Source organism: Pseudomonas sp. Xaverov 83 (assembly GCF_019352905.1).
In the GTDB taxonomy this organism is placed as follows: Bacteria; Pseudomonadota; Gammaproteobacteria; order Pseudomonadales; family Pseudomonadaceae; genus Aquipseudomonas; species Aquipseudomonas yamanorum.
The window spans coordinates 233,596-319,747 of the sequence record NZ_JAAAFU010000002.1 but is presented as its reverse complement, the minus strand read 5'-3'; the positions used below and the strand labels follow the sequence as shown (position 1 = coordinate 319,747).

At 58.8% G+C, this 86,152-nt stretch carries 92 protein-coding genes and 4 tRNA genes; 71 read left to right on the top strand and 25 right to left on the bottom strand.

Going from position 1 to position 86,152, the window contains the following annotated elements; all coding sequences use genetic code 11:
* Positions 1 to 183: 183 nt before the first annotated feature.
* From birA to bfr, 49 genes are all read left to right on the top strand, one after another.
* Positions 184 to 1,143 (top strand): bifunctional biotin--[acetyl-CoA-carboxylase] ligase/biotin operon repressor BirA, encoded by a 960-nt coding sequence (gene birA / locus K0H47_RS01715; RefSeq protein WP_063026811.1) that lies wholly within the window; start codon positions 184 to 186, stop codon positions 1,141 to 1,143.
* Positions 1,133 to 1,882 carry a pantothenate kinase gene (locus K0H47_RS01710; protein ID WP_093204522.1) on the top strand — a complete coding sequence of 250 codons (750 nt, stop codon included), beginning with the start codon at positions 1,133 to 1,135 and terminating at the stop codon, positions 1,880 to 1,882. Before birA ends, K0H47_RS01710 begins: the two co-directional genes overlap by 11 nt.
* 7 nt (positions 1,883 to 1,889) lie before the next feature.
* Positions 1,890 to 2,336 carry a hypothetical protein gene (locus K0H47_RS01705; protein ID WP_063026815.1) on the top strand — a complete coding sequence of 149 codons (447 nt, stop codon included), beginning with the start codon at positions 1,890 to 1,892 and terminating at the stop codon, positions 2,334 to 2,336.
* Between the two features lie 143 nt (positions 2,337 to 2,479).
* Positions 2,480 to 2,564 (top strand) — tRNA-Tyr (locus K0H47_RS01700).
* 23 nt (positions 2,565 to 2,587) lie between these two features.
* Positions 2,588 to 2,661: transfer RNA gene (locus K0H47_RS01695), tRNA-Gly, on the top strand.
* Positions 2,662 to 2,687: 26 nt separating this feature from the next.
* Positions 2,688 to 2,763 (top strand) — tRNA-Thr (locus K0H47_RS01690).
* 164 nt (positions 2,764 to 2,927) lie between these two features.
* Positions 2,928 to 3,003, top strand: a tRNA-Trp gene (locus tag K0H47_RS01685).
* Positions 3,004 to 3,048: 45 nt separating this feature from the next.
* The gene (gene secE / locus K0H47_RS01680) at positions 3,049 to 3,417 is read left to right on the top strand and encodes a preprotein translocase subunit SecE (RefSeq protein ID WP_003210099.1); all 369 of its coding nucleotides are present in this window, start codon (positions 3,049 to 3,051) and stop codon (positions 3,415 to 3,417) included.
* A 9-nt stretch (positions 3,418 to 3,426) separates the two neighbouring features.
* Complete coding sequence (gene nusG, locus K0H47_RS01675) at positions 3,427 to 3,960, top strand: transcription termination/antitermination protein NusG (protein ID WP_003176436.1); 534 nt, start codon at positions 3,427 to 3,429, stop codon at positions 3,958 to 3,960.
* A 117-nt stretch (positions 3,961 to 4,077) separates the two neighbouring features.
* The gene (gene rplK, locus K0H47_RS01670) at positions 4,078 to 4,509 is read left to right on the top strand and encodes a 50S ribosomal protein L11 (protein WP_003210097.1); all 432 of its coding nucleotides are present in this window, start codon (positions 4,078 to 4,080) and stop codon (positions 4,507 to 4,509) included.
* Positions 4,509 to 5,204, top strand: a complete 696-nt coding sequence (gene rplA, locus K0H47_RS01665) for a 50S ribosomal protein L1 (protein WP_003176434.1) — start codon at positions 4,509 to 4,511, stop codon at positions 5,202 to 5,204. Before rplK ends, rplA begins: the two co-directional genes overlap by 1 nt.
* A 198-nt stretch (positions 5,205 to 5,402) precedes the next feature.
* Positions 5,403 to 5,903, top strand: a complete 501-nt coding sequence (gene rplJ, locus K0H47_RS01660; protein WP_010174464.1) for a 50S ribosomal protein L10 — start codon at positions 5,403 to 5,405, stop codon at positions 5,901 to 5,903.
* 78 nt (positions 5,904 to 5,981) lie between these two features.
* Positions 5,982 to 6,347, top strand: a complete 366-nt coding sequence (gene rplL / locus K0H47_RS01655) for a 50S ribosomal protein L7/L12 (protein ID WP_003210093.1) — start codon at positions 5,982 to 5,984, stop codon at positions 6,345 to 6,347.
* 220 nt (positions 6,348 to 6,567) lie between these two features.
* Positions 6,568 to 10,641 (top strand): DNA-directed RNA polymerase subunit beta, encoded by a 4,074-nt coding sequence (gene rpoB, locus K0H47_RS01650; protein ID WP_017476319.1) that lies wholly within the window; start codon positions 6,568 to 6,570, stop codon positions 10,639 to 10,641.
* Positions 10,642 to 10,705: 64 nt separating this feature from the next.
* The gene (gene rpoC, locus K0H47_RS01645) at positions 10,706 to 14,905 is read left to right on the top strand and encodes a DNA-directed RNA polymerase subunit beta' (RefSeq protein ID WP_017476318.1); all 4,200 of its coding nucleotides are present in this window, start codon (positions 10,706 to 10,708) and stop codon (positions 14,903 to 14,905) included.
* A gap of 216 nt (positions 14,906 to 15,121) precedes the next feature.
* On the top strand, positions 15,122 to 15,493 hold the full coding sequence (gene rpsL / locus K0H47_RS01640) for a 30S ribosomal protein S12 (RefSeq protein WP_002555494.1): 372 nt from the start codon (positions 15,122 to 15,124) through the stop codon (positions 15,491 to 15,493).
* A 118-nt stretch (positions 15,494 to 15,611) separates the two neighbouring features.
* Complete coding sequence (gene rpsG, locus K0H47_RS01635) at positions 15,612 to 16,082, top strand: 30S ribosomal protein S7 (RefSeq protein WP_002555493.1); 471 nt, start codon at positions 15,612 to 15,614, stop codon at positions 16,080 to 16,082.
* A gap of 30 nt (positions 16,083 to 16,112) precedes the next feature.
* The gene (gene fusA / locus K0H47_RS01630) at positions 16,113 to 18,218 is read left to right on the top strand and encodes an elongation factor G (RefSeq protein WP_010174505.1); all 2,106 of its coding nucleotides are present in this window, start codon (positions 16,113 to 16,115) and stop codon (positions 18,216 to 18,218) included.
* A 30-nt stretch (positions 18,219 to 18,248) separates the two neighbouring features.
* Positions 18,249 to 19,442: an elongation factor Tu gene (gene tuf / locus K0H47_RS01625; RefSeq protein WP_003210085.1), complete on the top strand. Its 1,194-nt coding sequence runs from the start codon at positions 18,249 to 18,251 to the stop codon at positions 19,440 to 19,442.
* 141 nt (positions 19,443 to 19,583) lie between these two features.
* Positions 19,584 to 19,895 carry a 30S ribosomal protein S10 gene (gene rpsJ / locus K0H47_RS01620; protein ID WP_003210084.1) on the top strand — a complete coding sequence of 104 codons (312 nt, stop codon included), beginning with the start codon at positions 19,584 to 19,586 and terminating at the stop codon, positions 19,893 to 19,895.
* A gap of 81 nt (positions 19,896 to 19,976) precedes the next feature.
* Positions 19,977 to 20,612 carry a 50S ribosomal protein L3 gene (gene rplC / locus K0H47_RS01615; protein WP_003194649.1) on the top strand — a complete coding sequence of 212 codons (636 nt, stop codon included), beginning with the start codon at positions 19,977 to 19,979 and terminating at the stop codon, positions 20,610 to 20,612.
* A 12-nt stretch (positions 20,613 to 20,624) separates the two neighbouring features.
* Positions 20,625 to 21,227, top strand: coding sequence for a 50S ribosomal protein L4 (rplD, locus tag K0H47_RS01610; RefSeq protein ID WP_003210082.1), 603 nt, complete (start codon positions 20,625 to 20,627; stop codon positions 21,225 to 21,227).
* Positions 21,224 to 21,523 (top strand): 50S ribosomal protein L23, encoded by a 300-nt coding sequence (gene rplW / locus K0H47_RS01605; protein ID WP_002555488.1) that lies wholly within the window; start codon positions 21,224 to 21,226, stop codon positions 21,521 to 21,523. The genes rplD and rplW overlap by 4 nt, the downstream gene beginning before the upstream one ends.
* 14 nt (positions 21,524 to 21,537) lie before the next feature.
* Positions 21,538 to 22,362 (top strand): 50S ribosomal protein L2, encoded by an 825-nt coding sequence (rplB, locus tag K0H47_RS01600; RefSeq protein WP_003210080.1) that lies wholly within the window; start codon positions 21,538 to 21,540, stop codon positions 22,360 to 22,362.
* A gap of 16 nt (positions 22,363 to 22,378) precedes the next feature.
* Complete coding sequence (rpsS, locus tag K0H47_RS01595) at positions 22,379 to 22,654, top strand: 30S ribosomal protein S19 (RefSeq protein ID WP_002555486.1); 276 nt, start codon at positions 22,379 to 22,381, stop codon at positions 22,652 to 22,654.
* A 13-nt stretch (positions 22,655 to 22,667) separates the two neighbouring features.
* Entirely contained in the window at positions 22,668 to 23,000 is a 333-nt protein-coding gene (rplV, locus tag K0H47_RS01590) for a 50S ribosomal protein L22 (protein WP_003210077.1), read from the top strand.
* Positions 23,001 to 23,013: 13 nt separating this feature from the next.
* On the top strand, positions 23,014 to 23,700 hold the full coding sequence (rpsC, locus tag K0H47_RS01585) for a 30S ribosomal protein S3 (protein ID WP_003176422.1): 687 nt from the start codon (positions 23,014 to 23,016) through the stop codon (positions 23,698 to 23,700).
* Between the two features lie 12 nt (positions 23,701 to 23,712).
* Complete coding sequence (gene rplP / locus K0H47_RS01580; protein WP_003232424.1) at positions 23,713 to 24,126, top strand: 50S ribosomal protein L16; 414 nt, start codon at positions 23,713 to 23,715, stop codon at positions 24,124 to 24,126.
* A complete protein-coding gene (gene rpmC / locus K0H47_RS01575; protein WP_002555481.1) occupies positions 24,126 to 24,317 on the top strand; it encodes a 50S ribosomal protein L29 in 192 nt (63 codons plus the stop codon). The genes rplP and rpmC overlap by 1 nt, the downstream gene beginning before the upstream one ends.
* Positions 24,318 to 24,319: 2 nt before the next feature.
* A complete protein-coding gene (rpsQ, locus tag K0H47_RS01570) occupies positions 24,320 to 24,586 on the top strand; it encodes a 30S ribosomal protein S17 (protein WP_003176419.1) in 267 nt (88 codons plus the stop codon).
* A gap of 23 nt (positions 24,587 to 24,609) precedes the next feature.
* Positions 24,610 to 24,978 carry a 50S ribosomal protein L14 gene (gene rplN, locus K0H47_RS01565; RefSeq protein ID WP_002555479.1) on the top strand — a complete coding sequence of 123 codons (369 nt, stop codon included), beginning with the start codon at positions 24,610 to 24,612 and terminating at the stop codon, positions 24,976 to 24,978.
* 11 nt (positions 24,979 to 24,989) lie between these two features.
* A complete protein-coding gene (gene rplX, locus K0H47_RS01560; RefSeq protein WP_003210072.1) occupies positions 24,990 to 25,304 on the top strand; it encodes a 50S ribosomal protein L24 in 315 nt (104 codons plus the stop codon).
* 20 nt (positions 25,305 to 25,324) lie between these two features.
* On the top strand, positions 25,325 to 25,864 hold the full coding sequence (gene rplE, locus K0H47_RS01555) for a 50S ribosomal protein L5 (RefSeq protein WP_003210069.1): 540 nt from the start codon (positions 25,325 to 25,327) through the stop codon (positions 25,862 to 25,864).
* Between the two features lie 13 nt (positions 25,865 to 25,877).
* A complete protein-coding gene (gene rpsN, locus K0H47_RS01550) occupies positions 25,878 to 26,183 on the top strand; it encodes a 30S ribosomal protein S14 (RefSeq protein WP_003176414.1) in 306 nt (101 codons plus the stop codon).
* 208 nt (positions 26,184 to 26,391) lie between these two features.
* Positions 26,392 to 26,784, top strand: a complete 393-nt coding sequence (gene rpsH / locus K0H47_RS01545; RefSeq protein WP_003186040.1) for a 30S ribosomal protein S8 — start codon at positions 26,392 to 26,394, stop codon at positions 26,782 to 26,784.
* A 12-nt stretch (positions 26,785 to 26,796) separates the two neighbouring features.
* Entirely contained in the window at positions 26,797 to 27,330 is a 534-nt protein-coding gene (gene rplF, locus K0H47_RS01540; protein WP_003176412.1) for a 50S ribosomal protein L6, read from the top strand.
* 10 nt (positions 27,331 to 27,340) lie between these two features.
* The gene (gene rplR / locus K0H47_RS01535; RefSeq protein WP_003186037.1) at positions 27,341 to 27,691 is read left to right on the top strand and encodes a 50S ribosomal protein L18; all 351 of its coding nucleotides are present in this window, start codon (positions 27,341 to 27,343) and stop codon (positions 27,689 to 27,691) included.
* 3 nt (positions 27,692 to 27,694) lie between these two features.
* Positions 27,695 to 28,195 (top strand): 30S ribosomal protein S5, encoded by a 501-nt coding sequence (gene rpsE / locus K0H47_RS01530; protein ID WP_003186035.1) that lies wholly within the window; start codon positions 27,695 to 27,697, stop codon positions 28,193 to 28,195.
* A gap of 2 nt (positions 28,196 to 28,197) precedes the next feature.
* Positions 28,198 to 28,374: a 50S ribosomal protein L30 gene (gene rpmD / locus K0H47_RS01525; RefSeq protein WP_003186033.1), complete on the top strand. Its 177-nt coding sequence runs from the start codon at positions 28,198 to 28,200 to the stop codon at positions 28,372 to 28,374.
* Between the two features lie 4 nt (positions 28,375 to 28,378).
* Positions 28,379 to 28,816: a 50S ribosomal protein L15 gene (gene rplO / locus K0H47_RS01520; RefSeq protein WP_003210066.1), complete on the top strand. Its 438-nt coding sequence runs from the start codon at positions 28,379 to 28,381 to the stop codon at positions 28,814 to 28,816.
* Positions 28,817 to 30,145 (top strand): preprotein translocase subunit SecY, encoded by a 1,329-nt coding sequence (gene secY / locus K0H47_RS01515; protein ID WP_003210064.1) that lies wholly within the window; start codon positions 28,817 to 28,819, stop codon positions 30,143 to 30,145. It abuts the gene before it with no gap.
* 27 nt (positions 30,146 to 30,172) lie between these two features.
* Positions 30,173 to 30,289 carry a 50S ribosomal protein L36 gene (rpmJ, locus tag K0H47_RS01510; RefSeq protein WP_002555468.1) on the top strand — a complete coding sequence of 39 codons (117 nt, stop codon included), beginning with the start codon at positions 30,173 to 30,175 and terminating at the stop codon, positions 30,287 to 30,289.
* Positions 30,290 to 30,418: 129 nt separating this feature from the next.
* Positions 30,419 to 30,775, top strand: coding sequence for a 30S ribosomal protein S13 (rpsM, locus tag K0H47_RS01505; protein ID WP_003210063.1), 357 nt, complete (start codon positions 30,419 to 30,421; stop codon positions 30,773 to 30,775).
* 30 nt (positions 30,776 to 30,805) lie between these two features.
* On the top strand, positions 30,806 to 31,195 hold the full coding sequence (rpsK, locus tag K0H47_RS01500) for a 30S ribosomal protein S11 (protein WP_002555466.1): 390 nt from the start codon (positions 30,806 to 30,808) through the stop codon (positions 31,193 to 31,195).
* Positions 31,196 to 31,213: 18 nt separating this feature from the next.
* Positions 31,214 to 31,834, top strand: coding sequence for a 30S ribosomal protein S4 (rpsD, locus tag K0H47_RS01495; RefSeq protein ID WP_003210056.1), 621 nt, complete (start codon positions 31,214 to 31,216; stop codon positions 31,832 to 31,834).
* Between the two features lie 22 nt (positions 31,835 to 31,856).
* Positions 31,857 to 32,858: a DNA-directed RNA polymerase subunit alpha gene (locus K0H47_RS01490; protein WP_003176403.1), complete on the top strand. Its 1,002-nt coding sequence runs from the start codon at positions 31,857 to 31,859 to the stop codon at positions 32,856 to 32,858.
* A 41-nt stretch (positions 32,859 to 32,899) separates the two neighbouring features.
* The gene (rplQ, locus tag K0H47_RS01485; RefSeq protein WP_003210053.1) at positions 32,900 to 33,286 is read left to right on the top strand and encodes a 50S ribosomal protein L17; all 387 of its coding nucleotides are present in this window, start codon (positions 32,900 to 32,902) and stop codon (positions 33,284 to 33,286) included.
* Positions 33,287 to 33,536: 250 nt separating this feature from the next.
* Positions 33,537 to 34,985: a catalase gene (locus K0H47_RS01480; RefSeq protein ID WP_063026817.1), complete on the top strand. Its 1,449-nt coding sequence runs from the start codon at positions 33,537 to 33,539 to the stop codon at positions 34,983 to 34,985.
* A 155-nt stretch (positions 34,986 to 35,140) separates the two neighbouring features.
* Positions 35,141 to 35,605: a bacterioferritin gene (gene bfr / locus K0H47_RS01475; RefSeq protein WP_003210048.1), complete on the top strand. Its 465-nt coding sequence runs from the start codon at positions 35,141 to 35,143 to the stop codon at positions 35,603 to 35,605.
* Between the two features lie 68 nt (positions 35,606 to 35,673).
* On the opposite strand, the gene uvrA is transcribed toward bfr, so the two are convergent.
* Positions 35,674 to 38,508 (bottom strand): excinuclease ABC subunit UvrA, encoded by a 2,835-nt coding sequence (gene uvrA, locus K0H47_RS01470; protein ID WP_010174605.1) that lies wholly within the window; start codon positions 38,506 to 38,508, stop codon positions 35,674 to 35,676.
* Positions 38,509 to 38,686: 178 nt separating this feature from the next.
* Between uvrA and K0H47_RS01465 the strand changes: the two genes are divergently transcribed.
* Both K0H47_RS01465 and K0H47_RS01460 read left to right on the top strand, forming a co-directional pair.
* Positions 38,687 to 40,081, top strand: coding sequence for an MFS transporter (locus K0H47_RS01465; protein WP_017476314.1), 1,395 nt, complete (start codon positions 38,687 to 38,689; stop codon positions 40,079 to 40,081).
* A gap of 9 nt (positions 40,082 to 40,090) precedes the next feature.
* Complete coding sequence (locus tag K0H47_RS01460) at positions 40,091 to 40,609, top strand: single-stranded DNA-binding protein (RefSeq protein WP_003210042.1); 519 nt, start codon at positions 40,091 to 40,093, stop codon at positions 40,607 to 40,609.
* A gap of 90 nt (positions 40,610 to 40,699) precedes the next feature.
* On the opposite strand, the gene K0H47_RS01455 is transcribed toward K0H47_RS01460, so the two are convergent.
* Entirely contained in the window at positions 40,700 to 41,608 is a 909-nt protein-coding gene (locus K0H47_RS01455) for a LysR family transcriptional regulator (protein ID WP_219271808.1), read from the bottom strand.
* Positions 41,609 to 41,712: 104 nt separating this feature from the next.
* On the opposite strand from K0H47_RS01455, the gene tam reads away from it, so the two are divergent.
* Positions 41,713 to 42,474 carry a trans-aconitate 2-methyltransferase gene (tam, locus tag K0H47_RS01450; RefSeq protein ID WP_219271806.1) on the top strand — a complete coding sequence of 254 codons (762 nt, stop codon included), beginning with the start codon at positions 41,713 to 41,715 and terminating at the stop codon, positions 42,472 to 42,474.
* Positions 42,475 to 42,486: 12 nt separating this feature from the next.
* Here the strand turns inward: tam and K0H47_RS01445 are convergent, their stop codons facing one another.
* Positions 42,487 to 43,038, bottom strand: a complete 552-nt coding sequence (locus tag K0H47_RS01445) for a cysteine hydrolase family protein (RefSeq protein ID WP_219271805.1) — start codon at positions 43,036 to 43,038, stop codon at positions 42,487 to 42,489.
* A gap of 95 nt (positions 43,039 to 43,133) precedes the next feature.
* Here K0H47_RS01445 and K0H47_RS01440 point away from each other — a divergent pair, with 95 nt between their 5' ends.
* The 3 genes from K0H47_RS01440 (at position 43,134) to K0H47_RS01430 (ending at position 46,137) form a co-directional block, all read left to right on the top strand.
* Positions 43,134 to 44,114: a GlxA family transcriptional regulator gene (locus tag K0H47_RS01440; protein WP_219271803.1), complete on the top strand. Its 981-nt coding sequence runs from the start codon at positions 43,134 to 43,136 to the stop codon at positions 44,112 to 44,114.
* Positions 44,115 to 44,285: 171 nt separating this feature from the next.
* The gene (locus K0H47_RS01435) at positions 44,286 to 45,395 is read left to right on the top strand and encodes a DUF3182 family protein (protein WP_218264216.1); all 1,110 of its coding nucleotides are present in this window, start codon (positions 44,286 to 44,288) and stop codon (positions 45,393 to 45,395) included.
* Positions 45,385 to 46,137: a S9 family peptidase gene (locus K0H47_RS01430; protein ID WP_003210032.1), complete on the top strand. Its 753-nt coding sequence runs from the start codon at positions 45,385 to 45,387 to the stop codon at positions 46,135 to 46,137. The genes K0H47_RS01435 and K0H47_RS01430 overlap by 11 nt, the downstream gene beginning before the upstream one ends.
* Here the strand turns inward: K0H47_RS01430 and K0H47_RS01425 are convergent.
* From K0H47_RS01425 to K0H47_RS01405, 5 genes are all read right to left on the bottom strand, one after another.
* Complete coding sequence (locus K0H47_RS01425; protein WP_063026826.1) at positions 46,124 to 47,104, bottom strand: lysylphosphatidylglycerol synthase domain-containing protein; 981 nt, start codon at positions 47,102 to 47,104, stop codon at positions 46,124 to 46,126. The two genes, K0H47_RS01430 and K0H47_RS01425, sit on opposite strands and share 14 nt — an antisense overlap.
* Positions 47,082 to 48,380 (bottom strand): cardiolipin synthase ClsB, encoded by a 1,299-nt coding sequence (clsB, locus tag K0H47_RS01420; RefSeq protein ID WP_177026917.1) that lies wholly within the window; start codon positions 48,378 to 48,380, stop codon positions 47,082 to 47,084. The genes K0H47_RS01425 and clsB overlap by 23 nt, the downstream gene beginning before the upstream one ends.
* A complete protein-coding gene (locus K0H47_RS01415) occupies positions 48,377 to 49,153 on the bottom strand; it encodes an endonuclease/exonuclease/phosphatase family protein (RefSeq protein ID WP_063026830.1) in 777 nt (258 codons plus the stop codon). The genes clsB and K0H47_RS01415 overlap by 4 nt, the downstream gene beginning before the upstream one ends.
* The gene (locus tag K0H47_RS01410; protein ID WP_219271801.1) at positions 49,150 to 50,076 is read right to left on the bottom strand and encodes a DUF72 domain-containing protein; all 927 of its coding nucleotides are present in this window, start codon (positions 50,074 to 50,076) and stop codon (positions 49,150 to 49,152) included. Before K0H47_RS01410 ends, K0H47_RS01415 begins: the two co-directional genes overlap by 4 nt.
* Positions 50,077 to 50,308: 232 nt before the next feature.
* On the bottom strand, positions 50,309 to 51,511 hold the full coding sequence (locus K0H47_RS01405; protein ID WP_219271799.1) for an MFS transporter: 1,203 nt from the start codon (positions 51,509 to 51,511) through the stop codon (positions 50,309 to 50,311).
* A gap of 177 nt (positions 51,512 to 51,688) precedes the next feature.
* On the opposite strand from K0H47_RS01405, the gene K0H47_RS01400 reads away from it, so the two are divergent.
* Complete coding sequence (locus tag K0H47_RS01400) at positions 51,689 to 53,803, top strand: mechanosensitive ion channel family protein (RefSeq protein WP_219271797.1); 2,115 nt, start codon at positions 51,689 to 51,691, stop codon at positions 53,801 to 53,803.
* Positions 53,804 to 53,919: 116 nt separating this feature from the next.
* Here K0H47_RS01400 and K0H47_RS01395 read toward each other — a convergent pair whose 3' ends face one another.
* Positions 53,920 to 58,200 carry a DEAD/DEAH box helicase gene (locus K0H47_RS01395; RefSeq protein WP_219271795.1) on the bottom strand — a complete coding sequence of 1,427 codons (4,281 nt, stop codon included), beginning with the start codon at positions 58,198 to 58,200 and terminating at the stop codon, positions 53,920 to 53,922.
* Between the two features lie 166 nt (positions 58,201 to 58,366).
* On the opposite strand from K0H47_RS01395, the gene K0H47_RS01390 reads away from it, so the two are divergent.
* The 4 genes from K0H47_RS01390 to K0H47_RS01375 all read left to right on the top strand — a co-directional run bounded on the left by K0H47_RS01390 (position 58,367) and on the right by K0H47_RS01375 (position 62,545).
* A complete protein-coding gene (locus K0H47_RS01390) occupies positions 58,367 to 59,257 on the top strand; it encodes a sugar nucleotide-binding protein (RefSeq protein ID WP_008436463.1) in 891 nt (296 codons plus the stop codon).
* Between the two features lie 243 nt (positions 59,258 to 59,500).
* Positions 59,501 to 60,625, top strand: a complete 1,125-nt coding sequence (locus K0H47_RS01385) for an ATP-binding protein (RefSeq protein WP_219271793.1) — start codon at positions 59,501 to 59,503, stop codon at positions 60,623 to 60,625.
* Positions 60,626 to 60,715: 90 nt separating this feature from the next.
* Positions 60,716 to 62,176, top strand: coding sequence for an ATPase domain-containing protein (locus tag K0H47_RS01380; RefSeq protein ID WP_063026842.1), 1,461 nt, complete (start codon positions 60,716 to 60,718; stop codon positions 62,174 to 62,176).
* A 6-nt stretch (positions 62,177 to 62,182) separates the two neighbouring features.
* Positions 62,183 to 62,545, top strand: a complete 363-nt coding sequence (locus K0H47_RS01375; RefSeq protein ID WP_063026844.1) for a response regulator — start codon at positions 62,183 to 62,185, stop codon at positions 62,543 to 62,545.
* A gap of 98 nt (positions 62,546 to 62,643) precedes the next feature.
* Here K0H47_RS01375 and K0H47_RS01370 read toward each other — a convergent pair whose 3' ends face one another.
* From K0H47_RS01370 to K0H47_RS01350, 5 genes are all read right to left on the bottom strand, one after another.
* The gene (locus K0H47_RS01370) at positions 62,644 to 63,342 is read right to left on the bottom strand and encodes an OmpW family protein (protein WP_063026846.1); all 699 of its coding nucleotides are present in this window, start codon (positions 63,340 to 63,342) and stop codon (positions 62,644 to 62,646) included.
* A gap of 96 nt (positions 63,343 to 63,438) precedes the next feature.
* Entirely contained in the window at positions 63,439 to 63,960 is a 522-nt protein-coding gene (locus tag K0H47_RS01365) for a DUF3299 domain-containing protein (RefSeq protein WP_063026848.1), read from the bottom strand.
* Between the two features lie 11 nt (positions 63,961 to 63,971).
* Positions 63,972 to 65,237: an ABC transporter permease gene (locus tag K0H47_RS01360; RefSeq protein ID WP_003210004.1), complete on the bottom strand. Its 1,266-nt coding sequence runs from the start codon at positions 65,235 to 65,237 to the stop codon at positions 63,972 to 63,974.
* Position 65,238: 1 nt separating this feature from the next.
* Positions 65,239 to 65,949, bottom strand: coding sequence for an ABC transporter ATP-binding protein (locus K0H47_RS01355; RefSeq protein WP_063026852.1), 711 nt, complete (start codon positions 65,947 to 65,949; stop codon positions 65,239 to 65,241).
* A 150-nt stretch (positions 65,950 to 66,099) separates the two neighbouring features.
* Entirely contained in the window at positions 66,100 to 66,711 is a 612-nt protein-coding gene (locus K0H47_RS01350; protein ID WP_219271791.1) for a DUF2796 domain-containing protein, read from the bottom strand.
* 135 nt (positions 66,712 to 66,846) lie between these two features.
* Here K0H47_RS01350 and K0H47_RS01345 point away from each other — a divergent pair, with 135 nt between their 5' ends.
* The gene (locus K0H47_RS01345) at positions 66,847 to 67,194 is read left to right on the top strand and encodes a hypothetical protein (RefSeq protein WP_063026857.1); all 348 of its coding nucleotides are present in this window, start codon (positions 66,847 to 66,849) and stop codon (positions 67,192 to 67,194) included.
* A gap of 3 nt (positions 67,195 to 67,197) precedes the next feature.
* Here the strand turns inward: K0H47_RS01345 and trxA are convergent, their stop codons facing one another.
* The 3 genes from trxA to K0H47_RS01330 form a co-directional block, all read right to left on the bottom strand.
* Positions 67,198 to 68,070, bottom strand: coding sequence for a thioredoxin (trxA, locus tag K0H47_RS01340; protein WP_093204655.1), 873 nt, complete (start codon positions 68,068 to 68,070; stop codon positions 67,198 to 67,200).
* A 152-nt stretch (positions 68,071 to 68,222) separates the two neighbouring features.
* Positions 68,223 to 68,879 carry a methyltransferase gene (locus K0H47_RS01335; RefSeq protein ID WP_177026907.1) on the bottom strand — a complete coding sequence of 219 codons (657 nt, stop codon included), beginning with the start codon at positions 68,877 to 68,879 and terminating at the stop codon, positions 68,223 to 68,225.
* Positions 68,876 to 69,334, bottom strand: coding sequence for a YbaY family lipoprotein (locus tag K0H47_RS01330; protein WP_017476292.1), 459 nt, complete (start codon positions 69,332 to 69,334; stop codon positions 68,876 to 68,878). The genes K0H47_RS01335 and K0H47_RS01330 overlap by 4 nt, the downstream gene beginning before the upstream one ends.
* Before the next feature lie 139 nt (positions 69,335 to 69,473).
* On the opposite strand from K0H47_RS01330, the gene nrdR reads away from it, so the two are divergent.
* From nrdR to K0H47_RS01280, 10 genes are all read left to right on the top strand, one after another.
* Positions 69,474 to 69,944: a transcriptional regulator NrdR gene (gene nrdR / locus K0H47_RS01325; RefSeq protein ID WP_003209990.1), complete on the top strand. Its 471-nt coding sequence runs from the start codon at positions 69,474 to 69,476 to the stop codon at positions 69,942 to 69,944.
* Positions 69,941 to 71,077: a bifunctional diaminohydroxyphosphoribosylaminopyrimidine deaminase/5-amino-6-(5-phosphoribosylamino)uracil reductase RibD gene (ribD, locus tag K0H47_RS01320; RefSeq protein ID WP_219271789.1), complete on the top strand. Its 1,137-nt coding sequence runs from the start codon at positions 69,941 to 69,943 to the stop codon at positions 71,075 to 71,077. The genes nrdR and ribD overlap by 4 nt, the downstream gene beginning before the upstream one ends.
* A 34-nt stretch (positions 71,078 to 71,111) precedes the next feature.
* Complete coding sequence (locus K0H47_RS01315) at positions 71,112 to 71,789, top strand: riboflavin synthase (protein ID WP_003209988.1); 678 nt, start codon at positions 71,112 to 71,114, stop codon at positions 71,787 to 71,789.
* 16 nt (positions 71,790 to 71,805) lie between these two features.
* On the top strand, positions 71,806 to 72,897 hold the full coding sequence (ribBA, locus tag K0H47_RS01310; RefSeq protein ID WP_017476289.1) for a bifunctional 3,4-dihydroxy-2-butanone-4-phosphate synthase/GTP cyclohydrolase II: 1,092 nt from the start codon (positions 71,806 to 71,808) through the stop codon (positions 72,895 to 72,897).
* A gap of 90 nt (positions 72,898 to 72,987) precedes the next feature.
* Positions 72,988 to 73,464 carry a 6,7-dimethyl-8-ribityllumazine synthase gene (ribE, locus tag K0H47_RS01305; protein WP_063026863.1) on the top strand — a complete coding sequence of 159 codons (477 nt, stop codon included), beginning with the start codon at positions 72,988 to 72,990 and terminating at the stop codon, positions 73,462 to 73,464.
* A complete protein-coding gene (gene nusB / locus K0H47_RS01300; protein WP_017476288.1) occupies positions 73,461 to 73,961 on the top strand; it encodes a transcription antitermination factor NusB in 501 nt (166 codons plus the stop codon). Before ribE ends, nusB begins: the two co-directional genes overlap by 4 nt.
* An 18-nt stretch (positions 73,962 to 73,979) precedes the next feature.
* Positions 73,980 to 74,933, top strand: a complete 954-nt coding sequence (gene thiL / locus K0H47_RS01295) for a thiamine-phosphate kinase (RefSeq protein WP_093204668.1) — start codon at positions 73,980 to 73,982, stop codon at positions 74,931 to 74,933.
* 128 nt (positions 74,934 to 75,061) lie between these two features.
* Entirely contained in the window at positions 75,062 to 75,679 is a 618-nt protein-coding gene (gene ribA, locus K0H47_RS01290) for a GTP cyclohydrolase II (RefSeq protein ID WP_063026867.1), read from the top strand.
* Positions 75,676 to 76,095 (top strand): MFS transporter, encoded by a 420-nt coding sequence (locus K0H47_RS01285; RefSeq protein WP_201139820.1) that lies wholly within the window; start codon positions 75,676 to 75,678, stop codon positions 76,093 to 76,095. Before ribA ends, K0H47_RS01285 begins: the two co-directional genes overlap by 4 nt.
* Positions 76,095 to 76,892, top strand: coding sequence for a cobalamin-binding protein (locus tag K0H47_RS01280; RefSeq protein ID WP_219271787.1), 798 nt, complete (start codon positions 76,095 to 76,097; stop codon positions 76,890 to 76,892). Before K0H47_RS01285 ends, K0H47_RS01280 begins: the two co-directional genes overlap by 1 nt.
* 107 nt (positions 76,893 to 76,999) lie before the next feature.
* Here the strand turns inward: K0H47_RS01280 and K0H47_RS01275 are convergent, their stop codons facing one another.
* From K0H47_RS01275 to K0H47_RS30970, 8 genes are all read right to left on the bottom strand, one after another.
* Positions 77,000 to 78,865: a TonB-dependent receptor domain-containing protein gene (locus K0H47_RS01275; protein WP_219271785.1), complete on the bottom strand. Its 1,866-nt coding sequence runs from the start codon at positions 78,863 to 78,865 to the stop codon at positions 77,000 to 77,002.
* Positions 78,866 to 78,999: 134 nt separating this feature from the next.
* Positions 79,000 to 80,898 carry a 1-deoxy-D-xylulose-5-phosphate synthase gene (gene dxs / locus K0H47_RS01270; RefSeq protein ID WP_219271783.1) on the bottom strand — a complete coding sequence of 633 codons (1,899 nt, stop codon included), beginning with the start codon at positions 80,896 to 80,898 and terminating at the stop codon, positions 79,000 to 79,002.
* A 110-nt stretch (positions 80,899 to 81,008) separates the two neighbouring features.
* On the bottom strand, positions 81,009 to 81,896 hold the full coding sequence (gene ispA / locus K0H47_RS01265; protein WP_218264201.1) for a (2E,6E)-farnesyl diphosphate synthase: 888 nt from the start codon (positions 81,894 to 81,896) through the stop codon (positions 81,009 to 81,011).
* Positions 81,893 to 82,135, bottom strand: coding sequence for an exodeoxyribonuclease VII small subunit (locus K0H47_RS01260; protein ID WP_003209964.1), 243 nt, complete (start codon positions 82,133 to 82,135; stop codon positions 81,893 to 81,895). Before K0H47_RS01260 ends, ispA begins: the two co-directional genes overlap by 4 nt.
* Before the next feature lie 88 nt (positions 82,136 to 82,223).
* Positions 82,224 to 83,363 carry a Fic family protein gene (locus K0H47_RS01255; RefSeq protein WP_219271782.1) on the bottom strand — a complete coding sequence of 380 codons (1,140 nt, stop codon included), beginning with the start codon at positions 83,361 to 83,363 and terminating at the stop codon, positions 82,224 to 82,226.
* A gap of 89 nt (positions 83,364 to 83,452) precedes the next feature.
* A complete protein-coding gene (locus K0H47_RS01250; protein ID WP_257626605.1) occupies positions 83,453 to 83,878 on the bottom strand; it encodes a FecR domain-containing protein in 426 nt (141 codons plus the stop codon).
* Between the two features lie 69 nt (positions 83,879 to 83,947).
* On the bottom strand, positions 83,948 to 84,337 hold the full coding sequence (locus K0H47_RS01245; RefSeq protein ID WP_177026901.1) for a hypothetical protein: 390 nt from the start codon (positions 84,335 to 84,337) through the stop codon (positions 83,948 to 83,950).
* A partial coding sequence (locus K0H47_RS30970) for a polymorphic toxin type 47 domain-containing protein (protein ID WP_257626604.1) occupies positions 84,334 to 86,152 on the bottom strand: 1,819 nt, incomplete at its 5' end. The genes K0H47_RS01245 and K0H47_RS30970, both read right to left, overlap by 4 nt.

Genomic DNA, 86,152 nt, shown 5'->3' with positions numbered 1-86,152 from the left:
GGTCATCGTCAAGATTAAATTCCGAAACCCCTGATTGCTAACGCAATCAGGGGTTTTGTTTTGGGCGGTCGGAAAGTATGGCGAGCGAAGACTGTCAGTGTCTTGAATGCTAAAGTCCTGCCTTTCTATGCAATGGCCTTATGCATGGCTATCATGCGTGCCTCATTGTGAGGCGAGACTTGCATGCTGACGTTGTTGAAACTTCTAAAAGATGGTCGATTCCACTCCGGGGAGGCGCTTGGTGCTGCCCTGGGCGTCAGTCGCAGTGCTGTATGGAAGCAGCTTCAGCATCTCGAGGCGGAATTGAATCTACCTATCCATAAAGTTCGCGGTAGGGGATATCAGTTGGCTACGCCCCTGGTTTTGTTGAGTGCTGATGAAATTGCTCGGCATGTACCGGTTCCTACATGGACTGTTCACATCTCAGACTCCATTGACTCTACCAATGCCGAAGCGTTGCGTCTTATCGAGGCTGGCCGCACTGCGCCATTTCTTGTGCTTTCAGAGCAGCAAACTGCCGGCAGGGGGAGGCGCGGGCGGAAGTGGGTCAGTCCTTTCGCTCAGAACGTGTATTACAGTCTCGTGCTGCGGATCGACGGCGGCATGCGTCAGTTGGAGGGTTTAAGCCTAGTAGTCGGGCTTGCAGTTATGCAGGCGCTGCGGGATGTGGGTGTGCGCAATGCTGGATTAAAGTGGCCAAATGACGTTTTGGTGGGTCAGAAAAAGATCGCCGGAATTCTCCTGGAGCTGATAGGAGATCCCGCTGATGTTTGTCATGTCGTCCTCGGTATCGGCATTAATGTGAATATGCAGAAAGCGGATGAGGTCGATCAGCAATGGACCTCCATGCAGTTGGAGACTGGCAATGCTGTCGATCGTAACTACCTGGTAGCGCGTCTTGGTGTACAGCTGCAGGCTTATCTTGATCGACACCGGTTGTCCGGCTTTTCCGCGATCCAGGGTGAGTGGGAACAGAGTCATTTATGGCAGGGCCGACCGGTATCGCTCATCGCTGGTGTGAATCAGATTGATGGAGTGGTGTTGGGGATCGATGGGCAGGGTGCGTTAAGGTTGAGTGTGGACGGTGTCGAAAAAGTATATAGCGGTGGTGAGCTAAGCCTGAGGTTGCGTGATGATTCTTGAGCTCGACTGTGGGAATAGCTTTATCAAATGGCGGGTGCTTGAGTCAGATAGTGCGCGCATCTTTGCCGAGGGCGTCGTTGGGTCGGATGCCTCGTTGATCGACAGTCTGTTCGCTCTCACGGGGCTTGCGTTGAGGGACTGTCGGCTGGTGAGTGTTCGGGCCTCGGATGAGACGAATCAGCTGGTGACTGCCCTGGTGGAAGCGTTTGGCGTGAAGGTCCTCTGTGCTGCATCGGCAAGGCAGATGGGTGGGGTTCGGAACGGGTACGAAGACTTCGAGCGCCTTGGGTTGGACCGCTGGCTCGCAATGTTGGGTGGTTTTCAATTGGCGCGGGGCGCGTGCCTGGTGCTCGATTTTGGCACTGCAGCAACAGCGGACTTCATTGCTGCGGACGGTGAGCATCTCGGAGGCTTTATTTGCCCTGGCATGCCGCTGATGCGTAATCAGTTGCGAACGCATACCCGAAAAATACGCTACGACGATATTGCCGCTGAGCGCGCCCTCGAGGCCCTGTCTCCGGGGCGTACGACCGTGGAGGCGGTAGAGCGTGGCTGTACGCTCATGCTGAGAGGGTTTGTACTGACTCAGCTGGAATTGGCTCGAAGCTACTGGGGGGGCGACTTCACTGTCTTCCTCACCGGCGGCGACGCCGAGTTGGTGTCTGACTCGGTGCCTCATGGGAGGCTCGTCCCTGATCTGGTTTTTGTTGGCTTGGCGATGGCGTGCCCTTTGTCCTGAGGTTTTTATGCGTTGGCTGTTTCTGCTTTTGCTGGTCCTCAATGTCTTCTATTACATCTGGCATCAGCAGGAGGCCCCTCTGCGCGCTAAAGATGTCACGCCTTTGGCGCTCTATCGTGGCTCTCAGCAAGATATCAGGCTGTTAAGTGAATCGGCTGATGCGATGGTGCGGCGAGACAAGGTAAAGGCGCCTGAAGTGCAGCCTACATGCCTGTACATCGGCGGCCTGTCCGATCAGAAAGAGGTCCAGTCCGTCGAGCAGCGCCTTACAAGCCTGGATATCAAGGTCAAACTGCAATCCCTGAGCCTGCCTGATGCTCAGGGATATTGGCTGCGAGTAGCGCCTGAAAGCAGGCGCTTGGCCGATGATCTGCCCTTTGAAAACCTTGCTAATGAATTCAATGAGTTAAAACATAAAATAATGCCGTGTGAAGGCATTGCAACCTTCGAATAGTTTGCATAGAATGGCGCCCGCTTCGCAGTGAAGACCTCTAGGGTCGACAAGGTGAAGCGAAGGTCAACGCAGCTAACCTCATATTTTTTAATGAGAAAGTGGTTGACAGAAGGCTGGCATGATGTAGAATGCCGGCTCGCTTAGGAGGGGTTCCCGAGCGGCCAAAGGGATCAGACTGTAAATCTGACGTCTACGACTTCGAAGGTTCGAATCCTTCCCCCTCCACCATTTTAGCGTGAGCTGCAAGCTCCGCGGGTATAGTTTAGTGGTAGAACCTCAGCCTTCCAAGCTGATGATGCGGGTTCGATTCCCGCTACCCGCTCCAAGTTTGCAGGTTGTGCAAGTTGTTTCGCTCTTGTAGCTCAGTTGGTAGAGCACACCCTTGGTAAGGGTGAGGTCAGCGGTTCAAATCCGCTCAAGAGCTCCATATAACAAGGCAGATATGAAAATATCTGCCTTTGTTTTAACAGCTACCTCTGATTGATTCTGTCCTCTCTCGATGTCTTTGTTTGAGGTGGTTCAAGGTTCGAAGGGGTTTGTTGTTGTAAAGTCTTTTTCAGATCGGCATAATTGTCGGCCTGATTTTGTTTTAGGTCAGTAGCTCAATTGGCAGAGCGACGGTCTCCAAAACCGTAGGTTGGGGGTTCGATTCCCTCCTGACCTGCCAGATTCACTTGGTGTGTCTGGCTTTCTTTTCACAGGATCTTCATAGATGACTCCTAAGGCTGAAGCTCAAGGCTCTCGCTTCGATCTGCTCAAGTGGCTTGTAGTAGTCGCTGTAGTGGTTGTAGGCGTTGTTGGCAACCAGTACTACTCTGGGTCGCCAATCCTGTACCGTGTCCTCGCATTGCTCGCCCTCGCTGCTGTCGCTGCCTTTGTTGGCCTGCAGACTGCAAAAGGCAAGTCGTTTGCGGTCCTGGTGAAGGAAGCTCGTACCGAGATCCGTAAAGTCGTTTGGCCGACTCGCCAAGAAACCACGCAGACCACGTTGATCGTGGTAGCTGTTGTTCTGGTTATGGCGTTGCTGTTGTGGGGGCTTGATTCCCTGCTCGGCTGGCTTGTTTCCTTGATTGTTGGCTAAGGGTGTCCCGTGGCTAAGCGTTGGTACGTTGTGCATGCTTACTCGGGTTACGAGAAGCATGTCATGCGCTCTTTGCTAGAGCGCGTAAAGCTGGCAGGCATGGAAGATGGCTTCGGCGAAATTCTGGTTCCCACTGAAGAAGTGGTTGAAATGCGTAATGGCCAGAAACGCAAAAGCGAGCGCAAGTTCTTCCCTGGCTACGTGCTGGTTCAAATGGACATGAATGAGGGTACTTGGCACTTGGTCAAGGACACTCCTCGCGTCATGGGTTTCATCGGCGGTACCGCTGATAAGCCTGCTCCGATCACTGACAAAGAGGCAGAAGCAATTCTGCGCCGCGTTGCTGACGGTAGCGACAAGCCCAAGCCGAAGACGTTGTTCGAGCCGGGTGAGGTTGTTCGTGTTACAGATGGTCCGTTTGCAGATTTTAACGGCACTGTCGAAGAAGTTAACTACGAAAAGAGCCGGATCCAAGTGGCAGTGCTCATTTTCGGTCGCTCTACTCCGGTAGAGCTAGAGTTCAGCCAGGTCGAAAAAGTCTAGCTGAGCAAGCATCCCAACCCCGCAGCCTTAGGCTGTGGGGTTTTGTCGTCACTGGGATAAACGCGCAAGTAACCGGGGAGCCTTTCGAGGCGTTCGAACCCGTAATTGGAGTGCCTCATGGCCAAGAAGATTACCGCTTACATCAAGCTGCAAGTGAAGGCCGCTCAGGCCAACCCAAGCCCACCTGTTGGTCCAGCTCTGGGTCAGCACGGCGTGAACATCATGGAATTCTGCAAGGCCTTCAACGCCCGTACTCAGGGTATTGAACCAGGTCTGCCGACTCCAGTGATCATCACTGTATACAGCGACCGTAGCTTCACCTTCGAAACCAAGTCGACCCCGGCTTCGGTTCTGTTGAAGAAAGCTGCTGGTCTGACTAGCGGTTCCGCTCGTCCTAACACCGTTAAGGTTGGCACCGTGACCCGTGCTCAGCTGGAAGAAATCGCGAAAACCAAAAACGCGGATCTGACTGCAGCTGATATGGATGCAGCCGTGCGTACCATCGCCGGTTCTGCTCGTAGCATGGGCCTTAACGTGGAGGGTGTGTAATGGCTAAGCTGACCAAGCGCCAAAAGGCTATCGCCGGCAAAATCGAAGCGGGCAAGTCCTACAACTTTGTAGACGCTGCTGCTCTGCTGACCGAGCTGTCGACTGTCAAGTTCAGCGAGTCTGTTGACGTTGCTGTAAACCTGGGCGTTGACCCACGTAAATCCGACCAGGTCGTTCGTAGCGCTACTGTGCTGCCACACGGTACTGGCAAGACTGTACGTGTAGCTGTCTTCACCCAAGGCCCAGCAGCTGAAGCTGCTCTGGCCGCCGGCGCTGATCGCGTTGGCATGGACGACCTGGCTGCCGAAATGAAAGGCGGCGACCTGAACTATGACGTCGTAATTGCTTCCCCGGATGCAATGCGCGTTGTAGGTCAGTTGGGTCAGATCCTTGGTCCACGTGGTCTGATGCCTAACCCTAAAGTCGGCACCGTAACTCCAGACGTAGCTACCGCGGTTAAAAACGCCAAGGCTGGTCAGGTTCGTTATCGCACCGACAAAAACGGCATCATTCACACCTCCGTTGGCAAAGTCGGCTTTGATGCCGTCAAGCTGAAGGAAAACGTTGAAGCCCTGATCGCTGATCTGAAGCGTATCAAGCCAGCTTCCTCGAAAGGTATCTACGTCAAGCGCGTTACCCTGAGCACCACTATGGGCCCAGGTCTGGTCATCGACCAAGGCTCGCTGGACGTATAAGACACAAATTGGCGCAAGTAATTGCGCCAATTGAAAGATTGGGGTCCCTGCCTGGCGGGGGCTATCCAAGACCGTAGGCGACGCAAGTCTTAAACCACAAGCCTACGCAGATGGTGCTCCCGGTTCCTTACCGAATCAGACACCAAAACGACATCCGGCCTAGGCCAGATGAAACGGTAACAAGCAGGAGTTAAACCCGTGGCAATTAATCTCGAAGACAAGAAGGCCATCGTCGCTGAAGTCAACGAGGCTGCCAAAGCTGCTCTGTCCGCTGTCGTGGCTGATGCCCGTGGTGTGACAGTAGGCGCTATGACCGGACTCCGTAAAGAGGCTCGTGAAGCTGGCGTATACGTACGTGTTGTACGTAACACCCTGCTCAAGCGCGCTGTTGCTGACACTGAATACAGTGTCCTCAACGACGTGTTCACCGGCCCGACTCTGATCGCGTTCTCCAAAGAACATCCAGGCGCTGCTGCCCGTTTGTTCAAAGAATTCGCCAAGAGTCAGGATAAGTTCGAGATCAAGGCAGCTGCGTTCGAGGGCAAGTTCCTCGCAGCTAACCAAATCGACGTACTGGCAACACTGCCGACCCGTAACGAAGCTATTTCTCAGCTGATGAGCGTGATTCAAGGCGCTACCAGCAAGTTGGCTCGTACTCTGGCCGCAGTTCGCGAGCAAAAAGAAGCTGCCGCAGCCTAAGGCTGAGCATCTCCTCTCGCGTATTTTTGTTTATTTCGATGGCCGCGTAGGCCGTCCCCCAATTCAGGAATTACAGCAATGTCTATCTCCCAAGACGATATCCTCAACGCCGTAGCTGAAATGTCGGTTCTGCAGGTTGTTGAGCTGATCAAAGCTTTCGAAGAAAAATTCGGTGTTTCCGCTGCTGCTGCTTCGGCTGGCCCAGCTGTTGCTGCTGTTGCTGCTGAAGAGCAAACCGAATTCAACGTCATGCTGCTGGAAGCTGGCGAGAAGAAAGTAAACGTGATCAAGGCAGTACGTGAACTGACCGGTCTGGGCCTGAAAGAAGCCAAGGCAGTAGTTGACGGTGCCCCTGCCCAGGTTCTGGAAGCAGTGTCGAAAGACGCAGCTGACAAAGCTAAAGCAGTGCTGGAAGAAGCAGGCGCTAAAGTCGAGCTGAAGTAAGCATCGACCTTGCGTCTCCAGCCCAAGCGTTAAGCTGAAGGCTGATGGCTGGTGGCTCTTGCCACCGGCCTTTTTCCGTTATTGGCAATCGACTCGGTCGTCGCCTCTAACGCGCTGTAACCACCCGATGCGGTGGTGCAAACCATGGGGTTTGCAAGATTTTCTGGCTGCTCCCGTCGGGAGGGGCCAAACAAGCAGGTGACCAAGCTGGGGAACGCTGATGGCTTACTCATATACTGAGAAAAAACGTATCCGCAAGGACTTTAGCAAGTTGCCGGACGTCATGGATGTCCCGTACCTTCTGGCTATCCAGCTGGATTCGTATCGTGAATTCTTGCAGGCGGGAGCGACCAAAGATCAGTTCCGCGACGTGGGCCTGCATGCGGCCTTCAAATCCGTTTTCCCGATCATCAGCTACTCCGGCAATGCTGCGCTGGAGTACGTCGGTTATCGCCTGGGCGAACCGGCATTTGATGTCAAAGAATGCGTGTTGCGCGGTGTTACGTACGCCGTACCTTTGCGGGTAAAAGTCCGTCTGATCATCTTCGACAAAGAGTCGTCGAACAAAGCGATCAAGGACATCAAAGAGCAAGAAGTCTACATGGGTGAAATCCCCCTGATGACTGAGAACGGTACCTTCGTTATCAACGGTACCGAGCGCGTTATCGTTTCCCAGCTGCACCGTTCCCCGGGCGTGTTCTTCGACCACGACCGCGGCAAGACGCACAGCTCCGGCAAGCTCCTGTACTCCGCGCGGATCATTCCGTACCGTGGTTCGTGGTTGGACTTCGAGTTCGACCCGAAAGACTGCGTGTTCGTGCGTATCGACCGTCGTCGCAAGCTGCCGGCCTCGGTACTGCTGCGCGCGCTTGGCTATACCACTGAGCAAGTGCTGGATGCCTTCTATACCACTAACGTATTCCACCTGAGCGGCGAAACCCTCAGCCTGGAACTGGTGCCTCAGCGCCTGCGTGGTGAGATTGCCGTTCTGGACATCCAGGACGAAAAAGGCAAGGTCATCGTTGAAGCCGGCCGCCGTATTACCGCGCGCCACATCAACCAGATCGAAAAAGCCGGTATCAAGACGCTGGAAGTGCCTCTGGACTACGTCCTGGGTCGCACCACCGCCAAGGTCATCGTGCACCCGGCCACCGGCGAAATCCTGGCTGAATGCAACACCGAGCTGAACACCGAGATCCTGGCGAAAATCGCCAAGTCCCAGGTTGTTCGCATCGAGACCCTGTACACCAACGACATCGACTGCGGTCCGTTCGTCTCCGACACCCTGAAGATCGACTCCACCAGCAACCAATTGGAAGCGCTGGTCGAGATCTATCGCATGATGCGTCCTGGCGAGCCACCAACCAAAGACGCTGCCGAGACCCTGTTCAACAACCTGTTCTTCAGCCCTGAGCGCTATGACCTGTCTGCGGTCGGCCGGATGAAGTTCAACCGTCGTATCGGTCGTACCGAGATCGAAGGTTCGGGCGTGCTGTGCAAGGAAGACATCGTCGCGGTACTGAAGACCCTGGTCGACATCCGTAACGGTAAAGGCATCGTCGATGACATCGACCACCTGGGTAACCGTCGTGTTCGCTGCGTAGGCGAAATGGCCGAGAACCAGTTCCGCGTTGGCCTGGTACGTGTTGAGCGTGCGGTCAAAGAGCGTCTGTCGATGGCAGAAAGCGAAGGCCTGATGCCGCAGGACCTGATCAACGCCAAGCCAGTGGCTGCGGCGGTGAAAGAGTTCTTCGGTTCCAGCCAGCTCTCGCAGTTCATGGACCAGAACAACCCGCTCTCCGAGATCACCCACAAGCGCCGTGTTTCCGCACTGGGCCCGGGCGGTCTGACCCGCGAGCGTGCAGGCTTTGAAGTTCGTGACGTACACCCGACTCACTACGGTCGCGTATGCCCGATTGAAACGCCGGAAGGTCCGAACATCGGCCTGATCAACTCCCTGGCTGCTTATGCGCGCACCAACCAGTACGGCTTCCTCGAGAGCCCGTACCGTGTGGTGAAAGACGCACTGGTCACCGACGAGATCGTGTTCCTGTCCGCCATCGAAGAAGCTGATCACGTGATCGCTCAGGCTTCGGCCACGATGAACGACAAGAAAATGCTGATCGACGAGCTGGTAGCTGTTCGTCACTTGAACGAGTTCACCGTCAAGGCGCCGGAAGACGTCACCTTGATGGACGTATCGCCGAAGCAGGTAGTTTCGGTTGCAGCGTCGCTGATCCCGTTCCTGGAGCACGATGACGCCAACCGTGCGTTGATGGGTTCCAACATGCAGCGTCAAGCTGTACCGACCCTGCGCGCTGACAAGCCGCTGGTAGGTACCGGCATGGAGCGTAACGTAGCTCGTGACTCCGGCGTTTGCGTCGTGGCTCGTCGTGGTGGCGTGATCGACTCCGTTGATGCCAGCCGTATCGTGGTTCGTGTTGCCGATGACGAAGTTGAAACTGGCGAAGCCGGTGTCGACATCTACAACCTGACCAAGTACACCCGCTCCAACCAGAACACCTGCATCAACCAGCGTCCGCTGGTAAGCAAGGGTGATCGGGTTCAGCGCAGCGACATCATGGCAGACGGTCCGTCCACCGATATGGGTGAGCTGGCACTGGGTCAGAACATGCGCATCGCGTTCATGGCCTGGAACGGTTACAACTTCGAAGACTCCATCTGCCTGTCCGAGCGTGTGGTTCAGGAAGATCGTTTCACCACGATCCACATTCAGGAACTGACCTGTGTGGCTCGTGACACCAAGCTTGGGCCAGAGGAAATCACTGCAGACATCCCGAACGTGGGCGAAGCTGCACTGAACAAGCTGGACGAAGCCGGTATCGTTTACGTAGGTGCTGAAGTTGGCGCAGGCGACATCCTGGTGGGTAAGGTCACTCCGAAAGGCGAGACCCAACTGACTCCGGAAGAGAAGCTGTTGCGTGCCATCTTCGGTGAAAAAGCCAGCGACGTTAAAGACACTTCCCTGCGTGTACCTACCGGTACCAAGGGCACTGTCATCGACGTACAGGTCTTCACCCGTGACGGCGTTGAGCGTGATGCTCGTGCACTGTCCATCGAGAAGACTCAACTCGACGAGATCCGCAAGGACCTGAACGAAGAGTTCCGTATCGTTGAAGGCGCAACCTTCGAACGTCTGCGTTCCGCCCTGGTAGGCCACAAGGCTGAAGGCGGCGCAGGTCTGAAGAAAGGTCAGGACATCACCGACGAAGTACTCGACGGTCTTGAGCACGGCCAGTGGTTCAAACTGCGCATGGCTGAAGACGCTCTGAACGAGCAGCTCGAAAAGGCCCAGGCCTATATCGTTGATCGCCGCCGTCTGCTGGACGACAAGTTCGAAGACAAGAAGCGCAAACTGCAGCAGGGCGATGACCTGGCTCCAGGCGTGCTGAAAATCGTCAAGGTTTACCTGGCAATCCGTCGCCGCATCCAGCCGGGCGACAAGATGGCCGGTCGTCACGGTAACAAAGGTGTGGTCTCCGTGATCATGCCGGTTGAAGACATGCCGCACGATGCCAATGGCACCCCGGTCGACGTCGTCCTCAACCCGTTGGGCGTACCTTCGCGTATGAACGTTGGTCAGATCCTTGAAACCCACCTTGGCCTCGCGGCTAAAGGTCTGGGAGAGAAGATCAACCGTATGATCGAAGAGCAGCGCAAGGTTGCTGACCTGCGCAAGTTCCTGCACGAGATCTACAACGAGATCGGCGGTCGCAACGAAGAGCTGGATACCTTCTCCGACCAGGAAATCCTGGACCTGGCGAAGAACCTGCGCGGCGGCGTTCCAATGGCTACCCCGGTGTTCGACGGTGCCAAGGAAAGCGAAATCAAGGCCATGCTGAAACTGGCAGACCTGCCAGAAAGCGGCCAGATGCAGCTGTTCGACGGCCGTACCGGCAACAAGTTTGAGCGCCCGGTTACTGTTGGCTACATGTACATGCTGAAGCTGAACCACTTGGTAGACGACAAGATGCACGCTCGTTCTACCGGTTCGTACAGCCTGGTTACCCAGCAGCCGCTGGGTGGTAAGGCTCAGTTCGGTGGTCAGCGTTTCGGGGAGATGGAGGTCTGGGCACTGGAAGCATACGGTGCTGCTTACACTCTGCAAGAAATGCTCACAGTGAAGTCGGACGATGTGAACGGTCGGACCAAGATGTACAAAAACATCGTGGACGGCGATCACCGTATGGAGCCGGGCATGCCCGAGTCTTTCAACGTGTTGATCAAAGAAATTCGTTCCCTCGGCATCGATATCGATCTGGAAACCGAATAACACGTGACGCGAATCGAGAGCGGGGCTGTTTAGCCCGCTCTCTGCTCCGCCAGGAGGAAAGGCCTTGAAAGACCTACTGAATTTGCTGAAAAACCAGGGTCAAGTCGAAGAGTTCGACGCCATCCGTATTGGGTTGGCATCGCCTGAGATGATCCGTTCGTGGTCGTTCGGTGAAGTTAAAAAGCCGGAAACCATCAACTACCGTACGTTCAAACCAGAGCGTGACGGCCTGTTCTGCGCCAAGATCTTTGGCCCGGTAAAGGATTACGAGTGCCTGTGCGGTAAGTACAAGCGCTTGAAGCACCGTGGTGTGATCTGCGAGAAGTGCGGCGTTGAAGTTGCACTGGCCAAGGTTCGCCGTGAGCGCATGGCGCACATCGAGCTGGCTTCGCCGGTTGCCCACATCTGGTTCCTGAAATCACTGCCGTCCCGTATCGGCTTGCTGATGGACATGACCCTGCGTGATATCGAGCGCGTTCTCTACTTCGAGAGCTATGTCGTTATCGATCCAGGCATGACCACCCTTGAAAAAGGTCAGCTGCTGAACGACGAGCAGTATTTCGAAGCGCTGGAAGAGTTCGGCGACGATTTCGATGCCCGCATGGGTGCCGAAGCTGTCCGCGAACTGCTGCACGCTATCGACCTGGAACACGAGATTGGCCGTCTGCGTGAAGAAATTCCGCAAACCAACTCCGAAACCAAGATCAAGAAGCTGTCCAAGCGTCTGAAGTTGATGGAAGCCTTCCAGGGCTCCGGCAACTTGCCAGAGTGGATGGTGCTGACCGTTCTGCCGGTTCTGCCGCCAGACCTGCGTCCGCTGGTACCGTTGGATGGCGGTCGCTTCGCGACTTCCGACCTCAACGACCTGTACCGTCGCGTGATCAACCGTAACAACCGCTTGAAGCGTCTGCTCGACCTGTCCGCTCCGGACATCATCGTGCGCAACGAAAAGCGTATGTTGCAAGAAGCTGTCGATGCCCTGCTCGACAACGGTCGTCGTGGCCGCGCTATCACCGGTTCGAACAAGCGTCCTCTGAAATCCCTGGCTGACATGATCAAGGGTAAGCAGGGTCGTTTCCGTCAGAACTTGCTCGGTAAGCGTGTTGACTACTCCGGTCGTTCGGTAATTACCGTAGGCCCGACCCTGCGTCTGCACCAGTGCGGTCTGCCGAAGAAGATGGCTCTCGAGCTGTTCAAACCGTTCATTTTCGGCAAGCTGGAAATGCGTGGTCTCGCGACCACCATCAAGGCCGCCAAGAAAATGGTCGAGCGCGAACTGCCAGAGGTTTGGGACGTTCTCGCTGAAGTGATCCGTGAACACCCGGTTCTCCTCAACCGTGCACCGACCCTTCACCGTCTGGGTATCCAGGCGTTTGAACCGGTACTGATCGAAGGTAAGGCTATCCAGCTGCACCCTCTGGTCTGTGCTGCGTACAACGCCGACTTCGACGGCGACCAAATGGCCGTGCACGTACCGCTGACGCTGGAAGCCCAGCTGGAAGCGCGTGCGTTGATGATGTCGACCAACAACATTCTGTCGCCAGCCAACGGTGAGCCAATCATCGTTCCGTCGCAGGACGTTGTATTGGGTCTGTACTACATGACTCGTGAAGCGATCAACGCCAAGGGCGAAGGTCGTGTGTTCGCGGATCTGCAGGAAGTTGACCGTGTGTTCCGTGCCGGCGAAGCCGCACTGCACGCCAAGGTTAAAGTCCGCATCCACGAAACCATTAACGATCGTGACGGTGGCAGCGTCAAGAACACCCGTATCGTCGACACCACTGTCGGCCGTGCGCTGTTGTTCCAGGTTGTTCCACCAGGCCTGTCGTACGACGTGGTCAACCAGCCAATGAAGAAAAAGGCGATCTCCAAGCTGATCAACCAGTGCTACCGCGTGGTTGGTTTGAAAGAGACCGTTATCTTCGCTGACCAGTTGATGTACACCGGTTTTGCTTATTCGACCATTTCCGGCGTTTCCATCGGTGTTAACGACTTCGTTATCCCGGACGAGAAAGCCGCCATCATTGGTGCTGCTACCGATGAAGTGAAAGAGATCGAAAGCCAGTACGCCTCCGGCCTGGTAACCCAGGGCGAGAAGTACAACAAAGTGATCGACCTTTGGTCCAAGGCCAACGACGAAGTGTCGAAGGCGATGATGTCGAACCTCTCGAAAGAGCGCGTTATCGACCGTCATGGCGTAGAAGTCGATCAAGAGTCGTTCAACTCGATGTACATGATGGCCGACTCGGGCGCACGGGGTTCTGCTGCGCAGATCCGTCAGCTCGCCGGTATGCGTGGCCTGATGGCCAAGCCGGACGGTTCCATCATCGAAACGCCGATTACTGCGAACTTCCGTGAAGGTTTGAGCGTACTTCAGTACTTCATCTCGACTCACGGTGCTCGTAAAGGTCTGGCGGATACCGCGTTGAAAACCGCTAACTCCGGTTACCTGACTCGTCGTCTGGTAGACGTTGCACAAGACTTGGTTGTGACTGAAGTTGACTGCGGTACCGAGCACGGTTTGCTGATGACTCCGCACATCGAAGGCGGCGACGTTGTAGAGCCTTTGGGTGAGCGCGTACTGGGTCGAGTAATCGCCCGTGACGTATTCAAGCCGGGTACCGAGGAAATCATCGTTCCTGCCGGCACTCTGGTAGACGAGAAGTGGGTCGAGTTCATCGAACTCAACAGCATCGACGAAGTGATTGTTCGCTCGCCGATCAGCTGCGAAACCCGCTACGGCATTTGCGCCAAGTGCTACGGCCGTGACTTGGCTCGTGGTCACCAGGTGAACATCGGTGAAGCGGTCGGCGTTATCGCTGCCCAGTCCATCGGTGAGCCGGGTACCCAGCTGACCATGCGTACGTTCCACATCGGTGGTGCGGCAAGCCGGACCTCCGCAGCCGACAGCGTTCAGGTGAAGAATGGCGGTACCGTCCGTCTGCACAACCTGAAGCACGTTGAGCGAGTGGATGGTCACCTGGTAGCTGTGTCTCGTTCCGGTGAGCTGGCAATCGCTGATGACTACGGTCGTGAGCGTGAGCGTTACAAGCTGCCGTACGGTGCTGTGATTTCGGTTAAAGAAGGTGACAAGGTCGACGCTGGCGCAATCGTGGCCAAGTGGGATCCGCACACTCACCCAATCGTTACCGAAATGAAAGGTACCGTGACCTACGTGGGCATGGAAGAAGGCATCACGATCAAGCGTCAGACTGACGAATTGACCGGTATGACCAACATTGAAGTACTCGACGCCAAAGACCGTCCAGCTGCAGGCAAAGATATCCGTCCTGCTGTGAAGATGGTTGATGACAACGGCAAGGATCTGTTGCTGCCAGGCACTGACGTTATCGCTCAGTACTTCCTGCCAGCCAACGCCCTGGTCGGTGTTGCGGATGGTGCGAAGATCGCGATCGGTGATGTTATCGCTCGTATCCCGCAAGAAACTTCGAAGACCCGTGACATCACCGGTGGTCTGCCGCGTGTTGCCGACTTGTTCGAAGCTCGTCGTCCGAAAGAAGCGTCGATTCTGGCTGAAGTCAGCGGCACCATCGCGTTCGGTAAAGAGACCAAAGGCAAGCGCCGTCTGGTCATTACCCCGAACGACGGTAGCGATCCGTACGAAGAGCTGATTCCGAAGTGGCGTCACCTGAACGTTTTCGAAGGCGAACAGGTAAACCGCGGCGAAGTTATCTCCGACGGCCCGAGCGATCCACACGACATCCTGCGTCTGCTGGGTGTGAGTGCGCTGGCCAAGTACATCGTTAACGAGATCCAGGACGTTTACCGTCTGCAAGGCGTGAAGATCAACGATAAGCACATCGAGACCATCCTGCGTCAGATGCTGCGTAAAGTTGAAATCGCTGAATCCGGCGATTCGAGTTTCATCAAGGGCGACCAGATGGAACTGACTCACGTACTGGTAGAGAACGAGCGCCTGGCGAACGACGAGAAATTCGTTTCCAAGTTCACTCGTGTGTTGCTGGGTATCACCAAGGCGTCGTTGTCCACTGAGTCGTTCATCTCGGCGGCCTCCTTCCAGGAGACCACTCGCGTACTGACCGAAGCAGCGGTAACCGGCAAGCGCGACTACTTGCGCGGCCTGAAAGAAAACGTGGTTGTGGGTCGACTGATCCCAGCCGGTACCGGCTTGGCCTACCACAGCGAGCGTAAGCGCCGCCGTGAACTCGACAAGCCGCTGCGCGTGAGCGCCAGTGAAGTGGAAGCTGCACTGACCGAAGCACTGAACTCAAGCGGTAACTGAGTTCTGCGGTAAATAAGACCGGGCCCTGGCAGCCCCGTTCGTCGGATCGAGACAGATTTGTCCCGGTTCGATGGAGGGGGAGGTCGGGGCCTTGCCTTGACTGGGGACAAGATCCTCTTTAGACTCTTGTACCCCTAAATTTGGCGGGAATTCGTTCCTGCCATTTTGCTTTTCTTGCAAGACAATAGCGTCGCAAGACAACAGTGGAGCTAGTAGATGGCAACTATCAACCAGCTGGTACGTCAGCCGCGTAAGCGTATCGTCGAGAAATCCGACGTGCCTGCGCTGCAGAACTGCCCGCAACGTCGTGGCGTATGCACTCGCGTGTATACCACTACGCCGAAAAAACCTAACTCGGCACTGCGTAAAGTATGCCGTGTGCGCCTGACCAACGGTTTCGAGGTTTCCTCGTACATCGGCGGTGAAGGCCACAACCTGCAAGAGCACAGCGTGGTACTGATCCGCGGCGGTCGTGTAAAAGACTTGCCAGGTGTTCGTTACCACACCGTACGCGGCTCCTTGGATACTTCCGGCGTTAAAGGTCGTAACCAGGGTCGTTCGAAGTACGGTACCAAGAAGCCTAAGTAGTAGCGGCTTTTTGTAAAACTGAATCATCTTATTTTCTGAGTCGATAAGAGTAAGGTCGGAGGCGTCCCGAAAGGGCACCGATTCCGAGCGAACCTGAAGACCGTTTGAGGGCTTATCCATGCCAAGAAGACGCGTAGCAGCCAAGCGCGAAGTGCTTGACGATCCAAAATACGGAAGCCAAATTCTGGCCAAGTTCATGAACCACGTGATGGAAAGCGGCAAGAAAGCCGTTGCCGAGCGTATCGTTTATGGCGCGCTGGAAAAGGTTAAAGAACGCAAGAACAGCGACCCCCTGGAAATCTTCGAGAAAGCTCTCGACGCCATCGCTCCGCTGGTCGAAGTGAAGTCGCGCCGTGTAGGCGGTGCTACTTACCAGGTTCCGGTTGAAGTTCGCCCGTCCCGTCGTAACGCTTTGGCAATGCGCTGGTTGGTAGACTTCGCCCGTAAGCGCGGCGAGAAGTCTATGGCCCTGCGTTTGGCTGGCGAACTGTTGGACGCTGCTGAAGGTAAAGGTGCTGCTGTTAAGAAGCGTGAAGACGTGCACCGTATGGCTGAAGCCAACAAAGCTTTCTCGCACTACCGCTTCTAATTCTAGCTTCACTAATTTTGCGAGGGCTTTATGGCTCGTACTACTCCGATTAGTCGCTACCGTAACATCGGTATCGTCGCTCACGTGGATGCTGGTAAAACCACCACCACCGAGCGCGTCCTTTTTTACACCGGCAAAAGTCACAAGATGGGCGAGGTGCATGATGGCGCCGCGACCACAGACTGGATGGTTCAGGAGCAGGAGCGTGGTATTACCATTACTTCTGCTGCTATTACCGCCTTCTGGAAAGGTTCCGAGAAGCAGTACAAAGACGAACACCGCTTCAACGTAATCGATACCCCGGGCCACGTAGACTTCACCATTGAAGTTGAACGTTCCCTGCGCGTACTCGACGGCGCTGTCGTTGTGTTCTGCGGTACCTCGGGTGTTGAGCCTCAGTCGGAAACCGTATGGCGTCAGGCCAACAAGTACGGCGTTCCACGTCTTGTTTACGTAAACAAGATGGACCGTGCTGGTGCAAACTTCCTGCGCGTGATCGGTCAGATCAAGCAGCGTCTGGGTCACACCCCGGTGCCAATCCAATTGGCTATCGGTTCCGAAGACAACTTCCAGGGGCAGATCGATCTGCTGACTATGGAAGCTGTTTATTGGAACGATGCTGACAAGGGTATGGTTCCTCGTCGCGAAGCTATCCCTGCTGAACTGCAGGAATTGGCTGACGAGTGGCGCAACAACATGGTTGAGGCTGCGGCCGAAGCCAGCGAAGAGCTGATGAACAAGTACCTCGAAGGTGAAGAACTCACCAACGCGGAAATCAAGGCCGCTCTGCGTCAGCGTACTATCGCTGGTGAGATCGTCTTGGCTGTTTGCGGTTCCTCGTTCAAGAATAAGGGCGTTCCCCTGGTTCTCGATGCTGTGATCGACTACCTGCCGGCACCAGTGGATATTCCTGCCATCAAGGGTACTGACCCTGATGACGAGACTATCGAGCTGGAGCGTCATGCAGACGACGCAGAACCGTTCTCCGCTCTGGCATTTAAAATTGCCACTGACCCATTCGTGGGTACCTTGACCTTCGTCCGTGTTTACTCGGGCGTGTTGAACTCCGGCGACGGCGTGATCAACTCGGTTAAAGGCAAGAAAGAGCGCGTGGGTCGTATGGTGCAAATGCACGCAAACGCCCGTGAAGAGATCAAGGAAGTACGCGCTGGTGACATCGCGGCCTTGATCGGCATGAAGGACGTCACCACTGGTGAGACCTTGTGCAACGCTGACAAGCCAATCATCCTGGTTCGCATGGACTTCCCGGAGCCGGTTATTTCGGTTGCCGTTGAGCCTAAGACCAAGGATGACCAGGAAAAAATGGGTATCGCTCTGGGCAAACTTGCTCAGGAAGATCCATCTTTCCGCGTCAAGACTGATGAAGAGACTGGTCAAACGATCATCTCCGGCATGGGCGAGCTTCACCTGGACATCCTGGTTGACCGGATGCGCCGTGAGTTCAACGTCGAAGCCAACATCGGTAAGCCTCAGGTTTCCTATCGTGAGCGCATCACGAAGAACTGCGAAATCGAAGGCAAATTCGTTCGTCAATCCGGCGGTCGTGGCCAGTTCGGCCATTGCTGGATCCGTTTTGCTCCTGCTGATGAAGGTCAGGAAGGTCTGCAATTCGTGAACGAAGTAGTGGGCGGTGTTGTTCCTAAGGAATACATCCCGGCTATCCAGAAGGGTATCGAAGAGCAGATGAAGAACGGTGTTGTTGCCGGCTATCCGCTCATCGGCCTGAAGGCGACCGTTTTTGACGGTTCTTACCACGACGTCGACTCCAACGAGATGGCGTTTAAGGTGGCTGCTTCCATGGCTACCAAGCAACTGGCCCAGAAGGGCGGTGGTGAGTTGCTTGAGCCAATCATGGCAGTAGAAGTCGTTACGCCTGAAGACTACATGGGTGACGTGATGGGCGACCTTAACCGTCGTCGCGGCATGATCTTGGGTATGGAAGATACGGTTTCCGGCAAAGTGATTCGTGCCGAGGTTCCGTTGGGCGAGATGTTCGGTTATGCGACCGACGTTCGTTCCATGTCTCAGGGTCGCGCAAGCTACTCTATGGAATTCAAAAAATACAACACAGCTCCGGCGCACATCGCTGAAACTGTATCCAAAAAACAAGGCTGATTCAGTCCTTTAGGCAAGGAGTTAATTGTCGTGGCTAAAGAAAAATTTGATCGTTCCCTACCGCACGTAAACGTTGGCACTATCGGCCACGTTGACCACGGTAAAACCACTCTGACCGCTGCTCTGACTCGCGTCTGCTCCGAAGTTTTCGGTTCGGCTCGTGTTGACTTCGACAAGATCGACAGCGCACCAGAAGAAAAAGCTCGTGGTATCACCATCAACACCGCGCACGTTGAATACAACTCGCTGATCCGTCACTACGCTCACGTTGACTGCCCAGGTCACGCTGACTATGTGAAGAACATGATCACCGGTGCTGCCCAGATGGACGGCGCGATCCTGGTTTGCTCGGCCGCTGATGGTCCGATGCCACAAACCCGTGAACACATCCTGCTGTCCCGTCAGGTAGGCGTTCCGTACATCGTGGTCTTCCTGAACAAGGCTGACCTGGTAGACGACGCTGAGCTGCTGGAACTGGTTGAGATGGAAGTGCGCGATCTGCTGAGCACTTACGACTTCCCGGGCGACGACACTCCGATCATCATCGGTTCTGCTCGTATGGCTCTGGACGGTCTTGACGACAACGAAATGGGCACCACTGCCGTTCGTAAACTGGTTGAGACTCTGGACAGCTACATCCCAGATCCAGTTCGTGTTATCGACAAGCCGTTCCTGATGCCAATCGAAGACGTATTCTCGATCTCCGGTCGTGGTACTGTTGTAACTGGCCGTATCGAGCGCGGTATCGTTAAGGTTCAAGATCCACTGGAAATCGTTGGTCTGCGTGACACTACCGTCACCACCTGCACCGGTGTTGAAATGTTCCGTAAACTGCTCGACGAAGGTCGTGCAGGCGAGAACTGCGGCGTTCTGCTGCGTGGTACCAAGCGTGACGACGTTGAGCGTGGCCAGGTTCTGGTCAAGCCAGGTTCGGTTAAGCCGCACACTACCTTCGAAGCTGAAGTGTACGTGTTGAGCAAAGAAGAAGGCGGCCGTCACACTCCGTTCTTCAAAGGCTACCGTCCACAGTTCTACTTCCGGACCACTGACGTGACCGGTAACTGCGAACTGCCGGAAGGCGTTGAAATGGTAATGCCAGGCGACAACATCAAAATGGTTGTCACCCTGATCAAAACCATCGCAATGGAAGATGGTCTGCGTTTCGCTATTCGTGAAGGCGGTCGTACCGTCGGCGCTGGCGTCGTAGCCAAAATCATCGCTTAATAAGTGATGACTTGAAAAAGCCCCCGCTCAGCGGGGGCTTTTTTATTGAGTTGACACCCATATGGGGCGTCTATAGAATTGCGCCTCCTTTTAACGGGCGTGTTGCGCTCGCTGGGAATAGCAGCCGGAGTCTGAAATCCAATGGCAAATCAGCAAATTCGTATCAGGTTGAAGGCTTTTGACCACAAACTGATCGACCAATCCACCCAGGAAATCGTGGAAACCGCGAAACGTACTGGTGCTCAAGTGCGTGGTCCAATTCCACTGCCTACCCGTAAAGAGCGGTTCACCGTTCTGGTCTCCCCGCACGTCAACAAAGACGCGCGTGACCAGTACGAGATCCGTACTCATAAGCGCGTGCTGGACATCGTCCTGCCAACGGATAAAACCGTTGATGCACTTATGAAGCTTGATCTGGCGGCCGGTGTGGAAGTACAGATCAGCCTCGGCTAAGACTTGGGTCTTAGTCGTGTAACGCTCTGAAATGGGCGGCCATAGCGGGTGAAAGCCCCGTACACTCATGAGGTTTACAACATGACTATTGGTGTAGTCGGTCGTAAATGCGGTATGACCCGTATTTTCACCGAAGAAGGTGTCTCCATTCCGGTCACGGTCATTGAGATCGAACCGAATCGCGTCACCCAGTTTAAAACTGAAGAAACCGATGGCTATCGTGCAGTGCAAGTCACTGTCGGCGAGCGTCGTGCTTCGCGTGTGACTGCTGCTCAAGCAGGTCACTTCGCTAAAGCAAACGTTGCAGCTGGTCGTACTGTCATGGAGTTCCGTCTTGAAGACGGCGACTACCAGGCTGGCGATCTGATCAACGCTGAAATCTTCGCCGCTGGTCAACTGGTTGATGTAACCGGTCAGTCCAAAGGTAAAGGCTTCCAGGGTACGATCAAGCGTTGGAATTTCCGTGGCCAAGACAACACTCACGGTAACTCCGTTTCCCACCGCGTCCCGGGCTCTATTGGCCAGTGCCAGACTCCTGGTCGTGTATTCAAGGGCAAAAAAATGTCCGGTCATATGGGCGCTGAGCGCGTGACCGTGCAGTCCCTCGAAGTAGTGCGCGTCGACGCTGAACGCAATCTGTTGTTGGTCAAGGGTGCTGTTCCTGGCGCTACTGGCGGCAACCTGGTTGTACGTCCAGCGGCCAAGGCTCGCGGTTAAGGGGAAGCTGACATGCAATTAAATGTAAATGACGCTCAAGCGATCGAAGTTTCCGAACTGACATTTGGCGGCGAATTCAACGAGACGCTGGTTCACCAAGCAGTCGTGGCCTACATGGCCGGCGGCCGTCAAGGTAGCAAGCAGCAAAAGACCCGTTCCGACGTTCGTGGTGGCGGTAAGCGCCCTTGGCGTCAGAAAGGTACTGGCCGTGCTCGTGCCGGTACTATCCGTAGCCCAATCTGGCGTGGCGGCGGTACCACTTTCGCAGCACGTCCACAGGATCACACCCAGAAGCTCAACAAGAAGATGTACCGCGCAGCACTGCGCTCCATCCTTGCTGAACTCGTGCGTACTGATCGTCTGGTCGTGGTTCAGGACTTCGCTGTTGAAGCGCCGAAAACCAAAGATCTGCTGAACAAGCTGAACGGCATGGGCCTGACTGACGTCCTGATCGTGTCTGAAGCTGTTGATCAGAACCTGTACCTGGCTGCTCGCAACCTGCCACACGTTGATGTACGTGACGTGCAAGGTTCCGATCCAGTTAGTCTGATCGCATACGACAAGGTGTTGATCACCGTGTCGGCCGTGAAGAAATTCGAGGAGCTGCTGGGATGAACCAGGAACGCGTATTTAAAGTTCTGCTTGGCCCGCACGTTTCCGAAAAGGCTACGGTTCTGGCTGACAAGAAAGGCCAGTTCGTTTTCAAGGTTGCAACTGACGCAACCAAGCTGGAAATCAAGAAGGCCGTCGAAAGCCTGTTCAGCGTGAAAGTAGAGCGTGTTACTACCCTGAATGTTCTGGGTAAGAGCAAGCGCACTGCTCGCGGTCTGGGCAAGCGTAATGACTGGAAGAAGGCAGTTATCTCCCTTCAGCCAGGCCAAGATCTCGATTTCAGCAGCAGTGCTGAGTAAGGAAGGGGTGCATCATGGCAATCGTTAAATGCAAACCGACTTCCCCTGGCCGCCGTTTTGTGGTCAAGGTGGTCAACCAGGAGCTGCATAAAGGCGCTCCTCACGCACCGCTGCTCGAGAAGAAATCGAAGACTGGTGGTCGTAACAACAATGGTCGTATTACCACTCGTCACATCGGTGGTGGCCATAAGCAGCATTATCGTCTGGTCGACTTCCGTCGCAACGACAAAGATGGCATCGCTGCCACTGTCGAGCGTATCGAATACGATCCAAACCGTACTGCTCACATCGCTCTGCTGCTGTACGCAGATGGCGAGCGTCGCTACATCATCGCCCCTAAAGGCGTGAGTGCTGGTGACCAGCTGATCGCAGGTGCTTTGGCACCGATCAAGCCGGGCAACGCTCTGCAACTGCGCAACATTCCAGTTGGTAGCACCGTACACGGCATCGAATTGAAGCCGGGTAAAGGCGCGCAAATCGCTCGTTCCGCTGGTGCTTCGGCTCAGCTGATCGCTCGTGAAGGTGTCTACGTGACCCTGCGTCTGCGCTCTGGTGAAATGCGTAAAGTACTGGCTGAATGCCGTGCGACCCTGGGCGAAGTCTCGAACTCCGAGCACAGCCTGCGTTCGCTGGGTAAAGCTGGTGCCAAACGCTGGCGTGGCGTTCGCCCAACCGTTCGTGGTGTTGCCATGAACCCGGTTGACCACCCACACGGTGGTGGTGAAGGTCGTACCTCTGGTGGTCGTCATCCGGTATCGCCATGGGGCTTCCCGACTAAGGGCGCGAAGACTCGTGGTAATAAGCGTACCGACAAAATGATCGTCCGTCGTCGCAAGTAAATAGAGGGATACGACAGTGCCACGTTCTCTGAAAAAAGGTCCTTTTATTGATCTTCACCTACTGAAGAAGATCGAAGTGGCGGCGGAAAAGAACGATCGCAAACCGGTGAAAACCTGGTCGCGTCGTTCGATGATCCTGCCACAAATGGTCGGTCTGACCATTGCAGTGCATAACGGTCGTCAACATGTTCCAGTTCTCGTGAACGAAGACATGGTCGGCCACAAACTAGGCGAGTTTGCCGGTACCCGCACATATCGTGGGCACGTGGCAGACAAGAAAGCCAAGCGTTAAGGGGTAAGGAACGATGGAAGTAGCCGCTAAGTTGTCGGGCGCTCGAATCTCCGCCCAGAAAGCCCGCTTGGTCGCCGACCAGATCCGCGGGAAGAAGGTGGGCGAAGCGCTCAACCTGTTGGCTTTCAGCAGTAAGAAAGCCGCCGAGATCATCAAGAAAGTGCTGGAGTCGGCCGTAGCCAACGCCGAGCACAACGAAGGCGCAGACGTTGATGACCTTAAGGTCAGCACCGTTTTCGTCAACGAAGGGCGTTCGCTGAAGCGCATCATGCCTCGTGCCAAAGGCCGAGCTGATCGCATCGTCAAGCGGTCTTGCCATATCACTGTCAAGGTTGCTGACAAGTAACGGAGTCGAAGAGATGGGTCAGAAAGTACATCCCATTGGCATTCGCCTGGGAATCGTCAAGGAGCACACCTCCGTCTGGTACGCAGACGGTCGGACTTATGCGGACTACTTGTTCGCTGATCTGAAGGTGCGTGAGTATCTCCAAGACAAACTAAAAAGCGCGTCCGTGAGCCGTATCGATATCCATCGTCCTGCTCAAACTGCACGTATCACCATCCACACCGCTCGTCCAGGTATCGTTATCGGGAAGAAAGGTGAAGATGTTGAGAAGCTGCGTCAGGACCTGACCAAGCAAATGGGTGTGCCTGTGCACATCAATATCGAAGAGATCCGTAAGCCGGAGCTCGACGGTATGCTGGTTGCGCAGAGCGTAGCTCAGCAGCTGGAGCGTCGCGTAATGTTCCGTCGCGCTATGAAGCGCGCAGTACAGAACGCCATGCGCATTGGTGCCAAGGGCATCAAAATCCAAGTGAGCGGTCGTCTCGGCGGTGCTGAAATCGCACGTACTGAATGGTATCGCGAAGGTCGTGTGCCATTGCACACCCTGCGTGCCGACATCGACTATGCCAACTACGAAGCTCACACCACTTACGGTGTGATCGGTGTAAAGGTTTGGATCTTCAAGGGCGAAGTAATTGGTGGTCGCCAAGAAGAACTGAAACCACAAGCACCAGCGCCTCGTAAAAAAGCTGCTAAGTAAGGGGTACGCCAAATGTTGCAACCTAAGCGTACGAAGTTCCGCAAGCAGATGACAGGCCACAACCGTGGTCTGGCTCAGCGCGGTAGCAAAGTCAGCTTCGGCGAGTTCGCGCTGAAGTCTGTAGCTCGTGGTCGTCTCACCGCTCGTCAGATCGAGTCAGCGCGTCGTGCACTGACCCGTCACGTAAAACGTGGCGGCAAGATCTGGATCCGTGTATTCCCGGACAAGCCGATCTCCAAAAAACCTCTCGAGGTTCGGATGGGTAAAGGTAAGGGTAACGTGGAATACTGGGTAGCCCAGATTCAGCCAGGTAAAGTCCTGTATGAAATCGAGGGTGTAACTGAAGAGCTGGCGCGTGAGGCTTTTGCCCTGGCTGCTGCAAAGCTGCCGCTCGCCACCGCCTTTGTTAAACGGACGGTGATGTGATGAAAGCGAATGAACTTCGTGAAAAATCCGCACAGCAGCTGAACGAGCAACTGCTCGGCCTGCTGCGCGACCAGTTCAATCTGCGTATGCAGAAAGCAACTGGCCAGTTGGGGCAGTCTCATCTGCTCTCGCAAGTTAAGCGTGACATTGCTCGCGTGAAAACTGTGCTCAACCAGCAGGCAGGTAAGTGATCATGGCTGAAGCCGAAAAGACTGTCCGTACGCTGACTGGCCGTGTTGTCAGCGACAAGATGGACAAAACCATCACCGTTTTGATCGAGCGTCGCGTTAAGCACCCGATCTACGGTAAATACGTTAAGCGTTCGACTAAGCTGCACGCGCACGACGAAACCAATCAGTGCCACATCGGCGACAAAGTCACTATTCGTGAAACTCGTCCGCTGGCCAAGACCAAGTCTTGGGCACTGGTTGATGTTCTCGAACGCGCTGTGGAAGTCTAAGGACTAGGGGTCGGAGAAATTATATGATTCAGACTCAATCCATGCTCGATGTGGCCGATAACAGCGGCGCACGCCGCGTTATGTGCATCAAGGTGCTGGGTGGCTCCCATCGTCGTTACGCTGGTATCGGTGACATCATCAAAGTTACCGTGAAGGAAGCAATTCCTCGCGGTAAAGTGAAAAAAGGCCAAGTGATGACTGCTGTTGTAGTCCGCACTCGTCACGGCGTACGCCGTGCAGATGGCTCCATTATCCGCTTTGATGGCAACGCTGCTGTTCTTCTGAACAACAAGCAAGAGCCGATCGGCACCCGTATCTTTGGGCCAGTGACCCGTGAACTTCGTACTGAGAAGTTCATGAAGATCGTCTCGCTCGCCCCAGAAGTGCTGTAAGGAGATCCGACATGCAAAAGATTCGTCGTGACGACGAGATCATCGTGATCGCCGGCAAAGACAAAGGTAAGCGCGGTAAGGTGCTGAAGGTTCTTGCTGATGACCGTCTGGTCGTTAGTGGTCTGAACCTGGTCAAGCGTCATACCAAGCCTAACCCGATGTCGGGCGTACAAGGCGGTATCGTCGAGAAAGAAGCGCCACTGCACGCTTCTAACGTCGCCATCTTCAACGGCGAAACCAACAAGGCTGACCGCGTTGGTTTCAAAGTAGAAGAAGGTAAGAAAATTCGTGTCTTCAAGTCGACCCAAAAAGCGGTTGATGCTTGAACACTGCTAGGTAGAAGACCATGGCACGACTAAAAGAGATTTACCGGAAGGAAATCGCACCGAAACTTAAGGAAGAACTTAAGCTTTCGAACGTGATGGAAGTTCCGCGCGTTACCAAAATCACCCTGAACATGGGTCTGGGCGAAGCGATCGGCGACAAAAAAGTCATCGAGCACGCTGTTGCTGACCTGGAAAAGATCACCGGCCAAAAAGTCGTTGTGACCTACGCTCGGAAATCCATCGCTGGCTTTAAAGTCCGTGAAGGTTGGCCGATCGGCGTCAAAGTGACTCTGCGCCGTGAGCGTATGTACGAATTCCTGGATCGTCTGCTGTCGATCTCCCTGCCTCGGGTCCGCGACTTCCGCGGCCTGAATGCCAAGTCCTTCGATGGTCGTGGTAACTACAGCATGGGCGTTAAAGAGCAGATCATCTTCCCGGAAATCGACTACGACAAGATCGATGCTCTCCGCGGTCTGGACATCACCCTGACCACCACTGCCAAGAACGATGATGAAGGCCGCGCTCTGCTGCGTGCGTTCAAATTCCCGTTCCGCAACTGATTGGAGTAGGACCATGGCCAAGATGAGCATGAAAAACCGCGAGCTGAAACGTCAGCTCACGGTTGCCAAGTACGCCAAGAAGCGTGCAGCACTGAAAGCAATCATCGTTGATCTGAACGCAAGTCCAGAAGCGCGTTGGGAAGCTACAGTTGCTCTGCAGAAGCAGCCACGTGACGCAAGCGCTTCGCGCATGCGTAACCGCTGCCGCCTGACCGGTCGTCCACACGGCGTTTACCGCAAGTTCGGCCTCGGCCGTAACAAACTGCGTGAAGCGGCAATGCGTGGTGACGTACCAGGTCTGGTTAAAGCCAGCTGGTAAGTACTTTCGAAGTCCAGGTGGTCAGGATCGCAAGATACTGACCGCCGGTGACCTAGAATCTGGAACAAGCCCCTTTTGGGGCTTGTTTCATTTCCGGAGTGTGTCTAAAATACGCGGCTCGCCTGAGCCCGTGTGTTTTGTGCTCGGAGATTCTCGGCGACACGTAATGGCCGCAAGGCTAATTTTTTTGTATTAGGAGCGTCTAGCCATGAGTATGCAGGACCCGTTAGCGGACATGCTAACTCGTATCCGTAATGCCCAGATGGCTGAAAAGTCCGTCGTAAGCATGCCATCTTCCACGTTGAAGGTTGCTGTTGCCAAAGTCCTGAAAGACGAAGGCTACATTGCGGGTTATCAGATCAGCAGCGAAATCAAACCACTGCTGTCCATCGAGCTGAAGTACTTCGAAGGCCGTCCGGTCATCGAAGAAGTGAAGCGCGTTAGCCGTCCAGGCCTGCGTCAGTACAAGTCCGTTGATGATCTGCCAAAAGTTCGTGGCGGTCTCGGTGTGTCTATCGTCTCCACCAACAAAGGTGTGATGACGGATCGTGCTGCGCGCGCTGCCGGTGTCGGCGGCGAAGTTCTTTGCACTGTGTTCTAAGGGGGGATAAGCATGTCACGCGTCGCTAAGAACCCCGTTAAGCTGCCAGCCGGTGTCGAAGTAAAATTCGCAGGCCAACAGCTTTCGGTGAAGGGTGCCAAGGGCACTCTGGAACTGAACATCCATTCGTCCGTTGAGATCGTTGAAGAAGCTGGTGAGCTGCGTTTCGCTGCTCGCAATGGCGATCAACAAACTCGCGCAATGGCCGGTACCACTCGTGCGTTGGTAAACAACATGGTCCAAGGCGTAAGCCAAGGCTTCGAGCGTAAGCTCCAGCTGGTCGGTGTTGGTTACAAAGCGCAAGCAAAAGGCACGGTTCTGAACCTGGCCCTTGGCTTCTCGCACCCAGTGGATTACGAACTGCCGGAAGGCATCACCGCTGAGACCCCAAGCCAAACCGATATCCTGATCAAGGGTATTGATAAGCAGCTGGTAGGTCAGGTGGCCGCTGAGATCCGCGACTTCCGTCCACCAGAGCCGTACAAAGGCAAAGGTGTGCGCTACGCGGACGAAGTCGTCCGTCGTAAAGAAGCCAAGAAGAAGTAGGGCATAGCAAATGACCGACAAAAAAGTTACTCGACTGCGTCGCGCTCGCAAAGCACGCCTGAAAATGCACGAACTCGAAGTCGTGCGTCTCTGCGTGTTCCGCTCGTCGCAGCACATCTACGCCCAGGTCATCTCGGCCGACGGCAACAAAGTCCTGGCAAGCGCCTCGACTTTGGATAAAGAACTGCGTGATGGTGCCACTGGCAACATCGACGCGGCCACTAAGGTTGGCCAGCTGGTCGCTACGCGTGCTAAGGCCGCTGGCGTCTCGCAAGTGGCTTTCGACCGCTCTGGCTTCAAGTACCACGGCCGCGTGAAAGCGCTGGCTGATGCTGCTCGTGAAGCTGGGCTGGAGTTCTAAGTTATGTCAAATAACGACCAAAAGCGCGACGAAGGCTACATTGAGAAGCTGGTTCAAGTTAACCGCGTAGCCAAAACCGTTAAAGGCGGCCGTATCTTCACTTTCACCGCGTTGACCGTGGTTGGTGATGGTAAAGGGCGTGTTGGCTTCGGCCGTGGCAAGTCACGTGAAGTGCCTGCTGCGATCCAGAAGGCAATGGAAGCTGCTCGTCGCAACATGATCCAAGTTGATCTGAACGGCACCACTCTGCAGTACGCAATGAAGTCCGCTCACGGCGCTTCGAAGGTGTACATGCAGCCTGCTTCTGAAGGTACCGGTATCATCGCTGGCGGCGCTATGCGTGCTGTCCTCGAAGTTGCTGGCGTTCAGAACGTTCTGGCCAAGTGCTACGGCTCGACTAACCCGGTAAACGTGGTTCACGCCACTTTTAAAGGTTTGAAGGCTATGCAGTCTCCTGAATCCATTGCCGCCAAGCGTGGCAAAAGCGTTAAGGAGATCTTCTGATCATGGCTACCGTTAAAGTAACGCTGATCAAAAGCATGACCGGCCGCATCCCTAACCACAAATTGTGCGTTAAGGGTTTGGGTCTGCGTCGCATCGGTCACACTGTAGAAGTGCTTGATACTCCCGAGAATCGCGGGATGATCAACAAGGCTTACTACATGCTGCGTGTCGAGGGTTAATTCGATGAAACTCAATGATCTGAGTCCAGCGCCGGGTTCCCGTCGCGAAAAGCATCGTCCGGGCCGTGGTATCGGTAGTGGTTTGGGTAAGACCGGTGGCCGTGGCCACAAAGGTCAGTCCTCCCGCTCCGGTGGCACCATCGCTCCAGGCTTTGAAGGCGGTCAACAGCCGCTGCATCGTCGCCTGCCGAAGTTCGGTTTCGTTTCCCTGAAAGCCATGGACCGCGCAGAAGTGCGTCTGTCCGAGCTGGCCAAAGTGGAAGGCGACATCGTTACCGTGCAGACCCTGAAAGATGCCAACGTGATCAACGTCAACGTACAGCGTGTGAAAATCATGCTGTCCGGTGAAGTGACTCGCGCTGTCACTATCGGCAAGGGAATCGGCGCCACCAAAGGTGCGCGTTCGGCTATCGAAGCAGCTGGCGGCAAGTTCGAGGAATAAATGGCTAAGCAAGGTGCTCTCTCAGCGCTCGGCAAAGGCGGTATGTCTGAACTTTGGGCTCGTCTGCGTTTTCTGTTCCTGGCGATTATCGTCTACCGAATAGGCGCACACATCCCGGTTCCAGGTATCAACCCGGACCGACTCGCAGACCTGTTTCGACAGAATGAGGGGACCATTCTTAGCTTGTTCAACATGTTTTCCGGCGGTGCGCTGGAACGGATGAGCATCTTTGCACTGGGGATCATGCCGTACATCTCGGCATCGATCATCATGCAGCTGATGACCGCCGTTAGCCCGCAGCTGGAGCAGTTGAAGAAGGAAGGTGAAGCTGGCCGTCGCAAGATAAGCCAGTACACCCGCTACGGCACTGTCATCCTCGCCCTGGTTCAGGCTATCGGCATGTCCGTTGGTCTGGCCGGGCAGGGTGTTGCGTTCACTGGTGACTTTGGCTTCCATTTCGTCGCGGTATCCACTTTTGTGGCTGGTGCGATGTTCATGATGTGGCTGGGTGAGCAGATTACTGAGCGTGGTGTTGGTAACGGTATCTCGATGTTGATTTTCGCAGGTATCGTTGCCGGTCTTCCGAGAGCGATTGGGCAGTCTTTCGAGTCTGCACGTCAGGGTGATATCAATATCTTCGCCTTGGTTGCCATCGGTTTGTTGGCAGTAGCGATTATCGGTTTTGTGGTGTTCATTGAGCGTGGCCAGCGTCGTATTGCTGTTCACTACGCCAAGCGTCAGCAGGGCCGTAAGGTCTTTGCCGCGCAGACCAGCCACTTGCCGCTGAAAGTGAACATGGCCGGGGTTATTCCTGCCATTTTCGCGAGCAGCATTTTGCTGTTTCCGGCTTCGTTGGGTGCCTGGTTCGGTCAGTCTGAAGGTATGGGCTGGTTGCAGGACATCTCGCAGTCGATCGCTCCTGGTCAGCCGTTGAATATTCTGCTGTTTAGTGCAGGGATTATTTTCTTCTGCTTCTTCTATACGGCGTTGATGTTCAATCCGAAAGACGTAGCGGAAAACCTGAAGAAGTCCGGTGCCTTTATTCCGGGTATTCGTCCAGGTGAGCAGTCTGCGCGCTACATTGATGGCGTTCTGACTCGCTTGACCATGTTCGGTGCTCTATATATGACGGCCGTGTGCTTGTTGCCCCAGTTCCTGGTGGTTGCAGCAAACGTTCCGTTCTACCTTGGCGGGACCTCGTTGCTGATCGTCGTCGTGGTTGTGATGGACTTCATGTCCCAAGTACAATCGCACCTCGTTTCGCACCAGTACGAATCCCTGATGAAGAAAGCCAACCTGAAGGGTTACGGCAGCGGCATGTTGCGCTGAGTACCCATAAGGTTCGAGGAGTTGGTGATGAAAGTTCGTGCATCGGTGAAAAAGCTGTGCCGTAACTGCAAGATTATTCGCCGCGAAGGTGTTGTTCGAGTAATTTGCAGCGCGGAACCGCGTCACAAACAGCGCCAAGGCTGAGTGTGATCCGCTTGAAGCCCGGCAGCTAGTGCGCTGCCGGGTTGATTATTTGTTATTACAGCGATATTATCTCGCGCCCTATTTCTTGGCTTCCGGGGCGTAGGTAGCTGTCAATTGGAGTCCCACTGAATGGCCCGTATTGCAGGCGTTAACATTCCAGATAACAAGCACACTGTTATCTCGCTGACCTACATCTATGGTGTTGGTCGCACTACTGCGCAGAAAATTTGCGCAGACACTGGGGTAAACCCAGCCGCAAAGATCAAAGATCTGAGCGACGAGCAGATTGAGCTGTTGCGTGGCGAAGTGGCGAAGTTCACCACTGAAGGTGACCTGCGTCGCGAAATCAACATGAAAATCAAGCGTTTGATGGACCTCGGTTGCTACCGTGGTCTGCGTCATCGTCGTGGTCTTCCAGTACGCGGTCAGCGTACCAAGACTAACGCGCGTACCCGTAAAGGTCCGCGTAAGCCGATCCGCAAGTAATCGCCCACGCGAATCGACAGGAAATTAATCATGGCAAAACCTGCTGCTCGTCCTCGTAAAAAAGTTAAAAAGACAGTGGTTGATGGCATCGCCCACATCCATGCATCTTTTAACAACACAATCGTGACCATCACCGACCGTCAAGGTAACGCGCTTTCTTGGGCTACCTCCGGTGGTTCGGGTTTCCGCGGTTCCCGCAAGTCCACCCCGTTTGCTGCTCAAGTAGCTGCTGAACGTGCTGGTCAAGCTGCGCTGGAATATGGCCTGAAAAACCTCGACGTTAACGTCAAAGGTCCAGGTCCAGGTCGTGAGTCTGCTGTCCGTGCATTGAACGGCTGTGGCTATAAGATCGCCAGCATCACCGACGTGACGCCAATCCCGCACAACGGGTGCCGTCCGCCGAAGAAGCGCCGCGTGTAATCCAGGAGATTGTAAAGAATGGCTCGTTACATTGGTCCAAAATGCAAACTCGCTCGTCGTGAAGGCACCGATCTCTTTCTGAAGAGCGGCGTGCGCGCGATCGAATCGAAGTGCAACATTGAAGCAGCACCTGGTATCCACGGCCAACGCCGCGGTCGCCAGTCCGATTACGGCACCCAACTGCGTGAAAAGCAGAAGGTCCGTCGTATCTACGGCGTTCTCGAGCGTCAGTTCAGCGGCTACTACAAAGAAGCTGCTGGCAAGAAAGGTGCAACCGGTGAAAACCTGCTGCAACTGCTCGAATGCCGTCTGGACAACGTTGTATACCGTATGGGCTTTGGTTCGACTCGTGCCGAATCCCGTCAGCTGGTATCGCACAAATCCGTCAGCGTAAACGGCCAAACCGTTAACGTCCCGTCGTACCAGGTTCGTGCTGGTGACGTGGTCGCGATTCGCGAGAAAGCAAAAAATCAACTTCGCATTGTCCAAGCTCTCGATCTGTGTGCCCAACGTGGCCGCGTAGAATGGGTAGAAGTAGACACTGAGAAGAAGTCGGGCGTTTTCAAGAACGTTCCTGCTCGCAGTGATCTGTCCGCCGACATCAACGAAAGCCTGATTGTCGAGCTCTACTCCAAGTAAGGGCTAGAAAATAGGTGCATCCATGCAGATTTCGGTAAATGAGTTCCTGACACCCCGTCACATTGATGTGCAGGTTGTCAGTCCAACCCGCGCCAAGATCACTCTCGAGCCTCTCGAGCGTGGTTTTGGCCACACCCTGGGCAACGCGCTGCGCCGCATCCTGTTGTCCTCAATGCCCGGCTGTGCAGTAGTCGAGGCCGAGATTGACGGTGTGCTCCACGAGTACAGCGCCATCGAAGGTGTACAGGAAGACGTAATTGAAATCCTGTTGAACCTTAAAGGTCTGGCTATCAAGCTGCACGGCCGTGACGAAGTTACGCTGACCTTGTCGAAGAAGGGTTCGGGGGTGGTTACCGCTGCCGATATTCAGCTGGATCATGATGTCGAGATCGTTAATCCCGATCACGTAATCGCTAACCTGGCGTCTAACGGCGCCCTGAACATGAAGCTCACCGTAGCTCGTGGTCGTGGTTATGAACCGGCCGACTCGCGTCAGAGCGATGAAGACGAAAGCCGCAGCATTGGTCGCTTGCAGCTTGACTCTTCGTTCAGCCCGGTTCGCCGTATCGCATACGTGGTGGAAAACGCCCGTGTCGAACAGCGTACTAACCTGGACAAGCTGGTTATTGATCTGGAAACCAACGGTACTCTGGATCCTGAAGAGGCTATCCGCCGCGCTGCAACCATTCTGCAACAGCAGTTGGCTGCGTTCGTCGACCTCAAAGGTGACAGCGAACCAGTGGTAATCGAGCAGGAAGACGAGATCGATCCGATCCTGCTTCGCCCGGTTGACGATCTGGAACTGACTGTACGTTCGGCTAACTGCCTTAAGGCGGAAAACATTTACTACATCGGCGATCTGATTCAGCGCACCGAAGTAGAACTGTTGAAGACTCCGAACCTGGGCAAGAAATCCTTGACTGAAATCAAGGACGTTCTGGCCTCCCGCGGTCTGTCCCTCGGCATGCGCCTCGACAACTGGCCGCCTGCAAGTCTTAAGAAGGACGACAAGGCGACTGCCTGATCGTCGTAATCACCGAACGTGAGTTTGGTAAGGAATGAACCATGCGTCATCGTAAAAGTGGTCGTCACCTGAGCCGTACCAGCTCGCACCGTAAGGCTATGTTCCAGAACATGGCGGTGTCGCTGTTCGAGCACGAGCTGATCAAAACTACACTGCCGAAAGCTAAAGAACTGCGTCGCGTTGCTGAGCCGCTGATTACTTTGGCCAAGACAGACAGCCTGGCTAACCGCCGTCTGGCTTTCGACCGTACTCGTTCGAAAGCTATCGTTGGTAAGCTCTTCAACGACCTGGGCAAGCGTTACGCTACCCGTGAGGGTGGCTACCTGCGCATCCTCAAGTGCGGTTTCCGCGCTGGTGACAACGCGCCTATGGCGTACGTTGAGCTGATCGATCGTCCAGTTGGCGGTGAAGCTGTATCCGCTGAGTAAGACGTCAGTCTGTAACGAGGAACCGGGCCTAGTGCCCGGTTTTTTGTGCGCGTTAGAAAACTCGAATAACCTCGAGCGGATAGTCATTCGGCTATTTAATCCGTTTTTAGCTATCCGTTCAGATTGTTCGTTAGTTAATTTCTATCGAAGATCATGATTTAATGAATTTGATGGTGTCATCTTCCTGGTCAATACTGCCCCCCAAGCCGATTAGCCGGCAGTTCCAAGACTGACCTGAGGAAGATTGAGCATGAGCCAGAATAAAACCCTTACTACCGCCAGCGGCGCCCCCGTTGCCGATAACCAGAATTCCCGTTCGGCCGGCCCACGCGGCCCATTGCTGCTCGACGATTTTCACCTGATCGAGAAGCTCGCCCACTTCAACCGTGAAAACATCCCTGAGCGTCGCGTACACGCCAAAGGCTCGGGTGCCTACGGTACCTTCACCGTCACCCAAGATATCACTCAGTACACCAGCGCCAAGCTGTTCGAGTCGGTGGGTAAGCAAACTCCGACCTTCCTGCGCTTTTCCACGGTAGGTGGCGAGCGCGGTTCGGCTGACACTGAGCGCGACCCACGTGGTTTCGCCTTGAAGTTCTATACCGAAGAAGGCAACTGGGACATCGTTGGCAACAACACCCCGGTGTTCTTCATCCGTGACCCGCTGAAATTTCCGGACTTCATCCACACCCAAAAGCGCCTGCCGCAAAGCAACCTGAAAAGTGCACAGATGATGTGGGACTTCTGGTCGCACTCCCCTGAGGCGCTGCACCAGGTCACCATCCTGTTTTCGGACCGCGGCATCCCGGACGGCTACCGCCACATGCACGGCTTCGGCAGCCACACCTACAGCCTGATCAACGCCAAAGGCGAGCGTCACTGGGTGAAGTGGCACTACAAGACCAAGCAAGGCATCAAGAACCTGGCGCCGGCTGACGCTGCACGCTTGGCAGGTACCGACCCTGATTACGCCCAGCGCGATCTGTTCGGCGCTATCGAGCGCGGCGACTTCCCGAAATGGCGCGTGTGCATCCAGATCATGACGGAAGCCCGGGCGAACGCTCACTACGAGAACCCGTTCGACGTGACCAAGACCTGGTCGCAGAAAGAGTTCCCGCTGATCGAAGTCGGCGAACTGGAGCTGAACCGCAACCCGCTGAACTATTTCGCTGAAGTTGAGCAGGCGGCTTTCGGTCCAAGCAACATGGTTCCGGGTGTTGGTTTGTCGCCAGACCGCATGCTGCAAGGTCGCGTGTTCGCTTACGCTGATGCCCACCGCTACCGTGTCGGCACCAATCACCAGCACCTGCCGGTGAACGCGCCACGCAGCCCGGTCAACAGCTACCAGCGTGACGGCTCGATGGCATTCGGCGCCAATGGTGGTGCGGCTCCCAACTACGAGCCAAACAGCTATGCCGATGCACCGAAACAGGCTCCTCAGTATGCCGAGCCAGCCTTGGCCCTGAGCGGCGCGGCGGATCGTTACGATCACCGCGAGGACACCGACTACTACAGCCATGCCGGTGCGCTGTTCCGCCTGATGAATGATGGGCAGAAAGCCCTGCTGATCAACAACATCGCCGGCGCCATGGCAGGGGTTTCCAGCGACGTGGTCCAGCGCCAGTTGCAGTACTTCTTCAAGGCAGATCCGGCTTATGGAGAAGGGATCGCATCTGCACTGGGTGTATCGCTTAACTAACTCTAAACGATAAGCAGAACCGCCCTCATTTGGGCGGTTTTTGCGTTATTTCAGCTACTTTTCACCGGAAATCTTCACTTTTCTGCCGTTGGTCCCGTGACCTCCGGGTCATCATGGTTCAAACTACAGACTTTCAAGCAGGGAGATGTAGGGCGATGCAAGGTCACCCCGACGTAATCGATTACCTCAACACGTTGCTGACGGGCGAACTGGCAGCTCGTGACCAATATTTCATTCACTCGCGGATGTACGAAGACTGGGGCTTTACCGAGCTCTACGAGCGTATCAACCACGAAATGGAAGAAGAGGCACAGCACGCCGACGCGCTGATGCGCCGTATCCTGATGCTCGAAGGCACGCCACGTATGCGTCCCGACGACCTGGATACCGGCACCACGGTGCCTGAGATGCTCGCCAGCGACTTGCGCCTTGAGTACAAGGTCCGTGCCGCGCTCTGCAAGGGCATTGAGCTCTGCGAGCAGCACAACGACTACGTCACGCGGGAAATCCTGCGGGTGCAGTTGAATGACACCGAAGAAGATCACACCTACTGGCTGGAAAAGCAGTTGGGCCTGATCAAGTTGATTGGCCTGGAGAACTACCTGCAATCGCAGTTCTGATTTCTCCGGCTACAAAAAAGCCCCTGTCACTGTGTAAGTGACAGGGGCTTTTTCGTGGGCCTGAACAATCAGTCCTTGTCGCGGGCCAGCAGCGGCTTGAGATAGAAGCCGGTGTGAGACTGCTTCATTTCCGACACTTGCTCCGGTGTGCCGACCGCAATGATCTGCCCACCTTTGGAGCCGCCTTCCGGCCCCAGGTCCACCAGCCAGTCGGCGGTCTTGATCACATCCAGGTTGTGCTCGATCACCACCACCGTGTTGCCGTGGTCACGCAGGCGATGCAGCACATCCAGCAATTGCTGAATATCCGCGAAGTGCAAACCCGTGGTCGGCTCATCGAGGATATACAAGGTCTTACCGGTATCACGCTTGGACAGCTCACGAGACAGCTTGACCCGCTGCGCCTCACCACCCGACAGCGTGGTCGCCGACTGCCCGAGCTTGATGTACGACAGGCCGACATCCATCAGCGTCTGCAGCTTGCGCGCCAGGGCCGGTACCGCGTCAAAGAACACTCGGGCTTCCTCGATCGTCATCTCGAGGGTTTCGTGAATGCTTTTGCCCTTGTACTTGATCTCCAAGGTTTCGCGGTTGTAGCGCTTGCTCTTGCACACGTCGCACGGCACGTAGATGTCCGGCAGGAAGTGCATCTCAACCTTGATCAAGCCATCGCCCTGGCACGCCTCGCAGCGCCCGCCCTTGACGTTGAACGAGAACCGGCCAGGCCCGTAGCCACGTGAGCGGGATTCCGGCACACCGGCGAACAGCTCGCGAATCGGCGTAAATAGCCCGGTGTAGGTCGCCGGGTTGGAACGCGGCGTGCGGCCAATCGGGCTTTGGTCGATATCGACCACCTTATCCAGGTGTTCCAGACCCTTGATGCTGTCGTGAGCGGCGGCTTCAAGAGTCGTCGCGCCGTTCAGTGCAGTGGCGCTCAACGGAAACAACGTGTTGTTGATCAGCGTCGACTTGCCCGAACCGGATACACCGGTCACGCAGGTCAGCAGTCCCAACGGGATTTCCAGATCGACATTGCGCAAGTTGTTGCCGCGCGCGCCTTTGAGGTGCAGTGCCATCTTCTTGTTGCGCGGCGTACGTTTGGCCGGCACGGCGATCTTCACACGGCCCGACAAGTATTTGCCGGTCAGCGAGTCAGGATGCGCCATCACTTCTGCCGGAGTGCCCTCGGCGACAATATGCCCACCGTGCACACCCGCGCCCGGGCCGATGTCGACCACGTAGTCCGCAAGACGAATGGCATCTTCATCGTGCTCAACCACGATCACCGTATTACCGATGTCCCGAAGGTGCTTCAGCGTACCCAGCAAGCGATCGTTGTCCCGTTGATGCAAGCCAATGGACGGCTCATCGAGGATGTACAACACACCGACCAGGCCGGCGCCAATCTGGCTGGCCAAGCGAATCCGCTGGGCCTCACCACCGGAAAGCGTATCGGCACTGCGGTCCAGTGACAGGTAGTCCAACCCCACGTTAACCAGGAACTGCAACCGCTCACGAATTTCCTTGAGGATCTTGTCTGCAATCTCCCCGCGGCGTCCTGTCAGCTTCAGTGTGCCGAAGTATTCGCAGGCATCCCCAATCGGCAGGTTGGTCACTGCCGGCAGGGTTTTCTCACCGACCCACACATGCCGCGCTTCACGGCGCAGGCGCGTGCCACGGCAGTCCGGGCACGGCTGGGTGCTGAGGAACTTGGCCAGTTCTTCGCGCACGCTGGCGGATTCGGTCTCGCGGTAGCGTCGTTCCAGGTTCGGCACGATGCCTTCGAACGGGTGGGAGCGTTTGACGATATCGCCACGGTCGTTCAAATATTTGAAGTCGACGTTCTGCGAACCGCTGCCGTGCAGGATGAATTTCTGGTGTTCGGCCGTCAGTTCGTTGAAGGGCACTTCGAGGCTGAACTTATAGTGCGAGGCCAGCGAACCCAGCATCTGGAAGTAATAGACGTTACGCCTGTCCCAGCCGCGTATCGCGCCCTCCGCCAGCGTAAGGTCACCATTGACCAGGCGCTTGATGTCGAAGAATTGCTTAACCCCCAGGCCATCACAGGTCGGGCAGGCGCCCGCCGGGTTGTTGAAGGAGAACAGCTTCGGCTCCAGCTCGCTGATGGCATGGCCACAGATCGGGCAGGCGAAGCGCGCGGAGAAGATGATTTCTTCCCCTGGCTCGTCGTCCATCGGCGCTACCAGAGCAATACCGTCCGCCAGCTTCAATGCGGTTTCGAAGGACTCCGCCAGGCGCTGCTGCAAATCGGCACGCACCTTGAAGCGGTCGACCACTACGTCAATCGAATGCTTCTTCTGCTTATCCAGCTTCGGCGCTTCGTCCAGCTCATAGAGCTTGCCGTTGATCCGGGCACGAACAAAACCTTGCGCACGCAGTTCTTCGAAGACGGAAAGATGTTCACCCTTGCGCTCGCGAATCACCGGTGCCAGCAGCATCAGCTTGGCACCTTCCGGCTGGGCCAGCACCAGGTCGACCATCTGGCTGACGGTCTGGGCTTCCAAGGGGATGTCGTGGTCCGGGCAACGGGGGATACCTACGCGGGCATACAGCAGGCGCAGGTAGTCGTAGATCTCGGTGATGGTGCCCACGGTAGAGCGCGGGTTATGGGACGTTGATTTCTGTTCGATGGAAATCGCGGGCGACAGGCCTTCAATGGTGTCGACGTCGGGCTTTTCCATCATCGACAGGAACTGGCGGGCATAGGCCGACAGGGATTCCACGTAGCGGCGCTGGCCTTCGGCGTACAGCGTGTCAAACGCCAGGGACGACTTGCCGGACCCGGACAAGCCGGTGATGACGATCAGTTTGTCCCGTGGCAGGGTCAGGTCGATGTTCTTCAGGTTGTGGGTTCGAGCCCCACGAATCAGGATCTTGTCCAAGATGGCCTCGCACGGCGGGCGTAAATAATGCAGGAGTATACGGCTAAAGACTGGATGAATATACACTGTCAAAGTGCCGGGTGCAGCCTTACATGAAAGCTGCGCGGCAAAGCGCCGCATATACCCTCTCAATCGATGGGACTGGTAGAATCGCCGCCGGTTCACACGAGGTTTATCCATGCACGATCCCCACAGCGAACGCATGAGTGGCAGCGAGACCCGCGCAGCAAGCGGTCTGGCCCTGGTGTTCGCATTCCGTATGCTTGGCATGTTTATGGTGTTGCCGGTGCTGGCGACCTATGGAATGGATCTCGCAGGAGCGACCCCGGCCCTGATCGGTCTGGCGATTGGCGCCTATGGCCTGACCCAGGCGCTGTTTCAGATTCCGTTCGGGATCATTTCCGACCGCATCGGCCGCCGGCCGGTGATCTACCTGGGCCTGATCGTATTCGCCCTGGGCAGTGTGCTCGCGGCCAATGCCGACTCGATCTGGGGCGTGATCGCCGGACGCGTCCTGCAAGGCGCTGGCGCTATTTCCGCCGCCGTCATGGCGCTGCTCTCCGACCTGACCCGCGAACAACACCGCACCAAGGCCATGGCCATGATCGGCATGACCATTGGTCTTTCGTTCGCCGTGGCAATGGTGGTTGGCCCGCTGCTGACCCGCGCGTTCGGTTTGCACGGCCTGTTCCTGGCCACGGGTGGCATGGCACTGTTCGGCATCGTGATCGTTGCCTTTATGGTGCCGCATTCCACCGGGCCGCTGCAGCACCGTGAATCGGGCGTCGCGAAACAAGCGCTGTTGCCCACCCTCAAGCACCCGGACCTGCTGCGCCTGGATTTGGGTATCTTCGTATTACACGCGATGCTGATGTGCAGTTTCGTCGCCTTGCCCCTGGCCCTGGTGCAAAAAGCCGGGTTGCCCAAGGAGCAGCACTGGTGGGTATACCTTACTGCGCTGCTGATTTCCTTCTTCGCCATGATCCCGTTCATCATCTATGGCGAGAAGAAACGCAAAATGAAACGAGTTCTGCTGGGCGCCGTCGCGACATTGATGCTCACTGAGCTATTCTTCTGGCAGTTCGGCGACAGCCTGCGGGCGCTGGTGATCGGCACGGTGGTGTTCTTCACCGCGTTCAACCTGCTGGAGGCTTCGTTGCCTTCGCTGATCAGTAAGGTTTCACCGGCCGGCGGCAAAGGCACGGCGATGGGCGTGTATTCCACCAGCCAGTTCCTCGGTTCTGCACTGGGCGGGATCATGGGCGGCTGGATGTTCCAGCATGGCGGTTTGTCGGTTGTGTTCCTGGGATGCGCAGGTCTGGCTGCCCTCTGGCTAGCCTTTGCTGTTACCATGCGCGAACCTCCCTATGTGACGAGCCTGCGCTTGCCGTTATCGCCCGAAGCGATCCGCGAAGCCGGTCTGGTCGAGCGCCTTAAGGCCGTTGTTGGGGTTACGGATGCTGTGGTTGTTACTGAAGAAGCCGCCATCTACATCAAATTGGACACCGAATTATTGGATCGCGCGACGCTCGAGCAACTGGTCAACCCAGTGCCGACAGCGCGCCCAGCCTAGGAGAACGTTATGGCCCGTGGGGTTAACAAAGTCATATTGGTCGGTACATGCGGCCAGGATCCCGAAGTTCGCTACTTGCCGAACGGTAACGCCGTGACCAACCTGAGTCTGGCGACCAGCGAACAGTGGACCGACAAGCAAACCGGCCAGAAGGTCGAGAAAACCGAATGGCACCGTGTGTCGATGTTCGGCAAGGTTGCAGAGATCGCCGGTGAATACCTGCGCAAAGGTTCGCAGGTCTACATCGAAGGCAAACTGCAAACCCGCGAGTGGGAAAAAGACGGCATCAAGCGTTACACCACTGAAATCGTGGTCGACATGCAAGGCACCATGCAACTGCTGGGCGGCCGTCCACAGGGCGACCAACAAGGCCAGGGCGGCATGTCCAACTCGGCACCGCGTCCACAGCAGCAGTCCCGTCCGCAGCCGACCCAGCAGCCACAGCGTGAGTCGCGTCCAGCGCCACAGCAGGCCGCTCCTCAGCCGGCAGCCGACTTCGACAGCTTTGATGACGATATTCCGTTCTAAGGTCGCTTGAGACCCGAACTGTCGCGTAACACCAGAAAACCCCCGATGGCTTTTGCCTCGGGGGTTTTTCATTTCGTGGCTGGCAACCGGCTAAACATCAGTAGAGGCGGCGCTCACCACCAGTTCCCGAAACCGCTCCAGCACTGAAGACGTATCACCCACCCGCGTTGCCAAATGCAACGGCGCTACCAGGCTACGACACTCCGACAGCTCTCGATAAACAATCCCATCCCCCCGCAACCGCTGCATGGATGCCGGCACAATCGAAACCCCAAGCCCTGCAGCCACAAGGCTCAACGTCGCCGTCATGCGCGGCGCCTCTTGCACAACCTGCGGGCTGAAACCTGCTTCGCGACACGCCACCAGAATCGCGTCATACAACCCAAGTCCCACCCGGCGCCGATAGAGCACAAAGGCTTCGGTGGCCAATGCCGCCAACGGCAGCGGTGTCGACGGATCGATAGCCAGCGGGTGATCTGTGGGCAGCGCTAGCAACATCGGCTCCACCAGAACCGGTTCATCCTGCAACGCCTGCGTCCCGCTCAGCGGCGAACGGATAAATGCCGCGTCGAGTTTTTCATGGAGTAACGCGTCCAGCAGTTCACCCGTGCCAGCTTCTTCCAAAACAACAGAAACACCGACAAAGGTTTCCCGAAACAGGCGCAACACGCTGGGCACAAATGGATGCAAGGCGGCAGAGCTGGTGAAGCCAATCGCCAAGCGCCCACGTTCACCCCGGGCAGCGCGGCGCACAATGTCGGCCACACCATCGACGGTGGCCAAAATATGTCGTGCCTCTTCCAGCAAGGCCAACCCCGCAGTGGTCGGACGCACGCCCCGTGGCAGGCGCTCCATCAGCACCACGCCCAACTCGGCTTCCAGACTTTGCAACAGGCGCGTCAATGGCGGTTGCTGCATGCCAAGTCGTTCTGCTGCGCGGGTGATATAGCCTTCTTCGGCAATCGCGACGAAGGCCTTAAGCTGCCTGAGCTCCAGCATATGGAATACTTTTCAGGTATGGGAGGTGATCAATCCTGGCATTTGTTCTCATGGATCACAAGATTTAGGCTGTCGACACTCCTCACAGAAGAAGGAACGCCGCAATGACCTGGTCAGCCAAGCAATACTCGATGTTCGAACAACAGCGCACCCGTCCCGTCCGGGATCTGGTCGCGGCCATCCCTGATGGCGACGTGCGCACGGCCGTCGACCTGGGCTGCGGCCCGGGCAACTCGACTGAGGTCCTGGCTGATCGCTTCCCGCAGGCGTTGGTCACCGGTATGGACAGCTCTGATGACATGCTGGTCGACGCCCGTAAGCGCCTGCCTGCGTTGAATTTTGAATTGGCTGATATCGGTGCCTGGAACCCGGCGCAAACATTCGACGTCATCCTCGCCAATGCGTCGCTGCAATGGCTGCCCGACCACGCCACGCTGTATCCGCACCTGGTAAGTCAGTTGACGCCGGGTGGCACCCTGGCGGTGCAGACGCCCGACAACCTCGATGAACCGGCCCACAAGCTGGCGCGGGAAGTTGCCGCGGACGGTCCATGGGCCACAAAGATCGGCGCGGTGAAACATAACGAACGCCATACCGCGAGCTACTACTTTGAACTGCTGAGCAAACACTGCTCCACGGTGGATGTTTGGCGCACCACCTACCACCATCCGCTGGCAGGTTCTGCTGCGGTGGTGGAGTGGTTCAAAGGCTCGGCATTGCGCCCGTTCCTGGCGCCTCTGACCGAGTCAGAAAAGAGCGCCTTCCTGGACGAATACCTGGCGCGGATCACCAAGGCTTATCCAGCGCTGGCCGATGGCACTGTGTTGCTGCCGTTTCCGCGCCTTTTCATTATCGCTACCCGGTAAGAACAGGGGCGATCAATCGGCGGACAAGAACTGTTCCGCCGATACCACGCTCGCGTAAGCAAACCCCAACGACGACATAAACGCGGCATGCACCTGGGCCGCCGGCACGGTGGTGCCATTGAATTCGAGGTCCCGTGTCGCGCAGGCATCGTGGATTACCGTCATGGCGTAGCCCATATCCGCCGCCGCGCGCACCACGCCGTCGATGCACATATGGCTCATGCTCCCCACCACCACCAACTCGGTGATGCTGCGTTGTTCCAGCAGTGCCCGCAGGTTGGTTTCGCGGAACGCATTGACGAAATGCTTGAGCACCACCGGCTCATCGGCCTGGTTCAGCACCTTGGGGTGCAGATGCGCACCCTCCGAACCTGGGGTGAAGAAGGGCGCATCGTCGGAGGTAAATTCGTGACGTACATGAATCACCGCATCGCCCGCCTGGCGAAACGCCTGGAGCACTTGCTGTGCCTTGTCTGCCGCTGAGTCCACCCCGTCAAGCGGCCACTTGCCCTGGGGGAAGTAGTCGTTCTGGATATCGATTAGGATGAGTGCTTGTTTGGCCATGTTGGTTTCCTTGTGAGGGTTGATGCGTCCAGTATCCTGGCTGGCGCGGCGCCTGGGGATTGGCCGCACCGACAATAACAGAGGGAAAACTGACAATGGCGATCGTCGAGCTCGGCGTGCTGATCTACAGCGGTGCGCAAATGGCCGCCGTGCATGGCTTGACCGACCTGTTCGCGGTCGCCAACCGGATTGCGGCCGAGCATCAGTCCGAGCAACTGCCGTCTCTGCGCATCAGTCATTGGCAGGCCGAAACAGGCCATGCGCCGACCCGTGTGTTCGACAGCCAGCCCGGTAGCGGGAATGGGCTGACCGCCTTGCTGATTCCACCCTCCATCGCCGGCTTTTCCGAAGGCCAGGCGTCCGCTGAATTGCTGGATTGGCTGCGCCAGCAACACCGCACCGGGACCATTCTGGGCGGGGTGTGCGTGGGCTCGATCCTGATGGCGGAAAGCGGCCTGTTGGACGGTCGCAGCGCCACCACGCACTGGACATCGGCCAAATCATTCGCCGCCCGTTATCCGGCGATTCGCCTGGAAGCCGACAAACCCATCGTCGACGACGGCGACCTGATCACCACCGCCGGCCTTATGGCCTGGTCCGAACTGGGCCTGCGCCTGGTGGACCGTTTGCTCGGCCCGAGCATCGCTGCCAGCACTGCGCGTTTCCTGGTGATCGAACACAGCGACAGCGCCAGTGAATGCGGGAGTAACTTTGCGCCGATCCTCGCCCATGGCGACGCTGCGATTCTCAAGGTGCAGCATTGGCTGCAGGCCAGCGGTGCGGTGGATGTTTCGTTGGCTGCCATGGCGCTAGAGGCGAGACTTGAGGAGCGCACCTTCCTGCGACGGTTCCGCGCCGCTACGGGTTTGAAACCCACCGAATACTGCCAGCACCTGCGAGTGGGCAAGGCGCGGCAGATGCTTGAGTTCACCAACGGCACCATTGATCACATCGCCTGGACCGTGGGTTACCAGGATCCCGGTGCTTTCCGCGCCACCTTCAAGAAAATCACCGGGCTGGCGCCAAGCGACTACCGAAGCCGTTTCGGCGTAACCCCAACAAAGGCCCAAGTCTGAATCGTGCAGAAAACCGCGACACCGGGATCACTTCGTGCAGAATAAAACAGGCCAAGTGCTATCGCTTTTCCCGCAACTGATTGATTCCCCGCGCGTTTAAACAAACGCCGCCTTGGCTTGATCCCTGCTACCGTTTCCTTACACACATGGCAGCAGAGCCAAGGGGGACACATGACCCCGACAAATCGCAAAAAAATCGTGGTGGCGCATTCAGTCCGCCCGGACGCGCCATTGCACGAAGTGGAAACCAACCGCGCACTGGCCCGTTGGCTGGCGCACGTCCTCGGGCTCAAATATGGCGGCAGCTATAACCCTGAGCTGCACAGTGGGCGCGACCTCTATCTGTTACCTACCCAGACGCTGGTCGGCGCGGCCCAGGCGCGGCAGTTGGGTGTCAAAGGCCCTGAGGATTTGTGGGGCGGCTACGTCGACCACGATTTCATCTGCACCAAGGCTGTCAGCCACGGCTTGCTGAATAAAAATGCGGTGGCCCCGGAAGGCTGGTCGCCGCTGTTTTCGGAGCGCATCCGCAATGTGGTGCTGGATGGCTTGAGTGTGCACGCCCTGGAAGATGCGCGGCCAGCGGCGACCCACTTGCTCTACACCGGTCCGATCCGCCTCAAGCCCGTGCATGCCTGTGCCGGTCGCGGCCAGGAAGTGATCCGCAGCCTCGATGAATTCGACGCCATTCTCGCGCGGCCCGACGCGGCGCAATTGTTCAGCGAAGGCGTTGTGCTGGAGCAGGACCTGCGCGACGTGGTCACCCACAGTGTCGGTCAGAGCTTTATCGGCGATCACGTCATCAGCTACTGCGGTGATCAATACCTGACCCGGGACGGGCAGGGCGAAGAGGTCTATGGTGGTTCTAACCTGTTGGTGGTGCAGGGCTACTACGAAGACCTGCTCCAGCTCGAGCTGCCCGATGACGTACGTCTGGCTATCCAACAGGCGCAGACCTTCGATAGCGCGGCGGATGAGGCCTATCCCGGGTTCTACGCCTCGCGGCGCAATTACGACATCGCCCAAGGCCTGGATAGCGATGGCCAGCGCCGCAGCGGCGTGTTGGAGCAATCCTGGCGCATGGGCGGGGCCAGCAGCGCGGAAGTCGCGGCGTTGCAAAGCTTCGTCAATAACCCCGGGCTGCGGGCGATTTATGTCTCCTCGGTAGAGACCTACGTCGACCAGCCACTGCCGGCTGACGCGATCGAGGTGTACCGGGGCCCGGCAGAAAACAGCGACTTTCTTCTCAAGTACGTGACGGTCAAATCTTATGACGGCTAGAAGCGAAACCATTGCCATTGATATCGACGACGAACAGATGAGCGGGACTTTCCTCAGTCCCAAATCGAAAGTGCCGGGGGTGTTGTTTGTCCACGGCTGGGGCGGCAGCCAGGAGCGTGACCTGGAGCGCGCCAAAGGCATCGCCGGACTTGGTTGTGTATGCCTCACATTCGACCTTCGCGGCCACGCCGGCAACGGCATTCCGTTATCCCGCGTCACCCGCGAAGACAACCTGCGGGACCTGCTCGCAGCCTATGACCGCCTGCTGTCACATCCGGCCATCGACACCTCGGCGGTGGCGGTGGTCGGCACCAGCTACGGCGGTTACCTGGCTGCCATCCTCACCTCGTTGAGGCCCGTACGCTGGCTGGCGCTGCGGGTGCCCGCGTTGTACCGCGACCAGGAATGGCTCAAGCCCAAGCGCGACCTCGATAAGGCCGACTTGATGGATTATCGCGGGACCTTTGTGCACGCCGAAACCAATCGCGCGCTGCATGCCTGCGCGGCGTTCACCGGTGATGTGCTGATCGTGGAATCGGAAACCGACGACCATGTGCCCCACGCCACCATCATGAGCTACCGCGCCGCCTGCCAGCAGACGCACTCGCTGACCCACCGGATTATCGACGGTGCGGATCACTCCCTGAGTGACCCGGTGTCCCAGCAGGCCTACACCTCGATCCTGGTGGACTGGATTACCGAGATGGTGGTGGGCGAACGCTTGAGCATCATCCAGTCGTAGGCGTCTTCTTCACCCGCAGCGCCTTGGCCTTGGCTTCCACCGCGAGGTACATCACCAGGGCCACCAGCAGCGGCAGAATGAAGTAGATCGCGCGATAAGCGATCAGTCCCGCGAGCAAACTGCCGCGGGACGCTTCGTGCTGCAGCAGGGCAATGAACACCGCCTCCAGCACCCCAAGCCCTGCGGGTATATGCGTGACCACCCCGGCAATGCTGCTGATCAACAGCACCCCGAGCACCACGGGGTAATCCAGTTGTTTGGGCAGCAGCGTGAAGATCACCGCCGCCATCAGCGACCAGTTCAGCGCGCCGAGTGCCAACTGCAACACCGCCATGCGCAGCGATGGCAGGCTGATTTCAATCCCGCGCACCGACCACGCGCGCTTTTTCGACAAGCGACAGGCCAGCAGATAACCCAGGCTCGCCAGCACCAGCAATACGCCGACGCCTTGCAGCGCGCCACTGCTGAGTTTCCACCCCGGCGGCAATGTCACCAGCCCGCTGCTGAACACCGCGCCGGCAATCGCCATGTAGCCGAACCAATTGGTGGCCAGGCTCAAGCCGAGGATCTTCGCGATATTCCCGCTGCTCACCCCAAGCCGGGAATACAGGCGGTAGCGCATGGCGATGCCACCTACCCACGCGCTCAGGTTGAGGTTGAACGCATAGCTGATGATGCCCACCGGCAAAATTTGCTTCCAGCCCAACGGCTGGCGGATGTAGGTGCGGCCGATCAGGTCGAAGCACGAATACACCAGGAAACTGCACAGGGTCAGCGCACCTGCGATGAGCAGCGTGCGCAGCTTGAAGTCGCCCAGGGTGTCGAGCACTTCGCTCCAGTCGATACGCCGGGCGAGCAGGGTGAACAACACGATCAACACCAGGAAAAACACCACCGTCAGTGGTTTTTTCCAGCGTTTAAAAAAACCGGGTTGAGCGCTTTCTTCAGCGGTGCGAGCTTGGGTCATGATCCGGGCGCTCCTCATGAACGAAGGGTTTCAACCTCGGCTTATGCGCCGGCAGCCAGCCGGTCCAGGACGGAAAATGCCGCAGCACATGGAACACCAAAAAACCCACGGTCACCCGCCAGAACCAGCCGCGAGGCGCGCGGTTTTCCGGCATGGTCTTGCAGTGGTTCTGACTCAAATACTCCAGGCGCTCGAACAACTGCTGATTGAACCCGCGATCACGAATCAGCACATTCGCCTCAAGGTTCAGCGACAGGCTCAGCGGATCGAGATTGCTCGAGCCCACCGTGCTCCACTCCTCATCCACCAGTGCCACCTTGCCGTGCAGCGGGCGCTGGCAGTACTCGTGGATCACCACACCTTCCTTGAGCAAATAGTCATAGAGCATGCGCGCGGCCAGCTTGGCCAGCAGTACATCCGGCTGGCCTTGCATGATCAATTGCACCTCCACGCCGCGCCGCGCGGCATTACGGATTTCCCGCAGCAGACGATAGCCGGGAAAGAAGTAGGCGTTGGCAATCACCACCCGCCGCTCGGCCTTGCGCAGCGCGTGCAGGTAGGCCTCTTCAATATCGGTACGGTGTTGCAGATTGTCCCGGTAAATCAGCCGCACCAGGCCATCGCCTTCGCCCGCGGCCCATGGCGACGGTCGTTGCTCGCGCCGCCAGCCGCGCCGTTTACGCACGCGCCGGCCGCTTTGTGCGAGGGCGAAATGATGCAGGTCGGCCACCGCCGAGCCTTGCACCTGCACCGCATAATCCTGCTTGGCTTCGGGGCCGAAATCCCCCAGGTGATCCGCAGAAAAATTGATCCCGCCGATAAACGCCACGCTGGCGTCCACCACCACAATCTTGCGGTGCAGGCGGCGAAACCAATTGGTGCGAAAGCCCAGTGTCTTGCTCGCCGGGTCGAACATCTGCACGGTCACGCCGGCCTGGCTCAATTCGCTGAGAAACCCCGGTGTCAGCTCGCCACAACCAAAGCCATCGAGGCTGGCGACGACCTTTACGCCACGCTGGGCCGCCTCGATCAAAATGCCTTTCAGCTCGTGACCGACCTTGTCCTCAAACAGGATAAAGGTCTCCAGCAGGATCTCCCGCTGAGCCTGGCGCATCGCCTCAAACACCTTGGGAAAGTAGGCCTCGCCGTTCTCCAGCAGCTCTACTTGGTTACCGCTTTGCCAGCCGTAATCCAGGTCCCGGGCCACGGCATCGTCTGGCGGTTGATCCGTCGCGATATGTTCCACCGCGACCTTTTCCAGTGGGGCGCTGTTCATAACTCGATCTCCACCGACAACGGCGCGTGGTCCGACAAATGTGACCACGGGCGGCTGGTCAGGACTTGTGGCTGATGCACCTTGAGGTTGCGCACATAGATGCGGTCCAACGGTAGCAGCGGCAGACGCGCCGGGAAGGTACGGGCAGGCTTGCCGTGGGTTTCGATGAACACTTCCCGCAGCCCGCAGTGGGCAAGATCGGCCCGCTGGCGCCAGTCGTTGAAGTCACCGGCGACAATCACCGGTGCGTCGGCGGGAATCTCGGCGATCCGCTGCGCGATCAGGCGCAGTTGCTGCTGGCGATGCACTTCCCGCAGCCCGAGGTGCACGCAGATGGCATGTACCTCCTGCACGTTGCCCGGCAAGCGCAGCACGCAATGCAGCAGCCCGCGGCTTTCGTGGCCGCTCTGGGAAATGTCGAGGTTGTCGTAGCGGATGATCTGGAATTTCGACAGCAACGCATTGCCGTGGTCGCCATGGGGATATACCGCATTGCGGCCGTAGGCGTATTGCGGCCAGATGCTGTCGGCGAGGAACTCGTACTGCGGCATGCTCGGCCAGTTGCTGTAGCGCTTGGGATGGCGCTCGTGGGTGCCGTGGATTTCCTGGAGGAACACCACATCGGCCGCCACGCTGCGAATCGCATCACGCAACTCGGGCAGAATGAAGCGCCGGTTGAGCGCGGTGAAGCCCTTGTGGGTATTGACCGTCAGCACCCTGAAGCGGGTAATGGTTTCGGTGGGCGTGATCGGCATCAGCTCCGGGTGGGTCATGGCAGCACCCCCGCGTCCGGCAACTTGCCGGGTTCGGTGGCCAATGTCTGGTCCAGGCCAAAACGCTGGAGCAATTCCCGCGCGTCGAAGGGGGCACGCACCTTGATGTCGTTATCGAAGTAGCAAAACACCTCGCGCTGTTTGCGGGCGCGGGGTTTGTGTTTCGGGTCGATCAACTGTGCATCGGTGGGCTGCTTGCCGTGGCTCCAGCGTTCGATGCGATCGCCCCAGCGCTTGATCGCTTCGGACGTATAGCCGCTGGCATACAACGCTTTGTCCCCATGCAACCGCAGATAGACAAAGTTCGCCGTGACATCTTCCAGATAGGGCCACTTGCCGGCCGTGTCCGCCACCACCAGGGCCACACCGTGCTTGTCGAGCATCTCGACAAACTCCGGCACGGCGAAACTCTTATGGCGAATCTCCACCGCATGGCGCAGCGGCCTTTTACCGTGAGCCTGCATGCTCGCCTTGCCGTTCAGGCGCGGCTCATGCTCACGGGCGAGGGCGGCGGCCTGCTGGGTAGTGGTGGGTAATTCGGCGAGAAAGGCTTCAAACAACGGCGGGTCGAATTTGAAACTGGGCGGGAACTGCCAGAGGATCGGCCCGAGCTTTTCCTTGAGTTCCAGCACCCCGGAAGCGAAGAAATTCGCCATCGGCTTGTGTACTTCCCGCAACCGCAGGATATGCGTGATATAGCGCGGCGCCTTGACGCTGAACACAAAGTCTTCAGGCGTATCGCCATACCACTCGGCGTAGCGCTTGGGTGTTTGCAGCGCGTAGAACGAGCCATTGATCTCGATGCTGTTGACCGCCCGTGAGGCAAACTGCAGCTCGCGCTTCTGGGTCAGGCCCTCGGGGTAGAAATCCCCCCGCCAGGGCGTGTAGCGCCAGCCGGAAATGCCGATATGAATCGCGGCCATGATGACTCCCGTGGGTTAACTGTGTGGTGACCTCCGTTTTAGGGTGACTGTGATGATCGGGAGAAAGTTTCGACGGTCCTACAGACGGTGTGGCGCTGGGCAACACCACACTCCAATGTGGGAGCCGGGCTTGCCCGCGATGACGGCGTGTCAGCAGAGACATATCTCACTGATCCACCGCCATCGCGGGCAAGCCCGGCTCCCACAGTTGCTTTGTGTTTATCCCGATGGATCAGTGCCCGCCAACCACCCGGGTCGAACTCTCGGCATACACCGGGCCCAACCGGTCAAGACGCCCGCTCCAGGCGGTCAGCGCCAGGGCCACCAGCACCACCGAACCGCCAATCCACGCCGTGTGGATCAAGCCCATGTGAGCGACGATCAAGCCACCGGCCCACGCGCCACCGGCAATCCCCAGGTTGAACGCCGCGATGTTCAGGCCCGAGGCCACGTCCACCGCGTTCGGCGTGTGATGTTCCGCCTGGCGCACCACGTACACCTGCAAGCCCGGCACGTTGCCGAAGGCGACCGCGCCCCACACCAGCACCGTGGCCAAGGCCAGCCATGGGTTGCTTGCGGTCATGGTCAATACAAACAACACAGCGGCGAGCAGGGCGAAGATGATTTTCAGGGCACTGATCGGTCCGCGTTTGTCTGCCAATTTTCCGCCCCAGATGTTACCGACGGCCACCGAGATACCGTACACCAGCAGCACCAGGCTGACGGTGCCGGCGCTGAACCCGGAGATATCCTGAAGAATCGGCGCCAGGTAGGTGAACGCGATGAACGAGCCGCCGTAACCGACCGCTGTCATGGCGTACACCAGCAGCAGCCGTGGCTGTTTCAGAACTTGCAGTTGCTGCAACAGCGACGCGGGTTTGTTGTGGGCGATGTTGTTCGGCACGTAGAGCAGGCTGCCGATAAACGCGATCAGACCCAGGGCCGAGACGGCGAGGAAGGTTTCACGCCAGCCGAAGTGCTGGCCGATAAATGTCCCCAGCGGCACACCGGTCACCAACGCGACGGTCAGACCGGTAAACATGATGGCAATCGCGCTGGCGGCTTTTTCCTTGGGCACCAGGCTGGTGGCGATGGTCGAGCCAATCGAGAAGAACACCCCGTGGGCCAGGCCGGTGACGATCCGCGCCAGTACCAGGGACTCATAACTCGGCGCTTGCCAGGCCAGCAGGTTGCCGAGGGTGAACAGCACCATCAGCGACAACAGCAGCAGTTTGCGTGGCACTTTGCCGGTCAGGGCGGTGAGCACCGGCGCGCCGATGGCCACGCCCAGGGCGTAGAGGCTGACCAGCAGGCCGGCGGACGGCAGGCTGACGCCAAGGTCGGCGCCGATGGTGGGTAACAGGCCAACGATGACGAATTCGGTCGTCCCGATGGCAAAAGCGCTGAGGGTCAGCGCGAGCAAGGCAATGGGCATGGCTGCAACTCCGGTGGGTTTCAATCAGGAGCGCAGTCTCCGGGTTCGGCTTGTGCGGAAAAAGACAGGTATTGGCATTTGATATTTGCCTGGTACGCACGGATCGACGCGCGGGGGGAACGATCGGGCGTCAAACCCGTCAGTTCCTTACAGACCCTTCTGAAGGAGCCCGGTGTTTTGTTGAATTTAAAGACTGTGCTACTGCTCGGCACGCTGCTGTTCTGCGGCAGCGGCGCGCTGCAAGCGGCCACCGCCCCCGCGGCTCCAGCGCCTGCCGCCCCGGCCACGCCGGAACTGTTGGTAGAAGGCGGCCTGCTCGGCGCCATCAGCTCCAGCATCGATCATGTGCAGGACAAACTCGACCTCAACCAGAGCCTGGTGGACGCCTGGCGCCTGCGGGCCGATCGGGCGGCGGATGAAGTGGACAAGCTGGTCAACCAGCCGTCCGAACGTTCCTCATGGAGTGTGGCCGGGGATTTCCTGTTGTTGTCCGGGGTGTGGATCGGCGCCTTCGCCGCGCTGACCCTGCTCGGGCGCTTTATCGTCAAGCGCCTGAGCCTGCAGCGACATATCGCACCGCGCCAGCGCCTCCAGGCGTTGCTCGGCTACTTGATTCCCTACACGATTCCCGCCTTGATCTGTTTGCCACTGACGCTTTACGTCAGCCATTTCCTGCCCACGTCAGTGGGCCGCGCGCTGGCCCTGTGTTTTGCCTATGCCACCAGCAGCGGTATTTTTTCAACTTCGATCCTGCTGTGCGTGATCGTCATGTTCAATGTCGGCCACAAGCGCCCGGCGGTGCAGATTATTCGTGACTACTGCCCCAAGCCGCTGTTCCTGATCGGCTTCCTTGCGGCCCTCAGCGATGCGCTGACCAGCCCGCAGATCGCTCGCCAATTGGGGGGCAATATCACCGCCAGCGTGGCGATTTTTACCGGGCTGTTTGCCTCGGTGATTTTCGGCATGCTGGTGATTCGCCTGCGCCGTCCGGTGGCCCATTTGATCCGCAACCGGCCCCTGGCCCAGCGCTTGAAACACCCGGCGGTGCAGCAATCCCTGCGGGTGTTTTCCGGCCTGTGGTATTGGCCGATTCTATTGATGGTGCTGGTGTCGGCGATCAACCTGATCGGCGCCGGCGACGACAGCCAGAAAGCCCTGCGCTGCGCACTGTTCACCACGATCCTGCTGATCGGCACGGTGTTCCTCAGCACGGTGTTGCAGCACCTGTTCCAGTCCCGCAGCACGGTGGCGGTCCAGCGCAGCAGCGCCTACAAAGAGCGTTTCCTCAGCCTGCTGCACGCGCTGTTGCGCATCGTCATGGCCATCGCCTTTATCGAAATCCTCGGGCGTATCTGGGGCGTTTCGCTGTTTGAATTTGCCCAGCGCAATTCCGTGGGCCGGGCCATCAGTGATTCCCTGAGCAGCATCGGTTTGATCCTGCTGGTGACCTGGCTGTTCTGGGTGGTGCTCGACACCGCGATCCAGGAAGCGCTGAAGCCACCGGTCAACAAACGCTCCAGCCGCCAGCCCAGCACACGGGTGAAAACCATCCTGCCGCTGCTGCGCAACGCGGTGAAAATCATCCTGGTGGTGATCTGCGCGATCACCACCATGGCGAACCTGGGGATCAACGTCGCACCGCTGCTGGCGGGTGCCGGGGTGGTGGGTTTGGCCATTGGTTTTGGCTCCCAGCAACTGGTGCAGGATGTGATCACCGGGCTGTTCATCATCATCGAAGACACCCTGTCGATCGGCGACTGGGTGGTGCTCGATTCGGGCCACGCCGGTACCGTCGAGGGCCTGACCATCCGCACCCTGCGCCTGCGGGACGGCAAGGGGTTTGTGCATTCGGTGCCGTTCGGGCAGATCAAGGCCGTCACCAACCAGTCGCGGCAATTCGCCTACGCGTTCTTCTCGGTGCAGTTCACCTACGACACCGACGTCGACAAGGCCGTGGAGTTGATTCGCGAGGCGGGGCAGTCGATCCGCGACGACGTGTTCCTCAAGTACAACCTGCAAGGGCCGCTGGAGGTATTTGGCGTCGACAAGATGGACCTCAACGGCGTGGTGCTGACGGCGCAATTCCGTACGGTGTCGGGCGGGCAATATGCGGTGAGTCGTGCGTTTAACCAGCGGTTGAAGAAGCTTGTGGATAACTGCGCCTTCGTCCACTTCGCGCAAACTTATCCACAGCAGGTGATGGTGCCGCAGCGGGTTGGGCAGCAGGTGGATGAGCCGGGAGAAGAAGTGCCTTCGTCGGTGGTGCTTACCGAGCAGCCAAGAACCCAATAGTTGTTGTGGTGGCAGTACTGGCCTCATCGCAGGCAAGCCAGCTCCCACAGTTGGAATGCGATCAAAAGTGGGAGCCGGGCTTGCCCGCGATGGGGGCGTCACAGGCGCAACACACTTCAGCGCCTGATCAGCTTCTCCCGCACCAACCCTGCTGCCTGCGGATCCAGTTCCAGCAACACCTGCTGCTTGCCCGCAATCCCCACCGCCGCCGGCAATCCATCCCGATACACCAGCCGATTACCGCTCAACGCAGGCACCTTGCCACCCGGCAACAATGTGCCCACCAGGTTCAGCGGATCCGCCCCACACACGGCAATCAAGCTTCCATCGTGGGGCCGCCGCCGAACTTCCCGCAGCAGCGGAATCGCTTCCGGCAATGCAAACTGTTCCCCCGCCAAACCACTCACAAACCGCCCACCGCGAATTTCGCCCCGGGCTTCCAGGCGATGGAACGTGCGCAGCAATTCCCGCCAACTGGGCAGCCAGTCCGCCTCGCGCTCCAGCAGGCGCCAGAACACCACGCCGTATCGCCGCAGCAAGGTCATCGCCACATGCTCCAGCGTCTCGGCCGAGTGAGCCCCCGGACGTGTGCCATCCGCCACCGGCGCCCGCCGTACCAGGGCCCAACGCCCGGCATCGTCCATCCCGCCTACAAACGCGCCACGCCCGCGCCGACTGCTGCGGGCCTGGCGTTTGCTCGCGGGTGTGGTCAGGGCGCGCAGGCCAGCGAAGCTGTCGGCGTTCGCCAGCCCGGCGCCCACCAATTCCTGCAAGGCGGTTTCCAGTTCGGTGCGCAGCAGATGGGCTTCATGAATCAGTTCATCGAAAAACAGCGCGCCGTTTTCCCGCAGTGCCTGATGGACTTTCTGTGCCTTGGGCGACAGCTCGGCGCTGTCCGGCGCGTCGGTCAATCCGCTCCACAAAGGCACCTGGCTGCGGGGCAACAGCACCACCGGCGTGCTACGCAAGGCCGTCGCGCCAGCCTTGTTGCTCAGGCGTGTCCACACCACCTTGCCGCTGCGGCACAAATCGTCCAGCCAGTGGGGCGCGTAATCCTTGATCCGCGCACTGAGCAAATCGCTGTCCCAGGCCGATGTGGCTGCGGCATACCCTTCGAACTGCGCGACGATCTGCGGCAACACCGCGCTGCCCTGGCCACGGGTGCCCTCCGACAGGTGCTGCCAGTCGAACAGAAACCGCATGAAATCCTGCAACGCCACCGGCTCGATTTCCCGGCGCAGGCGCTTGACCGTGTAGCGGTGAATGCGCGCCAGCAGGTGGCGTTCGCACCATTGTTCGTCGCTGGCGCCGGGGCTGAAACGGCCGCGCAGTACGTAGCCTTCGCTTTCCAGCCGCGCAAGTGCCTGTGATACGTCTGCCACCGGCAAGGCCAGGGGCGCGGCGATCTCGATCAGGGTCAATGGGCCAAAACCGGTCAGGCGCGCCCGCAGAACTTCCACCAAGGCTTCATCGAAGGTCCAGGGCTCATCGAAACCGGGTAGCAGCGGCAGGTCATTTGGATAGATCGCCTTTAAGCAACTCAAGCGCTCCAGGGCGACCCAAACGGCTTGGTCGGCACCGACCTGCAATCGGCTGGCGCGCCCACCGTCGGCCAGGGCTTGCAGCCATTCGGCCCATTGCGGCGCAACTTCCGATTCAGCGATGCACGCCAGACTCATCAACGCTTCATGCATTTCGTCCAGGCCGTTGGGCGCCGGCCAGGCTTCCTCGCACACACCGGCAATTGCTTCGGCGTCCAGCGCACCGAGGTCGTCGGTGCTTTGCGGGTCGCTCCAGCGGCGGTTGAGCACGGCCTGGGTACGACGCTCTTCCAGCGGTGCATCATCGAGAAAGGTGTAGGGGCGCGCGCTGAGAATCTCCGCCGCCAGTGGTGACGGCGCCGGCAGGTCGCGGCTGATCAGGCGAATCTCTCCGCGCTCCATGCGCCGCAGCAGGGCCAGCCAGCCTTCGCTGTCCATGGCTTCGTGCAGGCAATCATCGAGGGTTTGCTCCACCAGCGGATGCTCGGGCACTTCCCGCTCGCCGGCGAGGTTTTCCAGGCAGGCGATCTGGTCCGGGAACACACTGGCGATCAGGTCTTCACTCTTCATGCGCTGGATCTGCGGCGCCACTTTGCGCCCGCCGGTATAACGCGGCAGCGCCAGGGCCACCCCGGCATTCCAGCGCCAGCGCACGCCGAACAGCGGTGCATCCAGAACCGCCTGAATCAGGATATGCTCGGCGGTGTTGCTGTTCAGGTAGCGCCATACCTCATCCAGCTCAAAGCTGTGGCTGGTGGAGAGTGACAACACGATCGCATCTTCGCTGGCGGCGGCTTGCAGTTCGAAGTTGAAGGTGCGGCAAAAACGCTTGCGCAACGCCAGGCCCCAGGCGCGGTTGATGCGACTGCCGAACGGCGTGTGGATGATCAATTGGGTGCCGCCGGACTCGTCGAAAAACCGCTCCATGATCAGCGTGTCCTGGGACGGCAGCGCGCTCAACGCCAGCCGCGCCCGCGCCAGGTAATCCACCAGCTGTTCGGCGCTGGCCAGGTTCAAACCGAGGGTGCCGGTGAGCCAGTCGAGCGCCGTTTGCAGCTTGCCGGGCGTGGCCCCCAGCAGCTCGTCCAGTTGCCCATGCAGGCGCGCCACGGCAAACGACAACTCGGCACTGCGCCCCGGTGCCTCACCGAGCCAGAACGGAATGGTCGGCGGTTGGCCGTGGGCATCCTCGACCCGCACTTTGCCGGCTTCCACCCGCAGGATTCGGTACGACGTGTTGCCCAACTGGAAAATATCCCCGGCGATGCTTTCCACCGCGAAGTCTTCGTTGACGCTGCCGATGTTCAGGCTTTGCGGCTCCAGCAGCACGCTGTAGTCGGCGTTGTCGGGGATGGTGCCGCCGCTGGTCACGGCGGTGAGCTTGGCGCCCCGCCGGCCGCGCAGGGTGCGGGTGATGGCGTCGCGGTGCAGGTAGGCGCTGCGGATGCCCTGGCGGCCGTTGTAGCCCTCGGCGAGCATCTGTAGCAGCGCCTGATAGTGACGTTCATCCAGTTCGGCGTAGGGTGAGGCGCGGCGGACCAGCGCGAGCAGGGCCTGTTCCTGCCATTCCTGGCAGCTGACTTCGGCGATGATCTGCTGGGCCAGCACATCCAGCGGCGCGACCGGGATCAGCAAGGTGTCCAGCTCGCCCCGGCGCACGCAGTCGAGGAGGGCGGCGCATTCGATCAGGTCGTCGCGGGTGGTGGCGAACAACCGGCCTTTGGGCGTGCCGCCGACCTGATGCCCGGAGCGTCCGACCCGTTGCAGGAAACCGTTGATCGAGCCGGGCGAGCTGATCTGGCACACCAGATCAACATCGCCAATATCAATCCCCAGCTCCAGCGACGCGGTGGCGATCAGCACTTGCAACTCGCCGGCCTTGAGCCGTTGTTCGGCGTCCAGGCGCAGTTCCTTGGCGAGGCTGCCGTGGTGGGCGGCGACGGCGGTTTTGCCCAGGCGCTCGCTCAAGTGCCGCGCCAGGCGTTCGGCCAGGCGCCGAGTGTTGACGAAAATCAGCGTGGTGCGGTGTTGTTTGGCCAGTTCGGCGAGGCGGTCGTAGACCAGCTCCCACACGTCGTTGGCCATGACCGCCGACAGTGGCACCGGCGGTACTTCGATATCCAGATCCCGTGGGCGCGCGTGGCCGATGTCGACGATCTCGCAAGGCCGGTCGGTACCCACCAGAAAGCGCGACACCGCCTCGATGGGCTTTTGCGTGGCCGACAGGCCTATGCGGGTCAGCGGTTCGCTGCACAAACCCTGCAAGCGCTCCAGCGTCAGGGCCAGGTGGCTGCCGCGTTTGCTAGCGGCGATGGCGTGGATTTCGTCGACGATCACCGTACGAATACTGGCGAGCATCTGCCGGCCGGAATCCGAGCCCAGCAGTACATAAAGCGATTCTGGCGTGGTGACCAGGATATGCGGCGGGTGCTTGCGCATCAGGGCGCGGTCTTTCTGTGGGGTGTCGCCGGTACGCACGGCGGTGCGGATCGCCAGCGGCGGCAGGCCCAGGCGCTGCAGGTGGTCGGTGATACCAGCCAGCGGGTTTTGCAGGTTGATCTGGATATCGTTGGACAATGCCTTGAGCGGCGAGACGTAGACCACCAGCGTCTGATCTGGCAGTTGGCCGCCATTGGCCAGGCCTTGGTGTACAAGGTCGTCCAGCACCGCGAGAAAGGCGGTCAGGGTCTTGCCGGAGCCGGTGGGCGCGGCAATCAGCGTCGAGCGTCGCTCGCGGATCAGCGGCCACGCCCGGGCCTGGGCGGTGGTCACCGACGGGAACGTACTGCGGAACCAGGCGCTGACGGCGGGGTGAAAACCGTTCAAGACCGTGTCCGTTGATTCTGGAAGGTTCATACCCAATTTATGCGGCCAGCCCCGGCAACTTGCAACCCCGCACTTTATAAGTGACGGTTGCGCTACAAACCCGCAAAATGCAACGATTCTGGCAAATGCCAACGGCATGGCTCACAAGCCTGTCGATAATAACCATCGTTCCAAACAGACCGGGCCTGCTCAATCTATGCGAATGCGCCTTATGTTACTGGGCGGCGGGAATGCCCTCGGGCAGGCGCTGATTCGCCTCGGTGCGGAGGAAGACATCGGTTTCCTCGCCCCGCGTCCGCCCCAAGACGGCTGGGATGCCGCGAGCCTCACGCAACTGCTCGACGACACCCGTCCCGATGCCTTGATCAATCTCGCCTATTACTTCGACTGGTTCCAGGCGGAGACGGTCAGCGAAACGCGTCTGGCTGCCCAGGAATATGCGATCGAGCGCCTGGCGGAACTGTGCCAGCACCACAGCATCACTTTGCTGCAACCGTCCAGCTACCGGGTGTTCGATGGCTCCCGCGCCACCGCCTACAGCGAAAAAGACGAACCCGTGCCCTTGGGACTGCGGGGCCAGGCGTTGTGGCGCATCGAGCAGAGCGTACGCGCCACCTGTCCGCAGCACGTGCTGCTGCGTTTTGGCTGGCTGCTGGATGACAGCGTCGACGGCACCCTCGGACGCTTCCTGGCCCGTGCCGAAAAACCTGACGAACTGCTGATGGCCGACGACCGCCGGGGCAACCCGACGCCGGTAGACGATGCTGCGCGGGTGATCATTTCGGTGCTCAAGCAACTCGATTGCGCCGCGCCGTTGTGGGGCACTTATCACTATGCCGGCCACGAAGCGACCACCCCGCTGGCGCTGGGGCAGGCGATCCTGACCGAAGCGCGCAACTTCCACCCGCTGGCCGTGGAAGCGCCGACCGCCCAGGCCCACGCCGCCCGTCCGGATGCCGCCGATGAACCGCAACACGCGGTGCTGGCCTGCAAGAAAATCCTCCACACCTTCGGCATCAAGCCACGGGCATGGCGGGCCGGGTTGCCGGCGTTGCTCGACCGGTTCTACCGACACGGTCAAACATAAAAAAGGCGCCTGCAACAGGCGCCTTTTTTGCGGCGGTGTCCGGACGGATTCGGTTGATACGTGTTGGCCAGACGGGGGGCGGCACGGCATACGAAAAATTTGAAACCTTTGGTGCGCCCGGTCATCCATGCCAATAGGGATTGATTGTGCTTACGGCTCGTTCAGCAAAAGCAAAAGTCTGCATTCAGAAGAAGACTTCGCCCATCTCGTCATGGGCAGCCTAAAAGAGGAGCCCTACCCATCATGGCAACACATTCTCCGGTGAATGGTTCGCCGCCTCCTCACAATGATGTGTATGAGGAGGCGCACGACCTGCAGTTCGCTTTGAGTACCGCCGGGCTTGGTATATGGCGCCTGGATTTGACGACGGGTGAGCTGAAGACCTCGGCCACTTGCCGCCTCAACTTCGGACTCGAACCACAGATACCGTTCAGTTATGAACACATGCAGCGCTTGGTGCATGCCGAAGACAAGCGCCGAGTGGCCGAAGCGTGGGATCGCTCGATCGCTCAACGTGGCGACTACGACGTTCACTACCGCGTCATCACGCCACTCGGTGAAACTCGCTGGCTGCACGTGCGCGCGAGACCCCGTTATGCCGATGATGGTCTGCCCGTCGCGATGACGGGGACCGCTCAGGATGTGAGCCAGGAAAAATTACCTCAGCCGCAAAAGATGGACGCGCTGGGGCGGGTAACAGGCCGAGTGGCGCATGACTTTAACAATCTGCTGACGGTGATCCGTTCTTCAGCGGATCTGTTGAAGCGTCCTTCAGCATCAGAAGAGCGGCGGCTGCGCCTGGTGGAAGCCATTTCCGAGGCGGTGGAGCGTGGTTCTCATTTCACCAGTCAATTGCTGTGCTTCGCTGGCAGGCAAGCCCTGCATCCCGCATCGCTGGATATCAATTCAAGCACGTTGGCCATGGCCGATACGATTGCTGTGCGAGTAGGGGCAGGCATCAACGTACGCATCGAGTCCACAGCAGTACCCTGCGTTGTAAACGTTGACCCAGGACAGTTCGAAGCCGCCATTCTCAATATGGTCATGAACGCCCGAGACGCCATGATGGATAAGGGGGAGCTGGTCATCCGTGTTGAGTCGATGGACCTTATCCCTGCGTCCCATGGCTATCCCCTTATCAAGGGGCGTTTCGTTGCCGTGTCCATCACAGACAATGGCTCGGGTATCGCTCCGTTCAGCCTCGATAGAATCTTTGAACCGTTTTTCTCCACCAAAGGCAAAGGCCAGAGAACCGGGCTGGGGCTCAGTCAGGTATTGGGGTTTGCCAAACAGTCGGGGGGAGAGATCAGGGTCGAGAGTCATCTGGGGCAGGGAAGTACGTTCACGCTCTATTTGCCCCGCCCTTGAACTGGATGAGCGGATAGCCCGATTGCGCAAATGGAGTTAGCATCGTAAACCTTCGGCTTAAGAGCCTGTTGTTCACATCAGGGTTGCATTGTGGAAAAGCTAAATCGCCTTCAAAGCGGAATAGAAGGGCTGGATGCTCTGCTCAAGGGCGGGCTAGTCGCAGGTGCCTCCTACATTATCCAGGGGCGCCCAGGATCCGGTAAAACCATCCTCGCCAATCAACTGGGGTTTAATCATGCGCGCAACGGGGGCCGTGTACTGGTGGCCACGTTGCTGGCTGAGTCCCACGACCGTTTATTTCAATTCCTCTCGACCCTGAACTTCTTTGATGTTTCCCGGGTGGGAGCTGAAATTCAGTTCGTCAGTGCGTTTGACACCCTTGAGAACGACGGTCTCGATGAAGTGGTCAAGCTGCTTCGGCGTGAGATCAGTCGTCAGAAGGCCACCGTGTTAGTGGTCGACGGCTTGCTTAATGCGCGCTCCAAGGCTGACTCGCCCATCGACACCAAGAAATTCATTTCCGAGCTGCAAGGCCACGCCGCGTTCGCCGGTTGTACGGTGTTGTTTCTCACCAGTTCCCGGTTGGACGACGGCAGTCCTGAGCACACCATGGTTGATGGTGTGATTGAGATGGGCGAGGAGCTTCACGGCAGCCGTTCAGTGCGCCGTATTCAACTGCGCAAGACTCGCGGCAGTGGTGCACTGACCGGATTGCACGAGTGTGAAATTACCGACGATGGCCTGGTGGTTTATCCGCGTCTGGAAAGCCTCTACAGCCATCCATCGTTACCTGACAGTGCCGACCTGACGCGTATCACCAGCGGCATCGGTTCGCTGGACGCCATCATCGGCGGTGGCCTGCACAGTTCTTCCGTTACGCTCGTCATGGGGCCTTCCGGCGTCGGGAAAACCACGTTGGGGCTCCGGTTTCTCGCAGAGTCGACAGTGGAAGCGCCGGGCCTGCATTTCGGTTTTTATGAAAGCCCGCAGCGGTTACGTCTCAAAGGCCAATCGCTGGGGATTGATATCAAGGGTATGGAAGAAAGTGGTGCGCTGAGTATTGCCTGGCAACCCACGACAGAAGGCCTGCTCGACGGTCTCGGCGCACGACTGCTGAAAATGGTTGAGGAAAAGGGCATCAAGCGCCTGTTCATCGACAGCTTGAGCGGCATGACTCGAGTGTCGACGAACCCGGCACGTATCACTGATTTCTACAGCGCGCTGATGAGCGAGCTTCGTGCCCGTGGCGTAACGGTGTTTGCCTCGTGGGAGATGCGTGACGTTTTTGGTTCGGAGGTCAGTTCTCCGACCCCGGACCTGTCCAGTATTGTCGACAACCTGCTGCTGATGCGCTTCTTCGAGATTCAATCTGAACTAAGAAGAATGCTTTCGATTCTTAAGGTACGAGATAGCTTCTACGATCCTTCGCTTCTTGAAGTGGTAATCCATGAAAACGGCGTTGACCTGAAGAAGGCATCAAGAAATGCATTGGCTGTCTCTAATGATTCTTCGCTGCCGGGCTCAACGTCCAAAGTCTCTGATTCGGGTTGAACTGACATGACCACCATCCTGGTCGTCGACGACGAGTATTTGATCGCTGACATTCTCGGCTATGCGCTGGAGGATGAGGGGTACATGGTCGTAAAAGCGAGCAATGGCCAGAAAGGACTCGAGGTCCTGGAGCGCGAGCGGCCAGCGTTGATCATCACCGACTTCATGATGCCGGTCATGGATGGCCAGGAGTTTGCCGAAGCTGTCCGCGCGCTACCGGCTGTCAATCACTTGCCCATCATCCTGATCAGCGGAGCCCAAGCTCATATTGGTATGGAGCGGTCGGACTTGTTCAATGCGGTGTTGAAAAAGCCGTTCAACATTGACTTGGTCATCGCTGAAGTTCGCCAACTCCTGGCTGAAGCCTGATTCGCAGCACACGGGCGTGTGCCTGGCCTCTGATTGGCGCTTGCCTCCATGGAAAGCCTCACAAAAAAGGCCCTGTAAAACAGGGCCTTGGGTAGAACCTAGAACTTGTAGCCAATACCGACCATGTACACCATCGGGTCAACATCCACATTGACCTTGGCCCGAGTGCCCTGGCCCAGCGCGTTGTTATCCACAGTGGCCTTGGTGCTGATGTCGATGTAGCGCGCCTGGGCGTTGATCATCCACTTGTCATTGATCATGTAGTCCGCACCGATCTGCGCGGCCCAACCCCAGGAGTTTTCCGCCTTGAAGTTGCTGAAACCGGCCTCTTGGGCGCGACCGCCGACGTGTTCGTCGTAGATCCAGGTGTAGTTGATACCGGCGCCGATGTACGGTTGGAATACCGACTTGCTGTCCAGCGGGTAGTACACGACGCTCAGGGTCGGCGGCAGGTGTTTCAGCGAGCCGAGCTTGCCGTTGGCTGGCGCCAGGGCGGTGTTCTTGATTTTCACATCATGTTCGAACGGCGTGGCCGCCAGCAGTTCGATACCCCAGTGGCTGGTCAACATGTAGGCGAAGTTCAAGCCCAGTTGAGTGTCGCTGCTCATGGTCGCCTTGCCGCCCAGGTTGGTCCCGGCCAGCGGGCCCTGGTCAACCTTGACACTGCTGCTGTCCGCTTTCGGGTTGACGGTGATAGCACCGGCGCGAATCAGGATGTCGCCGGCTTCGTGAGCATGGGCAACGGGGGCGACGAGGGCGAGCGCGACAAGCGACGCGCCGAGCAGGGACTTGTTCATGGGAGCTCCAGAGGACGTTATTAATTGCTTGTGTCCAATGGTAAAGATCATAACGATCGAGCCTTTGACTCAGCTCAATGAAAGCGCAATCACGGGTTATTCCTGCAACTCGTATACGTAGATCTTGTCGGCCTCCATCTGGTAGCCGGCGTCGGCCAGTTCGCTGCTGGACGGTTTGACCTGCATCTGGCCTTCGATCCAGTACGGCTGATACAACTCGTCGAGCTTCACGCCGACTTCGCTTTTGACATGCACGATCTGGTTCGACGGCGGTGGCGGTACATGGATGCACGCGCCGAAATACGGCACCAGCAGGAACTCCGTGGTGCGACCTTCCTCGCTGACTTCCAGCGGCACGATATAGCCCGGCAGGCGGATGTGCTTACCGTCCAGGCTTTGTACGACTGGCGCGTTGGGCAGGTCCTGCTTGGCGGCCGGTGCAGACTCCACCGACAACGCATCAGCCATGCCCGACAAGTCGTGCAGCGGTTTCATGTTGGGGATTTCCGGCGGTGCATCCGGCGGGATCATCTCCTGCCACGACAGGTCCTTGGGCTGGTCTTCAGCCCAGGCAGGCAGGGTCACCAGCAGTAACAGCGCAAGCACGACGCGACGCATCAACAGCTTCCTCATAAACGTATCGACAGGCCGTCGGCCAACGATTGCCGGTAGGCACGCCAGGCCGGCACGCTGCCCATCAGCAAGGCTGCGACGAGAATACCGCCGAGCAGGGTCCATTCATATTCGCTCGGCAATGACAGCGGCAGGTCCAGGCCGTAATTGGCCTGCAAATACCCGCGCGACGCGGCGATGCACACATACAGCAACCCGACACCGGCAATCACGCCGGACAGCGCCAGGGCGAAGGCTTCGAAGATCAGCAACGTCGCGATATGCCAAGGCCGCGCGCCCACCGAACGCAGGATCGCCATTTCCCGGCGGCGCTCGTTGAGGCTGGTGAGGATCGCGGTGAGCATGCCGATCAAGCCGGTCAGCACCACGAACAGCGAGATCACGAACAGCGCTTTTTCAGCGGTGCCCATCATGCTCCACAACTCTTGCAGGGCCACGCCCGGCAGGATCGCCAGCATTGGCTCGCCACGGAATTCGTTGATCTCCCGTTGCAGGGCGAAGGTGGAGATCTTGTTGTTCAAGCCGAGCATGAACGCGGTGATGGCTTGGGGCGTCAGGTCCATGTTGCGGGCCTGGTCGGCGCTGATCCGGCCTTTGCCCTGGGCGGGTACGCCGTTGTGCCAGTCGATGTGAATCGCTTCCATGCCACCGAGGCTGATGTGCAGCGTGCGGTCCACCGGGGTACCGGTGCGCTTGAGGATGCCGACCACGGTGAACGGCTTGTCATCGTGCTTGACCAGACTGACCACCGCCACGCCGTGGGCCAGCACCAGCTTGTCGCCCAGCTTGTAATGCAGGGCATCGGCCACTTCGGCGCCGAGCACCACTTCGAATGGATCGGTGGCGAAGGCGCGACCACTGGCAAGTTCGAGGTTCTGCCGGCGCCCGTATTGATAGTGTTCGAAATAGGATTCGTTGGTGCCCATCACGCGGTAGCCGCGGTGGGAGTCGCCGAGGGAAATCGGGATTGCCCATTTCACCTGCGGGTTGGCGGCGAAGTGTTCGTAGCTGTCCCAGCGAATATTGTTGGTGGCGTTGCCGATGCGGAACACCGAATACAGCAGCAAATTCACCGAGCCGGAGCGCGCGCCGACGATCAGGTCGGTACCGCTGATGGTGCTGGCGAAGCTGGCGCGGGCTTCGGTGCGTACCCGCTCCACCGCCAGCAACAGGCACACCGAGAGGGCGATGGCGAAGGCGGTGAGGATCGCGGTAAAGCGGCGGTTAGCCAGGCTGGCCATGGCTAGTCGAAACAAATACATCTCAAACCTCTGCGGGCGTGGCGGCGCGATTGAGTTCGGCCAGCGACAGGTTGCGGTCGAACAGCGGCGCCAGGCTCTGGTCATGGCTGACGAACAACAGGCTGGCGCCTGCTTCGCGGCATTCGGCGAACAACAACTGAATGAAGGCTTCCCGGGCGTCGTAGTCCAGGGCTGAAGTCGGTTCGTCGGCGATCACCAGTTCCGGCTGGCCGATCAACGCGCGGGCGGCGGCCACCCGCTGTTGTTGGCCGATGGAGAGCGAGTCGGCGCGGCGTTCCAGCAGGTTCTTGTCCTTGAGGCCCAAGTGGGCCAGCAAGGTCGCGGCGGCCTGGTCGACGCTGCCGTGGCGCTGGATTGCCCGTAGCGCCCGCAGCTTGGAAAAGTGGCAGGGCAACTCGACGTTTTCGCGCACCGAGAGAAACGGCAGCAGGTTGAACTGCTGGAAGATGTAGCCGGTGTGGTCGACACGGAAGCGGTCGCGGGCGCCGGCCGAGAGTTCGGTCAGCTCCTGGCCCAGCAGGCGAATACTGCCGCGACTGGGCTTTTGCACACCGCCCAGCAGGCCCAGCAGGGTGGTCTTGCCACTGCCGCTGGGGCCCTTGAGGAACAGGGTTTCCCCCGGCTCCAGGCGAAACGTCGGGATGTCCAGCAACTGTGGGTGACCCGGCCAGTTGAAGCCCAGGTCAGACAGTTCGATAAGTGCTTGGGTCATAGGGAAGTCAGTGGTCTGGCTCGATTTGGATGATGACACTGATCAACTGTAGGAGCTGGCTTGCCTGCGATGCAGACGCCGCGGTGCTCCAGAAACACCGCGGCGATGCCGTCGCAGGCAAGCCAGCTCCCACATTAACCGGGCATGAACTCAGAACTTGAGGGCGGCTGCTGTGGCCGTCGCTTCCACACCCTGCTGGCCGCTCGGGCCAATGAGTTGTACCTGAAGTTTCTGGGTGGCGGGGAAGGTCTTGAACACCTGGGTCAGGTCGAGGTTGCTCAGGGCAGTCGGCGTGGCGCAGGTGAACTGGTAGTGAGCGTGGATTTCGCTGTGGTCGTGGTGATGTTCGTGGGCGGCGGCGCCTTTGCCATCGGTGGCGTGGTCGTCATCGTCCTCATCGTGGTCGGCTTCAGGTTTGTCGCCGAACAGCGGGCTGTTCAGTTCCTGAGTGCTGATCACGCAACCGGCGGCCTTGGGCAGGCTGAACAGCACCAAGGGTTGCTCCAGTTGCTTGCGGGCGGCGGCGACCTTGGCTTTGTCGGCAGGGGTGGTGGCGAGGTGTTCAAAACCCACCAGGTTCATCGCCGGGCTGTCCAGCTCCAGCTGCAGGGCCTGGCCGTCGAGCACGGCGTTGAGGCGGCCGACACCGTGTTCGTGGGCGCCCAGGCTGCCATGCTCGTGATCATGGTCGTGCTCGTCGGCTGCCTGGGCGATGGCCAGTGGCAACAGGGCAAACGGCAAAGCGAGCAGCAAACGGCGCATGGTGGAACTCCCGAACAAAGATGAAAGTTTTGTTATGTGATCTTATAACAATTTTGCGAGGAGTTTGACCGCCTGCTTGGCGTAGCGCAAGACGCGTGGGAGCATGCTCGTCAGAAAAGTGCGGGAGTAAGTGCGATGTTGAGAATTCGTGGAACCGTCGGTGACCTGCCGGTGGACTTGACCCTGGAGCTGGACGACGGCGACTGGGCCCGGCTGGGCGCGCAGTTGCAGGCCAGCAAGCCCCCGAGTGCCGAGCCCGTGGTGGCGCCGGCCCCGGGTAACCTGGACGAGAGCCTGTGGCAGGCCGCCCAGGATTTGCTGCGCAAGGCCGGGCAACTCAACGGCCTTGAATTGCTTGATCAACTGGAAGGCTTGGCCGGCAGCGCCTCGGCGGGCAAGCGCCTGCTGGTGCGCCTGCGCCATAGCGCCAAGGTCAAGGTAGGCAGCGGCGGGGATACGCCGCTGTACAGCTGGATCGAGTAAGGCTTAATACAGCGCGGCGAACAGCTTGCGGCGGTAAACGGTGACAAGCGGGTGGTCGTTGCCGAGCAATTCGAATACCTGCAACAGCGTCTTGTGGGGCAGGCCGTCGCTGTAGCTGCGGTTGCGGATGAACAGCTTGAGCAAGCCATCCAGCGCGGCGTCGTATTGCTGGCGCGCCAGTTGTTGCACGGCCAGTTGGTACACCGCCTCGTCATCCTGCGGGTTTTGCGCCAGGCGGGCCTTGAGATCCGCGGCGTCCGGCAGGTCGGCGGCCTGGCGCAGGAAAGTAATCTGCGCCTTGGCGCCGGCCAGTGCCGCCTTGTGATCATCGCTCTTGACCGCGTCGAGCACGGTTTGCGCTTCACCCAGCTCACCGCGTTCGGCGAGGCAGCGGGCGTACAGGATCAGCGCGGCGGCGTTGGTGTTGTCTTCCCCGAGCAAGGCCACCAGCACGGCCTCGGCGTCGGTGATACGGCCTTCGGCAAACAACGCCTGGGCCTGCTCCAGCGGATCGGCAGCGGCTGGCGGCGGCATCTGCACATGGGGCTCCAGCATCGCGCGCACGGCGGACTCGGGTTGCGCACCGGCAAACCCATCCACCGGCTGGCCATCCTTGAACAGCACCACGGTGGGCAGGCTGCGAATGCCAAAGCGCGAGACCACATCTGGCTCGGCATCGCAGTCGACCTTGGCCAGCAGCAACTCTCCCTGATAACTCTCGGCAATCTGCGCGAGCATCGGCATCAACGCCTTGCACGGCGCGCACCACTCGGCCCAGAAATCCACCAGCACGGGTTTTTCGAAGGAATTCTGGATCACTGCCTGGTCGAAGGTGGCGGTGGTGGCGTCGAAGATGTACGGCGTGGGCTCACTCATGGGGTATCTCGAAGAAAGCAGGGGATGGGGCAACTATAAGGGTTGGTGGGGTTGGCTGAAAGCGGGGCGGTCTCAGGATCGCAATCGCAGGCAAGCCAGCTCCCACAGGGGAATGCATTTCAAATGTGGGAGCGGGCTTGCCCGCGATGCTCTCAAGCGCGCTGCGAGTGGTACAGGCTCACCTTGCGAAACTCCCAGGGCTCGGCCAGGTCCGGCAGTGTCAGGGCGTCGAGGATGCCCAGGCGCTGATACTCCGGGTGCTGGAAGTCCCGCACGCGGGAGTCGGCGACCAGCGCTTCTCGGCCTCGAGTCAGGAATTCATCCAGCAGCGGCAGGTTCGCCCGGTCGTACAGCACATCGGCGACCAGTATCAGGTCAAACCGATCGGCCTCGGCGAAGAAGTCTGCGGAGTAACCCAGTGTCACGCCATTGAGTTCCGCATTCGCCCGGCAGGCAGCCAGGGCCAGCGGATCCAGGTCGCACGCCACCACTTCCAGCGCTCCGGCCTTTACCGCGGCAATCCCGGCAACGCCCGAACCTGCCCCGAAATCCAGCACTCGCTTGCCTGCCACCCACCCAGGGTTGGCCGCCAGATACCGGGCCAGCGCCAGGCCGCTGGCCCAGCAAAAGCTCCAGTACGGCGGTTCATGCAGGATGCGTCGGGTTTCTTCGGGGCTGAAGGCGCGGTCCATGTTGTCGGCATCCAGCAGCCACAGCGACAACGCGGTGCCCGGCAGCGGGTGGGGCACCAGTTGGGCGTCGCCGATCAGTTCGCTGAGGGCGCGTTGCAGGTCCAGCGGTGGCGTCATGGTGCGGGAACGAGTTGCAGCGGGCCGGTGGTCTGGGTGATCGCTTGGGTGATACGCACGGGCGGCAGGTGCAGGATCAACTGGCCTGACTGGCTGGCACGACCGCGCAGTTCAACGCGTCCGCCTGCCGGGAAGGCTTCGGGGTTGAAACGCAGGCGGAAGGCCAAGGGCTTGTTGTTGCCGATCAGCACGCTGCTGGCCAGCAGTTGTTGCGGGCGCGAACGGTCGTCGATCACCAGCAGTGCCAGTTCGACTTCGGCACCGGCGGGTACGCCGTTCAACTGGCCGCTGACTTCACGCTGGAAGGCGGGCAGCGGGCCGAGGTCCTCTTCCACACCCGGGATTTTTTTCTCTTGTTGAGGGGCGGCAACGGGGGCCGCCGGTTTTGGGGCATGGCTGCTGCAGGCGACCAGAAAACCGAGCAACGTGAGCAAAACAAGTGGTCGTAACTGCATGTACGGCTCCAGAAGGGACAAAATCCGTGGCTTAAAAAATATGAAACATAATAGTCAGCCTATATACCGTAAAGGCTATGGCTTGTCTTGCCACAGGGATGCGCTACCATGGCCCTCCCATTTTTTGTTGCCTGCCACCATGCACTGTCCCTTCTGCGGTGCCAACGACACCAAGGTCATTGACTCGCGTCTGGTCGCCGAGGGCGAACAGGTGCGTCGCCGGCGTGAATGCCTGGCCTCTGGCTGCGGTGAACGTTTCACCACCTTCGAAACCGCCGAACTGGTATTGCCACGTCTGATCAAGACCGACGGCAGTCGTCAGCCCTTCGACGAAGAAAAACTGCGCGCCGGAATGCAGCGCGCCCTGGAAAAACGCCCGGTGAGTGTCGAGCGGCTGGAAGCGGCGCTGGTGCATATCAAGCACAAGCTGCGCGCCACCGGCGAGCGCGAAGTCAAATCCCTGGTGGTTGGAGAACTGGTGATGGGCGAGCTGCAAAAGCTCGACGAAGTCGCCTATATCCGTTTCGCCTCGGTGTATCGACGCTTCCAGGACCTCAACGAGTTCCGCGAAGAGATCGACCGCCTGGCCCGTGAGCCGGTAAAAGAATGAATCCACCTTCGGCAGAACAAGCGGTACTCGACGCTCATTACATGGCCCGTGCGCTGGAATTGGCGCGCAAGGGCCTGTACACCACCCACCCCAACCCCCGGGTTGGCTGCGTGATCGTGCGTGACGGGCAGGTTGTTGGCGAAGGCTGGCACGTGCGCACCGGCGAACCCCATGCGGAAGTCCATGCCCTGCGAGCTGCGGGCGATAAAGCCCGGGGCGCCACGGCCTACGTGACCCTTGAACCGTGCAGCCACCACGGGCATACGCCACCGTGCGCCGATGCCCTGGTGAATGCCGGTTTGGCCCGCGTGGTCGCGGCGATGCAGGACCCGAATCCGGAAGTCGCCGGGCGTGGCATGCGTCGCCTGGCCCAGGCCGGGATCGAGACGTACAGCGGCTTGCTGGAAAACGAAGCGCGGGCGCTCAACCCGGGCTTTCTCAAGCGCATGGAACATGGCCTGCCGTTTGTGCGGGTCAAGTTGGCCATGAGCCTGGACGGTCGCACCGCCATGGCCAATGGCGAAAGCCAGTGGATCACCGGCCCGGCCGCCCGTGCCGCCGTGCAACGCCTGCGGGCCCAGGCCAGTGTGGTGCTCACCGGCGCCGACACGGTGCTGGCCGATGGCGCTCGCCTGACCGTGCGCGCCGCCGAGCTGGGGCTGGATGAAGAAACCACCGCCCTGGCGATGTCCCGTCCGCCGCTGCGCGTATTGATCGATGGCCGCCTGCGGGTGCCGCTGAATGCGCCGTTCTTCAAGGCCGGCCCCGCGCTGGTCATCACCTGCGTGACCCCGGACAACCAATACCCCACCGGGCCCGAGTGCCTGGTGGTGCCGGGCGTCGACGGCCAGGTCGACCTGCGTTCCGCGCTGGTGGCCCTGGCGGCCCGTGGCGTCAACGAAGTGTTGGTGGAAGCCGGCCCGAGCCTGGCCGGTGCCTTCGCCCAGCAAGGCCTGGTGGACGAGTACGTGATATTCGTCGCCGGCAAGTTCCTCGGCTCCGCTGCCCGGCCTTTGCTGGACTGGCCGCTTGAGAAACTGACCGACGCCCCCCAACTCAAGATCACTGAAATGCGCGCTGTGGGCGATGACTGGCGAGTCACTGCCATCCCTCTGCCATCAGCGAGCGTATAATTCCCGGCCTGCGCCACGTCTTCAGGAGAACGGCATGTTCACCGGCATTATCGAATCCATCGGCAGCATCCGCGCAATGACCCCAAAAGGCGGCGACGTACGCCTGCTGGTTGAAACCGGCAAGCTCGACCTGAGCGACGTCAAACTGGGCGACAGCATCGCCGTCAGCGGTGTATGCCTGACCGTCATCGAATTGCCTGGCAACGGCTTTGCCGCCGATGTCAGCCGGGAAACCCTGGACTGCACCGCGATGAACGACCTCAAGAGCGGCAGCCCGGTGAACCTGGAAAAAGCCCTGACCCCGACTACCCGTCTCGGCGGGCACCTGGTCAGCGGCCACGTCGACGGTGTCGGCGAAGTGGTTGCCCGCAGCGAAAATGCCCGCGCCGTGGAATTCCGCATTCGCGCCCCGAAAGAGCTGGCCAAGTACATCGCCCACAAAGGCTCGATCACCGTCGACGGCACCAGCCTCACCGTGAACGCCGTGAATGGCGCCGAATTTGAACTGACCATCATTCCCCACACCCTGAGCGAAACCATCATGGCGTCTTACCAGCCGGGTCGCCGGGTGAACCTGGAAGTGGACTTGCTTGCCCGTTACCTGGAGCGCCTTCTATTGGGCGATAAGGCCGCAGAGTCTGACTCTCTTCAAGGGCCCGCCGGGAACATCACTGAAAGTTTTTTAGCCGCTAACGGCTACCTTAAATCCTGACCCAAGGGGGTGCCGCGTGGCGCTCAACAGCATCGAAGAACTGGTTGAAGACATCCGCCAAGGCAAGATGGTCATCCTGATGGATGACGAAGACCGCGAGAATGAAGGCGACCTGATCATGGCCGCCGAGTGCTGCCAGCCGGAACACATCAACTTCATGGCCAAGCACGCCCGTGGCCTGATCTGCATGCCAATGAGCCGCGAGCGCTGCGAACTGCTCAAGCTGCCGTTGATGGCGCCGCGCAATGGTTCCGGGTTTGGCACCAAGTTCACCGTGTCCATCGAAGCCACAACCGGTGTCACCACCGGCATCTCCGCTGCTGACCGTGCCCGCACCGTGCAAGCCGCTGCTGCGAAAGACGCCAAGGCCGAAGACATCGTCAGCCCTGGCCACATCTTTCCGCTGATGGCCCAACCGGGTGGCACCCTGGCTCGCGCCGGCCACACCGAAGCCGCCTGCGACCTGGCGCGCATGGCCGGTTTCGAGCCGAGCGGTGTGATCTGCGAAGTGATGAACGACGACGGCACCATGTCCCGTCGCGCCGAGCTGGAAGAGTTTGCCGCTCTGCATAACATCAAGATCGGCACCATTGCCGACCTGATTCACTACCGGATGATCCACGAACGTACCGTTCAGCGGATTGCCGAGCAGCCGCTGGACAGCGAACTGGGCCAGTTCAACCTGGTGACCTATCGTGATTCCGTGGAAGGCGACGTGCACATGGCCCTGACCCTGGGCACCATCTGCGCTGAAGAACCGACCCTGGTGCGGGTGCACAACATGGACCCGCTGCGCGACTTGCTGATGGTCAAACAGCCGGGGCGCTGGAGCCTGCGGGCCGCGATGTCCGCGGTGTCCGAGGCTGGCAGTGGTGTGGTATTGCTGCTGGGCCATCCACTGGATGGCGACGTGTTGCTGGCGCATATCCGCGAAACCGCCGACCACGTGCCGGTGAAAAAGCCGACCACCTACAGCATCGTCGGTGCCGGTTCGCAGATCCTGCGGGACTTGGGCGTACGCAAAATGCGCCTGATGAGTGCACCAATGAAATTTAATGCCATATCCGGTTTCGACCTGGAAGTAGTAGAATACGTGCCCTCCGAATAAAGGCCGGCGTTGTTTACCCCTTGTTCGCGGTTCAAATATCACTGAGGGGCGCGCACTAAGCGCGTCCCGGCTCTTTAAGAGATTTGTCGAATGACCCTGAAGACCATCGAAGGTACCTTCATCGCCCCCAAAGGCCGCTATGCCCTGGTGGTTGGCCGCTTCAACAGCTTCGTGGTTGAAAGCCTGGTAAGCGGTGCCGTGGATGCCCTGGTTCGCCACGGTGTGAGCGAAAACGACATCACCATTATTCGCGCTCCTGGCGCCTTCGAAATTCCACTGGTTGCGCAGAAAGTTGCGCAGCAGGGTGAATACGCGGCGATCATCGCCCTGGGCGCGGTCATTCGTGGCGGTACTCCGCACTTCGAATACGTGGCTGGCGAATGCACCAAGGGCCTGGCCCAGGTGTCCATGGAGTTCGGCGTGCCGGTCGCCTTTGGCGTGCTGACCGTTGATTCCATCGAGCAAGCCATCGAACGTTCCGGCACCAAGGCCGGTAACAAAGGTGCCGAAGCTGCCCTGTCCGCCCTGGAAATGGTCAGCCTGCTGGCACAGTTGGAGGCCAAGTGATTAGCGACGACAGCGATCAGTTCAACCCCCAGGACCCGCGCCCAGCAGACGCCGGCAAGCCCTCTAAGAGCGAAAAGCGTCGTGCGGCCCGTCAGCTCGCGACCCAGGCGCTGTACCAGCGCCACATGGCTAAAACCTCGCTGAACGAAATCGAAGCGCAATTTCGCGTCGACAACGATTTCAGCGCGGCCGATGCCAGCTATTTCCACGACATCCTGCACGGCGTTCCGGCCAACCTGCCGGAGATCGACGCTGCCTTGTCGCCGTGCCTGGACCTGGCAATCGAAGAGCTGGACCCGGTTGAACTGGCCGTACTGCGCCTGTCCACCTGGGAGCTGCTCAAGCGCGTCGACGTACCGTACCGCGTAGTGATCAACGAAGGGATCGAACTGGCGAAAGTCTACGGTTCCACCGACGGTCACAAGTTCGTCAACGGCGTGCTCGACAAGCTGGCCCCGCGCCTGCGTGAAGCCGAAGTGAAGGCGTACAAGCGCTAACTGGCGCTTGCTGACGCAATGGGCGAGTTTGAGCTGATCCGCAACTACTTCGCCGCCGCGCCCTGTGCGCAGGGCGGCGAAGGCATTGCACTGGGGATTGGCGACGACTGCGCCTTGCTGGCGGTTCCTCCCGGGGAACAGCTGGCGATTTCCACTGATACTTTGGTGGCCGGCGTGCACTTTGCCGACCCCTGCGATCCGTTTCTGCTCGGCCAGCGCTCGCTGGCCGTGGCAGTCAGCGATCTGGCCGCCATGGGCGCCAATCCCCTCGCATTTACCCTTGCCCTGACCACCCCGACGGTTGATGCCGATTGGCTGCAACGCTATGCCCAGGGTTTGAACGCCATGGCCCAGGGTTGCGGTGTGATTCTGGTGGGTGGCGATACCACCCGTGGGCCGTTGAGCCTGACCCTGACCGTGTTTGGCCGGGTGCCGGCGGGCCAGGCCTTGACCCGCAGCGGTGCGCGGCCCGGCGACTTGCTGTGTGTTGGCGGTGAGCTGGGTAACGCGGCGGGCGCATTGCTGCTGGTACTGGGGCAGCGCACGGCAGAGGCCGCTGTCGCCGAGCCGCTGCTGGCCCACTACTGGTCGCCGCAACCGCAGTTGGCGCTGGGCTTGGCATTGCGGGGCAAGGCGACGTCTGCCATGGATATTTCCGACGGTCTTCTGGCTGATTGCGGGCATATCGCCAAGGCGTCGGCTGTCAGCTTGTTGATCGAGCAGCAAAAGCTGCCGTTGTCGGCAGCCTTGCTGGCGTTCGTTGGCGACGCGGATGCGCGGGTAGCCGCGTTGAGCGGCGGGGACGACTACGTACTGGCGTTCACCTTGCCACCTGCCGAACTGGCACCGTTGCTGGCGGCCGGTGCGCCGGTCCATGTGATCGGCCGGGTCGAGGCGGGGCAGGGCGTGACCCTGCTGGACGCGGCGGGCCAGGACATTACCCCCGCCATCCGTGGCTATCAACATTTCTGAAAGGCATAGAACCAAGCTGAAGGCCAATCGAACCTATTGATCTTTATCAGCGACAATTCAGCTTAAGCGTCTGCAGGAACCTGCTGTTACAATCTATCCCCTGTGAAATCAGAAATCAGGAGCACACGGTGCCCGTCGTTTTCGTTGCCGCTTCCAAGCTGCCAACCCCTTTTGCCACGTTCACCATGAATGGTTTTCTTGAAGAAACCACCGGGCGCGAACACGTTGTTCTGAGCCTCGGTGACGTGGCGGACGGCGCTCCGGTGCTCGGCCGCGTGCACTCCGAGTGCCTGACCGGCGATGCCCTATTCAGCCAGCGCTGTGACTGCGGCTCGCAACTGGAAGCCGCCATGCAGGCCATCGCCCGCGAAGGCCGTGGCGTGTTGCTGTACTTGCGTCAGGAAGGCCGTGGTATTGGCCTGCTGAACAAAATCCGCGCCTATGAGCTGCAGGATGGCGGCGCCGACACCGTGGAAGCCAACGAGCGCCTGGGTTTTGCCGCTGACCAGCGTGACTACGGGATCTGCCTGCCGATGCTCCAGCACCTGGGGGTCAAATCCCTGCGGCTGATGACTAACAACCCACGCAAGGTCAAAGCCTTGACCGACATGGGCATCACCGTCGCCGAGCGCGTGCCGCTGCACACCGGCCACAACCCGCACAACAAACTCTACCTGGCCACCAAGGCCAGCAAGCTCGACCACATGATGGGCAACGAGCACCAGGGCGAGGTCGACCGGGCGTGACGCGCGGCCAGGTCAAGCGGCGACTGTCGTTTAACTGGTGGCAATACCTGGCGTTGGCGTTGGTGCCGTTGTTTGTGATCAACCTGGTGTTTGGCAAGGCCGAGCCATTGCTGCCGGTGCTGGCGATGCCGTTTTTCATCGCCGGCGTGGCCTCGATGTTTGTCAGCCTGCGTTACTTCCATGGCTATAAACACTCACTGATCGCCACCGGCAAAGCCCTCGATACCCCTGAAGAACCGGCTGCCTGGATCACCCTCGCGGCCCGTCGTCGTGTGGCGTTGCTGGTGGCTGCACTGCCGGCCTGGATCGGCGCACTGGCGGTGTTTGTCGGGCTGGAAGCGGTGCCGCTGTTTCTGCTGGCACTGTCGACCCTGGTGCTGTTCTACCTCTATCGCATTCCGCGTCAGTTGGGTTGATGCGCGCTTGGCTGGCGGTGTTCCTGCTGGTCGTCGCGGCCCAGGTTGCGGCGGTCGAGCGGGTTGTCAGCCTTGCTCCTTCTTTGTCTGAAATCGTCGTTGAGCTGGGCGCTGCTGATTTGCTGGTAGGCGTGCTGGATGGCGGCGAGCGGCCACAGGCCTTGGCGAAGGTGCCTTCGGTGGGAAACTACGGGCAGTTGGACATGGAACGGCTGCTCAGCCTCAAGCCGGACCTGATCCTGCTCTGGCCCGGCAGCGTCGGCCCGGCCCAGCGTGAGCAGCTCCAACGCCTGAACATCCCGGTGTTTGTCGCCGAACCCCACAGCCTCGAACAACTCACCTCGCAAGTCGAAACCATTGCCCAGCAACTCGGGCGGGCTGATGCCGGCCGGCAATTGGTCGTGCAGCTGCGTCAGCGCTTGGCCGAGTTGCGCTTGCGCTATCACCGGGTCGAGCCGTTGCGGGTGTTTTATCAGGTGTGGAACCAGCCGCTGTACACCGTTGGCGGCGGGCAGATCATCAGCGATGCACTGAGTGTGTGCGGAGCGCGCAATGTGTTCGATGATCTGAAATTACCGGCACCGCAGGTCAGCATTGAGTCGGTGCTGCAGCGTAATCCCGAGGTGATTCTGGCGGGCGATCAATCGCAGCTGGATGCCTGGAAGGCGTGGCCACAGGTGGCGGCGGTGGCTGCCGGGCATTTGCTGGTGGTGCCCGACAAGGGCCTGGAACGGCCCAGCGGGCAGATGCTGGAAGCGGTGGCGCGGTTGTGTCAGGTGATTGCACCGGGGCTGTGAGGCCGCTATCGCAGGCAAGCCAGCTCCCACATTTGACCGAGTCGTCTGGATAAGCACGGTCCCCTGTGGGAGCCGGGCTTGCCCGCGATGAGGCCGGTGCAGACGACTTAGAGCTCCGGTGTCCAGGTCACCCCGAACATCAGCGCCCGGCCTTCTTCCCGGTAGCCATATTGCTGGCCTTGATACTGATACAGCGCCCGGCTGTAGTCTTTGTTCAGTAGGTTATCGAGCTTCATTTCCAGTGTGATCTCACGATTCACCGCCCAACTGCCCCGTAGCCCGAGTAAACCGTACCCGCCCAGGCGTTGCTGGTTCGCCGCATCGTCGTAGCTGCTGCTCACCGCTTGCCAGCTGGCGCCGACGCCGAACCGGTCGAATTGGCGATCCAGGTCCAGGCTCAGGGTGCGCCTGGCTCGACGGGCCAGTGTGCGCCCAGTGTCGCGGTCCCGTGGGTCGATCAGCGCAATACCGAGGCTGCTTTGCCAGCCGAACAGCTCTTGCTTGAGCGCCGCTTCGAAACCGTTGATGCGTGCCGAGCTGACGTTTTGCGGGCCGTTGCTGGCGAACACGATCGCATCCTGAATATCGGTGCGGTACAGCGAGGCTTCGAGCCGGCTGGTGTCGCTCAGTTGGCTGCGCCACTGCACTTCGTAACTTTTCGAGGTTTCGGGCTTGAGGTTCGGGTTGCTGTTTTTGAAGCCGAATTCGTCCGGGTAGTAGAGGTCGTTGAACGTCGGCGCGCGGAAGCCTTCGCTGTAGCTCAGCAACAGGTCATTGTCCGGGTTCAGCGGCAGGGTGAAGGTGCCGCTCCAGCTGTTGTGGCCGCCGAACTGTTGGTTCTGGTCGCGGCGCAGGCCCAGTTCTGTGGAGAAAGACTGCGCCTGGAAACGGTGCTGGATAAACGCGGCGCGGTTCCAGCGACTGTCTTCGGCGAACGCGGTGCTGCTGTTGACCCGGTCCTCGTACCAGTCGCCCCCCAGGATCAGGCTGTTCTGCTCATTGAGGGTCAGGTCGTTTTGCCAGTTCAGCGAGTTGCGGTAGGTGTTGAACACGCTGCGTTCGGTGCTGAGCTTGTCCCGGGTTTCTTCGCGGTTCTCGCTGTGGCCCGCTTCCAGCCGGGACTTCCACGTTTCATTGATGCGTGCGTCGACATAGCTGCTGACGCTGCTTACGGTGAAGTTGGAATAGGGCTTTTGCGGGGAGAACGAGTTATCGAATTCGCTTTTGCCGCGGTTATCCAGCACGTTCACCCCGGCTTCGAGGTCATCGTTGAAGGCATGGCTCAGGCTGAAACTGGTAGACTGGTTGCGGTAGGCGTCATGGTCGCGGTCGCTGGGGTATGAGGCATACGTCCGATTGATCCCGGCGGTGTCATCCAGGCTGGCGCCGAGGTTGAAGCGGGTTTTCTCGTCACCGCCGGACAGGCCCAGGCTGCGTTCCCACGTCTGGTTGCTGCCAAATCCCACATGCAGGCGGGGTTGCAGGCCGGACTCGTTGCCGCGTCGGGTAAAGATCTGAATCACCCCGCCAATCGCATCGCTGCCGTAGATCACCGAGCGCGAACCGCGGAGCACTTCCACCCGTTCGATCTGCTGGATGTTCAGGTGCTGCAGGTTGCTGTCGCCGGAAGTCGAGTTACCGATGCGCTGGCCGTCGACCAACACCAGGCTTTGGGCCGACTTGGTGCCACGAATGTAAACGCTCGCCAGGCTGCCACGGCCACCGGCTTGTGAAACCTGTACGCCGGGCACGCGGCTCAGCAGATCGGTCACGCTGGTGGGTTGCAGGCGGTCGATGTCGTCGCGGGTAAAGATGGTGTTGGCGGCGCTGCTGTCGTTGCGCGCCTGGACCTGGCGGTTGGCACTGATCACCACGTCGGGCAGCTTGAGGGCTTCGTCGCGCTCAAAGCTGTCGGCGAGCAGATTGGTGGCGGGGAGCAGAAGAAGGGGCAGGGCACGACGAAGACGTTTCATGGGCTGTCCGTAGCATTTAGGCAATACAAAACCAATGTGGGAGCTGGCTTGCCTGCGATGCAGGCACCTCGGTTTGTCAGCAACACCGAGGTGATGCTATCGCAGGCAAGCCAGCTCCCACATTTGATTGTTGTTTACAGGTTCAGCAGTGCCATGCGCTGACGAACCGAAGCTTCAATACCCGCCTCATCCAGCCCGCACTCGGCCAGCATCTGCGCCGGTTTGGCATGCTCGACATACACATCCGGCAAGCCCAGGTGCAGCACCGACTTGAGGATGTTTTCCCGCGCCAGGAACTCACTGACCGCCGCACCGGCGCCGCCCATGATGGCGTTTTCTTCAAGGGTCACCAGCAGCGCATGGCTGCCGGCGATCTCGCGCACCAGAGCTTCGTCCAGTGGTTTGACGAAGCGCATGTCCACCACCGTGGCGTCGATCTTCTCGGCCACTTTCAAAGCTTCAGCCAACTGCACGCCAAACACCAGCAAGGCAACGTTGCTGCCCTGGCGACGGACGATGCCCTTGCCGATCTCGATAGGCTCAAGGTCTTTCTCGATCACCGCATTCGGGCCATTGCCCCGCGGATAACGCACAGCCGCCGGGCCGTTGTACAGGTGGCCGGTGCTGAGCATCTTGCGCAGTTCGTTCTCGTCGCTCGGGGTCATCACCAGCATGCCGGGGATGCAGCGCAGGTACGACAGGTCGAAGCTGCCGGCGTGGGTCGGGCCGTCTTCACCCACCAAACCGGCACGGTCGATGGCGAACAACACGTCGAGGTTCTGCACTGCGACGTCATGAATCAATTGGTCATAACCGCGTTGCAGGAACGTTGAATAGATCGCGACTACCGGCTTGGCGCCTTCACAGGCCATGCCGGCGGCAAAGGTCACCGCGTGTTGCTCGGCGATGGCCACGTCGAAATAGCGCAGCGGGAACTGCTCGCTGAACGCTACCAGGTCGGAGCCTTCCTTCATCGCCGGGGTGATGCCCACCAGGCGTGGGTCGGCAGCGGCCATGTCGCACAGCCATTCGCCAAACACGCCGGAATACTTCGGCCCGCTGGGCTTCTTCGGCGCGGCGGCCGGGGCGTTCAGCGGTTCAAGCTTGGTGATCGCGTGGTAACCAATCGGGTCGACTTCCGCCGGGGCGAAGCCTTTGCCTTTTTTAGTGACGATGTGCAGGAACTGCGGGCCTTTCAGGTCACGCATGTTGCGCAGGGTGGCGATCAGGGTTGGCAGGTCATGGCCGTCGATCGGGCCAATGTAGTTCCAGCCCAGCTCTTCGAACAGGGTACCGGGAACCAGCATGCCCTTGGCATATTCTTCGGTACGACGGGCAATTTCCCACGCGCCGGGCAGACGCGAGAGCACCTTTTTGCTGCCTTCACGCATGCTGGCGTAAGTGCGGCTGGAGAGGATTTTTGCCAGGTAATTCGACAGGCCACCGACATTGCGCGAGATCGACATGTCGTTGTCGTTGAGGATTACCAACATGTTGGCGTTCACTTCCGGCGCGTGGTTCAGCGCCTCGAAGGCCATACCGGCGGTCAACGCGCCATCACCGATCACCGCAATCGCCTTGCGATCACTGTTCTGCAGGCGGGCGGCAATGGCCATGCCCAGCGCTGCACTGATGGAGGTGCTGGAGTGGCCTACGCCAAAGGTGTCGTACTCACTCTCGGAGCGGCGCGGGAAGGCGGCGATGCCGTCCTTCTGGCGCAGGGTGGCCATGCGCTCGCGGCGTCCGGTAAGGATCTTGTGCGGATAGGCCTGATGACCCACGTCCCACACCAGCCGGTCGTCCGGGGTGTCGAACACGTAATGCAGCGCAATGGTCAGCTCGATGACGCCCAGGCCGGCACCGAAATGCCCACCGGTCTGGCCGACCGTGTAGAGCAATTCCAGGCGCAACTCATCGGCCAGGGTTTCCAGCTCGGCTTCACCCAGGCGGCGCAGACCGGCTGGCGTGTTGGCACGGTCCAGCAGGGGCGTGGCCGGGCGCTTGCGGGGAATCTCTTGGAACGTCGTGGGCATCAGGCGAATCGTTATAGGTATAGAAGAGGCGGCAGTTTACCTCAAGCATCGCAAACTGCCCACGCAGAGCGCCGAACTTGGCTGATATGCGGTGGAAAAGGCCGCTGCTGTCAGTGGCGACGCTCGACGATATACCGCGCCAGGTCACGCAGTGGCTCGGCAGCCGCGTCGAAAGGTCGCAGGGCATCCAGGGCCTGATCCCGCAGCTCCAGCGCGTAAGTCTTGGCGGCTTCCAGGCCGAGCAGTGAAGGATAAGTCGGCTTGTCCCGTGCGATATCGGCACCCTGGCGTTTGCCGAGGGTGGCGGTATCACTTTCAACGTCGAGAATATCGTCCTGCACCTGGAAAGCCAGGCCGATGGCCCGCGCGTAGGTTTGCAGCGCCGCCAGTTGCGCAGCGTCGGCACGACCACTGGCCAGGGCGCCGAGGTGCACGGCGGCTTCGATCAGTGCACCGGTCTTGTGGCGGTGCATGTATTCCAAGGCTTTTTGATCGAGCTTCAAACCGACCGAGCCCAGGTCAATCGCCTGGCCGCCGACCATGCCGGCAGGGCCTGCGGCCAATGCCAGCGCGGTAACCATACGCAAGCGGATCTCAGCGTTGACACTGCTCAAGCGCGGGTCCAGCAGAGCGCTGAACGCCAGGCTCTGCAGGCCGTCACCGGCGAGAATCGCACAGGCTTCATCAAAGGCTTTATGGGTAGTGGGCTGGCCGCGACGCAGATCATCGTCGTCCATCGCCGGCAAATCGTCGTGTACCAGGGAATAAGCGTGGATCAACTCCACCGCACAGGCGGCGCCGTTGGCTTCCTCCGCCTGAGCGCCGAGTGCTTCGCAAGCCGCGTAGGCGAGCAAAGGGCGAACGCGCTTGCCACCGTTCATCACGCTGTAGCGCATGGCCTCATACAGGCGGTTCAGCTCAGGGCTGGGCGCGACAAACAGCGGTTCCAGCGCAGCATTGACCCGGGCCTGGCTGCCGGCCTGATAAGCGTCGATCATTCAGGCTGTTCCGCATCGAAAGGTTCTTCGGCCAACTCCCCGTCGCGCTCCAGCAACACCTGGACCTTCTGCTCCGCCTGCGCCAGGGCGCTCTGGCAGTCGCGGGTCAGTCCGATGCCTTGCTCGAATGCGGTCAACGAGTCTTCCAGCGACAACTCGCCGTTCTCCATACGCTCGACCAGGGTTTGCAGGTCGGCGAGGGATTGTTCGAAATCGAGTGCAACTTTTTTGCGGGCCATGGCGGCTATTCCGGTAGACGGTAAACCGGCGCGACACTAGCAGACATGGGGGATTGGGGCAAATGAGTGGGGGGATTTGCCTTGAAAATCAATCGCCTTGGGTGTTGATTTGATAGCGGGTGCTGCGGCCGCCGCCGGGTAGTCGAACCAGGCAGTTTTTTTCCAGAAGATCGGCCAGATGTCGGGTCGCCGTGGCCTTGGAGACTTTGGTCACTGCTTGATATTGGGCCGCGCTGATCCCGTGCTCAAAGCCTTTTTCGCCGCCGTCGAGCAGGCGATTCAAGACTTTGGTTTGTTCGGCGCTGAGTGTGTGGTCTCGATGCTGTTGCCAGAAGCGGGTTTTACCTAGCACCCGGTCAATCCGCACCATGGCCTGCTGCAGGCTACGAAGCAGTGTTTGCAGGAACCACTCAAGCCAATCGGTGACATCCAGTGTGGCCTTTTGACTGGTTTCCAGTGCGCGGTAATAGCCCGCCCGATCTTCAAGGATGCTCGCCGACATGGCGTAGAAGCGGATCGCCTGGTTCTCTGCCTGGGCAAGCGCGAGGTCGGTAATAGCCCGCGTCAGACGACCGTTGCCATCGTCGAAGGGGTGCAAGGTGACGAACCAGAAATGCGCCAAACCTGCGCGCAGCAATGGGTCAAGGGCTGCATGATTCCGACTGGCTTCAAACCATTCGATGAAATCGTCCAGCGACTGCTCTAGCCCTTGGCGGGGTGGGGCTTCGAAATGCACAGTGGGTCGGTCCAGTCGTCCCGACACAACCTGCATGGGCTCATCCCCCCTTAGCGCGCCTACGTTCAAGCCGTGGGTGGAAAAGCGGGCCTCCTCGGCGGGAAATAACCACCGATGCCAGTTAAATAGACGGGTGAGGGTAAACGGTTGAGCAAACTGTTGCGTGGCGTCCAGCATCAAGTCAGCCAGACCCTCGCTACGTCGGCTCACGGAGCTGTCTTGCAATTGCGCCAGGCCCAGGCGCCGGGACAAAGAGGAACGTACCGAGCCCACATTCAGATGCTCACCCTCGATTGCCGAGGAGGTCAGAATGTTTTGCAGCAACGCATCCAGTTCATTCTCTGAACTCTGTGCCTGGCTGACCGAACCGAGCATGCCCAGCAACTTTCCTTGCGCCTGCGTGCACTCTCGCAATAACGCTGCGAGGCGCTCAGGTTGCCAGTGAAAGTGCGGCCAGTCGGGTTGTTGCCAGATCCAGGTCGGGTGATCCATGGGGGCATACTCGGTGTGTGAGCCGAATAGAAGGCTTAATCGGCTCATTTGGTGAGCCGATTGTGTGAGTTATTCGGCTCACTGTCCAGTCAGCTGCGCACGATCAACACCCGACGGGTGAGGGCAGTGGTGCTCAGTTTCTGGCTGCTAATCAGCGCGTCAAAGGCACTGTCGACCTGATTCAGATTGAATCTGGGGCTGATGGTGCGTTGCTCGACTTTATCGTCGAGCCAGATCACATGGCCGCCTTTGTCGTTATGCGTGACGGAAAACTCGGTGCCCAACGCCCTAATCCAAGTGCCGCCGGCTTGCACAATAAATGGTCGACTGTTTTGGCTGACTTGCAGATACACACGGCCTCTTCGCAGATTTACCCGGCGTATATCGGAGGTGAGGTCGATATCGAACGCGCTGTTGCTGTTCAGATGCAGTTGTTCTAGTTTGTTCTCTGGGTATGCGTCAACGTCCAGAAGCTTTAAGGCTTCTTGGGTAAAGGGCACGGTTATCAGCTTCATTCAACAGGTTTGCTCTTGAAGTGAGTCACTCGTGGTATTCGATTTTTGCTGCTTATAGCGTTTTTATTTCTATGCCCAGCTTATGCAGTCATGGTCATCCATATGGACTAAGAATGTTAGGTCTCGATCAGTTATCCAGAAAGGATAGCCAGTGGTTTCAGATAAAATAAGAGCAAGGCTTTTGGCGCTACCTATCTCCCACGCTCTGTGGGCTGAATCGAAAACAATTAAAATTAGCCGGTCACTATGAATCAGGTCTTGTATCTCTTTCCAAAAATTCGGGTTGTGTTGCTCGGTTTTTACATTGAGATAATTTGGGTCAAGCGTCTTTTGTTTAGTTTTGAAAAATCTCTCGATAAGAGATGTGATTAGTGAACTAATCTGGCTGGAGTTCAGCTTTATGCCCTCTATACCCAGAGTAATTAATGCTTCATCGATTTCTTCTTCTAGATAATTCATTGAGATGTACCGATTTTTGAACGGCTAACAGGAATCAGCTCAAGCAATATATGCCCTCTTTTGGCTCCACCACCGCTTCTTTTACCAGCGGTCTGGTAACCAACGTGTGGTGAGGCCGGACCTTTAGTCGATGGGACCAACGTTGGATCGTCGATGTTCACTTCTGCTCCTTTGTTTGCTTCTCTTAGTACTCGCCACTCTGTCGGCCATGATTTACCGTGTTGGTCTTTTCCCCATTTGGTCACGGTGTAATCGTCTTTTGATACGCCAGTTTTGTGAAATGCCTCGTCCAGCGCTTTACGCATTTGCTGATAAGGACTTCCCTTTTCTGTTCTCCAGTCAAGATCTACATCGGAGTTAAATTCCCATGTTCCGCCAGCGGCCTGTGGGCAGTCTGTAGGTTTACATGCTAATCCCAGCGGATCCACCCACCCGGTCGGGTTGGGCACGTACTGGTATCCGTTCAACCCACCCGCCAGCTTCACGGGATCGGGCGTCAGGTAGCGGCCAATGTCCGGATTGTAGTAGCGATGACGGTTGTAGTGCAGCCCGCTTTCCGGGTCGAAGTATTGGCCCTGGAAGCGCAGCGGGTTGGTGATGGTGTTGACCTCCAGCTTGGCGATTTGGCCGTAGGCGCGGTAGTGGGCGGACCAGACGATTTCGCCATCGGGCGCGGTGACTTCTTGTGGGGTGCCGAGGTGGTCGAGTTGGTAGTGGAAGGGTTTTACGTCTTCCGGGCCGTAGCCTTTGAGCAGCGCTAACGGGCGAAAGCTATTGGGTTCGTAGAGGTAACTTTGGTGGTGATCGGCGCTGTGTTCAGCGATCAGGGTGTCGCCTTGCCAGAAAAACTCGGTGGTCTGGCCGTTGAGGATTTTGGCGATACGCCGTCCAAACGGGTCGTAGCGATATACGGCCTCGGTACCGTCCGGCTGGGTGATGCTGATCAGTCGGTGCTGACAGTCGTAGCGGTATTCGGTGACCAGTTGTTGAGCCCGACCCCGACGTTCGTGCAGCAGGTTGCCGAAGGCGTCGTAGTCGTAATGACGGTCGCCTTGCATCAACAAGTGGTTGCCTTTGACGACGCTGGGCCCGACGCGGTCTTGCATCAGCAGGTTGCCCGCCGGGTCGTGGACGAAGCGTTCCTGCACGTCGTGCGAGTGGTTGGCGCGGGTCAGGCGGTCGAGTGGGTCATAGTGGTAGTCGTGCTGGCCTTTGCGGGTGTCGAGGATGCGGGTGAGGTTGCCGCGCTTGTCGTAGTCGTACTGGCGGCGCTGGTGGCGTTGTTCCTGTTGGGTGATGGCGTGGGCGTGCAGGCGGCCCTGGTCGTCGTAGCGGTAGTGGCTGAGGAGTTGGCCTTGCTGGCGTTGGTGCTCGCGGCCGGATTTGAACAGGTGCGAGGTGAGCAGGTTGCCGTTGAGTTCGACGGTGCCGAGGTCGCCACCTTTGTCGTGGTGGAAGGCCAGGCGGTTGTTGTCGGGCAGGCGCAGGTAGTTGAGTTGGCCGCATTCGTCGTAGCCATAGCGCAACGTGCCCCAGCCTTGGTGCTCGGCGGTGAGGCGGTTTTGCAGGTCGTATTCGTAGTGCAGCGGCCAGTGGCCGTCGTCGACGCTGAGGAGATTGCCGAGGCGGTCGTAGGTGTAATCAACCGTGCTGCGGTCGGGCAGGGTTTTTCTTACGAGACGACCGGCCGCATCGCGCGCATAACCGGTAACCAGCTGACTGCCATCGTCGCCGTACTCGGTCTTTTCCAGCAGGTGCCCGGCGAGGTCGTAGGCATAGGCGGTGCGGCGGCCATCAAACCCGGTTTCCTGCTGT

Coding starts and splice junctions, on each gene's coding strand:
- birA (WP_063026811.1), top strand. CDS start 184: ATGCTGACGTTGTTGAAACTTCTAAAAGATGGTCGATTCCACTCCGGG.
- K0H47_RS01710 (WP_093204522.1), top strand. CDS start 1,133: ATGATTCTTGAGCTCGACTGTGGGAATAGCTTTATCAAATGGCGGGTG.
- K0H47_RS01705 (WP_063026815.1), top strand. CDS start 1,890: ATGCGTTGGCTGTTTCTGCTTTTGCTGGTCCTCAATGTCTTCTATTAC.
- secE (WP_003210099.1), top strand. CDS start 3,049: ATGACTCCTAAGGCTGAAGCTCAAGGCTCTCGCTTCGATCTGCTCAAG.
- rplK (WP_003210097.1), top strand. CDS start 4,078: ATGGCCAAGAAGATTACCGCTTACATCAAGCTGCAAGTGAAGGCCGCT.
- rplA (WP_003176434.1), top strand. CDS start 4,509: ATGGCTAAGCTGACCAAGCGCCAAAAGGCTATCGCCGGCAAAATCGAA.
- rplL (WP_003210093.1), top strand. CDS start 5,982: ATGTCTATCTCCCAAGACGATATCCTCAACGCCGTAGCTGAAATGTCG.
- rpoB (WP_017476319.1), top strand. CDS start 6,568: ATGGCTTACTCATATACTGAGAAAAAACGTATCCGCAAGGACTTTAGC.
- rpsL (WP_002555494.1), top strand. CDS start 15,122: ATGGCAACTATCAACCAGCTGGTACGTCAGCCGCGTAAGCGTATCGTC.
- rpsG (WP_002555493.1), top strand. CDS start 15,612: ATGCCAAGAAGACGCGTAGCAGCCAAGCGCGAAGTGCTTGACGATCCA.
- fusA (WP_010174505.1), top strand. CDS start 16,113: ATGGCTCGTACTACTCCGATTAGTCGCTACCGTAACATCGGTATCGTC.
- rpsJ (WP_003210084.1), top strand. CDS start 19,584: ATGGCAAATCAGCAAATTCGTATCAGGTTGAAGGCTTTTGACCACAAA.
- rplC (WP_003194649.1), top strand. CDS start 19,977: ATGACTATTGGTGTAGTCGGTCGTAAATGCGGTATGACCCGTATTTTC.
- rplD (WP_003210082.1), top strand. CDS start 20,625: ATGCAATTAAATGTAAATGACGCTCAAGCGATCGAAGTTTCCGAACTG.
- rplW (WP_002555488.1), top strand. CDS start 21,224: ATGAACCAGGAACGCGTATTTAAAGTTCTGCTTGGCCCGCACGTTTCC.
- rplB (WP_003210080.1), top strand. CDS start 21,538: ATGGCAATCGTTAAATGCAAACCGACTTCCCCTGGCCGCCGTTTTGTG.
- rplV (WP_003210077.1), top strand. CDS start 22,668: ATGGAAGTAGCCGCTAAGTTGTCGGGCGCTCGAATCTCCGCCCAGAAA.
- rpsC (WP_003176422.1), top strand. CDS start 23,014: ATGGGTCAGAAAGTACATCCCATTGGCATTCGCCTGGGAATCGTCAAG.
- rplP (WP_003232424.1), top strand. CDS start 23,713: ATGTTGCAACCTAAGCGTACGAAGTTCCGCAAGCAGATGACAGGCCAC.
- rpmC (WP_002555481.1), top strand. CDS start 24,126: ATGAAAGCGAATGAACTTCGTGAAAAATCCGCACAGCAGCTGAACGAG.
- rpsQ (WP_003176419.1), top strand. CDS start 24,320: ATGGCTGAAGCCGAAAAGACTGTCCGTACGCTGACTGGCCGTGTTGTC.
- rplN (WP_002555479.1), top strand. CDS start 24,610: ATGATTCAGACTCAATCCATGCTCGATGTGGCCGATAACAGCGGCGCA.
- rplX (WP_003210072.1), top strand. CDS start 24,990: ATGCAAAAGATTCGTCGTGACGACGAGATCATCGTGATCGCCGGCAAA.
- rplE (WP_003210069.1), top strand. CDS start 25,325: ATGGCACGACTAAAAGAGATTTACCGGAAGGAAATCGCACCGAAACTT.
- rpsN (WP_003176414.1), top strand. CDS start 25,878: ATGGCCAAGATGAGCATGAAAAACCGCGAGCTGAAACGTCAGCTCACG.
- rpsH (WP_003186040.1), top strand. CDS start 26,392: ATGAGTATGCAGGACCCGTTAGCGGACATGCTAACTCGTATCCGTAAT.
- rplF (WP_003176412.1), top strand. CDS start 26,797: ATGTCACGCGTCGCTAAGAACCCCGTTAAGCTGCCAGCCGGTGTCGAA.
- rplR (WP_003186037.1), top strand. CDS start 27,341: ATGACCGACAAAAAAGTTACTCGACTGCGTCGCGCTCGCAAAGCACGC.
- rpsE (WP_003186035.1), top strand. CDS start 27,695: ATGTCAAATAACGACCAAAAGCGCGACGAAGGCTACATTGAGAAGCTG.
- rpmD (WP_003186033.1), top strand. CDS start 28,198: ATGGCTACCGTTAAAGTAACGCTGATCAAAAGCATGACCGGCCGCATC.
- rplO (WP_003210066.1), top strand. CDS start 28,379: ATGAAACTCAATGATCTGAGTCCAGCGCCGGGTTCCCGTCGCGAAAAG.
- secY (WP_003210064.1), top strand. CDS start 28,817: ATGGCTAAGCAAGGTGCTCTCTCAGCGCTCGGCAAAGGCGGTATGTCT.
- rpmJ (WP_002555468.1), top strand. CDS start 30,173: ATGAAAGTTCGTGCATCGGTGAAAAAGCTGTGCCGTAACTGCAAGATT.
- rpsM (WP_003210063.1), top strand. CDS start 30,419: ATGGCCCGTATTGCAGGCGTTAACATTCCAGATAACAAGCACACTGTT.
- rpsK (WP_002555466.1), top strand. CDS start 30,806: ATGGCAAAACCTGCTGCTCGTCCTCGTAAAAAAGTTAAAAAGACAGTG.
- rpsD (WP_003210056.1), top strand. CDS start 31,214: ATGGCTCGTTACATTGGTCCAAAATGCAAACTCGCTCGTCGTGAAGGC.
- K0H47_RS01490 (WP_003176403.1), top strand. CDS start 31,857: ATGCAGATTTCGGTAAATGAGTTCCTGACACCCCGTCACATTGATGTG.
- rplQ (WP_003210053.1), top strand. CDS start 32,900: ATGCGTCATCGTAAAAGTGGTCGTCACCTGAGCCGTACCAGCTCGCAC.
- K0H47_RS01480 (WP_063026817.1), top strand. CDS start 33,537: ATGAGCCAGAATAAAACCCTTACTACCGCCAGCGGCGCCCCCGTTGCC.
- bfr (WP_003210048.1), top strand. CDS start 35,141: ATGCAAGGTCACCCCGACGTAATCGATTACCTCAACACGTTGCTGACG.
- K0H47_RS01465 (WP_017476314.1), top strand. CDS start 38,687: ATGCACGATCCCCACAGCGAACGCATGAGTGGCAGCGAGACCCGCGCA.
- K0H47_RS01460 (WP_003210042.1), top strand. CDS start 40,091: ATGGCCCGTGGGGTTAACAAAGTCATATTGGTCGGTACATGCGGCCAG.
- K0H47_RS01455 (WP_219271808.1), bottom strand. CDS start 41,608: ATGCTGGAGCTCAGGCAGCTTAAGGCCTTCGTCGCGATTGCCGAAGAA.
- tam (WP_219271806.1), top strand. CDS start 41,713: ATGACCTGGTCAGCCAAGCAATACTCGATGTTCGAACAACAGCGCACC.
- K0H47_RS01445 (WP_219271805.1), bottom strand. CDS start 43,038: ATGGCCAAACAAGCACTCATCCTAATCGATATCCAGAACGACTACTTC.
- K0H47_RS01440 (WP_219271803.1), top strand. CDS start 43,134: ATGGCGATCGTCGAGCTCGGCGTGCTGATCTACAGCGGTGCGCAAATG.
- K0H47_RS01435 (WP_218264216.1), top strand. CDS start 44,286: ATGACCCCGACAAATCGCAAAAAAATCGTGGTGGCGCATTCAGTCCGC.
- K0H47_RS01430 (WP_003210032.1), top strand. CDS start 45,385: ATGACGGCTAGAAGCGAAACCATTGCCATTGATATCGACGACGAACAG.
- K0H47_RS01425 (WP_063026826.1), bottom strand. CDS start 47,104: ATGACCCAAGCTCGCACCGCTGAAGAAAGCGCTCAACCCGGTTTTTTT.
- clsB (WP_177026917.1), bottom strand. CDS start 48,380: ATGAACAGCGCCCCACTGGAAAAGGTCGCGGTGGAACATATCGCGACG.
- K0H47_RS01415 (WP_063026830.1), bottom strand. CDS start 49,153: ATGACCCACCCGGAGCTGATGCCGATCACGCCCACCGAAACCATTACC.
- K0H47_RS01410 (WP_219271801.1), bottom strand. CDS start 50,076: ATGGCCGCGATTCATATCGGCATTTCCGGCTGGCGCTACACGCCCTGG.
- K0H47_RS01405 (WP_219271799.1), bottom strand. CDS start 51,511: ATGCCCATTGCCTTGCTCGCGCTGACCCTCAGCGCTTTTGCCATCGGG.
- K0H47_RS01395 (WP_219271795.1), bottom strand. CDS start 58,200: ATGAACCTTCCAGAATCAACGGACACGGTCTTGAACGGTTTTCACCCC.
- K0H47_RS01390 (WP_008436463.1), top strand. CDS start 58,367: ATGCGAATGCGCCTTATGTTACTGGGCGGCGGGAATGCCCTCGGGCAG.
- K0H47_RS01385 (WP_219271793.1), top strand. CDS start 59,501: ATGGCAACACATTCTCCGGTGAATGGTTCGCCGCCTCCTCACAATGAT.
- K0H47_RS01375 (WP_063026844.1), top strand. CDS start 62,183: ATGACCACCATCCTGGTCGTCGACGACGAGTATTTGATCGCTGACATT.
- K0H47_RS01370 (WP_063026846.1), bottom strand. CDS start 63,342: ATGAACAAGTCCCTGCTCGGCGCGTCGCTTGTCGCGCTCGCCCTCGTC.
- K0H47_RS01365 (WP_063026848.1), bottom strand. CDS start 63,960: ATGCGTCGCGTCGTGCTTGCGCTGTTACTGCTGGTGACCCTGCCTGCC.
- K0H47_RS01360 (WP_003210004.1), bottom strand. CDS start 65,237: ATGTATTTGTTTCGACTAGCCATGGCCAGCCTGGCTAACCGCCGCTTT.
- K0H47_RS01355 (WP_063026852.1), bottom strand. CDS start 65,949: ATGACCCAAGCACTTATCGAACTGTCTGACCTGGGCTTCAACTGGCCG.
- K0H47_RS01350 (WP_219271791.1), bottom strand. CDS start 66,711: ATGCGCCGTTTGCTGCTCGCTTTGCCGTTTGCCCTGTTGCCACTGGCC.
- K0H47_RS01345 (WP_063026857.1), top strand. CDS start 66,847: ATGTTGAGAATTCGTGGAACCGTCGGTGACCTGCCGGTGGACTTGACC.
- trxA (WP_093204655.1), bottom strand. CDS start 68,070: ATGAGTGAGCCCACGCCGTACATCTTCGACGCCACCACCGCCACCTTC.
- K0H47_RS01335 (WP_177026907.1), bottom strand. CDS start 68,879: ATGACGCCACCGCTGGACCTGCAACGCGCCCTCAGCGAACTGATCGGC.
- K0H47_RS01330 (WP_017476292.1), bottom strand. CDS start 69,334: ATGCAGTTACGACCACTTGTTTTGCTCACGTTGCTCGGTTTTCTGGTC.
- nrdR (WP_003209990.1), top strand. CDS start 69,474: ATGCACTGTCCCTTCTGCGGTGCCAACGACACCAAGGTCATTGACTCG.
- ribD (WP_219271789.1), top strand. CDS start 69,941: ATGAATCCACCTTCGGCAGAACAAGCGGTACTCGACGCTCATTACATG.
- K0H47_RS01315 (WP_003209988.1), top strand. CDS start 71,112: ATGTTCACCGGCATTATCGAATCCATCGGCAGCATCCGCGCAATGACC.
- ribE (WP_063026863.1), top strand. CDS start 72,988: ATGACCCTGAAGACCATCGAAGGTACCTTCATCGCCCCCAAAGGCCGC.
- thiL (WP_093204668.1), top strand. CDS start 73,980: ATGGGCGAGTTTGAGCTGATCCGCAACTACTTCGCCGCCGCGCCCTGT.
- K0H47_RS01280 (WP_219271787.1), top strand. CDS start 76,095: ATGCGCGCTTGGCTGGCGGTGTTCCTGCTGGTCGTCGCGGCCCAGGTT.
- K0H47_RS01275 (WP_219271785.1), bottom strand. CDS start 78,865: ATGAAACGTCTTCGTCGTGCCCTGCCCCTTCTTCTGCTCCCCGCCACC.
- dxs (WP_219271783.1), bottom strand. CDS start 80,898: ATGCCCACGACGTTCCAAGAGATTCCCCGCAAGCGCCCGGCCACGCCC.
- ispA (WP_218264201.1), bottom strand. CDS start 81,896: ATGATCGACGCTTATCAGGCCGGCAGCCAGGCCCGGGTCAATGCTGCG.
- K0H47_RS01260 (WP_003209964.1), bottom strand. CDS start 82,135: ATGGCCCGCAAAAAAGTTGCACTCGATTTCGAACAATCCCTCGCCGAC.
- K0H47_RS01255 (WP_219271782.1), bottom strand. CDS start 83,363: ATGGATCACCCGACCTGGATCTGGCAACAACCCGACTGGCCGCACTTT.
- K0H47_RS01250 (WP_257626605.1), bottom strand. CDS start 83,878: ATGAAGCTGATAACCGTGCCCTTTACCCAAGAAGCCTTAAAGCTTCTG.
- K0H47_RS01245 (WP_177026901.1), bottom strand. CDS start 84,337: ATGAATTATCTAGAAGAAGAAATCGATGAAGCATTAATTACTCTGGGT.